The sequence below is a fragment of the Planococcus sp. TJ-301 genome (assembly GCF_058268475.1).
Genome location: NZ_JBZDOH010000001.1, coordinates 115,344 through 230,686 on the forward strand (window position 1 = coordinate 115,344; position 115,343 = coordinate 230,686).

A 115,343-nucleotide genomic window follows, 5' to 3' on the forward strand; every position below is an offset into this window, starting at 1 on the left:
GGCTACGAAGTTGCTGAGCAAGAGTTCGGCGATAAAGTGTTCACATGGAACCAATACGACAAGATCAAAGACGAGCAAGGCACTGAAGCTGCTGATAAAGCACAAAAAGAAGCTCTTGACTCTGGCAAAATCCTTGTCAAAGATTCAATTGCTGATATCTTCCTTCAGCAGATCCTTACACGCCCAAGCGAGTTCGACGTTGTTGCTACAATGAACTTGAACGGCGATTACATCTCTGACGCATTGGCTGCACAAGTAGGCGGAATCGGTATTGCTCCTGGAGCAAACATCAACTACTTGACTGGACATGCGATTTTCGAAGCTACTCATGGTACAGCTCCTAAATATGCTGGTCTTGATAAAGTAAACCCTTCATCAGTCATCTTGTCAGGCGTTTTGATGCTTGAGCACTTGGGCTGGACCGAAGCGGCTAAATTAATCATGGCTTCAATGGAGAAAACTATCGCTTCTAAAGTAGTAACTTATGACTTTGCACGTCTTATGGACGGCGCTACCGAAGTGAAATGTTCTGCATTCGCTGACGAATTAATTAAAAATCTTTAAGAATGGAGGGGGAAACCCCTCTTTTTTTATTTACCCAAATTCGACTTCAAAGGAGAGTTTCTATGACATTCAAACGTAAAAAGATTTCTGTGATCGGTTCAGGCTTTACTGGCGCAACCGCCGCATTTCTGTTAGCGCAAAAAGAATTGGGTGATGTCGTATTGGTCGATATTCCACAAATGGAAAACCCGGCAAAAGGCAAAGCCCTTGATATGGCAGAAGCTGGGCCTGTCCAAGGATTTGATGCGCGTGTAACCGGAACTTCGAATTACGAGGATACAAAAAACTCCGATTTGGTAATTATCACTGCAGGCATCGCCCGTAAACCTGGCATGAGCCGGGACGATCTTGTGCAGACGAACCAGAACGTCATGAAGTCCGTCACGGCAGAAATCGTCAAATATTCTCCCGACACTACCATCCTCGTATTGACGAATCCAGTCGATGCGATGACATATACCGTTTATAAAGCATCCGGGTTGCCGAAAGAACGTGTTATCGGCCAGTCAGGTGTATTGGATTCTGCACGGTTCCGCACATTTGTTGCAGAAGAGCTCAACGTCTCGGTCAAAGACGTCACCGGATTCGTCCTGGGCGGCCACGGCGACGACATGGTGCCGCTGGTTCGCTATTCGTACGCTGGCGGCATACCATTGGAAACGCTCATCGCAAAAGAGCGTCTTGACGAAATCGTTGACCGCACTCGTAAAGGCGGAGCAGAAATCGTCAACCTTCTTGGAAACGGCTCTGCCTACTATGCGCCAGCCGCCTCATTAGTGGAAATGGCCGAAGCGATTATCAAAGACCAACGCCGCATTTTGCCGTCCATCGCTTATTTGGAAGGCGAGTACGGTTTGGATGGAATCTACCTCGGCGTGCCGACCATTCTTGGTGCAGGCGGCATCGAAAAAATCATCGAAATCGATTTGAACGAGGAAGAGCGGGCTTTGCTGAACAAATCAGCCGAGTCTGTGAAAGTAGTAATGGATCTCTTGGCGTAAATGCTATGAACCGGGCAGGAATTTTTCTGTCCGGTTTTTATTTTTAAAAATGTAAAAAAATATTCAACTTATAATTCGATATTCCGCAAAACAGCTGCGCTTGCCGCGGGCGAGCGCCAAGCCTCCTCAGTCGCTTCGCTCCTTGCGGGGTCTCGGCTGCCTCGCTTTCCCGCAGGCGTCTCCGCTATTTTGCTTCATATCTGGAGAACATGGAAGAAACTACAGAGAGTGTATCTTTCGTGTTCTTGAGTAAAAGAAATAACGCTCTATTAAGAAATACCTTTGAATGAAGCGGAAGGCGGCGACTCCTGTGGGCAAAGCCTGAGCTGAAGGCCCCGCAGTAGCGCTAGCGACGAGGAGACTGAAGCCAGGTCCGCGGAACGCGTCCGCCTGAAGCTAAATGAAAAGATTAAATCAATATTTTCACTTGAAACTCGAGTCATCTAAGGATAACAATCATTATTTGTACTTTTATAGTACTCCGCCAGGGCTATTATACCTGCTTGCGCTATCAAGCCATTACTTGATACTATAAGGGTAGCAAGATTTAGGAGGGGAATTTATTGTTGCTTGGTAAGAAACGTAAATTAGGCCGAAAAATCGAGGATATGAATGTCGGGGAAAAGTTGAAACTCACAGAGAAGATTGAAGACAAAGATCTCCTTCTTTATCTGGGGTTGACGAATGACGGGAATCCGCTGTATATCCAGCACGATTTTGCTTCGCAGACCGCATTTGAAAAACCGGTTGTGCCGAACATCATGCTGACGGGCATTATCATTTCAGCAATCTCCAAATACTTGCCGGGCCCAGGCTCGTATATCACTGAACAGCGTTTAAAATTTGTCAAACCGGTATACCATTATTCAACGATCGACTTTTTGCTGGAAATCGTTGAGATTGACGAAAAAAATAACCTGGTAAGCGTACGGGTAGAAGCAACTGATGAAAACGGCAACACCGTTGTTGAAGGAACGGTGCAAGTTAATCCGCCGCAGTTGCTGAATCAGCTGGCCACACATGCAATGGATAATTTCTAAACGGTTTGAGATGGGGGTTTCAAACTGAATGTGGAGGATGTCAAATGCTGAATAAAATACTGATTATCGAAGATGAACATTCAATTGCTACGCTCCTATCTTATAATCTGGTGCAAGCCGGGTTTGAAACGATTGTTGCGAACGATGGGAAGCAAGGCTACGATTTAGCGTTAAGCGAAAAACCATCGCTCATCGTCCTTGATTTAATGTTGCCATCAATGGACGGTGTGGAAGTGTGCAAAGCTCTTCGCCAAGAGAAAGTGAATATTCCCATCATTATGCTGACCGCAAAAGATGATGAATTCGATAAAGTGCTCGGGCTAGAACTTGGAGCCGATGATTATATGACAAAACCATTCAGCCCAAGGGAAGTTGTGGCTCGCATCAAAGCGGTGCTGCGGCGTTCGGTCACTACTCCGACTCCAAAAGGGGAAACTTCCGCGCCTTTGGTGCTTGGCAGCTTAAAAGTGTTTCCAGATCGGTTCGAGGTTTTTCTAGATGAAAAACAGCTTGAGTTCACTCCGAAAGAGTTCGAACTTCTTGTCTACTTGATGGAAAACAAAAACCGAGTGTTGACACGCGACCAGTTATTGAGTGCTGTCTGGAAATATGATTTTGCAGGTGATACACGGATTGTAGATGTGCACATCAGCCACCTGCGTGAAAAAATCGAGGAAAACAGCCGCAAACCGGTCTTCATTAAGACTATTCGGGGGCTGGGCTATAAATTTGAGGAGCCGAAAGCGGGATGAGGTCATTTCAGCATCGCTTGTTGAGGACTATCCTTTTGTGGCTCGGTATATTGCTGGCTGGCCTGTTGATCATCATTGGCCAGCTTTTTCCCATTTACGCAGAATCCGGAAATCAAATGCAATTATGGATCTGGCTTGCGCTCATTTTTGCGCTGGCCATGATTTTTTCGGCTATTATCGGCTACCAGATCATCAAGGTCCAGGCTATGCCGATTGAAAACGTGACAGAAACCGCGTTGGAGCTGGCCAAAGGAAATTATCAGGCGCGTGCATACGAATACAGCAACATCGGTACAGTCGAACTCAGCTCCACCATCAATGTACTGGCAAGAAACTTGCAGGAAATTACTGCAGTCCGGGAAATGGAACAAGAACGGCTGAAAACGCTGATTGAAAACATGGGCAGTGCATTGATCATGATCGACCGCCAAGGAGCAGTGTCGCTTGTCAATAAATCGTTCATGTATGAATTCGAATTAACGGAAATGGATGTCGACAAAAAATTCTACAAAGAAGTTCAAATTCCACAAGGTTTGCAGGATTTTATCGAGCGGGTCTTTATGATGGAAAAACCTGCACGAGAGCAGCTTGCTTTCACCCAAGGGCTGAGCAGCCGCCATATTGACGTCTATGGTGCACCGGTGATCGGGGAACAGGAGCAATGGCATGGCATTGTCATTGTGTTGCACGATATCACAGAATTAAAGCGTTTAGAGCAGATCCGGAAAGATTTCGTGGCGAATGTATCGCATGAATTGCGGACGCCAGTCACTTCGATAAAAGGGTTTTCTGAGACGCTTTTGGACGGGGCCTATAAAGATCCCGCCACGTGTGAATCGTTTTTGGAAATCATTCATAAAGAAAGCAATCGGTTGGAAATGCTGATTGAAGACCTGTTGGAACTTTCCCGGGTAGAACAGTCCGGCTTTAAAGTGGACGCCCTTCCAACAGATATGGAAGCGATCATTTACCAAGTGAGGGAAATGGTGCAGAAAAAACTGGAAGACAAAAGGATCGAGTTGAATCTCCAGCTCGAACCCGTTATTGTACAAGGAGACCCGAATCGGCTTGTCCAGGTCATGATGAATTTATTGGTCAATGCCATGACTTATTCGCCGGAGCAAACGGTGATTACCATACGGTTATTTTCACGCGGCAAAGAAGCAATTATTGAAGTAGAAGACCAAGGAATCGGCATCGCAAAAGCTGAATTCAGCCGTTTATTTGAACGTTTTTACCGGGTTGACCGGGCGCGAAGCCGAAATTCTGGCGGAACCGGACTGGGATTATCCATTGTCAAACATTTGATTGAAGCACATCATGGCAAAGTGGAAGTCAATAGTGAAGTCGGCAAAGGCTCAACGTTTATCATCCACTTGCCTTTAGCAAGTTAATCTAGGAGGAACATATGGAAACAAACCCATTTTTGCCTATTATTATTGGCACAGACATGAACGCTTACAACATGGCCATCTCTTTTCACGAAGCTTATGGCATTAAACCAATATTGGTCGGCAAAGAACCGTTGTCGTTCACTGCAATGAGCACAATTACTGAAACGATCGAATTACGGTCGGGCTTATCGGATTCCGCACAATTTGCCGGAATCATGACCGATATCGCTCAAAAATACAGAACGCCTGGCAAGACCTTGCTGCTTGTCGGCACCAATGATTTGTACGTGCGCTTGATCATTGAGAACGCAGCAATGCTAAAAGAATTTTTTGTCTTTAATTATATCTCCGAAGACTTGATGAACCAGTTGCAGGTCAAATCGAATTTTTATAAATTATGTGCGGAGCACGGCATCGATACGCCCACGACTTATTTCTACGATTGCCGTTCAAACACGCCTTTCGAAGAACAGATGATGTATCCTGTTATCGTTAAGCCGAGCAACGGCATCGCGTATAACTTAAACAAATTCGAAGGCCAGCAAAAAGTCTATAAAGTGGAAAACCCGCGTGAACTGCAGAACGTCATCAATAAAATCGTCAGCAGCGGCTATGATGATGAGCTGATTATCCAGGATTTCATCCCGGGCGACGACACGTACATGTGGGATTCCGTCATTTACGCAAGTTCAAAAGGCAAGACTCAGCTAGTGACGTTTGCGCAAGTAGTGCTGCAAGAACATACGGTGACCGCAATCGGCAATTACACAGCCTTGATCACCCGTTACAACAAGGAAATGATGGTCAAGCTGCAGAACTTCCTTGAAGCGGTCGGCTATAACGGCTTCGCGAATTTCGATTTGAAATTCGATGAACGCGACGGCAAGTTCAAAGTTTTTGAAGTGAACATCCGCCAAGGGCGTTCGAGCTATTACGTGACGGCACTTGGGCATAACATGGCGTCGTACCTGGTTGATGACTTGATTTACCACGTTGAAAAGCCGGTGACGTACTTGAACGAAGACTTCCTCTTCACGGTAGTGCCGAAAATCGTACTCCGCAAATTCGTCAATAACAAAGCGGTTCAACGGGACATTAATGAACTGCTGAAAAAAGGGAAATACGGCAATCCGTTATTTTATAAGAAAGACACGCATTTAAAGCGCAAGTTATACTTATTCGCGCGTCAAGTCAATTATTATAAGAAATATAAGAATAATCAGTGGTAAGTTTAACATTAGATTAACACTGGCTTCACAAACGGATGTTATTGTTTAATAGAACCCCCTTCAACCGCATGAAGGGAAAAAGAGCCCTTCCCCGGGGCTCTTTTTCTATTTTCTGAAACTATTTCAAGATTTTGCCGTATATGAAATAGAAGAGAAAAAGGGGGAATAAAAATGTCCGTTAAAAAAATCTTAGCCATCATTGGATTGTCCATTTTCGGAATCCTGTTGCTGATTGCAGTGTTCACATCATGGTATACAGTAGATGAATCCGAGCAGGCGGTAATCGTCACATTCGGTGTCGCCAATGAGACGATTGTCGAACCGGGTCTGCATTTCAAGATACCTTGGCCGATACAAAAAGCAGAAATCCTATCGAAAGAAACGTACAGTCTCCAATTCGGCTATAACCAAAACGAAGATGGAGAAATCGTCGCTTTTGACAAAGAAACGAAAATGATCACAGGGGATGAAAATATCGTATTGACCGATTTGGTCGTACAGTGGAAAATCACCGATCCGAAAAAATACCTGTTCAATGCCGAAAACCCGCAAGATGTGCTGCACGATGCCACTTCGGCTTCCATCCGCTCAATCATCGGCAGTTCGCTCATCGATGACGCGCTGACTTCCGGGAAAGCGGAAATTGAAGCGGAGACAAGAGACTTGCTCGCTTCATTGATGGATAAATACGATTTCGGCATCACCGTTCTAGCCGTTAAGCTGCAGGACGTCGAGCTGCCGAATGAAGAAGTCCGCGCGGCATTCACCAACGTGACGGATGCACGCGAGACGATGAATACGAAAATAAACGAAGCACGAAAATATGAAAACCAGAAGCGCAATGAAGCATTGGGTGAAAAAGCAGCCATCAATTCACGTGCCGAAGGGCAGAAAGTTGCCCGTGTCGAGCAAGCCCTTGGAGACGTTGCATTGTTTGATAAATTATATGCGGAATATGAAACTAATCCAGAAGTGACGCGGCAGCGTATTGTTATGGAAACACTCGAGACTGTGTTGCCTAATGCCAAACTTTACATCATGAACGACGAAGGCGGAACAATGACGTACTTGCCATTAAATGAGGCACAGACAATCGTGCCGCCGGCAGCAGAAGAAGGGGGAGGAGACTGATGGAGCCGATTAAGCCGCAGAACAATCCAGTAAAACCGAACCCGTGGGAAAAGCCACTAAAACCGAAAAAACCAAAAACGCCGAGAGAACCGATTAATTTCAAGAAATATTGGAAATTGATTACGGTCTTGTCGCTGGCGCTTTTCGCTTTGATCATCCTGTTGACCAATGTCTATGTCGTGAAAGAAAACGAATACCGGGTGGTGCGCCAATTCGGTGAAGTTGTCGGCATCTATGAAGAGCCGGGCATCCGCATGAAAATCCCTTTTGTGCAGAGTGTCAGCACGCTGCCGAAATATCAAATGACCTATGATGTTTCCGAAGCGGAAATCAACACGAAAGACAAAAAGCGCATCATTATCGATAATTACGCGGTGTGGCATGTCGTCAACCCGCGTGAGCTGATCACCAACGCTGTAACGATCGTCAACGCAGAATCGCGCATGGAGGAATTTATCTACTCTGTTGTGCGGACCGAACTTGGCCAATTGAATTACGATGAAATCATCAACGATGAAAATTCTTCGCGCGGCAGCTTGAATGACAATGTCACAGCCCGCGTCAATGAATTGCTGGAGAAAGACCAATACGGTATCCGCGTTGTGGATGTTCGCATGAAACGCACGGACTTGCCGGAAGAAAACGAACAGTCCGTGTATACCCGAATGATTTCAGAACGTGATTCGACCGCGCAGGATTATTTGTCCCAAGGCGATGCGAAAAAACGTGAAATCGAGGCGCAAGCTGACCGCGAAGCGCAGGAAGTGATTGCTTCCGCCAAAAAAGAAGCGGCGTTGATCCAGTCGGAAGGTGAATCCGAAGCTGCTAAAATCTACAATAAGTCTTTTTCAAAAGATCCGGAATTCTATGAGCTGTATCGTTCACTTCAGTCCTACACCAAAACAATCGGCGAGGACACGGTGATCATCCTGCCGTCCGATTCACCATACGCCCAAATTCTTTCCGGGAATTTGGAATAGCCGCAAGCCGTTATTTCTCTTCTTTTTGCCCGCGTGGTAAAATGATAGGAATGACGGCTTTTGTTTATGAGAGGGGTAATATTGTGGCAAAGAAGATTTTATTATTAGACGGAAATAGTTTGGCGTACCGCGCGTTTTTCGCGTTGCCGCTTTTGACGAATGAGCAAGGGATCCATACGAATGCTGTATACGGCTTTACGATGATGCTCCAAAAAATACTGGAAGAAGAACAGCCTACGCATATGATTGTTGCCTTCGATGCTGGGAAAACGACGTTCCGCAATGAGATGTTCGGGGAGTACAAAGGCGGGCGCCAAAAAACGCCGCCGGAACTGTCTGAACAATTTCCATATTTGCGGAAACTGATTGATGCTTACCGCATCAAAACGTATGAATTACCGAATTACGAAGCGGATGACATTATCGGAACTTTGAGCTTGGAAGCGGAAAAAGAAGGCGACGAAGTCATCGTCATTTCTGGTGATAAGGATTTGACGCAATTGGCGTCGCCTTCGACTACGGTATACATCACCCGCAAAGGGATAACGGACATCGAGAAATACACGGTCGATCACATCCGTGAAAAATACAACCTGACGCCTTTGCAGATCATTGATATGAAAGGCCTTATGGGCGATGCATCGGATAACATTCCGGGCGTTCCGGGAATCGGCGAAAAAACCGCGTTAAAGCTGCTGGCAGCACATGGCAGCGTTGAAGGGGTCTACGAAGCGATCGACGAACAAAAAGGCAAGATGAAAGAAAAATTGGTTGCCAATGAAGATCTCGCATATATCAGCAAGAAATTGGCGACGATCGAACGCGGTGCGCCTGTGGAAGTTTCCATCGAGGAATTGTCGTATCCAGGTCCGGACCATGATGAATTGATCAAAGTATGGAATGAGCTAGCGTTCAAGTCGCTCTTGGAAAAACTCGATTACACGGCAGAAGAAACAACCAAAAAAGAATTGGAATTCGAAGTGCTGACGGAACTTGATGCATCGGTTCTGGAAGACGAAATGGCAATCCACCTGGAAATGTACGACGAACAATACCACACGTGCGACTTGCTCGGGGTTTCATTGGCGACTGCTGACAAGACCTACGTCGTGCCGATGGAAACGATCAAGCAATCCCAAGCGTTCAAAGAGTGGTTCGCAGACGATTCGAAGAAGAAATACATGTCGGACTCGAAAGCCGCAACGGCCGCCTTTTACCGTTATGGCCTAGGCGTGGAAGGTGTCGATTTCGATTTGATGCTCGGCGCTTATATTGTCAACCCGTCGTTGACGTATACGGACTTGGCAAATATCGTCCAGGAATACGGTTATACGGATGTTGCCCAAAACGAGCAGATTTACGGCAAAGGTGCGAAAAAAGCGGTGCCTGAAGCGGATATCCTCAACGAGCATATGGCCAGAAAAGCACGGACAATTTGGGAAGTCCGCCCGATGGTCTTGAAGAAGCTCCAAGAAAACGAGCAATTCGATTTGTACAACAAGCTTGAGCTGCCGCTTGCCACCATTTTAGGTGAAATGGAGTCTTTCGGCGTTAAAGTGGACAAAGAGCAATTGGAGGAAATGGGCAAAGACTTGTCCCATAAACTTGAGAAGATCGAGTTCGATATTTATGGTCTTGCTGGAGAACGTTTCAACATCAACTCGCCAAAGCAACTGGGCACGCTTCTTTTTGAGAAGCTTGGATTGCCGGTGCAGAAAAAGACGAAAACGGGCTATTCTACGGCTGCGGATGTATTGGAGAAACTCGAAGGCAAGCATGAAGTCATTTCCTATATTCTGATGTACCGCCAATTGGGCAAAATCCGTTCCACTTATATAGAAGGTTTATTGAAAGAAATCCATGAAGACGGCAAAGTCCATACGCGGTTCCAGCAGGCGCTGACGACGACGGGACGCTTGAGTTCGATCAACCCGAACTTGCAGAACATCCCGGTGCGCTTGGAAGAAGGGCGGAAAATTCGTAAAGCATTCGTGCCGTCTCAGCCAGGCTGGGTCATGGTCGCTGCCGATTACTCGCAGATTGAATTGCGCGTGCTGGCAGATATGTCGAAAGATGAAAGCCTGATTGAAGCCTTTAAGAACGACATGGACATCCATACGAAAACGGCGATGGACGTCTATGGCGTCGGAGCGGAAGAAGTGACGCCGAATATGCGCCGCGCCGCAAAAGCCGTCAACTTCGGCATTGTCTACGGCATCAGCGATTACGGACTTTCTCAGAATTTGAACATTACCCGCAAAGAAGCGGCAGAATTCATCGACACGTATTTGAAGAGCTTTCCTGGAGTTAAGCAATACATGGACGAGAGCATACAGATGGCGAAGAAAAATGGCTTTGTAACAACAATCATGAACCGCCGCCGCTATTTGCCTGACATCAATAGCTCGAATTTCAACTTGCGCAGTTTTGCGGAGCGCACAGCAATGAATACACCAATTCAAGGAAGCGCCGCGGACATCATTAAAAAAGCGATGATCGATATGGCAGATGCTTTGAAGCGTGAAAACATGCAGACACGCATGTTGCTTCAAGTACACGATGAATTGATTTTTGAAGCGCCGCCAAATGAACTTGAAAAATTGAAGACTTTAGTGCCACAGGCGATGGAATCGGCCGTCACCTTGAATGTGCCGCTGAAAGTCGACTTCGCATACGGCGATACTTGGTACGATACAAAATGACGGGAGGGCTGACAGATGCCGGAACTTCCTGAAGTGGAAGGCGTCGTTCGCCAAATCCGCCCGGCCGCAGCCGGGAAAACAATCCGTGATGTTTTCGTTTCCGATACCATCCGCCTGTCAAAGGCAAATGGCAAGGAAGCAATCATCAAAAAGATGGATGCAGATGCATTTATCAGCCGATTGGTCGGAGCGGAAATTTCCAGTGTGGAACGGCGCAGCAAATATATTTATTTCACAATGCAAAAAGACCGGGAATTTTTATTGGTCAACCATTTGGGCATGTCGGGAGCGTGGTTTTACGTCGACAGCTTGTTGTCCATTACGGAAGAAAAGTTCCGGCGCCATGTCCACGTCGTGCTGACGCTCGACGACGGCAATCTATTGGCCTACTCGGATATCCGGCGTTTCGGCGAGATGCGCTTGCTGAACGGCGAAGCGGATTTTCCGCCGCTGCTCTTAATGGCGCCTGAACCGTTCGCTGAAGAAGCGCTCGACCATTTTCTCCATATGGCGGAACGCCCAAAATACAGCGCAAAGCCGATCAAGGAAGTCATTATGGACGGGCAAGTGATTTCAGGTTGCGGTAATATCTATGCAACCGAAGCACTGTTCCGGATGAAAATCCATCCGAACCGAGCAGCGGGGCGCATCAGCCGCGCCAGGAAAATCCAGCTGTTCAAAGCGGTTGCGGCGATTCTGCTTGAAAGCATCGAGGCTGGTGGCAGCACCATTTCTGATTACCGCAACATTAACGGCGAATCAGGACGGATGCAAGACCGCTTCGGCATGTACGGCAAAAAACAATGCATGGAATGCGGCACAGCGACGAAGTCCCTTCAAATTGCGGGGCGCACTTCAGTCTACTGTCCGACTTGCCAAAAATGAGGGATTAGAATGATCATTGGGTTAACAGGAAGCATAGCGAGCGGAAAAAGCACCGTCTCGCAGATGTTGAAGGAGTTGGGCTATCCGATTGTCGACGCTGATTTAGTGGCTCGCCAAGTAGTAGAACCCGGCAGTGAAACGCTGGAAAAAATTAAGGGGGCGTTCGGTGAAGATGTCATTTTGCCGGACGGTTCGCTTGACCGCAAAAAAGTGGGGGACATCATATTCAGCGATCCGGCCAGCCGTAAACGCTTGAATGATATCATCCATCCGGCAATCCGCCAAGAAATGCTGCGCCAGCGGGCGGCGTATGTGGCAGAAGGCCAAAAAGTGGTCATCATGGATATCCCGCTGCTGTTTGAAAGCAAGCTCCAGCATTTCGTGGACAAGATCCTGGTCGTCAGTGTCACCGAGGAAAATCAGCTGAAGCGCCTCATGGAACGCAACGAGTTGTCCGAAGAGGAGTCACTTGCGCGGATTTCCTCGCAATTGCCGATGTCAGTGAAAGAAGAAGGTGCAGATGCCGTAATTTATAATAATGGCACAATAGAAGAAACGAAATGGCAGCTCAACCGCATCCTTGAAAAGTGGGATGCGGGCATATCGGAACAATAATAGCTGAAGTGAAGTTTAAGGTTCCAGTATTCGTAAAATGTGTTATACTATATAACGAATTAAAAATAAAAGTATAACTTATTTAATGGGGGACTCATAAATGACAGTTTCTATTGCGATTAACGGGTTTGGCCGCATCGGCCGTATGGTTTTCAGACAAGCTATTTTAATGGATGACATCAATATTGTAGCTGTTAATGCCGGCTATCCTGCTGCAACACTAGCGCATCTGATTAAGTATGACACAAATCACGGCACCTTCCAGGGCGAAGTCTCTCATGAAGAAGATGCATTAATTGTCAATGGAAAACGGGTTCAGCTCGTCAATGAACGTGATCCTTTACTGCTTCCTTGGAGTGAAATGGGCATCGACATCGTCATTGAAGCGACAGGCAAGTTCAATGCACGCGAAAAAGCGGCATTGCATTTGGATGCTGGAGCCAAGAAAGTCATTTTATCAGCTCCTGGCAAAAATGCCGACATCACAATTGTGATGGGCGTCAACGACGGCGCACTTGAAATCGATAAGCACGACGTTATTTCAAATGCCAGCTGCACGACTAACTGCCTTGCACCGGTAGCGAAAGTCTTGAACGATGCGTTCGGGATTGAAAACGGCTTGATGACCACCGTCCATTCTTACACGAATGACCAGAAGAACTTGGATAACCCGCATAAAGATCTCCGCCGTGCGCGTGCATGTGGCCAGTCGATCATCCCTACTTCTACGGGCGCCGCGAAAGCGCTATCATTGGTACTTCCTGAACTTGAAGGCAAACTTCATGGCATGTCGCTTCGCGTACCGACTCCAAACGTATCCTTAGTGGATCTTGTCGTGGACTTGAAGCAGGACGTGACAATAGAAGAAGTGAATGCTGCTTTCCTAGCTGCTTCCTTGAATGGCCTTGAAGGCATCTTGAGCTTAACAATGGAGCCTTTGGTGTCAATCGACTTCAACACGACCGAACAATCGGCGATCGTAGATGGATTGTCGACGATGGTGATCGGCGGCCGCAAAGTGAAAGTTCTAGCTTGGTATGATAACGAATGGGGCTACTCTGCGCGAGTGGTGGATTTAACCAAAAAAGTGGCAAAATCATTGGTTTATGCCCGATAATTAATACAAGCCGCAGCCATTGTAAAATGGCATGCGGCTTTTTCATGAAAAAAATCCCATAAAAAAATAAGGTATTTTAAGTTATTATGATTGCATTTCATATCAATACATCATATACTAACACTCGTAGTCAAAAAACGGCTACGTACTTCTTCGTTTCTGAGTGCTTGATAAGGGAGCGGACGGAGCAATATTTATTCACATGACTGCTTAAAGGGTTAGGACCTCTTTGGACTAACTTTCCCCCGTGGTAGTCAACTTTGAATATTTTGCGCACTAAAACAAAATGATATCAAAGGGGGAAACGAACCATGGAAACAATGGGACGTCACGTAATTGCAGAACTTTGGCAGTGTGATTTTGACAAATTAAACGATATGGATTTTATCGAACAAACTTTTGTTGATGCAGCACTAAAAGCCGGAGCTGAAGTCAGAGAAGTAGCTTTTCACAAATTTGCACCTCAAGGCGTAAGCGGGGTAGTCATCATTTCTGAATCGCATTTAACGATCCACAGCTTCCCGGAACATGGCTATGCTAGTATCGATGTATATACTTGCGGCGATCTTGATCCAACTATTGCAGCTAATTACATTGCAGAAGCGCTGAATTCTGGTGCTCGCGAATTTGTAGAAATTCCGCGCGGTATGGGCCCGGTCAGTGTTGAAAAGTCCAAAGTTTCAGTAAATGCATAATCCATTAACATGAACGATACGAAGCAGGGGATCTGATCCCCTGCTTTTTCTGTTTTCTTGGGATAGATGAAAATTGTTGTATGTCGCTTCGGTCGCTCAGGGCATGGCTTACACAGAAAACCAAGCAAAGAACGCTTGTCTTTCTGCTCCGCCTAGCCCTTGTTCGCGCCTTCACTGGGAAATTTTTATGAAAATAGAAAGGTTTACGTGGCTCTGCTATTTTGGAGATACTTGTGGATACGGAGCAAACTGCCGAGACGCCTGCGGGAAAGCGAGATAGCTGAGACCCTGCAGAAGCGCTAGCGACGAAGCGGCTCAGTGCTCGCCCGCGGCAAGCGAGGCAGTTTTGCGCAGTATCCACTACTCGAAATCTTTCGTTCTATCTATATCGCAACTAATGGAGCCTTAAATTTGTTATACTGGAGTTACGAGAAACAATGTTTAGGGAGAGGTCCAATATGAGATGTCCGGCTTGCCAGCATAATGGTACACGCGTAGTGGATTCGCGGCCAGTAGATGATAATAAATCCATTCGGAGGCGCAGAGAATGTGAAGCGTGCGGCTACCGTTATACGACTTTTGAAAAAGTGGAAGAAATGCCGCTGATTGTCGTGAAGAAAGATGGCTCACGTGAAGAGTTCAGCCGCGAGAAAGTTTTGCGCGGCTTGATTCGTGCTTGCGAAAAACGTCCAGTTCCTTTGGAGACACTGGAGAATCTTGTTTTTGATATTGAGAAGGAACTTCGCCGCACAGGCAATGCCGAGGTGAAATCCGAAGAAGTCGGAGAACTTGTCATGAACCGCCTTGCGGCAATTGACGAAGTGGCGTATGTCCGCTTCGCTTCGGTTTATCGTCAGTTTAAAGACATTACGGTCTTTATCGATGAATTGAAGGATTTATTGGATAAAAGCCCGAATGGCAAGAAACCCGAATAAGGTGGTGTAATATGTCTGCACTTTATAAAGAACTGCAGCCTCCGGATTCGTTTAAGATCCGGCTGCCGTACCCGTTTTCAAATTACGACCGCCAGCTTTTGACGCTTTTGTATCAGCCGATGATCGGGGCGGAAGCAACCGCTTTCTATTTGACGCTGTGGGCAGAAGGGGAAGCTCCGAGCGAAGAAACGACCCATTACGCATTAATGAACACATTGGGCATTTCAATCGCCAAGCTTTTTGAATCCCGCATCCAGCTTGAAGCGATTGGGTTGATGAAAACCTTCAAGAAAGACAACGGTCACCGGTCGTTCATCTATGAACTATGTCCGCCGCTTGACCCGAAAAATTTTTTTCAGGATCCTTTGCTGTCGATGTTCTTGTTCAGCAAGATTGGGGAATCGGCTTACCGCAAAGTGCGGGAGCGGTTCTTGAATCCGACCGATATCGGTGAAGGATTTGAAGAAGTGTCCCGCACATTCACGGACATTTTTCGTCCTGTTCATGCGAAAGCCGGCTATCCGGCGGAAACAAAAGATTTGCATGAACGCAAAAAAGGGGAGTACCAGACCGAGTCCGATTTCGATTTCAGCTTATTGCAGCAAGGTTTGTCCGAACAGCTGGTGCCGAAACGCGTCCTAACTGCTTCTATTAGGGATACCATCGGGAAGTTAGCGTATTTATACAGCTGGGGGCCGCTGGAAATGCAAAAAGTGGTTTTGCTGGCGATTGACGAAGATTATAAAATTACGGCCGAAAGCTTGAAAAAAGCGGCTTCGGAATATTATAAATTGACGGTTGCAACGACCGCGCCGCAGCTTGTCCATGTGCAGAAGGAAGAAAAGCTTCCGGAACAGCAAAACGAGCCGAGAACCCGGCAAGATGAGCTGATTCTTTATTTGGAATCGGCTGCGCCTGTAGAAGTTTTGCGGGACATCGCTAACGGCAATGAACCACTGCCTGCAGATGTCCAGTTAGCGAATCAGCTGGTTATGCAGCATGGCATGGAGCCAGCAGTTGTCAATGTGCTGCTGCAATACGTCTTGCTGCGCACCGATATGAAGTTGACGAAAGCGTACGTCGAGAAAATAGCGTCGCATTGGCTGCGCAAAAATGTCACGACTGCAAAAGAAGCGATGGAGCTTGCGCGCATTGAACATGAGCAATATGTAAAATGGAAAGCAGAAGGATCTCCGTCAGCATCATCGAAAGCACCTGCGCGCCAGAACAGAGGCAAGCCGCTGCGCGAAGAGAAACTGCCTGAATGGTTTTACACGAAAGAAGAAACGCCTGCGGCTTCCGGCCCGAAAAACGAAAGTCTGGAAATCGAGAAACAAAAGCTTCTCGCTAAATTGGCGATGAAGAAAGGGAAAGGTGATTAAATGGAGCCAATTCGCGAAACATTAAAACGCGTTGTGAACGCACCCGCTTTTTCAGAGCGCTATAACGACATGCGCAAGGAAGTGCTGGAGCATCCCGGCGTCCAAAAATTCCTGGAACAGCATTCCTCGGAAATCGACAAAAGCACGGTTGATCGCGGGCTTCACAAATTATACGAGTATATTGACCAATCCCATGACTGCCATAAATGCCCGAGCTTTGAAGGCTGCGTCAACCACTTGAAAGGGTTCGAACCGAATCTCGTGCTTGAACGCGGCACAATTGGCATTTCCTATACGGCCTGCCGATTGAAAAATGCCCATGACAATAAACGCAAGGCTTCTTCGATGATCCACAGCATGTACATGCCGAAAGAGGTCATGCAAGCGACGCTCGACGAATTCGAGCCGGACGACAGCCGGATGGAATCATTCCGCGCGGTCGGCAAGTTCCTGGATGAAACGACTGGACCGGGCCACATGCCGGAAAAAGGCTTGTACCTCTATGGCAAGTTCGGCGTCGGCAAATCCTATTTGCTGAGTGCTGTCGCCAATGAACTTGCGGATATGGACATCCGCTCGGTCTTGGTTTTCGTGCCAGAATTCATGCGCGAAATGAAACAGGCAATCGGGGACCAGACGCTGCAAGAGAAAGTCGATTACGTCAAAAAAGCCGATGTTCTCATGCTTGATGATATTGGAGCAGAAGCGATGTCGAGCTGGACGCGCGACGAAGTCCTCGGCACCATCCTGCATTACCGCATGGCAGAGAAACTGCCGACGTTCATGACATCGAACTTCAGCTATTCTGAATTGCAGCACCATCTCACTTATTCCCAGCGCGGCGAAAAAGAAGATTTGAAAGCTGCGCGCGTCATGGAACGAATCCGTGCCTTGACGACCCCAGTGAAGCTGGACGGCAAAAACCGTAGAAATTGACAGTTCGGCTATTGCATTTTCATAATTTACACAGTATAGTAAAAACAATCGAAATATGAATTAACATGCGTTGACAAGGACAATAGCGGACTGTACGACTTTCAGAGAGAGAAGCCCTGGCTGCAAGCTTCTTAAGTACCGGCAAGACGCTTACCCCCTTAGAGCAGCAGCTGTGAACTTTTTTAGTAGCAGCTGACGGTACCGGCCCGTTAGCCGATGCAGAGCTTCGTTCCGCACAGAATTTTTTCTGGCCGGAATAGAAGAAGGGTGGAACCACGAACAGAGCTTCGTCCCTTTGGGATGAGGCTTTTTTGTGTTGAAAAGTAGAAAAGCGATAGTGCCCGGTTAGTCCCGACAAACGCTGGACAGGCTGAAGCGACTCGAGGGGTTGGGCACTGCAGCTAGACAAGAAAAGCGGAAACAGCCGTTATGCTCCGACCGGCGTAAGATGAACTTCCGAAGCGGCGCATTTTGCCGCAAAGGAAGGGCAGCTTAAGACCCGAGGAGCAGGCCGTTGCAGCTAGACAAGAAAAGCGGAAACGCNGTAAGATGAACTTCCGAAGCGGCGCATTTTGCCGCAAAGGAAGGGCAGCTTAAGACCCGAGGAGCAGGCCGTTGCAGCTAGACAAGAAAAGCGGAAACGGCCGTTATGCTCCGACCGGCGTAAGATGAACTTCCGAAGCGGCGCATTTTGCCGCAAAGGAAGGGCAGCTTAAGACCCGAGGAGCAGGCCGTTGCAGCTAGACAAGAAAAGCGGAAACGCAAGCACCTGTTCAGACCCTGTGAATCCAGGTGCTTCAGCGACAACAGAGAAAAAGGAGAGATTGGCATGGCAGACATGATTCAACTAAAATTCCCTGACGGTGCGGTAAAAGAGTTCGAACGAGGCACAACTACTGAAGAAATCGCACAATCGATCAGCCCGGGATTGCGCAAAAAAGCATTGGCTGGAAAAGTAGGCGGCCAATTGGTCGACTTGCGCGCGCCTTTAAAAGAAGATGGAGACATCGCTATCATCGTTCCTGAATCGGATGAAGCGTTGGAAGTTTTACGCCACAGCACGGCGCATTTATTGGCACAGGCGATCAAGCGGCTGTATCCGGACGCTAAGCTTGGCGTGGGTCCGGTTATTGAAAACGGCTTTTATTACGACATCGATACAGCGTCAGCAATCACTTCAGAAGATTTGCCAGTGATCGAAAAAGAAATGAAGAAAATCATCAATGAAAACGTTGAAATTATACGCCACGATGTGACTCGTGCAGAAGCACAAGAACGATTTGCGGCGATTGAAGATCCGTATAAATTGGAGCTTCTTGAAGCGATTCCTGAAGATGACCAAGTTTCCATCTATGAGCAGGGCGATTTCTTTGACTTGTGCCGCGGCATTCACGTGCCATCAACTGGCAAATTGAAAGAATTCAAATTGCTGAGCGTGGCCGGAGCGTATTGGAGAGGCGACAGCGACAATAAGATGCTGCAGCGCATTTACGGCACTGCTTTCTTTACAAAAGACGACTTGAAAGCGTATTTAGCCATGCTTGAAGAAGCGAAAGAACGTGACCACCGCAAGATCGGAAAAGAATTGAATTTATTCATGAACTCCCAGAAAGTCGGCCAAGGCTTGCCGATGTGGTTGCCGAAAGGTGCGACAATCCGCCGCATCATCGAGCGCTATATCGTCGACAAAGAGGAAAGCCTTGGCTACGATCACGTCTACACACCTGTAATGGGAAGTGTGGAGCTTTACAAGACAAGCGGCCACTGGGACCACTACCAGGATGATATGTTCCCTGTTATGAAGATGGACAACGAAGACCTGGTGCTTCGCCCAATGAACTGCCCTCACCACATGATGATTTACAAACAAGGCATTCATTCATACCGCAACTTGCCGATCCGCATTGCGGAGCTCGGGCTTATGCACCGCTATGAAATGTCCGGCGCCCTTTCCGGCCTGCAGCGCGTTCGCGGCATGACGCTGAACGATGCCCATATCTTTGTCCGTCCCGACCAGATCAAGGAAGAGTTCAAGCGCGTTGTCAATTTGGTGATTGAAGTTTATAAGGATTTTGATATCAAGGATTATTCGTTCCGTTTGTCTTACCGCGATCCGGCAGACAAAGAGAAATATTTTGACGACGATGCAATGTGGAACCGCGCGCAAGCGATGCTGAAAGAAGCTATGGACGAATTGGCGCTTCCTTACACTGAAGTGGAAGGGGAAGCAGCGTTCTACGGACCGAAAGTGGATGTGCAAGTGAAAACGGCACTCGGCAAAGAAGAAACATTATCAACTGTCCAGTTGGATTTCCTATTGCCTGAACGCTTTGACCTTTCCTATATCGGCGAAGATGGCAAACAACACCGTCCAGTTGTCATCCACCGCGGCGTGGTGTCGACGATGGAACGCTTTGTAGCTTTCTTGATCGAAGAATACAAAGGCGCGTTCCCGACATGGCTCGCACCGGTGCAGGTCGAATTGATTCCAGTTTCTTTGGACGCGCACAGCGAGTATGCAAAACAAGTACAAGAAAAGCTTCAGTTAAACCGCTTGCGCGTCGATATCGATACGCGCGATGAAAAACTTGGCTATAAAATCCGGGAAGCGCAGATGCAGAAAGTCCCTTATATGCTAGTGATTGGCGACCAGGAACTAGAGAATGGCTCAGTGAACGTCCGCAAATATGGCGAGCAAAAGTCTGAAAGCATGCCGTTTGACGACTTCCTTAGCTTGATCAAAAGCGAACTTCGTTAACATGGTTGACATGCCAACACACGCGTGATATTATAGTTGAGGTTATAGAATACTTATATGTGCAAAGCAGGAGCACCCGCTTCTCACCTGATCGACCGATTGTTGGCAGGTATACACGATTGACTACTACACGCGTGCGTGTTGTCATATTAGGCGGGTGGACCTCTGTGGTCCATCCGCTTTTGTTTTGCATCGGAACCTGTAAGCCGGCAATCGTCGGTTCGAGCATTTAAGATATTCGCGACACTATCCGGAGGTGGATTAATATTAGCAAAGACATTAATGTAAACGAAGGTATTCGTGCACGTGAGTTACGGGTTATTGATCAAAACGGTGAACAACTCGGAATTAAAACACGTATCGAAGCACTTGAAATTGCTGCACGTGTCAACTTGGATCTTGTTCTAGTGGCTCCTCAAGCTAAACCGCCGGTCGCACGTATTATGGACCACGGGAAATTCAAGTTCGAACAGCAGAAAAAAGATCGTGAAATTCGTAAAAACCAAAAAGTGATCATCGTGAAAGAAGTTCGTTTGAGCCCTTCTATTGACGATCATGATTTTGATACGAAACTTCGCAACGCGATCAAGTTCCTTGAAAAAGGCGACAAAGTAAAAGCTTCAATTCGTTTTAAAGGCCGTGCGATCACGCACAAAGAAATCGGACAGCGCGTCCTTGAACGCTTCGCAGAAGCATGCAAAGAAGTCGCTACGGTTGAGCAACGCCCTAAAATGGACGGTCGCAGCATGTTCTTAATGCTTGCTCCAGTCAACGAAAAAGAATAAGAGATTATTGTTTAGGAGGAATTCGAAATGCCGAAAATGAAAAGCCATAGCGGTGCGTCTAAACGTTTCAAAAAAACGGGTACTGGTAAAGTAAGACGCAACAGCTCACACACTAGCCACTTATTTGCAAACAAATCAACTAAGCAAAAACGTAAACTTCGCAAAGGGAAACTTGTTTCTTCAGGCGACTTGAAACGCATCAAATCTTTGATCTACAACATGAAGTAATAACGAGAAGCGTAAACGGCCGTTCAGCTCCGAAAGGCTTAAAGTGAACTTCCGAAGAGGCGGTTTTTGCCGCACAGGAAGGACAGCTTAAGTCCTAGGAGTTGGCCGTTGACGTCTGGACATAACCGAACAAAAAATCGAATTTTTTATATTCAAGCAGGAGGTAATGAATTATGCCACGCGTAAAAGGCGGAACAGTGACGCGCCAGCGTCGTAAGAAGGTCATAAAATTAGCAAAAGGGTATTATGGTGCGAAGCACATCCTTTTCAAAGTAGCAAACCAACAGGTGATGAAGTCAGGTAACTATGCTTACCGTGACCGTCGCAACAAGAAACGTGATTTCCGCAGACTGTGGATCACACGCATTAACGCGGCTGCTCGTATGAACGAGATTTCTTACAGCCGTTTGATGAACGGCCTTAAAGTTGCCGGCATCGACATCAACCGCAAAATGCTTGCTGAAATCGCTGTAACTGATGCAGCTGCTTTCACAGTATTGGCTGACCAAGCTAAAAAAGCATTGAACAAATAAGAAAAGATAGACCATAAGAAAAGACTGGCGAGTTTTCGCCAGTCTTTTTTATATGACAGAGGGGGAAACAACATGTTCTTGATCATCGCAGGCTATTTCCTGGCCTTATCGCTATTGGCATTCTTCATGATGTTGATCGATAAAAAACAGGCGCAGCGCAGAGGGCAGCGGATTCCTGAAAAAAACCTATGGTCTGCAGCTATATTCGGTGGGGGCATTGGCGCTTACGCCGGCATGATGGCTTTCCGGCATAAAACGAAGCACACGAATTTCCGCGTCGGGTTTCTCATGCTTGCCGTAATCGATGCTGCAATACTTGTCTGGAGCTACCAGACATTCATGTAAAGGCGGCATTCACTCTATTTGATTCATCAACTGGCCGATGGGGCTTTTCCAATCGATTCTCGCATTCGGATAATTCATGTGAATTTCTTTTTCGAGAAAATTGAAATCTTCTTTCGAAAAGCCCTGCAGTTTGGCCGGATTTTCGGTCCAGACGAAAATCGATACCACTTCAAACGCATCCACAGTCGTCCCCAAATATTTTTCCCCTTCGAATAATACACCGCGCATCGCAATGAAGAAATTTTTCTGTACGTTAGTGACATCATCGTAAAAATAATAATTGCCGGATTCGATTGCCGAATCGATTTTGCGCTTAGGGTCCAGAATATAGCGGATCAAGCGGTAAAAAAAGTATATGATCAAGCCGATTACAATTAAACGAATTAAAAATGCCATGCAAAATCGCCCTCTCTCCCCGAGTTCTACTGTATAATACGAACGGAAAAGGGTATGGTTTCAAGATTTTATCGAAAAAGGAGTGATAGCATGAATTTGCAGAAATTATTTAAAATGCAGGAAGAACTGGACCGCTTTATCCAGTCGAATCAAGGCATCAACGAAGATGTGTTCCGGAAAAAAGGGCTCGCGCTGCTGATCGAGTTGGCAGAACTGGCAAATGAAACTCGCTGTTTCAAATTCTGGAGCCAAAAAGGTCCATCAGAACGTAATGTCATTCTGGAAGAGTATGTTGACTCGATTCATTTCCTGCTGTCGCTTGGGATTGAAAAGAACCTGAATATGCTCGAAGAATGGCCTGAACGCGTTAGTGAAAGGGACTTGACGGAATTATTCATCGGCACCCAGCGCGAAATCCTGGATTTTCTTGAAGATTATTCGATGGCCAATTATCAGGACTTGTGGAGCTGGTACGGAGGGATTGCGGAAGAACTCGGCTTTTCCTACGAAGATATATTCGATGCCTACCTGGCAAAGAATCAGACCAACTACGAACGCCAACATGAAGGCTATTAAATGAATTTTTTGATAATGGAACGGCTTTCATTTATAATGAAAATGAACGAATACTTAGGAGGTCGAAATAATGAGCAAAATGGATGAAACAATTGAAATGCTGAAAGAATTGACTGACGCAAACGGCATACCGGGCAACGAGCGCCAAGTGCGCGAAGTCATGAAAAAATACATAGCACCTTATGCTGATTCCATCGAAATGGATGGATTGGGCGGCCTGATCGCGAAAAAAGAAGGCGCAGCAGACGGACCGAAAATCATGATAGCTGGCCATTTGGACGAAGTCGGGTTCATGATTTCCAAAATCGATGACAAAGGCTTCTTGAAGTTCCAAACTGTTGGCGGCTGGTGGTCGCAAGTTATGCTGGCACAGCGCGTCACAATCACAACACGCAGCGGCAAAGAAATCACAGGAGTCATCGGCTCAAAGCCGCCGCATATCCTGACTCCGGAAGCGCGCAAAAAGCCAGTTGAAATTACTGACATGTTCATCGACATCGGTGCATCGTCACGCGATGAAGCGAAAGAGTGGGGCGTAACACCAGGAGACATGGTCACGCCGTATTTCGAATTCTCAGTGATGACCAACGAGAAATTGTTATTGGCAAAAGCTTGGGACAACCGCATTGGCTGCGCAATCGCAATTGATGTATTGAAAGGCTTGAAAGGCGTTGACCACCCGAACATCGTTTACGGAGTGGGCACAGTTCAAGAAGAAGTTGGCTTGCGCGGGGCGCGTACTGCTGCTTCTAAAATCCAGCCGGACATCGGTTTTGCGGTGGACGTCGGCATTGCAGGCGATACGCCTGGAATCACTGAAAAAGAATCGACAAGCAAAATGGGTGCAGGCCCTCAGATTTTGCTGTTTGACGCTTCCATGGTATCGCACCGCGGTTTACGCGAACTGGTTGTTGATACGGCTGAAGAAGCAGGCATCCCGTACCAGTTCGAAACAATTGCAGGCGGTGGAACTGACGCCGGATCAATCCATTTGACGGCTAACGGCGTACCATCGTTATCTATCGGCGTAGCAACACGCTATATCCACTCGCACGCAGGTATCCTGCACCGTGACGATTACGAAAACGCTGTAAAACTAATCATTGAAGTCATCAAGAAATTGGATAAAGACACAGTTGCGCGCATTACGTTTGAGTGATTGTCCGATAGTATGGCCCCTTGCCGGTTGGCGAGGGGTTTTTGTTTGTAAACTGCGGGTACAGTAATTGACATGAACCATTCTTAATTTTTTAGAAGACGATCGAGAAATCTTAATGCTATACTTCAATAAATCAACAAGGAGGTTTTATATGCCAAAAAAAGAGATAAGCTTGCTTACGGAAACTGAATCGTTGGAGAGGTTGTTATTTCGATTGCCAGAATCTCATCCGCAGCGAAAATTTCTGGAGGTGGAGCTTTACAGAAGATCTGCAGGAATAAGAGGAGAAAATCGTTTAACGAGGAAATTTGTTGAATTTGACTTGGATGAAAAATATCAATTTTTAAGAAACATCCACTTGTCGATTGGTGAATGGAAAGTGCAGATTGATGGCTTGTTGCTGACCGAGAGAGGAGCGATAGTCATTGAATCAAAAAACATCAGCGGCAAACTTCAATTCATTGAAGAAACAGGCGAGTTTTCCAGGATTAATTTAGAAGGCGTTAAGACGGTTATGGAAGATCCGACAATTCAGTTGAACAAGCATATGCGATTTATGGGAAAATATTTAAAGTACCATGGTATAGATTTGCCGTTAAATGGTCTTGTTGTTTTTACTTCTAAACAATGTGAGTTTCTTTCGAAGCCGAAAAATAACTATGTCTGCAAAACCTACCAAATGAATGACTACCTATTCAACATACTTCAGAATTTCCCCGAAAAATTCACTCGACAGGATTTATCAAATATTGATAAGTTACTTCAACACCACCAAACTCCTTATAAACGTAATCCGCTGTGCCAGCAATACTTTATTGACGTAACCGACTTGATTAATGGAATCCTATGTATGAACTGTAAGAAGAATAGTATAATGCGAAAGCACAAAGCTGGATGGATATGCAATAAATGCAACAAGCGGGATGACGTGGCAATACACAGTGCCGTTCAAGAATACTTTTCACTAATTGATAATGAATTGGACAACAAAAGACTAAGGAGGTTTTGTAATTTAGAATCTCCATACACAGCTTCACGATTATTAGCGAATTTCGACTTAGAAATTTCAGGTGCATTAAAAAACCGTACTTATAAATTAAAGCAGAAAGAGTGAAAAATTTGTTTAATTCGAAAGGATTTTCGGATTCTGCAAACAAATTCACTATTCCGCAAACAAATCCATTATTCTGCAAAGAAATGGTGATATTCCGCAAACAAATCTATTATTCAGCAAACAAAATAGGAATTTCGTTTATAAAAGCATATTTACACATTTATTAATTACAAAACCCTAAGCCTTCCGCATACAGCGGAAGGCTTTTTAAATGCCGGCGCCGCATCTTGCAGCGGTCCGAAAAGAAATATGTAAATAATACTTTACTTAATGTTAAGTATAATGTACATTATGTAATATAAACCAAACATAAAATGAAAGAAAGGGCGATGCGGATGTTGAACAATCGGGTCAGGGAACTGCGTGCGCGCTACGGCTTTACGCAAAGTGATCTGGGCAAGCAAGTGGATGTCACGCGGCAGACGATTGCCTTTATTGAAAAAGGGGAGTTTTCGCCGTCTATTACGCTGGCATTAAAACTCGCGAAAGCGCTGAAGACGAATGTGGATGAATTATTTTGGCTGGAGGGGGATGAAAAGGATGAAAAATGATTTTCGCTTGCAATATCCATTGTGGATGATGGGTTTTATCGTAGTATTGGGGTTATTGGCTTACGGCCTTAGTTCGCCATTTACCAAGATAATCAATACTGAAACTGAACAAAGCATTGTTATTAGCTTAGGTCCTGTCGGAACGATTTTCGCAGTTGGTTCAATCGTGATTTACGCTATCATGCTGACAATTTTCTTGCTCCAACTCAAAAAGCATAATAAAAGAAATCCTGCACAGCGGATTTCTCCGTTCTCCATCCGTCCGCCAGAGTATTTGGAACAAGATGAAGGCATGACTTACATCACCCGGAAAGCAGCACAAAAGGTCTACACGTTCATCACATGGAGCTTGCCGGCTCTCGCAGGTTTTGCGATTGCCCTGTCATTGCCGAGAATTCACATCATTTTTGGAATCCTGCTGATCGCGCTCGGCCAATACTGGATTTATTTCAGCGAAGTTCGAAAGCATTTGAAGGAGGAAATTGAATGATGTACGAATATTTCTTGGTGTTTCTGGGAGCGGCGATTCCGTGGATGGAAATCGCATTGGTCATTCCGCTAGGCGTTGTTTGGGGACTTTCGCCGTTTTGGGTGATGGTGCTGGCGTTCGTGGGGAATTTGCTGACGGTGCTGGCACTCATCATCGGTTTTGATAAATTTAAAGAATGGCATCAAAAGCGCCAAGAGGCAAAAGGCAAGACGCCTTCGAAAAAAAGCGAGCGTGCGAAAAACATTATGAACAAATACGGTCTTCCCGGCCTCGCACTGCTGGGGCCGATTTTGATCGGCACGCACATCGCTGCATTCGTTGGCATGACGCTCGGTGCAACCAAACGCAATACGACCATTTGGCTGACAGTGAGCATCGGATTATGGACGCTGATTTTCGGGCTCGGTACAGCATTGGGGTTCGACTTGTTCACGTCGTAAGCCGAAAATCTACACGGGCGCATGCGCTTTTCGATAATGTCCAGCTTCGGTGCCTAGGCCCTCGAGGTCGCTTCGGTCTTAGCCTGAATGGGGAAAGCACTATTCATCCCAAGCCCTCCAGCGCCCAGATTCTCGGGGTCATAAGCCGTGCTGGCTGTGCGGCTGAGAACATGCCACTTCGCCAGTTCGTCTTATGCCCGTTGAATCTACACGGGCGCATGCGCTTTTCGATATGCTATACTTGAGCTATTCTAGATAAAAAGGCGTGAACGATATGAAGAGAATTGAATCGGTGCAGAACTCTCTTGTGAAGCATTGGAAAAAGCTTGGGACGACGCGGAAAGAACGCGATAAGTTTGAGGAATTCCTAGTTGAAGGATTTCATTTGACAGAAGAGGCGTTGAAAAAGAAAAGTTTGATCAAGTCGGTGATTGTCCGTGAAGGCGTCGACATACCAGAAGCCTGGGACATTTCGGATGTCCCGCAATATTCCGTGACCGCTGCGGTTGCGAAAGAGATTTCGGAGACGGAGCATTCGCAAGGCATTTTCGCCCATTGCGCGCAGCCAGAATTCAGCGAAGACCAACAGCGCTCATGGACGAAGGTATTGCTGATTGACGCAGTACAAGATCCGGGCAACGTCGGCACGATGATCCGTACGGCTGCAGCGAGCGGCATTGACGCAGTCGTTCTTGGGAAAGGTTCGGCTGATCCGTACAACCCGAAAACGGTACGTTCGGCGCAAGGATCGAATTTCCAGATTCCGGTTGTTAAAGGTGAGTTGTCCGAATGGATTCCGGCTTTGAAAGAGCTGGGCGTCCGGGTTTTCGGCACGGCACTGCTCCATGCAACGCCCGTCCACGAAGCACAGTCGCAGGACAAGTTCGCGTTGATGGTCGGCAATGAAGGCAGCGGAGTGGATCCGGTTTTATTGCAGCAGACAGATGAGAATTTGGTGGTGCCGATTTACGGCGCGGCTGAATCCCTGAACGTTGCAGTGGCGGCCGGCATTTTGCTGTATAGCTTGGTTCCGAAAAACTAATTTGATAAAGAAGCATAAGTTTCGTATAATAAATGAATAAATAAACAAAAGCATCGACCGGGAAAAGTATGTTGCCATATTGCATCGAAGGGATTCCACACCTTGACTGAAAGTGTGGATATGCATGGGCCGCAGAAGTTCACCCCGCGAGCTGCCAGACGGGACCAGCAGGAATGCTGTAAAGTCGGGCCGGTGAAGAGCCGTTATGTAAATGAGTGATTGCGCTTGCGCATTAACTAGGGTGGTACCGCGAATAATGCCTCGTCCCTTTTTGGGACGGGGCTTTTCTATGTTTAGAGGAGGAGAAAAAATGGAAGCACAATTGCATGCATTGAAAACAGAAGCGTTGGAAAAAATCGCAGCTTCAGAAAACGTTAAAGAGTTGAACGGCGTCCGCGTGGCGTATCTCGGTAAAAAAGGGCCGATTACGGACTTATTGAAAGGCATGGGGAAACTGCCTGCCGAAGAACGTCCGAAAATGGGCGCATTTGTGAATGTCGTCCGCGAAGAAGTGACGGCGTCTCTTGAAGAGCGCATGGCTCTTCTTGAAGAACAGGCGATCAACGAAAAACTGCAAAGCGAAACGATCGATGTGACCTTGCCAGGCCGTCCGGTGCAAACTGGAAATGCGCATCCGCTGACGCGTGTCGTCGAGGAAATTGAAGACTTGTTCATCTCGATGGGCTATGAAATTGCGGAAGGCCCGGAAGTGGAAAAGGATTATTACAACTTCGAAGCGCTGAACTTGCCAAAAGGCCACCCTGCGCGTGATATGCAGGATTCCTTCTATATAACTGAGGACATCCTGTTGCGTACGCATACCTCTCCGGTCCAGGCGCGTACAATGGAAGCAAAAGGCGGAGAGCCGATCAAAATCATTTGTCCAGGTAAAGTGTACCGCCGCGACAATGACGATGCGACGCATTCCCACCAATTCACGCAAATTGAAGGCCTTGTCATCGGCGAAGATATCCGTATGAGTGATTTAAAAGGAACTTTATCTGTATTCGCGAAGAAAATGTTCGGCGATGAGCGGGAAATCCGCCTGCGCCCAAGTTTCTTCCCGTTCACGGAACCGTCTGTTGAAATGGATATCTCATGCTTCAAATGCGGCGGAAGCGGCTGCAACGTCTGCAAAAAAACCGGTTGGCTTGAAATTCTGGGTGCCGGTATGGTGCATCCGAACGTCCTTGAAATGGCCGGCTATGATTCCAAGCGTTTGACTGGATTCGCATTCGGCATGGGGCCGGAACGCATCGCAATGCTGAAATATGGCGTGGAAGACATCCGCCATTTCTATACGAATGACGTCCGCTTTTTATCCCAATTCCAACGCACTGAAGTATAAGGAGGAAAATCAACTATGTTAGTATCCATTAAATGGCTCCAAGAGTACGTAGATACACAAGGTTTGGCACCAGCCGACCTTGGCGAAAAAATCACGCGATCCGGCATCGAAGTTGATGCGGTGATCGACCGTTCACACGGCATGACCAATGTTGTTGTCGGCTACGTGAAGGAATGCGTAAAACATCCGGAAGCGGACAAGCTGTCGATCTGCCAAGTTGATGTCGGCGGAGAAACGGACCAGATCATCTGCGGCGCACCGAACATCGCTGCCGGCCAGAAAGTCATTGTGGCACGCCCCGGCGCAACATTGCCAGGCGACATCAAAATCAAAAAAGCGAAATTGCGCGGAGAAGAATCGAACGGCATGATCTGCTCGCTCCAGGAACTTGGCATCGAAAGCAAATTGGTGCCTAAAGCTTACGCGGAAGGCATTTACGTATTGCCGGAAGAGGCTGAAACGGGAAGCGACGTCATCACGAATTTCGATTTAAACGACACTGTTTTGGAATTGGGGCTGACGCCTAACCGGGCGGATGCGATGAGCATGATTGGCGTCGCATATGAAGTCGGTGCCATTTTATCGGAAGAAGTGAAATTGCCTGAAATCAGCTATACCGAAGCTGCCGAGCCGGCAAGCTCGCTGTTGACGCTGAACATCGATGCACCGGAAGCGAATCCATTGTATGTAGCAAAAGTCATCCGCAACATCGAAGTGAAAGAGTCACCGATGTGGCTCCAGCAGCGCTTGATGGCAGCTGGGGTGCGCCCGCATAACAATATCGTCGATGTCACCAATTACGTCTTGATGGAATACGGGCAGCCGCTTCACGCGTTCGATTACGATTCGTTGAAAACCGGCACGATCACAGTTCGCCAAGCCAAAGAAGGCGAAATGATCACGACACTGGACAACGCGGAGCGCAAGCTGTCCGCACATAACTTGGTCATTACGAACGGTGAAGAACCGGTGGCGCTTGCGGGCGTTATGGGTGGTGCAAACTCGGAAGTCAGCGCATCGACGACAACGATTGTCATCGAATCCGCTTATTTTGAATCCGGCTCGATCCGCCAGACATCGAAAGACCATAACTTGCGCAGCGACGCAAGTTCACGCTACGAAAAAGGCGTCGATCCGAACCGCGTCATCCCGGCTGCGGAACGTGCAGCAAGTTTGATCGCTGAGCTTGCGGGCGGAGAAGTATTGGCCGGTTCGGTCATTTTCGACGCATTGGATAAAGAAGAGAAAATCGTCACAGTATCGCCGGACTTCATCAATGCACGTTTAGGGATGAAGATTTCATTTGAAGAAATGATGCGCATTTTGAAACGCTTGAAATTCAATACGGAAGCGATCAACGGCCAATTGGTCATTTCAGTGCCCACGCGCCGCCAAGACATCCAAATCGAAGAAGATGTCGTGGAAGAAATTGCGCGTTTGCACGGCTACGATGAAATCCCGACTACATTGCCGGAGATGGAAACGACGCCAGGCGGCTTGACGCCGTATCAGCATAAGCGCCGCATCGTCCGCAATTATTTGGAAGGGGCAGGCCTTTTGCAGGCGATTACGTATTCGTTGACTTCCAGTAAATCGGCGCAGCAATTCGCTTTAGTGAAAACTGAAACGACCCGCCTGTTGATGCCAATGAGCGAAGAACGCAGCACGCTGCGCCAAAGCCTGTTGCCGCACCTTTTGGAATCGGTATCGTTCAATACGGCACGCCGCAGCGATTCGGTCGCTTTATATGAAACGGGTGCCGTCTTCTTGAAGACAGATGGCGAATTATTGGATGAGGAAGAGCATTTGGCAGTCGCCATGACTGGCTTATGGTTGGACAATGGCTGGCAGGGTGAGAAAAAATCAGTAGATTTCTTCGTTCTGAAAGGCATCGTAGAAGGACTCGCTGCGAAACTTGGCATTGCACTCGACTTTGAGCGCGGCCAAATGGACGGCTTGCATCCGGGACGTACTGCGTACATCATCAAGGATGGCAACCGCATCGGCGTCATCGGCCAATTGCACCCGTCTGAACAGACAGCGCGCGACTTGAAAGAGACAATCGTGTTGGAAATGAACTTGGCGGTGTTATTGAATGCAGAACCCGAAGCGTTAATCTACACGCCGGTTCCGCGTTATCCGTCGATTTCCCGCGACGTCGCATTGGTGCTTTCGAAAATTGTCGAAGCGGGGTCGATTGAAAATACGATCCGTAACGCAGGCGGCAAGTTGTTGAAACAAGTCCGCGTCTTCGACTTATACGAAGGCGATAAAATGGATGAGGGCAAAAAATCAGTGGCATTCTCATTGACCTACTTCGATCCAGAGAAAACATTGACCGACGAAGAAGTGACGCGTGTGCACGAAAAAGTTCTGGCGGCATTAAAAGATGCAGGAGCGGAACTGCGCAGTTAATAAATCAGCTAGTTAGATCTATCAAAAAGCGAAGCCATTATGGCTTCGCTTTTTTTACTTTAGTTAAAAAAAGGAAAATAATTCATATAATTAGTTAAAAGTATCTATTTTTATTTTTTTGGTGTGATAATATATATTCATGAGCAATATTTTAGCGGTAGAAAGTACTAAGATAAAGGAAGAATAATGTTTTATGGGAGATGAGAAGAAGTGAAGAGCATGCTTCTAAACAATAAAGGCTTAACTTTGGTGGAAATATTGGCGACACTGGCACTCATTGGAATCGTCTTTGTAGGCGTCATGTCCATTTTTCCTCAGATGTCATTATTTAATGAAAAGACCTATACCAAATTAGACACGATGAATTTGGCGAGGCAGGAAATTAGTGAAATGAAAGCGATGACCTTCACCGGTGCTCCAAATGAAATACGACAAAAGTTCGTAGCGGATCCATTAATGGCTTATACCTCAAACACCGCTTTAAATGAAACAGCTCCAGGTGGAGGAACAATCCATTATTTTGAGAAAACCAATGGAACCTACAGGTATGAATTGCGTTTTTATGATGCGCCTAAGTTCACCGGCGAGGCTGCGTTAGGGAAGCTTTATCAGGTTCATTTGACAGTGAAGACCGGACAGGCATTTAATAGTGAAACATTTGCTTATATTGAAGTGAATTGAAGGGGTGAGGAAAATCGGCTTTAAGTTGATAAATAATGAAAGAGGCGTAACACTGCTCGAACTTATCGCTGCACTTTTGCTTGCCTCGTTAGTAATGGGAATTTTAATGACATCTTTTTCAATCGGCGCCAAACATAATGTTTCAGCTTCCGACACACTCAGGATGCAGCAAGAAGCGAATTTGGTAATAGCTAAAATTAGCGCTAAACACCGGAGTGGGGAATGTTATAACCTGAAAGTAACAGGAAGGAAACTGTTCTTTGTAGCGTATAAAACCGGAACAGCAGTCCCTTGTTCCGAAGAACTGGCAGTTGAAGCAGTAACCGATAATTTATACGAGTACAAAATAAATACGAATGGGTTTCTTGGAAATCCCAAGAAATGCGATTTGAAATTGGAACTTATTGTGGAGAGTGGAACGAGAGAAGTTGTTTTGAATTCGACCATTTCACGAATAAAGACCGAAGGGGCCTGTGGACCATGAACAAGCTTAAAGAAGAAAGCGGATATACATTAATCATTGCACTTTTATTGATTGTTTTATTTATGGGGATGTCAGCAGTCTTTGTTCAAGCTTCTTTAAGCCATGCAACGCAGGAGCAGACAGTGGATCAAGGAAACTTAGCAGTTTCCGCAGCGGAAATGGGAGTAGAGAATTACTCGAAAGAAGCTGAGAATGCTTTTGCAAAGACTTATGCCAAAGTAAATGCATCGGCATTGCTTAAGAAGAAAGCACTTGAAGCTGAAGTGAATAAGTACCCGAATCATACGAATTTGAATACTACCTGCTTGAAAGCAAGCAAACCTTTGATGCAAGACTGGATCAAATGTAACATCGACAAGTTTGATGAAGAGCTAAAAACTGAATTTTTCAATGAAATGCAAAATCAACTGAACTTGGTTAACAAAAATGAAGTGGAAATCAGCGGTACTTTGTCACATGAGCTAACAAGCATCTCACTCCTGCCTATGACTGCTACTGACAAGTCGATAAAACTTAAAATGGAAGTAACCGGAGAAAAAAGCGAAGCCGCTCAAGTGCCTGTTGCAACGAAAACGGTGTTAAAATCAAAATTATTATCAACAGAATTGAATTTTCCGGAAGTTCCTTTCTTTAACGAGGAAGCGGTATCGCAAGTAGAGGTGCCATGGAAGGAAAAAATCACTGTAGTGACAAATTTTTTCCCACAATTACTGGATAAACCATTAGCGGCCTGTCCGGCAATCGGTAATATTACAAAGGAGATGGCTCCTTGTGAATATGCAGGTGTGATAGGCGAAGAGTACTTGAAGGCCTTAAGAGCTGCCAATGTTGACGGCTCTTTCTACATCAAAGCAACTAACTTTGATAGCCAGTTAAACAAAACGAATGGCTATAATATTCCGATACTTGGTGCCAGCGGCTCTGTTGCGACTATTCCAAATATAAACTCGTTAATTGATACGACGCTATATTATAAAGGGGTATTATCGATTCAGAATCTCAACCAAAAAACTGTTAATAACTTCTTTGTTGCTGAGCTAATTACTTTCAATACTGGTCAAGATATTAAAAGCAATACAATCATCAATATAGGCAATATTGAGAAAAGTGTGTTTGAGGCTAAAAAAGTGACAATCAATGACGGTTCAAAACTATGTGTGAACTTGGATGGAATAACGCCATCGCCATCAAATTTATTTACGACTATAAACATGAACGAAGCGACAGGGAATGTGGGTGATGGTTTATCTGTAAGAGGTACAGGCAAGATTTATCTTTACTCAAAAACTGGTCCTGCAACCGTACTGCCTACTACAGCTAAAGTGGTTTATTTCAATGATCCGGCAAAATATTTGGAAAATTGTGGGATAGGCGTCAATTATAATGTAGAAGGGGTTGAAATATTCGGTCTTCCACTACAAATCTCGGATTTGGAATGGGACTTGGATATGGATGTAAAATATTAAATATGTTGAAAACGGAATCCCAGATTCCGTTTTTTTATTTGTAAATTTATTAGTACTAAATACTTAAAATAGACTTTCTTTTCATCAAAGATATGTTAATATAAGAATGTTCGCAAAATTAGAAACAAAATAAAAAAGCTCAAGGAATCTCTCCCTAAGCTTTGATATAAGTAAAAGTTGGTGACTACCGTCTTTTCGCTGCAAGATCCTTGGCTTTTTTCGTATTCGCAAAATGGGCTTTCGTCAGAGACTGCAAAAAAGGATCTCCGTGCTTCAGCAAAATTTTCGCTGCGGCTTCATCGACGATTTTACCTGCACCTTTTGGCAAGGTCACTCCGGCTTTTTGGCTGAGCGCGTCCATTTCTTCCAAAAAGGCAACACGGGCGATGATGGAAGCGCAGGCGACTGACACGTGCAGGCCTTCCGCTTTAGTCGAGAACAGGACATTTTCCCGGACAATCTCGGGCTCATCTTTGATGTGCCTGTAATAAATGCCACGTTCAGCGAATTGGTCAATGAGGATGGCGTCGGGTTTTACAGGTGTGATTTTTCCGAGCACATGTTTCAGCGCTTGGTTATGGAGAAGCGCCTTAATTTTTCCTTGCGACCAGCCTTTGCTTTGCACAGCATTGTATTTATCATTTTTCAGTGTCAATACGCTATGGACAAAAGCTTCTTTCAAATCCGGTGCGATTTTGCGCATGTAATCGTCCGTCAGCAATTTAGAATCTTTGACCCCGAGCTCATGCGCAAGAGCTACTCCTTCACTTGGGACAAAACAAGCGGCGACGGTGATCGGCCCGAAAAAATCTCCGGTGCCGGTTTCGTCGGAACCCAGTACGGATTTGGAGGCAAAACCAGAGGGCAATTCGTCGCCTTTAGCGGAAGAAGTTTTGGCTGCTGAGGCAGAAGCGGATCCCCATTTTGATGCTTCGCGCTCTGCGCCTGCACCTTGGAACATCACTTTGCCGGAGGTGTAAACTGTGATGACGGTATCGGAAAGTTTCGCCGTAAAGCGCACATACTGCACCTTAGCAGCGGTTTTGCGGTTTTCATAATGCTTGATGATTTGGAGGAGGCTTTCCTCAGGAAGTTTCAACACGGTGTTGGACATTGGAGAGTCCCCTTTCTAATAATTCACATTCTAGTTCGGTTCATGTTATGATTATGTATAGGATTTCTAAGGAGGGGTGGAGCATTGTCAGAGCAACATAAGATTCGTACATCGGTCGAAATCTACGGCTATACCTATAAACTTACAGGCACAGAAACATCCGGCCATATGCGGCTAGTAGCGTCAATCGTTGATGAAAAGATGAGGGAATTCCATGCGATGAATCCATCTCTCGACAGTTCGAAGCTCGCTGTATTGGCTGCAATCAATACGGTACATGATTATCTTAAACTTAAAGAGCAGGTAGAACAATTAGAAAATGAATTGAAAAAGTTGAAGGGCTGACGTAAATGCTTGATATTATTTTATTGATTTTATTGATTGGCGGCATCATTGTAGGAGCTAAGCGGGGCTTCGTGCTTCAGCTGGTACATATGGTTGGATTTGTCATCGCGTTGATCGTGGCTTACATCTATTATAAGCCGCTAGCAGAGTATTTTGTATTATGGATTCCTTACCCGGCAGTCGACAGCGACTCGCGTTTCACGATTGCCATCGAACAGCTTGATCTGGACCAGACGTTCTATCAGCTATTCGCTTTCGCGTTAATCTTCTTTGCGGTTAAATTTGCATTGAATTTGATTGCATCGATGTTCGATTTCCTAAAGTATTTGCCAGTGCTTGGTTTCCTCAGCAAAATCTTGGGAGCGGTATTGGGCTTTATCGAAGCGTACTTGATATTGTTCATACTCCTATACGTTCTGGCGTTATTGCCTATGGACATGATCCAAGCTTATCTAGAAGATTCGGGAATTGCGAAATCGATTCTTGAAAACACACCTTATTTCTCCGAGAAAGTGAAGGAATGGTGGTATATTTATATGTAAGGCGAGAGGAGTTGCCCCGACACCAATGGGGTAGCTCCTTGTTACTGTCCGAGAATTACCACAACCGTTTTGGGGAATATCGGTATAATAAAATTAAAAATCTATAAAATTGAGTTACAGAAAACACCTTATTAAACATCGCTCAGGACGCTTTGGGCATGGCTCTCACAATAAGCCGAGAAGAACACTCGTCTCATTGCTACGCCTAACCCTTAGCCGCGCCTTCGCTGGATAAGCTTTATAAAAACAAGAGAGTTAAAAGAATATACTTTTCGTGCAGATACGGAGCAAAACTGCTCCAACTTCCGCGGACTAGCGAAGTGTCGAAATCCACTCAGGCGTCAGCACGAGTTAGTTCTGCGCAAGCCCTCAGGAAAGCGGGGCTGTTTTGCGGAATATCGATATATTAAAATTTAAAATCTAATGAATAAGTTTGCTAAAGACAAGTCATATTACTGGAGGCTTATCATGAACAAAAAAATCATTATCAGAACGCTTGAGAAAATAGCGGTTTATATGGAAATCAAAGGGGAAAACCCGTTTAAAGTCAGTGCTTTCCGCAAAGCCGCACAAGCGCTGGAACTGGATCAGCGCAGCTTGGATGAAATCGAAGATGTGACGAAGCTGAAAGGCATCGGCAAAGGCACTGGGGAAGTCATTGCGGATTTGATCGCAACGGGCAAGTCATCTGTGCTTGAGGAATTGCAGGAAGAAGTCCCAAAAGGACTGATACCGTTATTGAAATTGCCAGGCATGGGCGGCAAAAAGATTGCGAAATTGTATAAAGAGCTAGGGATTGATTCTGCGGAAGCCTTAAAACAGGCTTGCCTGAATCACGAAATCCAAAAGCTGCCGGGCTTCGGCCCGAAATCCGAAGACAAGATTTTAAAAGAATTGACCGATTTCGAGTCAAAACCGGGACGCCATCCGATTTGGAAAACAGAAGAAGCGGTTAAATTCGTTGAAGAGATTCTTGAGGCAATCGATGGCATCAGCGAGTATTCTGTTGCCGGCAGCTACCGCCGTACGAAAGAAACCAGCAAAGACCTCGATTTCATCATTGCAACGTCGGACCCTAAAACGGTCAAAGACAAGCTGCTCGCAGCATTGCCTGTCCAAGAGACAATTGCGTCGGGCGATACGAAGGTATCGGTGACTGTTGAATTCCAGGATCTTATCGATATTGATTTCCGTTTGGTGGCACCGGAGGAGTTCATTACCGCGCTTCATCATTTTACGGGCTCGAAAGACCATAATGTGCGGATGCGCCAATTGGCAAAATCACAAAACAAGAAAATCAGCGAATACGGTGTGGAACAGCCGGACGGTTCAGTCGCGACGTTCAGTTCTGAAGCTGACTTTTACGCTCATTTCGGTTTGCCGTTCATTCCGCCTTCTGTTAGGGAAGACGGCCGGGAAATCGATCGGCTTGAAGAATTGCCGAATTTGGTGGTCCTCGAAGACATCACAACCGATTTGCACATGCATACGACATGGTCGGACGGCGCGCATTCGCTGCCGGAAATGGTGGAAGCCGTGCGCAGCAAGGGCTATAGCTATATGGCCATTACTGACCATTCACAATACCTGAAAGTGGCAAATGGATTGACGCCGGAGCGCTTGTTGCAGCAGAACGCGGAAATCCGTGAGCTGAATAAAAAATACAGTGATTTCGACATTTTGTCCGGAACGGAAATGGATATATTGCCGGACGGCTCGCTCGATTTTGCCGATGAAGTGCTGGGACAACTTGACTTTGTTATTGCCAGCATCCATTCGAGTTTCCAGCAGCCTCGTGAACAGATTATGGAACGCATCCTGACAGCGATGAAAAATCCGCTTGTCGATATGATTGCCCATCCAACAGGCCGCATTGTCGGCCAGCGCGGCGGCTATGATCCGGATGTCGAACAATTGCTCGACTGGGCAAAAGAATACGGTAAAATCGTTGAATTGAATGCCAGCCCATACCGATTGGACTTAGCCGTTGAATACTTGGAAATGGCTCAGGAAAAAGGTGTGCCTGTGGCGATCAACACGGACGCCCACGCGGCCGAGCAGCTTGAGGTCATGGCCATCGGGGTAAGGCATGCCCAAAAAGCCTGGCTGAAGAAAGACAATGTCGTTAACACGTGGCCGTTGGATCGGCTGCGTGCGTTTATCAAAAAGTAGGAGGTGTCCCGCGTGATTGCAGAACGCGCTTTAAGAACACTGGAATTTTACAAAATCCGCAGCGAAGTGGCGCGGTATTGCACGTCTTCACTCGGCAAAGCACATGTCGACGCATTATTGCCGTCGATTGAAATAAATGAAGTAAACCGCCTGCTGGAAGAAATGGATGAAGGGGCGGCAATCATCCGCACCAAAGGCAATGTGCCGATGGGTGGGATTTTTGATATCCGCATGCACGCGAAACGCGCACAAATCGGCGGTTCATTGAGCCCAATGGAATTGATGGAAGTATCGTCGACCATCCGTGCCAGCCGGATCTTGCGCCAATTCTTCGAAAGCATTCGGGAAGAAGGTGCTATCTCGATTCCGCATTTCCTTGCGAAAAAAGAGGCGATGCCGATTTTGACGCAATTGGAACACGATATTAATATGTGCATCGATGACAATGGCGGGGTGCTCGACAGCGCTAGCCCCGGCCTTCGGATTATACGCCAGCAATTGCGCGCTCAGGAAAGCCGGGTCCGTGAACGACTGGAAAGCCTGGTGCGCGGCAAAAACGCAGCGAAAATGCTGTCGGATACAATTGTCACAATTCGCAACGACCGCTTCGTCATCCCGGTCAAACAAGAATACCGCAGCCATTACGGCGGCATTGTCCATGACCAGTCGTCATCGGGCCAGACTTTGTTCATCGAACCGGATGCGGTCGTGCAAGCGAATAATGAAGTGCGGCGTTTGAAAATGAAGGAAAAAGAAGAGATTGACCGTATTCTCCAGATGCTTTCTGCACAAGTACAGGAAGTCGCTCATGAGTTGTTTGGGCTGGTCGAAGTGCTCGGTGAATTGGACCTCGTTTTCGCAAAAGCGAAATACGGAGCGGCCCATAAATGCACGAAGCCTGAGATGAACACGGAAGGCTATATCAAATTGAAAAAAGCGCGGCATCCATTGATTCCAGCTGATGAAGTGGTGGCAAACGATATCGAATTCGGACGCGACATCACGGCAATCGTCATTACCGGACCGAACACGGGCGGTAAAACGGTAACGCTGAAAACCGTTGGGCTGTTTACGCTGATGGCGCAAGCGGGCATTCCTGTCCCGGCGTTGGACGGTTCAGAGCTTGCAGTATTCGATCAGGTATTTGCCGACATCGGCGATGAACAATCGATCGAGCAAAGCTTGAGTACATTTTCATCTCATATGGTTAACATCGTCGACATCCTGTCGAAGTTCGACAGTAATTCATTGGTCATCTTTGATGAACTCGGTGCCGGCACGGATCCGCAGGAAGGGGCTGCGCTTGCAATATCGTTGCTCGATGAAGTCCATGGCCGAGGAGCGCGTGTCATTGCGACAACCCATTACCCGGAATTGAAGGCTTATGGCTATAACCGGCCAGGCGTTGCGAACGCCAGCGTTGAATTCGATGTGGAAACATTAAGCCCGACTTACCGCTTGTTGATTGGCGTCCCTGGGCGCAGCAACGCGTTTGAAATTTCGAAGCGCCTCGGTTTGCCAGAGCACATTATCAGCCACGCCAAGAGCTTTACTGGCACTGACCGCAGCGAAGTCGATTCGATGATTGCTTCACTTGAAAAGAGCCGCAGAGATTCTGAACAGGACGCTGAACGATCGGCTGAATTACTTGCCGAAGCGGAACATTTGAAAAAAGACCTCGAGCAGCAATTGAAGGATTACGAGAACCAGAAAGAGAAACTTGAAGATAAAGCAAAAGAAAAAGCGCGCAAAATCGTGGAAGAAGCTACGCGCGAAGCTGAAACGGTCATGTCCGAACTGCGCAAGATGCAGATGAACCAATCGTCTGGCGTCAAAGAACATCAATTGATCGAAGCGAAAAAACGCCTCGAGGCGGCCATGCCAGAGAATCGTGTGCTGAAAAAAGCCGCGAAAGCGAACCAGCAACATGTTCTGAAAGTGAATGATGAAGTGAAAGTCATTTCATTTGGCCAGAAAGGCACGTTGGTGGAAAAAGTGTCGGACAAAGAATGGATTGTCCAGATCGGCATCCTAAAAATGAAGCTCGCGGAATCCGATCTGTCTTATACGAAACCTGAAAAACAGAAAGAGACGCGGACGATGGCGACGCTGCAAAACCGCGACAGCCACGTCAAGCTCGAACTCGACTTGCGCGGCGAACGCTACGAAGATGCCTTGATGCAGGTTGAAAAGTACATTGATGATGCGTTATTATCGAATTATCATCAAGTGTCAATCATCCATGGAAAAGGGACAGGTGCATTGCGGCAAGGAGTCCAGCAATACTTGAAAAAACATCCGAGGATCAAAGGCTATCGTTTCGGTGAAGCGGGCGAAGGCGGATCGGGTGTCACGATTGCTGAGTTGAAGTAAGTTATATAGGGGAGAAATGAGAATGTCGGAAACTGGTTTTTGGACCCATCCGCTCGTTGAAACAGCTGGATATTTCAGTGTAGTCGTGCTGTGCTTGATCGTTTCAATGGTACTTTTTGAAATCGTCACGAAATACAAGAACTGGGAAGAAATTAAAAAAGGGAATGTTGCGGTTGCTATGGCGACAGGCGGCAAAATCTTCGGAGTGACGAATATCTTCCGCTTTTCAATCGAACAGCATAATTCCTTAGCAGAAATGATCGGCTGGGGCTTATACGGTTTTGTGCTGTTGATATTCGCTTATCTATTGTTTGAATTCCTGACCCCCCGATTTAAAGTGGACGAAGAAATAGAAAATGATAACCGTTCCGTCGGCTTTATCTCCTTGACGATTTCTGTCGGGCTGTCATTTGTCATCGGAGCAAGTATTTCATAGGAGTTGTAAACGATGGAAAACCTCATCAAAATACTGTTCGTGTTTTGCGTGCTGTTTGTAATAGTGGGAGTCATCTTCCTTTTTGTTTTTTAAATAAGCTGGCTGCCCGGAAAGTCGTTCTGACTTTTCTGGGCAGTTTTTGTTTTTTATGGAGCTTGTCAGAGATAAAAGGGCACTTTCGCATTTCTTGATGTCCAGCTGCAGTGCCCAGCCCCTCGAGTCGCTTCAGAGGGTCCTGCAATGGCAAAGGGCGCCATTACCGGCCGTGCTTCCAGCGCTAGTCGGACCTATACGGGCACTTTCGCTTTTCTTGTTGAAAGCCATTTCAATGTCGATTATAATAAAAGTAGGAATATTTTCACTATTCTTTATTTTAAAAGGAGGAAAAAAGAATGACAGAGAAACCGTGGCTCGCTCATTATCCGCCAGAAATTCCTCACACGCTTCAATATCCGAGTATGCCGGTTCAGGAGTATTTAACTCAGGCCCACGAGCAGTTTCCGGAGAAAGTCGCCATCCATTTCCTAGGGAAAGATGTGACGTACAACGAACTGTTTGATTCGGCGATGAAATTTGCGAGTTATTTGCAGAAGCTCGGGATCCAAAAAGGGGACCGCGTTGCGATCATGCTGCCAAACAGCCCGCAGGCAGTCATCAGTTTCTACGGCATCTTGTATGCAGGCGGTGTTGTAGTCATGACGAACCCGCTTTATACGGAACGTGAAATTGCGTACCAGATGAACGATGCTGGAGCACGTTTGATCGTAACGCTGGATCTTTTGTACCCGCGCGTTGCTAAAGTGCTGAAAGAGACGAAACTGGAAAATGTTGTGGTCACGGCGATTAAAGACTATCTGCCATTCCCGAAAAACATCATTTATCCGTTCATTCAAAAACGCCAGACCGGCCTCAGCGTGAAAGTCGAACATCGCGGCATCAACCATAAATTCCTGGAGATCATGAAAATCGCCTTGGGCGATGTTAAAAAGCCGGAATTTGATTTCGAACACGATTTGGCATTGCTGCAATACACTGGCGGCACGACCGGATCACCGAAAGGCGTCATGCTGACGCATAAGAACCTGATATCCAATGCGACAATGTGCGATGCCTGGCTTTATAAATCCAAAAAAGGCGAAGAGACAATCTTAGGCATTATCCCGTTATTCCACGTCTACGGCTTGACGACGGTTCTTATTCTTTCAGTTATGCAGGGCAATCGGATGGTGCTGCTTCCGAAATTCGATCCTGAAACGACTTTGAAGACCATCAATAAACAAAAACCGACATTATTCCCGGGTGCACCGACCTTGTACATTGGCTTGATGAACCATCCGGACATTGCGAAATACGATTTGTCTTCCATCGAAGCATGTTTAAGCGGATCCGCTCCGTTGCCAGCAGAAGTGCAGGAGAAGTTTGAGAAAATCACAGGCGGTAAATTGGTAGAAGGCTACGGCTTGACCGAAACATCGCCAGTTAGCCACTCGAACCTCGTCTGGGGCGAACGCACAAAAGGATCGATCGGTTATCCTTATCCGGATACCGACAGCAAGATCTTCTTGCCGGGCACGACGGAAGAAGTACCGCATGGTGAAATCGGCGAAATCGCAATCAAAGGCCCGCAAGTGATGCAAGGCTATTGGAACCGCCCAGATGACACCGCCGCTACAATTGTCGACGGATGGCTGCTGACTGGAGATCTCGGCTACATGGATGAAGAAGGTCATTTCTTCATTGTCGACCGCAAGAAAGACATGATCATCGCCGGTGGATTCAATATCTATCCACGCGAGATAGAAGAAGTGCTATATGAGCATGAAGCAGTACAAGAATGTGTCGTAGCTGGAATTCCGGATCCGTACCGCGGAGAAACAGTAAAAGCTTACATTGTTTTGAAAGAAGGGTATACTGTAACAGAAGAAGAATTCGATAAGTATTGCCGCGAACACTTGGCGTCATTCAAAGTGCCGCGCATTTACGAGTTCCGCAAAGAATTGCCGAAGACGGCAGTAGGGAAAATCCTGCGGCGGTCGCTGGTCGACGAAGAGCGCGCAAAACAGAGCGAAGCGATTCCTTCTTAAGCGATAGAGCGCATTAAAGCTTGACACAATATTCCTTAAACTATAATATGAAAATATGAATGAACCGCCATTCATATTTTCATATTTTTTTGGGTGGTGATGAATTGGTAAAGAAGGATAAACCGAAATACAAGCAAATCATCGATGCGGCCGTAATCGTAATTGCTGAAAATGGCTACCATCAAGCGCAGGTGTCGAAAATCGCAAAACAGGCAGGCGTCGCAGATGGCACCATTTACTTATATTTCAAGAACAAAGAGGACATCCTGATATCGGTCTTTCAGGAAAAGATGGGGCTGTTCGTCAGCAAGCTGGGAGATATCCTCGAACAGGAAGTGTCCGCTTCGGACAAGCTGCAGTTGATGATCCAAAGCCATTTCGATTTGCTTGCGAATGATCTGCACCTTGCCATCGTCACCCAACTGGAGCTCCGGCAATCGAACCATGAGCTCCGTATAAAAATAAATGGCGTGTTGAGGGAGTATTTATTATTAATGGACAAAATCCTGATCAATGGGATGGAGACCGGGGAATTTGATAAAGATATGGATATCCGTTTAGCAAGGCAAATGGTTTTTGGTACAATGGATGAGACCATCACCACCTGGGTGATGAATGAACACAAATACGATTTGGTCAGTTTGGCGCCAAAAGTTCATCGGCTATTGATGAAGGGTATGCGTGCATAAGAGAGGGGCTTATCGAATGGAATTTATCAGTTGGAAAAAAGAGGACGGCGTTGCAATTGCGACCATCAACCGTCCGCCAGCGAACGCGTTATCGCGTTCACTTATCCTCGAAGTCGGCAACTTGCTTGATGAGGTAGCGGAGGACGAAGAAGTCCGCGCAATCGTCCTTCACGGAGAAGGCAGATTCTTTTCAGCCGGGGCAGACATCAAGGAATTCATTGAAGTAAGTTCAGGCGAAGAATTCTCGAAGCTTTCAGCGAGCGGACAAGCAGTTTTTGAAAGGCTGGAAACGTTCCATAAGCCAGTACTGGCAGCTATTCATGGAGCGGCTCTGGGCGGAGGCCTGGAACTGGCGATGAGTTGCCATATGCGATTTGTCACTGAAAATGCTAAACTGGGATTACCGGAGTTACAGCTAGGGCTGATTCCCGGTTTTGCAGGCACACAGCGGCTTCCGAGATATGTCGGCGTAGCGAAAGCGGCCGAAATGCTATTGACGAGTGATCCAATTACAGGAACGGAAGCAGCTCAGCTTGGGCTGGCTAACCGCGCCTACCCTGAAGCAGACTTGCTTTCGGAAACGCTTACAATCGCGAAGAAAATTGCGAAAAAGAGCCCGGTTTCCGTGAAAGCGGCAATCGACATGCTCCAATACGCAAAACCTGCTTCTTATTATGAAGGGGTTAAAGCGGAAGCCGGATCATTCGGGACGGTATTTGTTTCGGAAGACGCTAAAGAAGGCATCCAGGCATTTCTGGAAAAAAGACAGGCACAATTCAAAGGGAAATAATACTTGGGAGGTTTACGTTCATGAACATTTATGTATTAGTAAAACGCACTTTCGACACAGAAGAAAAATTGGTGATTTCCAACGGCCAGATTCAGGAAGACGGCGCGGAATTCATTATCAATCCTTACGACGAGTACGCGATTGAAGAAGCGATCACAGTACGCGACGCGCACGGCGGCGAAGTGACTGTCATCACAATGGGTGGAGAAGAAGCCGAGAAGCAGCTTCGCACAGCGTTGGCGATGGGAGCGGACAAAGCCGTTCTGATCAACACGGAAGATGACGTAGAAGAAATGGACCAGTTTACTTCAGCATACATATTAGCTGAGTACCTGAAAGATAAAAGCCCGGACTTGATCCTTGCAGGTAACGTTGCAATCGATGGCGGTTCAGGCCAAGTCGGACCGCGCGTTGCTGACTTGCTAGGCATTAACTACGTGACGACAATCACAGACCTTAAAATCGACGGCACAACTGTAACAATCACAAGAGACATCGAAGGCGACGCGGAAGAGCTTGAAACGTCATTGCCATTGCTAGTAACTGCACAGCAAGGCTTGAACGAGCCCCGCTACCCGTCACTGCCAGGAATCATGAAAGCGAAGAAAAAGCCGCTTGAAGAACTGGAATTGGATGACCTCGACATCGAAGAAGACGATGTTGAAGCAAAAACAGAAACAATCGAAATCTACTTGCCGCCTAAAAAAGCTGCAGGCCGCGTACTACAAGGCGACCTTTCAGCTCAAGTCACTGAACTAGTCGGCTTGTTGCGCAACGAAGCAAAAGTCATTTAATCCAATAAAATCGTTTAGATAAATCATTCCAAGCATTTTCACATCTACTTAGGGGGTATACGGACAATGGCAAAAAAAGTATTAGTATTGGCGGAAACGCGCGAAGGCGCTTTGCGCAACGTATCATTTGAAGCGATTGCCGCTGCGAAGCAAATGTCGGGCGGAGGAGAAGTGGTTGCGGTCTTATTGGGAGACGCAGTCAGCGAATTCGGACAAGAATTAGTGAACTTTGGTGCAGACCGTGTTGTAACGGTTGAACACCCGCATTTAAAGCATTATACATCTGACGGCTATGGCCAGGCATTCATGGCTGTTGTGGAGCAGGAAAACCCAGAAGCATTGGTTTTCGGACATACAGCAGTCGGTAAAGACTTGTCTCCAAAAATCGCTTCTAAGCTTCAAACAGGTTTGATCTCAGACGTCACGTCAATCGAAGGCGAAGGCGACGACGCAGTATTCGTCCGTCCGATCTATTCAGGCAAAGCGTTTGAAAAAGTGAAAAACAAAGAAGGCGTATCATTTATTACTGTCCGCCCGAACAACATCACACCACTTGCAAAAGAAGAGCGCACAGGCGACATCTCTTCATTATCAGTAGATATCACAAACTTGCGCACAATCATCAAAAACGTTGTCCGCAAATCGACTGAAGGCGTTGACTTGTCAGAAGCCAAAGTAATCATAGCAGGCGGACGCGGCGTCAAGAGTGCAGACGGTTTCGCACCGTTGCAAGAACTTGCCAACCTTTTAGGTGGCGCAGTCGGCGCATCCCGCGGAGCATGTGATGCGGACTATGTCGATTACTCCCTGCAAATTGGGCAAACAGGCAAAGTCGTAACACCTGACCTATACATTGCTGCTGGCATCTCAGGCGCAATCCAGCATTTGGCAGGCATGTCCAACTCGAAAGTCATCGTTGCCATCAACAAAGATCCAGAAGCGAACATTTTCAAAGTAGCGGATTACGGCATCGTCGGAGATTTGTTCGAAGTAATCCCAATGTTGACTGAAGAATTCAAAAAAGTAATGTAATAAAACAAGCCTGGCAGAAATGCCGGTTTAGAATTATAAGAAAGGGCTGTCGAGAAAATTTCGGCAGCCTTTTATTTTTGCTTCAATACACTTTCTTGTATTAAGACTAGCGCAGCAATGTAAAGACAGAAGAACGCTTTCCGATTCATTCAAGGGTAAAACTTAATAAAGAATTATTTTTTAGTTGAAAACCTTGAAAGATATACTGTCAGTATTTCAATGTTATTTCCCGATATGAAGCGACTGAGGAGGCTTGGCGCTCGCCCGCGGCAAGCGTAGCTGTTTTGCGGAATATCGTATTAAAGAAGGATGCCGCTGCACATTTTGGTACTCAGAAAATTTCCTCGTTTATTCCGATAAAATTAGGGTAATTAATCAATAGGCATATAAATAGCTAGACCATTTAGCGCATGATATAATCGTTTTAGATTTTGTTTATAACCCAAGGAGGAATTATTAATGGCTATCGTAAAAGGAACAGACCAAAACTTTTCACAAGAAATTTCTGAAGGCCTAGTACTAGTAGACTTCTGGGCTGCATGGTGCGGACCTTGTAAAATGATCGCTCCAGTACTTGAAGAACTGGATGCAGATATGAACGGCAAAGTGAAAATCGTGAAAGTGGACGTGGATGAAAACCAAGGCACTGCCAGCGAATATGGCATTATGTCAATTCCAACACTTCTTTTGATGAAAGACGGACAGCCAGTAGATAAAGTTGTCGGCTTCCGCCCTAAAGAAGCATTGGCTGAATTGGTTAACCAACACGCATAATTCTTAACCGGGTCCAGAAATGGCACCCGGTTTTTTAATAGGGTGAGAAAATGGCAAACACATTGATCCAGCATAAATTAGCAATCCTGCCTGATCAACCAGGCTGTTATTTGATGAAAGACCGGCAAAACACGGTCATTTACGTCGGCAAGGCAAAAGTGCTGAAAAACCGTGTGCGTTCGTATTTCACGGGCAGCCATGATGCGAAAACGCAGCGGCTCGTCGGTGAAATCGAGGATTTCGAATACATTGTCACGTCCTCAGACATCGAAGCATTGATCCTTGAATTGAATTTGATCAAAAAACACGATCCCAAATACAACATCATGCTCAAAGACGATAAATCCTATCCGTACTTGAAAATCACAGGCGAGCGCCATCCAAAGCTCATTACGACACGGCAAGTGAAAAAAGACAAAGGCAAGTATTTCGGACCTTATCCGAATGCATACGCAGCCAGCGAAACGAAAAAGTTGCTGGATCGGATTTATCCGCTGCGAAAATGTTATACAATGCCGGACCGAGCGTGCCTTTATTACCATATGGGGCAATGTTTGGCGCCTTGCATTAAACCGGTTGAGAAAGAGACGTACCAGGAAATGATCGACAACATTACAAAATTCCTGAACGGCGGCTTCCGCGAGGTCAAACAAGACCTGATCGAGAAGATGTCCGAAGCGGCTGAAAATCTGGAATTCGAACGGGCGAAAGAATACCGCGATCAGATTGCGCATATCGAAACCGTCATGGAAAAACAAAAAATGGCGATGAATGATTTTACCGACCGCGATATCTTCGGCTATGCCGTCGATAAGGGATGGATGTGCGTTCAGGTCTTTTTTGTGCGTCAAGGCAAGCTGATTGAACGTGACGTGTCGCTGTTTCCGTTATACCGCGATCCGCAGGAAGAATTCCTGACGTTCATTGGCCAGTTCTACGAGCAGCCGCATCATGTCAAACCGAATGAAGTGCTGTTGCCGGAAGGCGTCGACGCGGAATTGATCCGCGAATGGCTGAAGATCCGGGTGTTGGTACCACAGCGCGGCAAGAAAAAGGATTTATTGCAGCTCGCGAAAACAAACGCGGAAATCGCCATCAAAGAAAAATTCGGGCTGCTCGAACGACAGGAAGAGCGGACAATCGGAGCTTGCGAAGAATTAGGCACCGCAATGAACATTGCCACGCCGCTGCGCATCGAAGCTTTTGATAACTCGCATATCCAAGGGGCAGACGCAGTGTCGGCGATGATCACGTTCATCGATGGCAAACCGTCGAAAAAAGATTATCGCAAATACAAAACGCGCAATGCCTCGAAGCCCGATGATTACGCAGCGATGCGTGAAGTTATCCGCCGGCGCTATACGCGCGTCTTAAAAGACGGTCTGCCGCTGCCTGACTTGATCGTTATCGATGGAGGCAAGGGTCAGATCGAATCTGCCCGTGAAATCGTGGAGGATGAACTCGGGCTGTCTATTCCAATTGCCGGTCTCGCAAAAGATGCAAAGCACCAGACTTCGCATCTACTGTACGGGGATCCTGTTGAAGCAGTGCCGCTGAAACGCACGAGCGAAGCGTTCTACCTGCTGCAGCGCATCCAGGATGAAGTCCATAGATTCGTCATTACGTTTCACCGCCAGCTGCGCGGCAAAAACTCGATCCAGTCCGCATTGGACGATTTGGAAGGGGTCGGGCCGAAACGCAAACAGCAGTTATTGAAGCATTTCGGTTCTGTAAAGCGCATCAAAGAAGCAAGCAAGGAAGACTTGAAAGAAGCGGGCATGCCGGACAAGCTGGCGGATCAGATCCTAAAGCATTTTTCGCAGCAATCGTTGCCAGCTGAACAATAACGTGTTATCGTAAAAACATATATAGATCACTTGGAAAAGTGATGATAGAGGAGCGGGCGTCAAAAGTAGCCATTCGGAGATTTGCAGAATCTGTGAGGAATGGGGAAAGGGGCGGTCGCCGAAGTGTACGGATTCTTGCAAATCCGTGTGCTGGTCCGGCATTTAAGAAATGCCGGGCTGTCAGAGTCAATCTCTGGAGGGCTATCTCACATGGACGTTTTTTATTCGTGCATGACGAAAGAGGTAGTTTGCCGGCAATCCGGCGAGCTGCCTTTTTTATTGTCTAGCCGTGCTGCCGTTTCGGCCAGCTCGGCATTCATGTTGAGGGCCACTTACATTATGGGAGTGGATTGAATGGAAACTGTAGTCATGAAGTTTGGCGGAACATCCGTCGCAACACCAGAAAAAATCATCGGGGTCGCAAAACGTGCGATTCGTGAAAAAGAAAAAGGGCTGCGCGTCGTCATTGTCGTATCGGCGATGGGCAAGACCACGGACACGCTGCTGCAATTGGCGGGGGACATTTCGGCGGAGCCTCCGAAGCGGGAAATGGACATGCTGCTCGCGACCGGCGAGCAAGTGACGATTGCGCTGCTTGCGATGGCATTCAAGATGCTTGGCCACGAAGCATTGTCGTTCACAGGCTGGCAGGCCGGGATTGAAACGGAATCCGTGCCGCGCAACGCCCGCATCGAACAGATTCATACAGAGCGCATCGAACAGGCGCTGACCGATGGATACTTTTGTGTTGTTGCCGGATTCCAGGGCGTCGACAAAATCGGCAACATCACGACACTGGGCCGCGGAGGCTCAGATACGACGGCTGTCGCGCTTGCTGCTGCCTTGCATGCTGACAAATGCGAAATCTACACCGATGTCGACGGCGTTTACACATCCGATCCGCGCTTCGTGACGGGCGCGCGCAAGCTGGAGCAGATTTCCTACGATGAAATGCTTGAGCTGGCGAATCTGGGTGCCGGCGTCCTTCATCCTCGCGCAGTTGAATTTGCGAAAAACAACCATGTCCCTTTATCGGTCCGCGCAAGTTATTCGGATGAACCGGGAACAATCATACAAGAGGTGATCACTGTGGAAAAAAATCTGATTGTCAGAGGCGTGGCGTTCGAATCCGGAATCGCCCGCGTGACGGTTAATTATAAAAAAGCGTTCAATGGCTCGCTCGCGAACATTTTTACGACATTGGCGAAACACCATATTGATGTTGACATCATCGTCCAAAGCATTACTGACGAATTGCCGCCATCGGTGTCGTTTTCGATCAAAGAGGACAGCCTGGAGGAAACACGCCGAGTTTTGCTTGAGCGCCAGGAGGAAATTGGATTTCTGTCGGTGACATATGAAGTCGGCTTATCCAAAGTTTCCATCGTCGGCTCCGGCATGGTGTCCAATCCCGGTGTTGCTGCCCAAATGTTTGATATTCTTCGTATAGAAGGCATCCCTGTGAAAATGGTATCCACTTCGGAAATCAAGATCTCCGTTGTTGTACCGGAAACGGACATGAAACTCTCCGCCAATGCACTTCATGATGCTTACGGATTATCCCGTTAATAAAAAGGCAAGTCCCGCAGTTAAGCGGGACTTGCTTTTTAAATGCTTCTCAGCCGGCATCCGGGATGTCGTCAGAGAAAAATGCCAGCACTTGCTGGAGGTCATTCGTCTTGGCGCAGCTTACAAACTGCTGCAAAGGGACAGGAAGGTGGCTGATGATTTTTTTATTGGTCCAGCTGGAGAGGCAGCGGTTCAATTCGCTGAGCCAGGCCTTCTTTTCACCTTTGCTAATAATGGAGGAAGCCAACGAAACGCTGCGTCCAGTCGTGAATTCTTTTTTCAAGTATTTTGCAATCAGCAAATCTTGATGTGCTTGGTTTTTGATGTAGCGTTTGATGATCTGCACCGATTGATCCAGTGTACCGTAATAATCGGAAGGGGAGGCAGGCATGATCGAAGCATGTTCTTTATCGGAATGGTTGACGACGTAATAGCAAGGGTAGTCGGCAACGATGGAAATGATGTCAGCGAGAATATAGGCATGGACCATGAAAGGCTGATCCTCGGCAGTGCAGATGCCAACCGGAAAGCGGATTCCTTTTTTGAGGAGGAATTCCTTGCGGAACATTTTAGTCGGCCCTATGGCATCAAATACATCGGATTGGAGTGCGGTCGTTTTGGTTTGGTTGTGATGGAACATGGATTGGGCGACGCCGCGGCCATTGACGCCGATGAACTTTCCAAGAACGATATCGGAACCGTTGTCTACAGCCATCCGGTGCATGCGCTCGAGTGCTTCTTCCCCAAGGAAGTCGTCAGCATCGACAAAGAAAATGTATTCTCCTCGAGCTTCCGAAATGATTGTATTGCGCGGTGCGCCGGGTCCACCGGTATTGGTTTGGTGAATGGTTCGGATATTGGAATGCTGGATGGAATAGGAATCCAATACAGCGGCTGTAAGGTCTGTGGAACCGTCATTGACAACGATGATTTCAATCCCATCCTGTGGCATCGTCTGTTTCAGGATAGAATCAATGCAGCTGTGGATATGGCGTTCGCCATTGTAAACCGGAATGCCAATAGTAATTAAAATATTTGTCATTAAATATCCCCTTCGAAAAATGCTTATCCAGGATATGGATTAAAGTGTGAATTACCTGAACTATTCTGATTTCACACTACAATTAAATAACGGATTCCGGAAGAGCCGTTGTTCTTAGGCTAAAAGGAACAGCAGGAGAAAAAACCTGTACCTAAGATCTCAGGCAGTTTCAGACCTTATCGCGAAGGTCTGTTTTTAATGTGATGCGGATGCCTTTTTTCTTGCCCAGAGACTCGTCAAAAGCTTCTGTCATAAAACCGTCAATATTCTGTTTTTGCTGTGCCAAAAATCCGGCTTCAAGCTTGAAGCAGCGCTGCTCCAACCCAGGCGCAGCAAGGTGGAAGGCGGTTTCGCCCTTGGATGACCGTTCAATTTTCAGCTCCCCAAAATGGGCTTGGCGGAAAAAGTCCGGTGCGTCGTCCATCGTCGCGAGCGGGAATTTGCGGGCCAGCGATTTGCCGGCCCAGTAAAGGATGTCCGCTTCGTGGCGCCCGAGAATATCAGGAATCACGTGATTCCGAAGAACTTCCTGGCCGAATTGGCCGTTAAAATCTGTGTCTGTGACAGTCATATTGAACCCACTTTCAGTATAATAAATTACAGGATGGAACTGCTGGAATAAGGCTAGTTGCCTTGACGCTCCTAATGGTGCGGAGTACAATAAATATGTCATATTATTGTATCATGATGATAATTGCAGTCAATGGATGCTTTCGTAACATATCGATTGCTCTTTTTGCTGCCCATTAACGCCTAAGGGAGGTAAAATTTTGGATAATCGAGAATTTTTAATGCGCAGGCTGCACTCACTATTGGGAATCATTCCAATCGGATTGTTCTTGACGCAGCACTTAATCGTCAACCATTTTGCGACACAAGGCGAGGAAGCGTTTAACACAGCTTCCCATTTCATGGCGAGCTTGCCGTTCGTAATCTTCTTGGAGATCTTCGTTATTTATTTGCCGTTGATGTATCATGCGTTCTACGGGTTATACATAGCGTTCACTTCGAGAAATAATGTGGGGCATTACAGCTACATGCGCAACACATTGTTCGTGGCACAGCGCTATACAGGGATTTTCCTGGTAATCTTCATCGCTTGGCACGTGTTTGAAACACGCTTCCAAGTCGCTATCGGCAATGCAGCTGAGGCAGATTTCAACATGATGGCAAACATCCTCGACAACCCAGCTATGGTGGTATTCTACATTTTGGGTGTTATGGCAGCGACGTTCCACTTGGCGAACGGCCTATGGTCATTCCTGGTTACTTGGGGAATCACGCAGTCTGAAAAGGCACAGAAATACTCAACGTACTTCACGTTGCTTGTATTTGTCGTCTTGTCTATTATCGGCATCAGAGCGCTACTCGCGTTCGTTTAATAAAATTTCGATTATTGGTGAACTAAAAGAGGAGTGAATACCATAATGGCGAAAGGCAAACTTACTATCGTAGGAGGCGGCCTTGCCGGCTTGATGGCTGCTATTAAAGCGGCAGAAGCAGGCTCACCCGTCGACCTATTCTCAATCGTTCCTGTAAAAAGATCTCACTCGGTTTGTGCGCAGGGCGGGATCAATGGAGCGGTAAATACAAAAGGTGAAGGGGATTCCCCTGACATTCACTTTGATGACACCGTTTACGGCGGCGATTTCCTGGCTAACCAAAAACCGGTTAAAGCGATGACAGATGCTGCACCGGAAATCATCCGTTTGCTTGACCGCATGGGCGTCATGTTTAACCGTACGCCTGAAGGCCTTTTGGACTTCCGCCGTTTCGGCGGCACGATGTACCACAGAACAGCTTTCGCAGGTGCAACAACTGGCCAGCAATTGCTTTACGCTTTGGACGAGCAAGTTCGGCGCTTTGAAGTAGCTGGGCTTGTAACGAAATACGAAGGATGGGAATTCCTTGGCCTAGTCCTTGATGATGCAGGCGTCAGCAAAGGGATTACAGCCCAAAACATGTCGACAATGGAAATTCGTGCGTTCCGCGCGGATGCCGTTATCATGGCAACTGGCGGACCTGGAATCATCTTCGGTAAATCAACGAACTCTGTTATCAACACAGGATCAGCTGCTTCAATCGTTTATCAGCAAGGAGCTTATTATGCGAACGGCGAATTTATCCAAATTCACCCGACGGCAATCCCAGGCGACGATAAACTGCGCTTGATGTCAGAATCAGCGCGTGGAGAAGGCGGCCGTATCTGGACTTATAAAGATGGCAAGCCTTGGTACTTCCTGGAAGAAAAATATCCGGCATACGGAAACCTGGTACCGCGTGATATCGCGACGCGGGAAATCTTCGATGTCTGCGTTAACCAGAAACTTGGGATCAATGGCGAAAACATGGTCTACTTGGATCTTTCCCATAAAGACCCGCATGAATTGGATGTTAAGCTTGGCGGAATCATTGAAATTTACGAGAAATTCACTGGTGACGATCCACGCAAAGTACCGATGAAGATCTTCCCGGCAGTTCATTATTCAATGGGCGGCCTGTGGGTTGACGACCATCAAATGACAAGCATCCCTGGCGTTCTTGCGGCAGGCGAATGCGATTACTCCCAGCACGGTGCAAACCGTTTGGGCGCAAACTCTCTATTGTCCGCTATCTATGGCGGAATGGTAGCAGGGCCATATGCAATCCAGTACATGAAAGGCTTGGACGTTTTGGCTGAAGACCTTCCATCGGATATCTTCGACAGAGCCCAAGTGGAAGAGCAGCGCAAATGGGAAGAAATTCTTGCGTTGAACGGTACGGAAAATGCATATGTCCTGCATAAAGAGCTTGGCGAGTGGATGACGGACAACGTAACAGTTGTACGCTACAATGACCGCCTGCAAAAAACGGATGAAAAAATCCAGGAATTGCTGGAGCGTTTCAATCACATCAACATCACTGATACTCAACTTTGGAGCAACCAGGGCGCAATGTTCACGCGTCAGTTGAAAAATATGCTGCATTTAGCACGAGCTATCACTATCGGAGCGCTTATGCGCAACGAAAGCCGCGGCGCCCATTACAAACCGGACTTCCCGGAGCGTAATGATGAGGAATTCTTGAAAACGACAATGGCGAAATTCAATGGCTACGATGCGCCGATCTTCCATTACGAAGAAGTTGACTTTTCATTGATTCCGCCGCGTAAACGTGACTATTCAGCGAAAGCATAGCACTTAGAAAGGAGCTAATTTACCATGGGTGAAGCAGCAAAAACGGTTATATTTGAAGTCGAACGCAGAAACTCTACGGATGAAAATTCGTATTGGGAGAAGTTCGAATTAGCATATCGTCCAAACATGAATGTCATCTCGGCATTGATGGAAATCCGACGCAACCCTGTCAACATGGAAGGGAAAACAACAACCCCGGTAACATGGGACATGAACTGTCTTGAGGAAGTTTGTGGAGCTTGTTCTATGGTCATCAATGGCAAAGCTCGCCAATCTTGTACGGCGCTTGTCGACCAATTGGAACAGCCGATTCGCCTTCAGCCTATGAAAACATTCCCTGTAGTCCGCGACTTGATCGTCGACCGCAGCCGTATGTTCGACTCGCTGAAAAAAGTTAAAGCATGGGTGCCAATCGATGGCACGCATGATTTGGGCGAAGGCCCGCGGATGCCTGAGCGGAAACGCCAATGGGCATACGAATTATCAAAATGCATGACTTGCGGCGTATGCTTAGAAGCATGCCCGAACGTCAACGATAAATCCGACTTCATCGGACCGGCGCCACTTTCACAAGTGCGTCTTATGAATGCCCATCCGACAGGTGCCATGAACCGTGATGAGCGTTTAAACTCAATCATGGGTGAAGGCGGTCTTGGCGGATGCGGCAACTCTCAAAACTGTGTTGAATCTTGCCCTAAAGGAATTCCTTTGACAGCTTCAATCGCAGCATTGAACCGCGACACAACGGTTCAAATGTTCCGCAACTTCTTCGGAAGCGATAATAATGTTTGATTGAAATGAAAAGCGGAAACGGCCGTTTAGGTTCGAAAGGCATAAGGCAGACCAGCGAAGTGGCGTTCTTTGCCGCACAGTTGGGTTGGCTTATGACCCAAGAACCTGGCCGTTGGAGCTAGACAATGAAAAGCGGAAACGGCCGTTTAGGTTCGAAAGGCATAAGACAGGCCAGCGAAGTGGCGTTCTTTGCCGCACAGCTGGATTGGCTTATGACCCAAGAACCTGGCTGTTGGAGCTAGACATTGAAAAAGATAGACCCTGCTTATGCGGGGTTTTTTTCTATCTATTTTTAGCTGCATGTCCCCAATAGACCATTATTTGCTATACTAAGAAAACAAAGTGCAATGGAGGACTTGAAATGAAAGCGAATTACATAGTAGATCGAGAAAACTGGCAAAATGGATTCGACTTTTCTGTGCCGGTGCAAGTCCGATTTTCGGAAACCGATATGTTCGGGCACGTCAATAATACGGTACCCATCACGTATTTCGAATTCGCTCGCATCGAATATTTGAAAAGCCTCGGTCTTATGCAAAACTGGCTGGCTAAAGGCGATGGATTGATGCCGGTAGTGGCGGATATGCAAGTAGATTACGTGCAGCAGGTCTTTTTCGATGAAACATTGGCGGTCCATGTAAAAGCAGAGAAAGTTGGCAATTCTTCGGTCGATATCCATTATTGGGTGACCAATGAAGCGGGACAGTCTTGTTTCACGGGACGCGGCATCATGGTCCAGATCTCAAAAGATACGGGCAAAGGCCATCCATGGACCCAAGAGGAAAAGCAATTATTTACAGCAAAAAGGTTAATATCAACAAAAAAATAAGCGGATTCTTGCCATATCCATAAAAAACCTTCACTATAGAGAGAAGGATACTTAGCCAAGGAGTGTTGAATTCTATGAATGAAAATGCCAAACAAAATCTCCATGACCCGGAACGGGTAGCGTTTATGGAAAAAGAACTTCGTTACATTTCGGGCATCATTAAGCAAAAAGGCCGCGAAATCTTGAATTCCTATACCATTACACCGCCGCAGTTTATTGCTTTGCAATGGCTTTTTGAGCACGGGGATATGACAATCGGAGATCTTTCCAACAAGATGTACCTGGCGTTCAGCACAACAACTGACTTAGTGGACCGCATGGAAAAGAATGAACTTGTGGTGCGCATCCGCGAAGAGCAGGACCGTCGTGTTGTCCGCATCAAGCTTTTAAAAGAGGGCGAACGGATCATTGAAGAAGTGATTAAAAAGCGCCAGGATTACTTGGAAAATGTGCTGGCCAATTTCAGCGAAGAAGAAGCAGGGCAATTTTCAATGCTTCTTGAGAAGCTCCATACAAACATGAAATAGGATAGTGGTGATTTGAACATGAATGCGCCCATAGGTGTTATCGATTCCGGGGTAGGCGGACTGACCGTAGCCAAGGAAATAATGAAATTATTGCCGAATGAACAGATTTTCTATATAGGCGACAATGCGCGCTGCCCATACGGACCCCGCTCACTGCAAGAAGTGAAGAAGTTTACGTGGCAGATGGCACAGGCGCTGATGAAGAAAAAAATCAAGATGCTGGTGATTGCGTGCAATACAGCAACTGCTGCAGCGTTGGACTCCCTTCAGAAAAAACTGCCGATTCCCGTAATCGGTGTCATTTTTCCAGGAGCCCGCGCAGCCATCAAATCTTCTCCGGGGAAGAATATTGCGGTCCTTGGCACGCTTGGGACTGTCCAGAGCGGCGCTTACGAAAAAGCTGTGAAGTCGCTCGTTTCTTCGTCGAATGTTGTTCAATTGGCGTGCCCGAGATTTGTTCCGCTCGTGGAAAGTGATGAGTACGAAGGGGAATTTGCCCGCAAAATGGTGAAGGAAACATTGTCCCAGCTTGAAGGGGAAGTTTTTGACACAGCTATTTTGGGCTGCACCCATTACCCGTTGCTGCAAGACTTTATCGAAGGTGTGTTTGGCAGTGGGGTGAAAGTGTTGTCATCCGCCGAGGAGACAGCGAAAGACGTTGAGCGCCACTTGCGCTTCAAAGGCGAGCTTTCAAATCGCACCAAGCCGCCAGTCCACCATTTCTATACGTCTGGATCGATTCCCATCTTCCGGTCAATTATCCGGAAATGGCTTGGCATTGAAGAACCATTCGTCCATTCCATACGTTTTCCCAAAACCTGACGGCTTACGCCGCCAGGTTTTTTTGGTCGAGCTTCCGCAAATATGGTAATCTAATGATGTAGAGTTGAGGAGGAAATTTAAATGAATAGAATTGATGGCAGACATACGGGCGAACTGCGACCGGTGCAGATGGATACAGAGTATTTGATACATCCAGAAGGGTCGGTCCTGATTACAGTTGGACAGACGAAAGTGATTTGTACGGCAACGATTGAGGAGAAGGTCCCACCGTTTTTAAGAGGCCAAGGCAAGGGCTGGGTCACTGCCGAATATTCGATGCTGCCACGTGCGACCAATTCACGCAATCGCCGTGAATCGTCGCAAGGCAAAGTGGGTGGACGCACGATGGAGATTCAGCGCTTGATCGGCCGTGCACTCCGCGCTGTAGTTGATTTGGAAAAGCTGGGAGAACGCACGCTTTGGATTGATTGTGATGTCATCCAGGCTGACGGCGGAACGCGTACGGCTTCCATTACTGGCGCTTTCGTTGCTATGACGATGGCGATCGGGGAATTGGACTTGCCGGCTTTCCCGGTAACAGACTTCCTGGCGGCGACAAGCGTAGGCATCGATGATGAAATTGGTGCCATCCTGGATTTGAACTATGTCGAGGATTCTACGGCAGAAGTGGATATGAACCTGGTTATGACAGGGGCGGGCCATTTCGTCGAATTGCAGGGCACCGGGGAAGAGTCGACATTCACCCGCGCACAACTCAACGAATTGCTGGACCTTGGCGAAGCAGGCATTAGACAGTTGATTGAAATGCAAAAACAGGCACTCGGGAGTATTGCTCTCCGGGTCGGGGAAGAGGTGAATTCTAACCTATGAAACAAGTGATCATTGCAACACAAAACTTGGGCAAGGCAAAGGATTTTGAAGCACTGTTCCGTCCATATGGCTATGAAGTTTTGACATTGCGCGACATCGCAGAAGAAATTGACGTCGAAGAAACAGGCACCACTTTTGAAGAAAATGCCATCCTAAAAGCGGAAACCGTTGCGAAACTCCTCAACACAGCCGTAATCGCAGACGACAGCGGACTGGAAATTGATGCATTGAACGGCGAACCTGGCGTTTATTCAGCGCGCTATGCTGGCGGCGAAAGAAGCGACAGCGCCAATATCGACAAAGTGCTCGAGAAAATGAAAGGCATTCCGGAAGAAAAACGCCATGCGCGTTTCAGGTGCGTTCTTGCAATTGCGGTTCCCGGCAAAGAAACGAAGACATTCTCGGGTTCTTGCGAAGGCTATATTATTGAAGAACGCTTTGGCGAAAATGGTTTCGGCTATGACCCGATCTTCTGGGTACCATCTGAGGGACGGACATTGGCTGAGCTGCAGCCACAGGAAAAAGCGGCCATTTCGCATCGCGGCAATGCCATGAGAGAAATGCAACTGTCGTTGTCAAAGTTGCTCAACGGCTTTAAAGAATAGCAGAAAATCAATTTAATGTTTTTGCAAAATAGCATTGACTTTTTATGAAATCATTTCTATAATTAAAATTGTCTTTCGTTGGAGAATCTATTCCAAAAGAAAGCCATGTCCCAGTAGCTCAGCTGGATAGAGCAACGCCCTTCTAAGGCGTCGGTCGGGAGTTCGAATCTCTCCTGGGACGTTATAGAAATGACTACATAATAATATGGCAAACCCCTTTGATCCATTTTGGATCGGAGGGGTTTTCCTATTGCTGAAAAAATAATTTTAAGGGTGCGGAATATTCAGAATAATAATGTTAAAATAAAAGTAAATTTAACTTCTGGAAAAGGAGGTCGAACCGCAAACATCTAATCTTTGCAGGAGCGGTAAAGAGCTTTCGCATAAAATGGCGAAAATGTGAAAAAGATTGAAAATAAACGCTCCTGAAACATGAACCTGAGTTCATGTTTTGCGCGCGAGCGTGTTATTCTAAGTACTAGAGGTGACGAAATGCCGAACGATAATTTAGTCGGAGATTTTCCGACATTTCCGAAACAACAACGATCAAAGCTAAAAAGGGAGGCATTGATCGAAAGTGCCAAATCCCTCTTTATCGAAAAGGGCTACGAACACACGACGGCAAAAGAGATTGCTGCGAGAGCCCATGTTGCCACCGGCACATTTTACCGATATTTCTCAGACAAGCGGCAATTATTGATGTCGCTCATAGAAAATCAGCTGGAAGACATCATGCCGCTTGATCTCGAATGGAAAAGCGGCGATCCCGAAAAGCTATTGGCTGGGCGCCTTGAAATGCATTACCACAAAATGAACGAATCGAATTTAAGAAAACTGATGCCGGAGCTGATGATTCGCGATGCCGAACTGGCAGCCGTAGTCAAAGACGCAAAAGCACATATGCATAAAAAAGTGCTGCAGCATCTTCAAAAGCTTCAGCGAAAAGGGCTCATGTGGCCGGATATCGATATCGGAACATTGACATGGTGCCTGCAGTCGCTGCTCGAAAAATTACAGGTCCGCAACAGCGAAGGCTTGGATGTGGATTATCAGCAGTTTGCGAAAGTGTTCTGCCGCACGCTGTTCCCCCCGGATATCATCAAACAGATGAAGGAAGGCACATTAAACGAAAGGAATGTGACATGATGAAAGCGAAATTATTTACCGCGACGAGCAACACCTCCTGCCGGAAAGCGATTGCATGGCTCAACGAATACAACATCCCTTACACTGAAAAAAACATCTCGGTCACACCGATTACCGTTGAAGAAATTCAGGAGATTTTGTCGCTGACGGATGAAGGCACAGAGGAAATCATTTCGAAAAAAGCCTACGCCATCAAAAAACTGAAAGTCGACCTTGATACCTTGTCTATGCCGGAGCTGTATGAAGTCATTCAAGGAAACCCGGGCATTTTGCGTCTGCCGATCCTCCATGACGGCAAAAAATTGCAAGTCGGATACAACGACGACGAAATTCGACAGTTCTTGCCGCGTTGGTTCCGTATCAGCCAATTCCAGAAGCTAAAAGCGATTCCCCATTGAGGTGGAACTTGCGAATAAATGTGATCAGAAGACCAACGTTTGGTTTTCTCGCAAAAACCCGTTATGGTATTATAAATAGTACAAATGGGGTGTTAGTATGCGGAAAAAGTACAGGGAGCTGAAACGGAAAGGCAATGTCATTGTTTTTCCGAACACGGTGCAAGTGCTGTTGACAGAAGGCATGAACCTGTTGAAAGACGAAAAATATGTCAGTGCACGCGATAAGCTGTACCAAGTGCTTTCTTACGAGCCTGAACATCCGGGAGCGCTCGGTGCATATGCTTATTGCTTATTTGAACTTGGCGAATACGAAGAAGCGCTTGAAGTATGCAGGGAGCTCTTGAAAGTAGGGCCTGTGCATTATCTGGAAACAATGGAATTATACATAAGCATTCTGATGCAAGTCCGGGAGTTCGCCGAAGCGGAGCGAATGATTGAAGCGCTGATTGAAGAAAAGGTACTTCCGGAAGAACGGCTGGAGCAATTCCAGCAATTGCGCGAGCTGAACGAACGCATCGCATCGAACTCCGCACCAGTTAAAATCGATCCGATTCTTTACACAACAGCGAATTTTGTTGCGCTGCCGCCTGCTGAGCAGGAGCAGCGCGTACTCGAACTGCCCACTGGCTCGTTAGAAGTGATGAAAGGCAGCATGGTTGAACTGGTCCAGCATCCGGAAACGGACTCGCTGGCGAAAACATACATATTATTCAAACTGCATCAGGAAAAAATAGACGCTGAGGTCCGGCTTAACAAATTCGGCTTTGAAGGAACATATTTAATTCGACAATTGCCCGATCCCGCAAATGACAGCAAGCTTGTTGCGGTCAAAACGATTCTGCAAGACGCCATGCAAAAAGATCCGACACGTCTAGACATGGCGCTCGAGCTGTTTGATCGGCATGTTTTTTTGTTTTATCCGTTCATGTGGGAAGCGTTCAGCGCGGAACAAGTGGCGTTCGCATACAAGGGATATTTGGATAAGTTGTTTTCGGAAGAATCCAAGGAATCCGTGGAGCCTGAGCTCTTAACGCTCATTTTTCACGCGGAACAATGGTTTGAGCTGCGCAACGGGTAGAAATAGTTGAACATGGCGCTAGGTGTGATATAATATGGAAGTTGTCAAAAATCGTATAAAACGTAATATGACTTTGTAGAAAATGTTTGGAGGGCTTATAAAATGTCAGCAAAATGGGAAAAACAAGAAGGTAACACAGGAACTCTTACAATTGAAGTGCCTGCGGAGCAAGTAAACGCAGGATTAGACAAAGCATTCAAGAAAGTCGTTAAGGAAATTAACGTACCAGGTTTCCGTAAAGGGAAAATGCCACGCCAAATGTTCGAACAGCGTTTCGGCACAGAATCACTTTACCAGGACGCATTGGATTTCATCTTGCCGGACGCTTACGCAAACGCAGTGGAAGAAGCAGGCATTAACCCTGTAGACCGTCCAGAAATCGACATCGAAACAATGGAGAAAAACAAACCTCTAGTATTTACAGCTAAAGTGACGGTTAAACCGGAAGTTCAGCTTGGCGAATACAAAGGCCTTGAAGTTTCCCAACAGGATGCTGAAGTGACTGACGAAGAAATCGAAAACCAATTGAAAGAAAACCAAGAGCGTTTCGCTGAACTTGCTGTCAAAGAAGACGAAGCAATCGTTGAAGGCGATACTGCTGTTATCAACTTTGAAGGATTTGTTGATGGAGAAGCATTCGAAGGCGGCCAAGGAGATGACTATTCTCTTGAAATCGGTTCGAATTCATTTATCCCAGGCTTCGAATCACAATTGATCGGCGCTAAAACAGGGGAAGAAAAAGAAGTTGAGGTTACTTTCCCTGACGAATACCACGCTGCTGAACTTGCAGGAAAAGCTGCAACTTTCAAAGTGAAGATCAACGAAGTGAAATCTAAAGAACTTCCAGAGCTTAATGACGAGTTCGCAAAAGAAATCGATCCTGAAGTTGAAGGATTGGATGCTCTTCGCACAAAAATGAAAGAAACATTAGCGACTGAGAAAAAAGCTAACGCTGACGCTCAACTTCGCGACGAACTAGTTCAAAAAGCGGCTGAAAACGCAACAATCGACATCCCGCAAGCGATGGTCGATTCAGAAACTGACCGCATGATGAGCGATTTCGAACAACGCTTGACACAGCAAGGCATGAACCTTGAACTTTACTTCCAGTTCTCTGGACAGGACGAGGCTGCACTTCGCGAACAAATGAAAACCGACGCAGAAACACGCGTACGCGTATCATTGGTTCTTGAAGCGATTGCTGCTGCAGAAAACATGGAAGTGTCTTCTGACGACATCAATGCTGAACTTGAGAAGATGTCTTCCCAGTTCAACATGGACACTGAAAAAATCAAAACTGCACTTGGCGGCACTGAGATGCTTGAAAACGACATCCGCATGCAGAATACTGTTGAATTCCTAGTGGAAAACGCTAAAATCACAACAGATGTTGCAGACGCTCCAAGCGCTGAATAATTAACACATAAGCAAGGCTTAAAACAAGGCGCGGCAATCGCGCCTTGTTTTACTCTACATAGAACAACGCAAATGCCGTACTACATATGAGCTTACTTTTTGTAGTAATTCTAATTAGTTGCTACAATGAGCATAATCTTGTAAGATAATGGCTTGAATAGGGGTGGATACATTGTTCAAATTCAATGACGAAAAAGATCATTTAAAATGTTCTTTCTGCGGAAAACCGCAAGAACAGGTCCGTAAACTGGTCGCAGGACCAGGTGTATATATTTGCGACGAATGTATCGAGCTTTGTACGGAAATCGTAGAAGAAGAGCTAGGTACGGAAGAAGCAGTCGAGTTCAAGGAAGTCCCGAAACCAAGAGAAATCATGGACATTCTCGGCGGCTATGTAATCGGCCAGGAAAAAGCGAAAAAATCGCTTGCTGTTGCTGTTTACAACCATTACAAACGCGTTAATTCCCAGAGCAAAATCGACGATGTGGAATTGTCTAAATCGAATATCGTTTTGATCGGACCAACAGGCAGCGGGAAAACTTTGCTGGCACAGACTTTGGCCCGCATCTTGAACGTGCCTTTCGCAATTGCGGATGCGACTTCATTGACTGAAGCTGGCTATGTAGGCGAAGATGTTGAAAACATTTTGCTGAAATTGATCCAAGCAGCGGACTACGATGTAGAACGCGCTGAAAAAGGCATTATCTACATCGATGAAATCGATAAAGTGGCTCGTAAATCCGAGAACCCATCGATTACACGCGATGTTTCAGGTGAAGGTGTTCAGCAAGCTTTACTGAAAATTCTTGAAGGAACAACTGCTAGCGTGCCACCACAGGGAGGGCGCAAGCATCCTCATCAGGAATTCATCCAGATCGATACGACGAACGTCTTGTTCATCGTTGGTGGAGCATTCGACGGCGTCGAACAAATCATCAAACGCCGCCTCGGCAGTAAAATCATCGGTTTCGGTGCAGATCCGAACAAAGAAGAATTGGACGACAAATCATTGCTTAGCCAATTGATTCCTGAAGATTTGCTGAAATTCGGCCTTATTCCTGAGTTTATCGGGCGTCTGCCGGTATTGGCGAGCCTTGAGCAATTGGACGAAGGCGCATTGGTGCAGATTTTGACTGAACCAAAAAATGCATTGATCAAGCAATACCAGAAAATGATGGAATTGGACGGCGTTGAATTGACATTCGAACCGGACGCTTTGGTTGAAATTGCGAAATTGGCAATTGAACGCAAAACCGGCGCACGCGGACTCCGTTCAATCATCGAGAATACGATGCTTGATGTTATGTTTGATTTGCCTTCTCGCGAAGACATCGTTGAATGTGTCATTACAAAAGAAACGATCACTGAAAAAGCACAGCCGAAACTCATTTTGGAAGATGGCTCTGAATTTAAAGAAGGCAATAACGAAAAAACATCCGCATAATCCGGCATGACAGCTGGATATAAGTGAAACTTCAATCAGTGGGGAGTTTAACCCCCTGTTAGTTGGTGGACCAATCGGACTTTAGCGGCCAATTGATCTTCCGCGCAAGCTGGATCACTTGCCCGTAAAAGTTGGGTGGCAAAGGATGATACGGGCTGACTCTGATCGTGCGTTTTCGCGCGTTCAGAGGAAGGCCCGTTTTTTAATTGCCGGTTTGCCAAGGACGAAATTTCCAGTGCTCAGGTGCTTTCTCTTTAATTATCAGGTATTATTTTCCTCAATTATTTATTTAAAACGAAATTTTAAATCAAATTATCGATGTCAACCAGATTAAAATTTAACCCGGAGGTGGGTATTTCAATGGCTAAGAGAAAAACAAGCAAGAGCGTGCCTTTATTGCCGCTGCGGGGACTATTGGTCTTTCCGACAATGGTGCTGCATATTGATGTCGGCCGTGAACGGTCGGTGGCGGCGCTCGAACAGGCAATGCTGGAAGATAGCATCGTTTTCCTTGTAACGCAAACGGAAGTGGGCAATGAACAGCCCGGAAAAGATGATTTGTATAAGATAGGGACGTTGGCGAAGGTCAAGCAGATGCTGAAACTGCCAAACGGCACAATCCGTGTGCTGGTCGAAGGGCTCGAGCGCGGCAAGTGGAAAAATTACAACGAAGGCGACGCGTATACAGCGGTTGATGTGTCTTCTTATCCGGATGAAGAAGAAAAAACGGCAGAACAAGACGCGTTGATGCGTTTGTTGCTTGAGCATTTCGAGAAATACGTCAAAGCTTCGAAAAAAGTGACGACAGAAACGTATAACACCGTTGCCGATATCGAAGAACCAGGTCGCTTGGCGGATATGGTAGCTTCTCATCTGCCGTTCAAACTGTCTGAAAAGCAGGAAGTGCTGGAGCTATTCGATGTGGAAAAACGCCTCGAAACGCTGATTCGCCGCCTCCACAATGAACAGGAAGTCATCGACTTGGAAAAACGCATCAGCCAGCGCGTCAAAAAATCGATGGAGCAGACGCAGAAAGAATTCTATTTGCGCGAGCAAATGAAAGCGATCCAGTCTGAGCTTGGCGACAAAGATGGCAAGTCAGCTGAAATCGTCGACTTGAAAAAGCGCATCGAAGAAGCCGGTATGCCGGAAGGAACAGAGAAAGCTGCTCTTAAAGAGCTGGACCGTTACGAAAAATTGCCTTCAGCTGCGGCGGAAAGCGGGATTATCCGCAATTACATCGAATGGCTTGTAACGATTCCATGGTCGGAATCTACTGAAGACCGCCTCGACATCAAGCATGCGGAAGACGTCCTAGACCGTGACCATGATGGGTTGGAGACAGTGAAAGAACGCGTCCTTGAATATTTGGCAGTGCGCCAGATGACGCAATCTTTGCGTGGGCCGATTCTTTGCCTCGTCGGGCCTCCCGGCGTCGGGAAAACGTCGCTCGCCAAATCGATTGCAGAATCGCTGGACCGCAAATTCGTCCGCATCTCGCTTGGCGGCGTGCGCGACGAATCGGAAATCCGCGGCCATCGCCGAACTTATGTCGGCGCGATGCCTGGCCGCATCATTCAAGGGATGAAAAAGGCAGGAACCGTCAATCCGGTATTCCTGCTGGATGAAATCGATAAGATGTCATCTGATTTCCGTGGAGATCCGTCTTCGGCAATGCTTGAAGTATTGGACCCGGAACAGAACAATTCGTTCAGCGACCATTATATAGAAGAAACCTATGATTTATCGAATGTCCTCTTTATTGCGACGGCAAATGACCTGAGTTCGATTCCAGGACCATTGCGCGATCGGATGGAAGTCATTTCGATAGCGGGGTATACAGAAGCTGAAAAGCAAATGATCGCTAAAAACCATTTGGCACCGAAGCAATTGAAAGAACACGGGCTGACAGATGAGCAGCTGCATTTTACAGACGACGGCTTGATGAACATCGTGCGCTTTTATACACGTGAAGCGGGTGTCCGCGGCTTGGAACGCCAAATCGCTTCCGTCTGCCGAAAAGTGACGAAAGAAATCGTATCAGGCGAAAAAGCGAAAGTCGAAGTGGATGCAGCAAAAGTTGAGAAATACCTCGGCAAGCGCAAATTCCGCTACGGCATGGCTGAAACGGAAAACCAAGTCGGCGTTGCAACCGGGCTTGCTTACACGGCAGTCGGCGGCGATACGCTGCAGATCGAAGTGTCATTGTCACCCGGCAAAGGAAAGTTGCAACTGACCGGGAAACTGGGCGACGTGATGAAGGAATCCGCTCAGACTGCGCTGTCGTTTGTGCGCTCGAAAGCGGAAGAACTTGGCATCGATCCGATGTTCTATGAAACGCAGGATATCCACATCCACGTTCCGGAAGGCGCCGTGCCAAAAGACGGCCCATCCGCAGGCATCACCATTGCAACTGCGTTAGTTTCCGCTTTGACAAAACGGCCGATCCGTCGTGAAGTCGGCATGACTGGTGAAATCACGTTGCGTGGACGGGTTCTGCCGATTGGCGGAGTCAAAGAGAAAACATTGAGTGCGCACCGCGCCGGATTGAAAACGATCATCTTGCCGTTGGACAACGAGCGGGACATCGAGGACATTCCGGAAAGCGTCCGCCAGGAATTGACGTTCAAACTCGTTTCCCAGGCTGATGAAGCACTTGAAATCGCATTAGAAGGAGTAAGTGAATGATTGTCCATAACGTAGAACTTGTAATCAGCGCCGTCCGCCCGGATCAGTATCCGGAAGACGGCTTACCGGAATTCGCTTTAGCCGGCCGCTCGAATGTCGGCAAATCGTCTTTCATCAATAAAATGATTGGGCGTAAAAGTATGGCCCGCATTTCTTCAAAACCTGGGAAAACACAGACGCTCAACTTTTATAAAATTGAAGAACAGCTTTTCTATGTCGATGTACCGGGCTATGGCTACGCGAAAGTCTCCAAATCGGAGCGCGAAGCATGGGGCAAGATGATCGAACGCTATATCACAGACCGCGAACAGCTGAAAGCGGTCATCCAGATCGTCGACCTGCGCCACGCGCCGAGCCGCGAAGACGTTGCGATGTATGACTTTATGAAGCATTACGGCATTCCATGCATCATCATTGCCACAAAAGCGGATAAGATTCCGAAAGGCAAATGGGATAAGCACAAGAAAATCGTCCGCGAAACGCTCGAGATGGACAAGCGCGATCCGTTGATTGTCTTTTCCTCTGAAACAGGGCTTGGCAAAGACGCTGCTTGGCAAGAAATCGAGAAAAGAATGTAACAGTAGAAAAGCGCAGCCTCGGCTGCGCTTTTTTTGATATAATGGAAAAAAATCCAAGGAGTTTGATTATGGCCCTAGAAAAAAATTGCCCATTCTGCAACCCACATGAAGATAATCATCAGCAAATCGTGCTGGAAAACGCCAGTTGTTTCTTTCTGCAGCATAGCTTCGAACAAGAAGTCCTGGAAGGCAGCGGCGTCATTGTACCAAAAGCCCATCGCGTCGATACCTTCGAACTGACGCCGGAAGAATGGCGGGATACATTCGAATTGCTGCACGAAGCGAAAACGTTGCTCGATGCGAAATACGCACCGGACGGCTACACGCTCGGCTGGAACGTTGGCGCGGCTTCCAACCAGTCGATTCTTCACAGCCATTTCCACATCTTGCCGCGCTATAACGACGAGCCGCATGCCGGCAAAGGCTTGCGCCACTGGCTCAAACAGCCGGACAACAAACGAGTAAAAACGCGCAGCTGAGCTTGCGCGTTTTTTATTGGGAGAAGGGCTGCTGCAAGTAAATCGGAGTTTGCCGCAAGTGAAAATCCCTTTGCTGCAAGTAAAACGAGTTTGCCGCAAATAAACCCGGATATGGCGCAAGTAAAAATTGGAATGCTGCAAGTAAATTAGGATTCTGCAAAGAAATCGTTTATTCTGCAAACAAACCAGCGGATTCTGCAAACAAATCAATTATTCCGCAAACAAACTCCTAATCCGATCACAATTTACTACACGCCACACTCCAAGTTCTCGCACTATTTCGACTAAGAGCGTTATGCTTGTTGATGCACCGGGCCTTTGCTAAACTTACTTTATAATGAATATAAATAAACTTGAGTTTTCATGTCTTGTTCACATTTGTGAAAGATTATAAAACTTTAGTAGTGGTATAATAAAGTCATATGAAATATTGAACGTGAAAGGTGTTTTGAACCCATGCATACTTTAGTCGTCGGGGTGAACTATCGCACAGCTCCTTTGGAAATTCGTGAAAAACTCTCGTTTATCGAGACGGATCTTCCACAAGCGATGCAGGCGTTAAAAAACCAGAAAAGCATATTGGAAAACGTCATCGTTTCTACGTGCAACCGGACGGAGATTTACGCGGTGGTGGACCAGCTTCACACAGGGCGTTATTATGTGAAGCAATTTCTTGCGGACTATTTCGGTTTGTCGCAAGAAGAGTTCTCGCAGTATTTATTCGTTCATGAAAAAGACGAAGCGGTTGAACATTTGTTCCGCGTCACAGCCGGCATCGATTCGATGGTCCTCGGGGAGACGCAGATTCTCGGACAAGTGAGATCCAGCTTCCTATCAGGGCAAGAATTCGGTACGACCGGAACGGTTTTCAATCAATTATTTAAACAAGCAGTGACTCTTGCGAAAAGAGCGCATTCGGAAACGGCGATCGGCGAGAATGCCGTATCGGTTTCTTATGCGGCTGTTGAACTCGGCAAGAAGATTTTCGGCACGCTTAAAAACAAGCATGTCGTCATCTTAGGCGCGGGTAAAATGGGTGAGCTGGCCATCAAGAATCTGCAAGGCAGCGGTGCTGATAAAGTGACGGTCATTAACCGGACGTTTGAAAAAGCGGAAATACTTGCGGATAAATTCAACGGCAACGCGAAGCCGATGACGCAATTGCAATGTGCATTGCTGGAAGCGGACATCTTGATTTCTTCAACGGGTGCTACAGATTTCGTCATTGATCTCCAATTGATGGAGTTCGTTGATAAATTGCGCAAAGGCAAACCGTTGTTCATGGTGGACATTGCGGTTCCACGCGATATCGATCCACGTATCGCTGATTTGCCAAACGTGTTCTTGTACGATATCGATGATATGCAAGGCATCGTGGAAGCGAATCTTGCAGAACGCGAACGCGCAGCGCGCCAAATCGTCACGATGATCGATGGCGAAACGTCTCAGTTCAACGATTGGCTTACGACGCTCGGCGTGGTTCCAGTCATTTCGGCTTTGCGCCAAAAAGCTTTGACGATTCAAGCGGAGACAATGTCCAGCATTGAAAACAAAATGCCTGACTTGACCGACCGTGAAAAGAAAATATTGAACAAACATACGAAATCAATCATCAATCAATTGCTGAAAGAGCCGATCCTTCAAGCGAAGGAAATGGCCGGCGCGCCTAAATCGCGTGAGCAGCTGGAATTGTTCCAGCAGATTTTCGGTATTGAAGATGAAGTGGAAATTGAAATAGAGAAGCAGACAAACGCTGTAAGAGCCAAAGCTGATAAAGCACAGGAACAGCGGAAACAAGAAACTCCCGGATATTCATTTTAAGCTTTCTTAAAGAGGCGTTCACGGATCTATATGTTACTATGTAGATGCGGAACGCCTTTAACTATGGAAACGAAGGGGAATAGGATGGCTGATATAACAATGGCAAGGCTGCACGAAGCTATGGTTATTCTATATGCTGTCAGCCTTGTCTTTTATTTTTTCGATTATTTATATAAGGAAAAGCGGGCGAGCCGCATCGCGATGACGCTGCTTGGCGTCGTCTGGCTGCTGCAGACCGTCTTTTTAACGCTGTACATTATAGAGACGCAGCGATTTCCAATATTAACGCTGTTTGAAGGCATTTATTTCTATGCCTGGCTGTTGGTGACGCTGTCGCTTGTATTGCGGATATTCTATCGCTTCGACTTTGCGGTATTTTTCATTAACATCATTGGCTTCATTTTTATGACGATCCATACATTCGCTCCGGTGCAGATTGAACGTTCGCCGATAGGAGAAGCGCTGGTGTCGGAATTATTATTGATCCATATTACGTTTGCGATTTTATCGTATGTCGCATTTTCGCTGTCGTTCGTCTTTTCAGCCCTGCACATGGTTTTGTACCGGCTGCTGAAAAAGAAGAAGTGGACGAAACAATGGAGCAATTTACCATCGCTCGGCCAGACCGAACAGGGCATGACGATTTCAATCCTCACCGGCATCTCGCTGTTGTTCGTGTCGCTCGTGCTCGGGCTGCAATGGGCGTATATTTCGCTTGAGCAATTTTCGCTATTGGACGTGAAAATCATCGGCTCGTTCATCTTGCTGATCGTCTACAGCATTTTGCTGTACCGCCACCGCAAAGGGGCATTGAACGGCAGTTCGTATGCGATGGCCCATATCTATGCGTTTTTATTGCTGCTGGTGAATTTCTTCCTCGGCAGCCGTTTGTCTGAATTTCATTTCTGGTACTAGAAAGGTAGGATTTATTTGAGAAAAATTATTGTAGGTTCAAGAAGAAGCAAGCTGGCGTTGACACAAACCAACCAGTTTATCGATAAATTAAAAGCGGCCGGCGCGCCGTTCGAATTCGAAGTCAAAGAAATCGTCACGAAAGGCGATCGGATCGTTGATGTCATGTTATCGAAAGTCGGCGGCAAAGGGTTATTCGTCAAAGAAATTGAACAAGCACTTTTCGATAAGGAAATCGATTTTGCTGTCCACAGCATGAAAGATATGCCGTCAGTACTGCCGGAAGGGCTTGTGATCGGCTGCATCCCTGAACGTGAAGACCCGCGCGACGCTTTTATCGCCAATAACCATGTGAAATTCATGGACTTGCCAGTCGGAGCGGTTGTCGGCACGAGCAGCCTGCGCCGCAGTTCGCAATTATTATTGCTGCGCCCGGACATCGATATCCAGTGGATCCGCGGAAACATCGACACGCGCTTGGAAAAACTGAAATCGGGTGATTTCGATGCCATCATTCTAGCGGCTGCGGGATTGAAGCGTATGGGCTGGAAAGATGAAATCGTTACGGAATTTCTTGAAATCGACCAATGCCTTCCGGCAATCGGCCAAGGCGCGCTCGCTATCGAATGCCGCGAAGAAGACGTGGAATTGCTTGCAGAACTGGCAAAAGTCAACGATGAAGAAACAGCATTAGCGGTTAACGCTGAGCGCCAATTCCTAAGAGACATGGACGGCAGCTGCCAAGTGCCGATTGCCGGCTACGCGACAGTCGAAAACGGCGAAGTGTCATTCACAGGCTTGATTTCTTCCCCGGATGCTGAACAGGTATTCAAAGAATCAGCAGTCCACAGCGACCCGATCGAAGCAGGCAAAGATGTTGCTGCGCGCATCAGTGCACAAGGCGGCTACGACTTGATTCAAAAAGTAAAAGCTGAGAGCAATGTCTGATAAACTGCCATTGACAGGCGAAACCATCATTTTCACCGGGTCAAAAGAGCCGGAAGGGGCCATGGCCCTGACAGCGTCTTTGGGCGGTGAGGCAATTTATTTGCCGCTCATAGAAACATCGGTCCGGCAGTCCCAACTGCCGGATTTCGACTGTTACGGCTGGTTGATCTTCACGAGCGCAACTAGCGCGGATGCGTTCGGCCAACTGCACATCCAGACCCATGCAAAAATTGCCGCTGTCGGCGAAAAAACTGCCGAGAAATTAGCGCAATACGGTTTTACAGCCGATTTCATACCGAGCGTCTACAGTGCGGACGTTTTCGTACAGGAATTCCCGGCAGTGGCAGGCGAAGCAAAATGCCTGTTCATCAAAGGATCGCTCGCGAAAAACACCATCGCAGGGATGCCGCTGCAGGTGGATGAATGGATTATTTACGAAACGGCGCTTAAAATAGAGAATGCACGGGAATTATGCCGCATGAGCGGAGTCATCGTTGTGTTTGCGAGCCCATCCGCAGTCAGAGCCTACGCGGAAGTGGGCGGCGATTTCAACGCCATCCGCACTGCCGCGATCGGCCATGTCACGGAAGAGGCCCTCATCACGCATGGCGGCCGCGCCGACTTTATTCCCGAAAAATATACTTACACCGATCTTGTTAATGAAATCGCGAAAGGAAGTTGTACACATGACTGAATTGAAATTCAACCGCCATCGCCGCTTGCGCGGATCTGCAAACATACGCGCAATGGTACGTGAAACGAGCGTCAAAAAAGAGGACTTTATCTACCCGATCTTCGTCGTAGAAGGCGAAAACGTTAAATCGGAGATTTCTTCGATGCCAGGCGTTTACCATTTCTCCTTGGACACGCTAGGCGCAGAGCTTGATGAAGTGGTGTCACTAGGTATTCCATCGGTCATCTTGTTCGGCGTGCCGAACGAAAAAGATGCTGTCGGTTCACAGGCGTACCATGATCACGCCATCACGCAAGAGGCAATCCGTTTTGCGAAAGAGCGCCATCCTGAATTGGTGGTTATCGCGGACACATGTTTATGCCAATACACAGACCACGGACATTGCGGCGTCATCGAAGACGGCATTATCCTAAACGACGAAACATTGGATTTATTGGCGCGCACAGCAGTGTCGCAGGCGAAAGCCGGAGCGGACATTATCGCGCCATCGAATATGATGGATGGATTCGTAGCAGCGATCCGCTACGGGCTGGACGAAGCCGGATTTGAAAACACGCCGATCATGTCTTACGGTGTGAAATATTCTTCTGCTTATTACGGGCCGTTCCGCGAAGCTGCTCACTCAACCCCGCAATTCGGCGACCGCAAAACCTATCAGATGGATCCGGCGAACCGCTTGGAAGCATTGCGCGAAGCCGCATCCGATGTAGAAGAAGGCGCGGATTTCATGATCGTCAAACCGGCATTGTCGTATTTGGACATCATCCGTGAAGTACGCGACAATTTCGATTTGCCGATCGTCGCTTATAACGTCAGCGGCGAATACGCAATGGTCAAAGCGGCCGCATTGAACGGCTGGGTCGACGAAGAGAAAATCGTTTTGGAAACCTTATTGAGCATGAAACGCGCGGGGGCGGATATCATCATGACCTACCACGCAAAAGACGCAGCACGCTGGCTGGAGGGCAAATAAATGACTTACGAAAAATCGATTGCAGCATTCACTGAAGCGAAAAAAGTTATGCCGGGCGGCGTCAACAGTCCGGTTCGCGCATTCAAATCGGTCAACATGGATCCGATTTTCATGGCATCCGGCAAAGGCGCAACAATCACAGACATCGACGGCAACACGTATATTGATTACGTCCTGTCATGGGGGCCGCTGATTTTAGGGCATGCCCATCCGGAAGTTGTCGCAGCCATTCAGAAATCGGCTGAGTCAGGCACAAGCTTCGGCGCGCCGACTTTGCTGGAAACTGAATTGGCGGAACTTGTCATCAAACGCGTGCCGTCCATTGAAATGGTGCGCATGGTGTCTTCTGGTACGGAAGCAACGATGAGCGCATTGCGCGTTGCGCGCGGCTATACCGGCCGCAGCAAAATTTTGAAATTCGAAGGCTGCTACCACGGACATGCCGACAGCTTGCTGATCAAAGCGGGTTCAGGCGTCGCGACACTGGGCTTGCCTGATTCACCGGGTGTTCCCGAATCTGTAGCGAAAAACACCATCACGGTACCTTACAATGACCTTGAAAGCATCCGCTTGGCGTTTCAGGAATTCGGCGATGACATCGCAGCAGTCATTGTTGAACCGGTTGCCGGTAATATGGGCGTTGTGCCTCCAAACCCTGGTTTCCTGCAGGAACTTCGCAACTTGACGTCGGAAAACGGCACTGTCCTCATCTTTGATGAAGTTATGACCGGGTTCCGTGTCGGATACCACTGTGCACAGGGCTATTACGGCGTTACGCCAGACATGACTTGCCTTGGCAAAGTCATCGGCGGCGGCTTGCCAGTCGGCGCATTCGGCGGCAAGCGTGAAATCATGCAGCAAGTTGCACCAAGCGGTTCGATTTACCAGGCAGGCACCTTGTCCGGAAACCCGCTTGCGATGACGGCTGGATTGGAAACTTTGTCCCGCCTTGATGAAAGCTCGTACGACACATTCATCGAACGCGGCGACCAGCTTGAAGCCGGATTCCGCGCTGCAGCTGAGAAATACAACATCCCGCACACAGTTAACCGTGCAGGTTCGATGATTGGCTTTTTCTTCACAAACGAAAGTGTGGTCGACTTCGCGACAGCGAAAACGTCCGACACCGATTTGTTCGCCGATTATTACCGCTTGATGGCAGAAGAAGGCATTTACTTGCCGCCTTCCCAATTCGAAGGCATGTTCCTGTCGACAGCTCACACTGAAGAACAAATCGCTAAAACAGTCGAAGCGTTCCACACTGTCTTCGCGAAACTCGCACGCTAAATAAAATCTTTAGCCCAGCCGCAGAATTTGCGTTTGGGCTTTTTTATGTCGATTTCGCTTTGCTGCAAGTAAACCGGCGTTTGGCGCAAGTAAAAGGCTGGTTTCTGCAAGTAAACGCCATATCCCGCAAGTATATCCGTTATGCTGCAAGTTAGTACGCACTTAACGCTTTTCGCTGGCGAAAAGCCGGCAATAAGGGTTTAGGAGTGGGCGAATAAAACCTCCCATGAAGATTTTCCGCCAATCGCGAGATTTCCCTTTCTTTTTCCTGTACGATAGAACAAAGAACTCCTTCGGGATACGAAAGGTGGTGGGAACATGGCGATTTTCTTGAGGACAGCGCTCATCGCTGTCGCAGCAGGCTTGTTATTCGAAACGATCGGCATGTTTCTGCCGTGGCTGCTCGGACCGATGATTGCGCTGCTGCTCGTCAGCCAGTTCACAAAAATGGAGCTGCATTGGCCGAAAAGCCTTCGGACGGCGGGGCTTGTCATGCTCGGCGTTCAGATCGGCTCATCGTTCACGCGCGATGCGGTGTTTCTGATGTGGCTCGACCTCCCGTATATGGCGTTCATGACGGTGTCGGTCGTCGGCTTGTCGATCCTGCTTGGGCTCCTGTTCAAAAAGATGGTTGATGAATCATTAGCAACGAGCCTTCTCGGATCGATTCCGGGTGGGCTCGCTCAGATGGTCGTCATAGCGGAAGAAGTGAAATCCGCTAACATCACGGTCGTCACGATGATGCAAACGATCCGCATCTTCATGGTCGTCACGATTGTTCCGTTTCTTACTGTCTTCCTTACAGGACGTAAAGAAGGGGAAGTGGGCGAGCAAGTTTTCACATTCGCGCCTCTTGCATTCCTCACAGCACTTGCTGTCGGAGGGACCCTTTATCTCGGCATGAAGCGCATCGGCTTCCCCGCAGCGGAACTGCTTGCGCCGATTCTCACGATGGCGATTGTCCAGACATTGACCGGCGAGTTCCTTGTCGACCTGCCGTACTGGCTGATCGCTTTGGCGCAGGTATGCATCGGTGCCGGGCTCGGCTTACAGATGGAAGGAATCGGCGACAAGCTGACCTTCCGCTTAGGCGCGGCAATCGTCTTAAACAATGTACTGCTCATCAGTTTCACGGCATTTATTGCCTACGTTCTCGCAAAAATGCTGCCGGAATATATCTTCCTGGATTTCTTCCTGAGTGCGGCTCCCGGCGGCATCGCGGAAATGGCAATCACTGCGCTCGCGACTGGCGGCGATGTGGCGCTGATTACGAGCTTTCAGTTGTTCCGCCTGTTTTTTATTCTGCTGATCGCTTCGCCGATTGTGACAATCATCGTAAAAAAACTTGACGCTAAAAGCGGAAATTGAGTACAATAGAATCAATTAGATAGTCAATGCGTTGATGAGGATAGTAGAATGTGCGTGCATATCAGAGAGGAAGCCGTTTGGTGCGAGGCTTCCATGGACCAGCATTCGAATGTCGCCTCGGAGCAGTTCCCGTGAAATTCGAGTAGCGGAAACCGGATGTGAAATCCGTTATCAGGCTTGAGCGCCAAGGCTTTTTCAGCTTGGTATAAAGGTGGTACCGCGAACAACTCCTTCGTCCTTTTCAGACGAAGGGGTTTTTTTGTTTTCCGGCAACACCGCTTAGGCGAATAAAATAAGAGGAGGAATACCAATGACTGAAATGCCAACCAAGTACGATCCGCAAGCCATTGAAAAAGGGCGCTACGAATGGTGGATCAACCAGAAATTCTTCGAAGCGAAACCTGAAAGCGGCAAAACGCCTTATACCATTGTGATTCCGCCGCCGAATGTTACCGGCAAATTGCACCTGGGCCATGCCTGGGATACGACATTGCAGGACATCATGACGCGCATGAAGCGCATGCAAGGCTTTGACGCCCTGTGGCTGCCGGGTATGGACCACGCCGGCATCGCGACGCAGGCGAAAGTGGAAGGCAAGCTGCGCGAAGAAGGCAAGTCGCGCTACGACCTCGGCCGTGAGAAATTCCTAGAGGAATCATGGAAATGGAAAGATGAATACGCAGCGCATATCCGCGAACAATGGTCAAAGCTTGGTTTAGGCCTTGATTATTCACGTGAACGTTTTACATTGGATGCAGGCTTGTCGAAAGCGGTTCAGGAAGTTTTCGTTAAATTATACGAGAAGAAACTCATCTACCGCGGCAAGTACATCATCAACTGGGATCCGGCAACGAAAACAGCGATTTCCGATATCGAAGTTATCTACAAAGACGTGCAAGGCGGATTCTACCATATGCGTTACCCGCTCGCGGACGGTTCCGGTTCGATTGAAGTGGCGACAACCCGCCCGGAGACGATGCTTGGTGATACAGCAGTTGCGGTCCACCCGAAAGACGAGCGCTACAAGCACCTCGTTGGCAAAAAAGTCATCCTGCCGATTGTCGGCCGTGAAATCGACATCGTTGCAGACGATTATGTCGACATGGAATTCGGAAGCGGCGCAGTGAAAATCACGCCAGCGCACGACCCGAACGATTTCGAAGTCGGCAACCGCCACAACCTCGAGCGCGTGCTCGTTATGCACGAAGACGGTTCCATGAACGAAAACGCAGGCAAATACGAAGGCATGGACCGCTTCGAATGCCGCAAAGCGATTGTCAAAGACCTTCAGGACATGGGTGTTTTATTCAAAATTGAAGAGCATATGCATTCTGTGGGCCATTCGGAACGCAGCGGCGCGGTAGTCGAGCCTTATCTATCGACGCAATGGTTTGTTGACATGAAGCCGTTGGCACAAAAATCCGTGGACCTTCAAAAAGGCGAAGACGGCGTTAATTTCGTACCGGAACGTTTTGAGAAAACATATCTGCACTGGATGGAGAATATCCGTGACTGGTGTATTTCGCGCCAGCTTTGGTGGGGACATCAAATTCCAGCTTGGTACCATAACGAAACCGGCGAAATCTTTGTCGGCAGTGAGGCGCCGGCCGATGCCGAAAACTGGACGCAGGACGAAGACGTACTGGATACGTGGTTCTCATCTGCGCTTTGGCCATTTTCAACGCTTGGCTGGCCAGAAGACAGCGACGAATTGAAAAAATACTACCCGACCGATGTGCTGGTAACCGGCTATGACATCATCAATTTCTGGGTATCGCGCATGATTTTCCAAGCGCTTGAATTTACTGAAGAAAAACCGTTTGACGACGTATTGATCCATGGCCTCGTTCGCGACGCGGAAGGCCGCAAAATGTCGAAATCACTCGGCAACGGCGTCGATCCGATGGACGTTATCGCAGAATACGGCGCGGATTCGCTGCGCTACTTCCTGGCGACAGCATCCAGCCCAGGACAGGATCTGCGCTTTTCGATGGAAAAAGTCGAAAGCATCTGGAACTTTGCCAATAAAATCTGGAACGCTTCACGCTTTGCATTGATGAATATGGAAGGCATGACCTATGATCAAATTGATCTTTCAGGCAAACGTTCGGTCGCCGATTCATGGATCTTGACGCGTTTGAATGAAACCATCGAACAAGTGACGAACTTAGCGGAACGCTACGAGTTCGGCGAAGTGGGCCGCGCACTTTATAACTTTATCTGGGACGATTTCTGTGACTGGTATATCGAGATGGCGAAGCTGCCGCTTTACGGCGAAGACGAAGACGCGAAGAAAATGACGCGTTCGGTTCTTGCTTACGTACTCGACAACACGATGCGTTTATTGCATCCGTTCATGCCGTTCATCACTGAAGAAATCTGGCAGAACCTGCCGCACCAAGGCGAGTCGATTACGATCGCAGCATGGCCGACAGTCGATGATTCGCTGACAAACCAAAGCGAGTCCGCCAACATGAAATTATTGATGGACATCATTACAGCGGTGCGCACGATCCGTGCGGAAGTACAGTCGCCGATGAGCAAGAAAGTCGCATTGACGATTTCTGCAAAAGACGCGAACACGCACGCGGTGCTTGAAGCGAACGCCGCCTACATCGAACGTTTCTGCAACCCGGAAACGTTGACGATCGGCGAAAACATCCAAGCACCGGAAAAATCGATGTCCGCAGTCGTATCCGGCGCCGAATTGTTCATGCCGCTTGAAGGCCTCATCGACATCGATGCAGAACTAGCGCGCCTGAACAAAGAACTCGAGAAATGGGCGAAAGAAGTCAAGCTCGTCCAAGGCAAACTATCAAACGAGCGCTTCGTATCAAAAGCGCCAGAAGCCGTTGTAGCTGAAGAGCGCGCGAAACAAGCCGACTATCTCGACAAACACGCAACTGTTGAAAAACGCATTGAAGAATTGAAGAACCTTTAATATGCAGACCGCCTTCCCTGGATGGGGAAGGTGGTTTTTTTGTGTTTTGGAGTATGGAGGAACTCACATAGAGAGAGGTGAAACTCAGAGAGGAAAAGGTGAAACTCACATATGAAGCTTGTGAAAATCAAAGCTGGAAGCCCTTATTGCATAGCTTTTCGCCTGCAGCGAAAAGCGCTAAAGGAAGCATTCGCCGGGGCGAATGCTTTTGGGCAATCAGATAGTTTTTAAAAGGAGTATGTGGGAACTCGAGGGGGAATGGTGAAACTCAGGATGAGAATGTGGGAACTCACGCATTGAAAAGTGGAACTCAAGTACAGAAAGATGAAACTCACACTCAAGTTAAATCATGGGAAAAAAAACAGCCTGCCAAGAGGCAAACTGCAACAATTCATTCACTTGGGCGAAACGGATGCTGCCGTTCAAGCTCGCGCATATGCTGCACGAGCAATTCGGCGATGTTTTCGTCATGCGTCGCATAAAATGAGCGTGCGCCCACAGGATCTTCGATCTCGTTAAAAACATGCCGACCATCCGGAAGCAACAGAAAATCGATGCCGATGTAATCACTGTTCAGCGCACGGGCAATTTGCAAGATGTCTTGTTCCTGCTCAGCGGACAATTCATATTTAGCTGCATCTCCGCCGAGCGTGTAATTGGCTTTGAACGATTCGAGTGAACTGCGTTTCACCGCACCAACCACTTTGTTTCCGATGACATAGGCACGCACGTCGGCAATATGTTCGACGATTGGCTGGAAGACGAGCGGAGGCGCGATTGTTGGTATCTCTGCAGATGATTGGATAATGTCTACGCCGTGCCCGCCATGTCCGCCAGCAGGCTTCATGACGCAAGGAAACGCCTGCGGCTCGCGGTAGGTCGGAGTCACCGGTACGCCGAGCAGCGTCAACAGCCCAAAACTTTGCCATTTGTCATTGGCGATGCGATTGACTTCGGCACGGTTCACTAAGCGCACACCGTGGTCCTCGAGGAAACGCATCGCCTCGGGCTGCCGCGTTCGGTTCAGGACCCAAAGGCCGGACAATTTAGCGGCAAGCGCGGACATGCCGCCAATTGACCAATCATCCCATAGCAGCAAGTCGAAATCGCCGAAGCGCCGCAATTCCTGAATAAACTCTTTATTGCGTTCAGCGTCCGCCGGTTCATAAAGCAAAATCATTTCAAGTCCTCCAGTATGTAGGCAATCATAGCGTCTGCGACATTGATACCAGTGACTTCCAAAATGTTGCGGATGTGCGCCGCTGCATTGACTTCACAGACGAGCGGCTGGCCGCCTTCGCCGAACAACAAATCGACGCCGGCGAATTCCGCCCCGACTGCTTCAGCGGCCTGCAACGCGACGGTTTTTTGAGCTTCAGTCAAGTCGATAGGGGATGCCTGCCCGCCGTTCGTGATGTTCGCACGGAAATCCGTTTCGGAATGCCGCTGCATCGCGGCAACGATCTTGCCACCGACGATATTGACGCGGATATCGCGCCCGCGGCTTGACTCGATAAATTCCTGGAACACAAAATCGACGCCGCGCAGCGATTCGACTTTAGCGTAGAACTCGGTTTCATTTTCAATCAAATAAACTTTCATACCGAACGAGCCATGGCCTTCTTTGATGACCATCGGCAAGCCGAGCTCGGCGATGACGCGTTCGAAATAGCCGGACTCCAAGATCGAAAAGTTCGGATAAACTTTCGGGGCGACAATCGTTTTCGGCATCGGCAACCCAACTTCGGCCAAGCGGATATATTGCGTCGCCTTGTTGTCGCAAAGGCCGATGACTGCCGGGTCGTTATAGACCGGCACGCCGCGGCTCTGCAGAAAATGGCCGAGGAGAATGTCCTTATCGAGCAGCACAGCGAAATCGGGCAACGAGGACTCAGCCGACAAATCCATCAGCACTTCATAATTTTTCACGGCCCTCGCCTCAATGCCGGCACGCTCAGCCGCGTCCGCAACAAGGTGTGCCTGATCTGCGAATTTATCCGAAACCAAACTGCCATTATAAATAACCCAACAAGTAGTCATTTCCACTCCACCTTCGTGATATAATAAGTCTCAAAAAAGTGTATCATGTTTCACGCAGAAAGAAGGCTAAAAATGATAAATGGACTCGATAGCTATAAAAAGAAATGGATGCTCCCATCCGATCCGGCAATCAAACCGGGCTTGGAGGCGATTACTGCGGCACTCTCCGAATTAGGCGATCCGCATAAAAAGGGGAAGTTCGTCCACATCGCCGGCACGAACGGCAAAGGGTCCACCGCCGCATTTTTAACTTCCATATTGCGTGAGCATGGGAAATCGGTCGGCAATTTCTTCTCGCCAGCGATTGAAGACTTGCACGATCAAATCCAGCTTGATGGCGTCCCTGTGTCGCCAAAAGATCTGGATAAAGTGATGGAGCGGCTTGCCAGCATCAAAACGCCATTAACGGATTTTGAATTGTTGACGGCAGCGGCTTTTCTGGTGTTCCAAGACCATGCGCTTGATTACGTTATTATCGAAGCCGGCATGGGGGGACGGTTCGATAGCACGAACGTCATCGACCCAGAAATCGCCATTATTACATCCATTGCGATGGAACATATAATTTTCTTGGGCGATTCCTTGGAAAAAATTGCTTCACATAAATCTGGTATTATAAAAAAATGGAAACCTGTTGTTGTTGGACTGCTGCCACAAGAAGCTTACCAAGTAGTTGAAGCAACTGCTGAAGCGCTGCAAGCAGAAGTGATCCTCCCGGCGGGACCTATAGAAATTGAGCTTAAGCTGAAAGGCAGACATCAAAAACTTAATGCTGCGCTCGCCGACGAAGCTGCGAAAGAATTGCTGGGTTTGGCATATGATGCGCCAAAAGCCCGAAAAGCGATGGCAGGGGCCAGCATCCCGTTCCGGTTCGAAGAGATTTTGCCGGATGTCATCCTAGACGGCGCCCATAACGAAGCCAGCATCCAAGCACTCGCCGACACGGTGAAAACATGTTTTCCCGGCCGGCCGATTCATATCGTGATGGGGCTTTTGAAAGACAAGGATTATATCCCAATCCTGCGCCAGCTCGAATCTTTTGGAAGCTGTTTCACGTTCGTAGACTTTGAAAATGATCGAGCTTTGCCTGCTGAAACTTTATTTGCTGAAAATAGGTGTAAAATAAAGACAATTGCAAAAAGATGTGATATATTACCTGTACGTAAACAAAAAGAAGTGACAATAGTCACTGGTTCTCTCTATTTATTGTCAAAATTTAAAAGAGACCATTACCGGATTTTCCAAAATTTCCGCGAATGAACGCGTAAAAGCGTTTCGGTAATTGGTTTCCAAGAGTTTCTTTATTCACCCCTGTTTGCCCGGCGGCGAAAAAACCGTCCTGCCCAGGGGAAGGAACCTTCTACATCTGCAGCAGCCCATACGAACTTCAGCAAGAAAGTCACCCGAGAGCGGAATGTCCAAGAAAAAATTTCGAACTACAAAACAATTAAATAAAAAGGGAGAAGATGGCATGCCTAATACGAAAAAGAGAAGCATAGTGCTCTGGCTGCTTTGGATTGCGATTGTTCCACTCGGATTGTATTTGGTTTACCAATATTACCCGCCGCCGGAAATGGACTTTTGGAACTTTGCGGCATTTGGGGTTTTGGCAATTCTGACGTCGTTGATGCCGTTGAACATTAATGGCACGCCGATGTATTTGGTGCAATGTGTGACCATCGCCGTGTTTTTGAAGTACGGCTTGTTCGCGGAAGTCGTCCTGTCGCAAGTGACCGTATTGATCTTGTTGTTCAGAAGCAGAAGCGATGAGCCGCGCCATGTACGGCTGCCGTTCAATTCGCTGATGTTTTTCGTCGTATCAGCGGTCGCCGGCATCGCCTATTTGAAACTCGGCGGTGAAATCGGCTCGATGTCGATCGTCCACATTCTGATGTTCGGTTTGATCTACGAAATGATTTCCATTATAGCCAATCATTTATTCCTCTATACGGATGATGTTTTTATGAGGGCCAATAAATCGTTCCTGTCGTTGGATACCATTTGGGACTTTGCGATTACATTATTGGTGTTTCCTTATGCGATTACCTTATATATTACGGAAGCCTATATTGGAGCAACCGCGCTGTTCCTGCTTGGCATTCCGTTTCTTATGATTGCTGGCTTGCTGCGTATGTACAGCAGCTCTGAAAAAGTCAACACCGATTTGAAGAAGGCGGGTGAAATCGGGCATCAGCTCGCGGCCCGGCTGTCGACCGATGAAGTGCTTGATCAATTCGTCATCCAGGTGACGAATATGTTCCGCCTTGATTACACATACGCCATCGATTACCGGGACGGCGAGTTGCTGATGCTGCGCATGTTCGAAAACGGCGAGTTTATCAAAAGCCAAGTGCCGCCAGTCCGCTACAATAAAGGGATAGCGGGCAATGTCATCGTCACCGGCACACCAGTAATTTACGATAAGAAAAGTGAGTGGGACGATATCGTCACCGGCTATATCCCAGTCGACGCGGAAAGCATCATGTGCACGCCGATTGCCCGCAACAATAAAATAGAAGGTGTGCTGCTCGTCGCTAGCCGCAAAAAATTCGCGTTCGCAGCGCATCAATTGAAAATCCTGGATATTCTCAGCACCTACTTCGCTGTTTCCTTGGAAAAAGCGGGCTATGTCCAGCGCGCAATCGCGACAAGCGAGCGCTGCGGCTTAACGCAGCTCTACAATTATCGTTATTTGGATGAAAAACTTGAAAAGAGCATGCAGAAAGTCAAGTCGGGTGAAATCGACAGCTTGTCGCTGGTCATGATGGACATTGATCATTTCAAATCAATCAACGATACTTACGGCCATCAAAGCGGCAATGATATCTTGGTTGAACTTGCAAATATGATCAAGGAACAAGTTGGCACGGAAGGAACTGTGGCGCGCTATGGCGGCGAAGAATTCGTCGTCCTGTTTCCGAACTACGGCAAAGAATTGACGATGTTGTTTGCTGAAGCGCTGCGCAAAAAGATAGAGAAGCACGACTTCATGATTCAAACCGATCTTGGAGAGGAACGCCAGTCGGTGGCAGTCCACATTACGCTCAGCATCGGCGTATCGACGGCGCCGGACGACAGCGATGAACCAAACGCCTTGATCCGCAATGCGGACCGGGCATTGTATATCGGCGCCAAGCAAGCAGGGCGCAATAAAGTGGCGGCATACGCTAAATAAAAGGCTGTGAAATGGAAAAATACTCATTTCACAGCCTTTTTTCCTATATTTATGGTAGGTGATGTGAAATAAAATAGTAAATAACATAGATTTTACTGTAATAATATAGTGCAGGATCTTAAATTAAATGTAATAATAAGCATAGATAGATTTTGAGATATTACATCAATTTATAGAAAAAACTGGATACTAGTCATTACTTAGTGAGCTGGGGGGAGCGATTTGAAGGCTTTTAAGGACGAAAAGGGTTTGACATTGGTTGAAGTTCTTGCTGCGCTTGTTATTTTAAGCATTGTTTTCATTGGAATCATGACTATTTTTCCGCAAATGACTCTTTTTAATGACAAAACCGAAACCAAACTGGACACAATGAATCTGGCGAGGCAGGAAATGGCGGATCTTGTCGCTGCTGATAAATGGAAGAAGGTATTGGTTTCTAGTGCCGTGACACCGGATACAGGGTTGCCGGATTACCTGTCCGAAGCCAAAATGGCTGCTGGATTGGCAGCGGAAGGCTACGCCCTAACGTCAAAGGAAGCCAACTTCGACAGGTACCAAAAAAAATCCGATTATTTATATGAAGCTGATGTCTACGTGAAATGCGAAACCTATTTAAATCCAGCGGTTATCGGAGAAGCACCGGCAGCAGGGAATTGTGCAAAGTTGGAACCGACTAAATTACACAAGGTGCATTTGAAAATTTACGATATAAATGACTCAACCCCTGAAACCTATCGATTGAGCAGTGAAACGTTTTCTTTTATTTCCTATAAGGCTGTCGAAGGAACGCCTTAAGAAAGTGTGGGTGATTAATGTGAAGCTCAACCAGAAAGGGGTGTCTCTTGTAGAGTTGCTGGCGGCTCTTGCACTTGTTTCCATCATTGCCGGGATTGCCTGGACCGCTTTGTCGATAGGGTTTAAACATACGGCAGTGGAAACTGGGAAGACACTCATGCAGCAGGACGCCAATATCATCATTGCGACCTTGACGAATGAGCACCGGAGAAACAGCAATTATTCATTGATTTTCGAAGGGAATAAACTGAAGATTGAAACGTGTCCCGCCTCGGGCAGCTGCTCAAGCCAAGTGCTGGATCAGAAATATGATTTTAGCGGCACGACCATCAACGGTACGGTCATCGACTCGCATGACTCTACGCCGGTTGATCAAGTGCTAAACATTGAGCCGAAGAAAAAAAATACCGATGTCATCTTGAAACTCACAGATCTGAACAATTCTAACAATTCGGTAACGATAAAAACGGCGTTGACTAGGATTCTTACCAATTAGAATTGAAGGGAGCAAAACGATGAAGCACTTAAAAAACCAGCAAGGCTACGCGTTATTAATTGTTTTGTTAATCATTGTACTTTTCCTCAGCATCTCTGCGACTTTCATGGCCGGTTCGTTAAATAATGCCAAACAGGAACAGACGGTGGATACGACTAACCAATCGGTTGCTTCAGCTGAGATGGGTGTGAATTATTTCACTTCCGATTTCCAAAGGGAACTTGAGCTTATCAAACTGGAAGTATCCCAACAAACACAGATAGCTGTCAATGATTTAATTGCCTGCATCCAGCCGCCGAGAGGAGCACTTTGTTCGGACGATGCAAAAATTGCGGCGATAGAAGCCAAAATCGACTCGGATATGAGAACCGTATATATCGATAAAATTTTTGCGAAAATTGCAGCGTTGAACAGTTTGGCAGGGAATGAAATTGTTCCTTTTTCTTCCGGACAGATAAATTACACAATCTTGTCAGCTTCAGGGAAAAAACTGGATGATGCAGGAGCAGTTGCAATCGACAACGATGATGTGAAAAGTATCAAAGTCGATTTAGGTATGTCGGGCACTTCCAAAACCGTCACGAAAGAATTGAAAGCTTTCTTTACAATCGAAATTCCCGAGACATTTTTGGATGAAGACGAATCGCTCACCGTCCATACGGAAACTCCGGTGGCAAAAGATGATATCACGTACACCGACATTTTCGATGCAGCTGCCCCCACCATCTCGTGTGAAGCATTGCTTGACCAAGTAAAAAGCGGAACACCTGTGTTGTATCCTCTTTACGAGTGCAAATTTGCAGGCGGGCAAACACTGGCGGAATTCTTGGAAGATATCAAGGATGCAGGCTTAAACCCGCAAGATTTTAAAGTTTATATCAGCAATTTTTTAACGGAAGTGTGTTCAGCCAATTGCAACTCCCTTGACATGGAAGGGATCAACATCGTTGTTAGAGAGGGCGATATGGACGCTTTTAATAATATGAACAATCTGATCAATGCCAATTTGCTGGTCAACGGCGTACTGGCTACGGGCAATAATTTAACTAACTTAGGTAAAAACGGCAGCAAACAGACCGTTATTGTCAAAGAGCTCGACGTAGAAAGTAATATCCAGAATATGTATTATACGAATTTTCTTGTCCTCGGAAGAGACGTCTCGGCTGACCAAGCAGACAAAGCCGTTTCGAAATTGCAATGGGGGCAGAATTTTGAAATCGATAATCATTCACGGCTGTGTATCGATTTAGACCGTATACTTCCCGCAGATCTCACTCGGTTGAAGGAAGAAGTGAAATTTACCAATAGTGGTTCGCTCATCTATTACACCCGAAATGCCAGTAATAAATTTATCCTGAAAAAGAAAAGTGGGAATTCGTATGTTGATGATCCTGAAAGGACAGCACTTTACGTTCGCCAGATGGCTGAGCCAACTTCAACATACACTACTTTCCTTGCCGCGTGCGGCGTGACAATTAGCGAAACGATTGACGAAGAAACAGAAGTTTCCGTCCCTAGTGTTCTTGAACCAGGATTCGAGTTCGACGTGGAATATTAATGGAACGGCAAGCCAATAAGCAAGTTATTTTACAGGGGGTTACATTTTGATTCAATTTTTGTTTTTTATTATCATTGCAGCAATTGCAGCAGCGGTCCTCATCCTAAAGTTCAAATCAGTGCCAGCTAATAAAAAAAGAGCGATTGGCGGCGGTGGTCTTGCGGCTGCCGCCATTGCGCTTATCGTCCAATTTTTGCTTTCGTGGTATATGGCATTATTGGTTTTGGTTGCGGTGTCTCTTGGAGCAGCCATGCTGTACCAGAAAATGCTTGAAAGGGAGAAAGTTGAAAATCAGCGCCTCGCTGAAGAGCGCAAAGAGCGCCGGCAGTCACTTATCGCGCCGGATGCAGAAGCTCAGCCGGTGTTAAGCAAGATTCAAAGCGCACCTAAAGCTGAAAAAATCAATGTGCAGCAAGAACCCGTCCAGGAAACTGTTAAAGAAACAATAGAAGAAACCCAACCGGAAAGAGAAACCGTACCGCCGAGTTTCGGCATGCAGTCGATCCAGCCGATGGGAAAGGAGCATTCACGTGAACAATAAAGCATTCGGGTTAACGTTCGCCGCGGTCCTGTCATCAGGCCTGCTGGTTTTCGGTGCATCAAACGCCGGAGCATACGCGGTGGACACGTGGCTGTTCCCAGCCGAAGAGTTCGGCGACAACACCTATATCGGCACGACCGACGTTTCCAATATGGAAGTCGCACAAGCGAAGGGGCTTTTTGCAAGCCAATCAGACATTTGGCGTGCGGCGTCCAGCCTGCAAGTAGCCTACCAGGATGCTGCCGCTGAATATTCGCTTGAGACCGTTGAAATTTTAGTTGATGAAACATTGATGAACGCGGAGGACGGCGTGCAAAACGGATTCCGTTTCCAGCTGTCCCCTGAAACAACCGCCGCGTTCTTGGCGGAGCATTTCCCAGTTGCAACATTTTCTGCAGCGGACATCGATACGGTCAACGCCAAATTGGCAGCTGCGTTATCAGAAGGGCAATCACAGACGCGCGTCGCAATCAGTAACGATACGCTAGCGGTCGAACGTGAAGTGATTGCGTCTTCGGCATTTACGCATTCGATCGAAAGCGCTGAAGGAACGGTAGTGGCATCGGCGCTGAATGGCCTCGCAATCGAGCCGGGCATGAAGTTTTCATTCCTTGATTTCATTACGGAATTGCCGCTCGTTGAAATAACGGACGGCGAACTGTCGCAAATCGCCTCGGCTGTTTACTCGGCCGTATTACAAAGCAATCTCACTGTCGACGAGCGCAGCATTGGTTCATCTGCGCCGATATCTGTGCCGCTCGGACAGGAAGCGGCGATTAACCGTCAAATGGGCATCGATTTGGTGTTCACCAATCCGAATGAAAGCTCAATAACGTTGAATGTATCTCTAGACAATTCAACTGTCAAAGCGGAGCTAAGCGGATTGCCGCTCGTCTATGATTACGAAATCCAGACTGGGGCGGAAGAAAAAGTAGAGCCGCGCTTGATCAAGCAATTCAGTTCATTCGTAGCATCCGGCAAAGTGGTGAAAGAAGAGGGACGCAACGGCATGCGAGTCAATGTGAACCGCACCATCTTTTTGGACGGCAAAGAGCTGGAAGTCGAACCGGTCTCGACCGACTTTTACCCGCCAGTCCATAAAATCGAAGTTTTTGCGCTGAAAGCGGCGGAAGTTCCCGTTGCTGCAGTGCCGAAGCCGGGAGAACCCGGCTTCGTTGACGCAAACGGCGACGGCATTCACGACACACCAGCAGCGGTTGTTGTACCTAGGTTTGGAGAACCCGGCTTTGTTGATGCCAATGGCGACGGCGTACACGATACACCAGCAGCGGTTGTGGTACCGATGCCAGGAGATTTTGGTTTTATCGACACGGACGGTGACGGCATACATGATGCACCTGTTGTAGTTACGCCAGCCCCGATACCCGGCGATCCGGACTTTGTGGATGGTGACGGCGATGGGCTGCATGATTGGCAGCCGCCGGTTGCACCAACGCCATCAACCGAAGGTGAACGCGACAAAGGTGGAAATTTAGTAGATCCTTAACGGGTTTTGAGGAGGAAGTATTTTGGCAAGAACTCGTAAACGATTAGGAGATATATTGATTGAACTGGGTCTGCTGACAGAAGCAGACCTGGAAGGCGCATTACAAGGCAAACAGAACGACCAGAAATTGGGCGACGCGCTTGTGCAGCGCGGGCACATCACCGAACAGCAATTGATCGAAACGCTTGAAGTGCAGTTGGGCATTCCGCACGTATCGCTGTTCCGCTATCCGTTCGAACCGAAGTTATTCAATGTGGTGCCGAAGGATTTCGCGAAGCGCAAAATGCTTGTGCCTCTGAAAACCGAAGGCGATAAATTATACGTTGCCATGACCGACCCGACCGACTTTTTCGCCATCGACGATCTGCGGCTGACGACCGGCTTCCAGATTGAACCGGCAATTGCGTCGAAAGAAGATGTCATGCGCACCATCGCGAAATACTATGAAGAAGAATCGTATGACGATATTCTCGAGGACATGCCGCAGTCAGCCGAGCAGCAGGAAGACATGAATGACATCGACGCACCGATTGTCCGGCTCGTCAATCAAATCTTGTCAAACGCTGTTTCGATGAAAGCGAGTGATGTCCACTTGGATCCGCAGGAAAACAAGATTCTCGTGCGCTACCGCATCGATGGCACGCTGCGCACCGAGCGCATCTTGCCAAAGACGATGCAGCAAATGGTCACCGCGCGCTTGAAAATCCTGGCGAACCTCGACATCACGGAAAACCGCGTGCCGCAGGATGGCCGCATCAAAACCCATGTAGACTTCCGCGCGATCGATTTGCGCGTGTCTTCGCTGCCAACCGTCTATGGCGAAAAGATCGTTATGCGGATTCTTGACTTGAGCAATAACTTGACCGACATTTCAAAACTCGGTTTCACCGATTTGAATATGGAACGCTTTATGCAGGAAATCGACAAGCCGAACGGCATTGTGCTGATCTCCGGCCCGACCGGTTCCGGCAAGTCGTCAACGCTGTACGCCGCGCTCAATAAACTCAATAGCGAAGAAGTCAACATCATCACCGTTGAAGATCCGGTCGAATACCAGCTTGAAGGCATCAACCAGATTCAAGTGAATACCAATGTCGGGCTGACGTTTGCCGCCGGGCTGCGTTCAATTCTCCGGCAAGATCCGGACATCGTCATGGTGGGTGAAGTCCGCGACAAGGAAACCGCGGAAATTTCCATCCGGGCGTCGCTGACCGGGCATTTGGTGCTCAGCACGATCCACACGAACGATTCGATCGCATCGATTACGCGTCTTATGGATATGGGCATCGAGCCGTTCCTCGTGACGGCGTCGCTCAACGCGGTCGTCGCTCAGCGGCTTGTCCGCAGGGTGTGCCGCGACTGCAAGGAAACCCAACCGGCTACGATCCGCGAACAGGAAATTGCGGCAAAACGCAACATCGTGCTCGACACCATTACCCGCGGCAAAGGCTGTTCGCAATGCAATATGACCGGCTACCGCGGGCGCATGGCGATCCATGAAGTGCTTGTCGTTGACGAACCAATCAAGCAAGTTATCAATAGAGGCGGCACGGCGGCGGAAATCCGCGAAATCGCCATCCGCAACAACACCATTTTCCTGATAGATGACGGCTTATTAAAAGTGAAGGAGGGCATGACGACGACCGAAGAAGTACTACGCGTCGCCATGATTGATTAATCCTATGAATACAACAATTTCTTTTATAGATGCCGTATTGACTGCAGCCACTGAAATGAAAGTATCCGATATCCATATGACAACCGGCATTCCGCCGGTATTCCGCATGCATGGCACGATGAAACAATATGGCGATGAAAAACTGCTGCCGGAAGTGACGAAAGAAATTGCCCGGGTCCTTATGCCGGAAGCACTTTGGGATACGTTTCTTGAAAAAGGGGAAATGGATTATTCGTACTCCATCCCCGGCGTCGCCCGTTTCCGTGTCAACTCGTTCCACCAGCGAGGCTCCATTTCGCACGCGTTCCGGACAATTCCAACGAAAATTCCGACGATAGATGATTTGAACATGCCAGATACGTTGAAAAAATTATCCGATACCCACCAGGGGCTCATCCTTGTTACAGGGCCAACGGGTTCCGGGAAATCGACTACGCTCGCGGCGATGATCCGATACATGAACGAGACGATGACGAAACACATCATCACGCTCGAAGACCCGATTGAGTATATGCATAAGCATGGCACGTCAGTCATTGACCAGCGTGAAGTCGGTTTTGATACAAAGTCATTTGCGAACGGTCTGCGCGCCGCATTACGCCAAGATCCGGACGTCATCCTTGTCGGTGAGATGCGGGATTTGGAAACAATCACAACCGCTATCACTGCGGCAGAAACGGGCCACTTGGTCATGGGAACGCTGCATACCTCGAGCGCCGCTTCAACAGTCGAACGGATCATCGATGTTTTTCCTCCGGAACAGCATGCGCAGATCCGCACACAGCTCGGTGGCATCCTGAAAGCGGTCATTTCGCAGCGCTTACTGCCGACCGCCGACGGAAAAGGGCGCGTGGCGGCGACAGAAATCCTGATCAATAACACCGCCATCGCTAACTTGATCCGTACCGAAAAAGTGCATCAAATCCCAAACGTCATCTTGACAAATCGCGCCGCCGGCATGCACATGATGTCGACATCGGTGCAGGAATTGTTAAAAAAAGGAAAAATCTCACAAAAAATCGCCCAGCCTTACCTGGAAGGGGAGGAGTAGCATGGCGCGTTTTAAATACGAAGGGCGCGACAAGAAAAAAATCCGCTCCGGCATCGTTACTGCCGACAACCGGCAGGCAGCGGTCCGAAAACTGCGCGACGAAGGCGTCCGCGTAATTGACATCCGGGAAATGCCGGCTACTGCGCTGCAAAAAGACATTTCGTTCGGAGCGGCGGTTAAAAAAGACCAATTCATCATGTTCCTACGCCAGTTCTCAACGTTGATGCGTTCCGGCGTGACCATCGTCGATTCGGTAAAAATCCTGTCGCAGCAAGTCGAATCCAAACCGCTGCAGAAAACCTTGGGGGAAATCGACGAAGAATTGCGCAAAGGCAACTCTCTTTCCAGTTCGTTCGCAAAATACCCAAAAATTTTCGAACCGCTGACAATCAACTTGATCCGCGCAGGCGAACTGTCAGGAAACATTGATGAATCACTCGACCGTTTGGCGACACATTACGACAAAGCCTACCACACAAAGCAGAAAGTCAAATCGGCAATGTCCTATCCGGTCATTGTAGGCTTCATTGCTATGGGCGTCGTCATATTCCTGTTGTCATCAATTGTGCCGATGTTTGCGGAAATGTTCGCAGGCTTCGGAGGAGAGTTGCCGTTAGTTACCAAGTTGGTCCTTGGAGCAAGTGAGTTCGTTAAAGTCTATTGGTATATCGTACTCGGGGTCATCGTACTGTTCGTTGGGACGATCTGGGGCATGAAACGAACTGAAAAGGGTAAATTGCTGCTCGATACTTTCTTGCTTCGCATGCCTATTTTTGGCAATATTTTCAAGAAATCTGCTTTGGCGCGACTTACGCGTACGTTGAGCTCGCTGTTTTCAAGTTCTGTGCCGATTTTGCAGGCAATGACGATGACCGAAAAAGTCGTCGGCAACGCAGTCATGTCAAAAGTCATCATCGCTGCGCGCGATTCGCTCGAACGCGGCGGCTCGCTGACTGAACCGATGCGCAACCATTGGGCGTTTCCGCCGCTCATTCCGCACATGATCTCGATCGGTGAACAAACCGGTTCGCTTGACCACATGCTCGCGAAAGTAGCGGAATTCTATGAACAAGAAGTAGATGCCGAGACCGATAAATTGAAAGCATTGATCGAACCGCTGATGATTGTCGTGCTAGCTGCGATTGTCGGGACTATAATACTAGCGATTATGATGCCAATGTTTGAAATGTTCCAGAATGTAGATAAATTATAGGACTAAATAGTAGTAATATTGAAAAATTTTCTAAATAATTGCTAAATTTGCTATTGTATATTTTGGTACTATTGTTATAATTAACTTGTACTCAACGAGGTACAAGTTAAAACGAAATCAGAGGGGGAAAAGAAATGAAGAAATTTATCCAACAGAAGTTGAAAGATCAGAAAGGGATGACGTTAATCGAGCTTTTGGCCGTAATCGTCATCATCGCAATCATCGCGGCAATCGCAATTCCAGCGATTGGTAATATTATTGAGAATAGCCGTGTTGGAGCGGCAAAATCAGACGCTTTAAGTGCTTTTTCGGCAGCTGAATTGTACTTAGCAGAAAATGCTGGTGATACAGCTATCACTACAGCTGAATTAACAGGAGGCGGATATTTGGATGATCTTGGATCGTTCCCTACGGCTACTGGTCCTGCATTCGCTGTGAATGCTGCTGGTGATTTATTATTAACTGGAACTGCAGTTAATGGAGGAGTTACGGTTGCATTTTCAAGTGCAACAAAAGGAAATGTACAAGATCTAAATAATAGTGCTGATAGTGCTGCTGGTGCAAGTGTTGCTCCAACCGCTAATATTACGGTTACTAGATAATAAATATTTATTAGGAGCTGAGAAAATGGCCTTACCGTTTTTATCGAGAAAAGCGCGAGTCGCGACGATTACTATAGAAGAAGATGCGATTCGCCATGTCGACTTGAAGTCGATTACCCCTCTTCAATTGAGCTGTGCAGAAGAGATGGTTTTGCCGCCGGGCATCATTGAAGACGGCAAAGTGGCTGACATGGAAGCGCTTGAATCGGAGCTCGGTAAGGCTGTCAATCAGTGGGGTCTCTCTAAGAAGTCAGTCCGCTTCCTCGCCCCTGACGAATTCGTTACAATCCGCAAAGTACCTTACCCCGAAGGCGTCGAAGCCGATGAACTTAAAGGCCATTTTTTCATCGAAATCGGTTCTACGCTTTACTTGCCATTCGAAGATCCCGTCTTCGATGTGGTGCCATATCGTGCCGACAGCGATAATCCGGAAGTGATCATCATTGCGTCGAAAGAGTCGGTTATCGACGATTACGAGTCAGCGCTTGATGTTGCGAAATTAAAAGCGGTTGTCGCCGACATTACGCCGCTTGCGCTGTACAGGCTTGCTTACCTGCAGCACGAATTCGCGGAAGACGAGCACATCATGCTCATCGACCTGCAGTCGAAAAAAATGACTGTATCGATTTTCCATGAGCATTTTCCGCTGTTCATGCGGCCGGTGGAATTCGACGTTTCGGGTACGATTCTGGAAGATCCGGCGTCGGTCATGGAAATCGTTGAAGAAGAGGCGGAAAAGCTCGCCAATTTCTACCGTTATAATATGAATGATGGCGAACAAGGCATCACGAAAGTGGTGTGCAACGGCGAATACGATAATTGGCCGGCATTCAAGGCGCGCCTGGAAGAGCGGTTCTCGCTGCCGGTGGCACCAGTCGTGTTGGAAGACATCCCTTCCGATAACGCGAAAAATGTACCGGGCCGTTTCAACCGCGCCATTGGCCTTGCGCTGAAAGAGGTGTGACGATGTTAGTTGATATTAATTTATTGCCGCAGAAAGAACGGGACCGTCCCGCTTCGATCGTTGCGGCGATTGCCATTTTATTACTGGCTGCGATCATTTGGGCGGTTTTCGCCTTTCTCGCTGGCGACCACAAAGAACAAGGGGCAATAGCGGCAGCGCAGACAACGCAAGTGCAAGCTGAACAGGTGATGCTGCGCGAACAGCTTGAAGCGGTGCAGGGCATGAACGAAGAACAACAATTGAAGGCGACTGTCGATTGGGCGGAAAGCTATCAATTTGATACATTGCCGCTGATGGCCGAATTGGTTTCGAAGTTGCCCGCTCGAGGGTTTTTCGATAGCTTCTCTTACATCGGCATGGACATTGCGACATTGGGTGTCCAATTCGATACTGCCCGCGAAGCTGCTTATTATCTAGCACAGCTGAAAACGTCGAGCCTGATTGAATCGGCAACATTGGATTCTGTAGTGCAAGAAGCGCTTGAAGAAGAAACGGTGGAAGACGGTACGATCATTCTTGATGAAGACGCACCTGTTTTAAACCCACGCTACCTAGCATCTTATACATTGGTGTTCGTCGATGGACGTGTTCCTGCGTTGACGCCGGAAGGCGAAATCATCAGTGAAGAACCTGCAGCGGAAACCCCGCCGGCTGAAGAAGTTCCGGCAGCCGATGTAGACGTCAATGTTGAAGTCGACCAAGCAGTGCCAGCGACACCGACAGCGCCAGCAGTGCCAGCGACGCCAACGACTCCAGTGACACCGGCTGAAGCTCCGGCGCCGGCAGATGGAACGGAAGGTGACGGCCAATGAGCAGCATGACAAAAAGCCAGAAAGAAAAAGCGTTGATCGCCTTAGCGATCGTCTTCCTCTTGGCGCTTGCCGCATATTCGTATTTTATGGTTTATAGCCCAGCTCGAGAGGCTAAATTGCAGGCAGAACAATTATTAAGCTCCGAGCGCGATGTGTTGATGGGATTGCAGACGCAGCTGAAAGAATTGCCGGAAGGTGAGAAGATCAGCACTAGCGAATTGCAGCAGAAAGTGTCTATCGAACCGCTGTCGGAATTGATTGTCCTGCAGATTGAACAAGCAGAATTGCTGTCGAACTCACTTGTGACGAATATTGCGATTACGGAAGAGCCAGTAGTGTTGCCAGTGCCGGTCGAAGGTCTGGAGAACTTGCAGGAAGTGCAGACGACCGTATCAATCGAAGTTGCAGATTACAAGAACATCACTACGTTCATCAAAGAAATTGAAGCGATGGACCGTATCTTGATCGTCGATTCGATTGATTTCGGCGCATTGGAAGAAGTTACGACGGCGGACCAGGAGCGCGAAGTGCTCGATGTCACGCTTAGCTTCTCCGCGTATTTCCGCCCGGATCTGATCGCTTTGCTTGATACATTGCCGAAAGTCGACGCTCCAGCGCCGGCAGGGAAAGTCAACCCGCTCGCCCAGAATGACGGCACCGACCTCGCTGCACAAGACGAGGCAGTACCGGCAGAAGAAGCAGCCGCGGATGTTGAAGTCGACGTTGATGTCGACATCGAAGAAGATTCCGCTGCAGTAACAGCCGAACCGAATCCGAATGTCGCCGGCGCTCAGACCGCAGGCTTTCATAAAGTGAAAAAAGGCGAAACCTTATTCACGATTTCCTTGAAATACTATAATAGCCGTGACGGTGAAGCGCTGATCCAAGAAGCGAACAGCATGTCCGACAAAACGGTCATCGCCGGCACGACATTGATCATTCCGGAACGCCGTTAAAGGGAAATCACATTGATTTCCCTTTTTCTTTTAAAAAATATCCGTAAAAGAGGGTCATTATGGCAATTACATACACAGTTTTCTTTACCATCTTCGGATTAGTTTTCGGCTCGTTTTACAATGTCGTCGGCTTGCGCGTACCGAAAAAAGAATCGATTGCGTTTCCTCCGTCCCACTGCACGAAATGCGACCGGCAATTAACGGCGCTTGATTTGGTGCCAGTTTTTTCTTATTTATTCCTGCGTGGCCGCTGCCGCTCATGCGGCGAAAAGATTCACTGGGTGTATCCGCTGATGGAGTTCGTAACCGGCGTGCTGTTTGCCATATCTTTTTGGAAGATCGGCTTCGAGCCGGAACTGATCATCGCGATTTTGTTCATGTCGCTACTCGTCATCATCACCGTGTCGGACATCGCTTATATGCTTATTCCGGATAAAGTGCTGCTGCCGATTGGCGCATTGCTGCTGGTCTTAAGATTGTTCATCCCGCTCGATCCATGGTGGGATTCGCTGCTGGGAGCGGCCGTCGGCTTTGGCATCCTTCTGTTGATCTCGATGGTATCAAAAGGCGGTATGGGAGGGGGCGACATCAAGCTGTTCTTCGTCATCGGCCTCGTGCTTGGCGTGTCTGGCACGCTGATGACCTTGTTCTTCGCGTCACTGCTCGGTTCAATTGCCGGCATTATCATGTTGCGCATCAAGAACCAAGGCCGCAAGACGCCAGTGCCATTTGGCCCGTCAATTGCGCTCGGCGCAGTCATCGTCTATTTCTGGGGAGACGCGTTATTGAGTTGGTATATGAATTTTTGGAGATGAAGCATTTTGCTTCATCTTTTTTTGTTCAAATTTTTGCGCCTCCGTGTCAGCCGAACCATTCTCGCGCCAAGGTGTCAGCTACAAATGTTTTTTAATTTGAGTCTGACGCGGGGCGCAACGAAAAAACAAAATATTTATTCAAACCCCGCAGCGGCTCGATTCTCACATAAATCCTGTGCCAAATCTCATTTTTGGAAGCAGCAATTCCAAGCAAAAATCATATTTCCTTTTTTGCTACAATTTTCAACGGCGCTAAAATTCGGTATGATGCTAAAAAAGGGAGGAATCCATCCATGAAATTCAAAGCCAAACAACCGATCATCCTGGCATCCGCGTCACCACGCCGCCGTGAACTGCTAGAAGGGCTGGGCATCACTTTCACTGTAGAGCCGAGCTTGAAAGAAGAACTTAAGCCGGAAAGCTTCCACACTGCGATGGGCTATGTCATTGAATGCGCGTTGGCGAAAGCGAAAGATGTTGCGAAAGGGCATCCGGAAGCGGTCGTCATCGGCTCGGATACGGTCGTCGTGTTAGACAGCGACATTTTGTTGAAGCCGGAAAGCGAAGCGCAGGCGAGAGAATTTCTTGGCCGCCTTTCAGGCAAAACGCATGACGTCATCACCGCCGTGTCGATCATCAAAGGGGGCAGCGTGCAATCGTTCCACGAAATCGTGCGTGTGACGTTCCACGATCTGCCGCAGGAATGGATCGAAGCTTACATTGCCACGCCGGACCCGTATGACAAAGCAGGGGCATATGGTATCCAGACGGCATCCGGGTTGTTTGTCAAAGCGATCGAAGGCGATTACAATGCGGTCGTCGGTTTACCGATTGCATCACTTGCGCAGAAGCTTGTCTTGTCCGGTTATATCGAAGTGCAGGGGAGCCGCGTCGAATGCTGACGGAAGGGGCGCTGATGATGCGCGAAGTCCATTCAGCCGACCGTCCGCGCGAGCGGCTCATCTCCCAAGGTGCGATGAGCTTATCGAATCAGGAACTGATTGCGATTTTGCTGCGCACCGGCACAAAGCAGGAATCCGTTTTGCATCTCGCAAATCGGGTTTTGCTTTCCTTTGAACAAATCCATCATTTAAAAGACGCGACGATTGAAGAAATCACAGCCATCAAAGGCATCGGTCAGGCGAAAGCGGTGCAGATCCTGGCATCGGTCGAACTGGGCCGGCGCCTTTCCTCTAAGCAGACAGACACGAAATACACCATCCGTTCCCCAAAAGATGCCGCCAATTATTTGATGGCGGACATGACTTCGCTCAAACAGGAGCATTTCGTGGTCCTGTTCCTCAACATCAAAAACCAGGTTATGCATAAACAGACGATCTTTGTCGGCAGCCTTAATGCCAGCATCGTCCACCCGCGCGAAATTTTCCGTGAAGCGGTGCGGCGTTCTTCGGCATCGATCGTCTGCGCCCACAACCACCCGTCTGGCAACCCGGCTCCGTCACCGGAGGATATCGCTGTCACGAAACGGCTGTTGGAAGCAGGAAGCATCATTGGCATAGAACTTTTAGACCATATCATAATAGGGGACCATCAATTCATTTCTTTAAACGAAAAGGGGTTCATGTAGGACTGTTACTTTTTTTCTTTATCGTCTATAATGAGTAGTATTGTGTTTACTCTATGGCAATTTTGCATATAAAGAAGGGAAGATTTGACTTGTTTGGAATTGGAACGAAAGACGTTGGAATTGATTTAGGAACTGCGAATACTTTGGTATTCATTAAAAATAAAGGGATTGTGCTGCGGGAACCGTCCGTAGTGGCAAAAAATACCAGTACAGATGAAATAGTAGCTGTTGGAAATGATGCACGTAATATGATAGGGCGTACTCCTGGGTCTATCGTCGCGATTCGTCCGATGAAAGACGGAGTAATTGCGGATTTCGATACGACGACGGCAATGATACAGTATTACTTGAAGGGTGCGATGAAAGCGTCGGGCACTTCTTGGTCGAAACCGAACGTCATGATTTGTGTGCCTTCTGGCATTACGTCTGTTGAAAGGCGCGCCATCATTGATGCTGCTCGCCAAGCAGGTGCACGTGAAGCGTTCACAATCGAAGAACCATTCGCAGCTGCCATCGGCGCAAACCTTCCAGTATGGGAACCTACAGGAAGCCTTGTCGTCGATATTGGTGGCGGAACAACTGAAGTGGCTGTTATTTCACTTGGCGGCATCGTCACAAGCGAATCTGTCCGCGTCGCAGGCGATGCGATGGACATTGCAATCACGCAATTCATCCGCAAAACCTATAACCTGACAATCGGTGAACGGACGGCTGAAGCGATCAAGATGGAAGTCGGTTCTGCGCGCACAGTAACAGAAGCGGAGAAAAATGCTAAAATGGATATTCGTGGCCGCGACCTTTTAACTGGCTTGCCGAAAACTATTGAAATTACCGCGGAAGAAATTGCTGAAGCGTTGAAAGAATCGGTTGCATCGATTATCGAAGGCGTGCGCCGCACACTGGAAAAAACGCCGCCTGAATTATCAGCGGATGTTATGGAACGCGGAATCGTCTTGACTGGCGGCGGAGCATTGTTGAAGAACCTCGACAAAGTAATCGCTGACCAAACGGATATGCCCGTCTTCATCGCAGATAACCCGCTTGACTGTGTCGCTATCGGCACCGGCAAAGCACTGGACAACATCAACCAGATTCGACGCCAGCAATCGCATAAATAAGGAGGATTGCCCCAAATGTTCCACTTTTTTTCAAACAAGCGGCTGATTTTGCTGCTGCTCGGCGTTATTCTGCTTGTTGGGCTTATTTCGTTTTCTTTGCGCGACCGTGACAACGTGTCGCTGCCGGAACAGCTCATCAAGGATGGCGTCGGGGCCGGGCAAATGGTCTTTTCCGGACCCGCCCATTTTGTTACAGGAATTTTTGATAATGTGGACTCTCTTTTGAATACATATCAGGAAAATAAGTATTTGAAATCACGTCTCGAAGAATTTGCCGGAGTGCAATCGGAAGTGACGAACTTGCGCTCGGAAAATACCGAACTGAAAGCGTTGGTCGGCAAAAAAGCGGATATGCGGGGTTACAACCCGATCCAAGCGACCGTCATTGCGCGGAACCCGGACCAATGGGAAGAAAAAGTCATTATCAATAAAGGCTCGTCAAGCGGCGTGCTCGAAAACATGGCGGTCATGACGGCCCAGGGGCTGATCGGCAAAGTGACGCTGACGACACCGTTCACTTCGACAGTCGAATTGATCTCGACACAAGACCCGAATTACCGGGTCTCAGCGATGGTCATCGGCGGCAAGAAAGATGTGTTCGGCTTAATCGAAGGCTATGACAGCGAACGCCGTGAACTTTTACTGAAACGCATTGATGCAGATATCGACATCAAAGAAGGCCAGCAAGTCATCTCAAGCGGCCTCGGCGGCATTTTCCCGAAAGGCATCATCATCGGCGAAATCACCGAAGTGGCGATAGACGAGTTCGGCTTGACGAAATTGGCATACGTTAAACCGGCGGCTGAGTTTTCGCTCCTGAATCACGTCGTCATCGCCGACCGGGTTATGCCGGAAGTGGACGGCGCGGATAACGGCGAGACGGTGGAGGAAGATGCCCCATGATGAGATACCTGATTCTGGGGATCGGCTTGGTGCTGTTTTTCATGGAGCCGGTCTTCGGCCTTTTTTCGCCGCTCAAGCTGAGCGGCGAATATTATTATATTGTTCCGCGTTTTTTGATCATGTTCCTGATCTTCGTATCGGTTTATTTTGATACAAAACACGCGATGTATTATGGATTATTTTTCGGCCTCTTGTACGATGTCTTTTTCATTGATATTATTGGATTATATTCTTTTTTGTATCCGGCCATTTGTGTGGTTGCAGGATACACGGTAAAGACGGTGCAACGGAATTTATTCGTAGCGACGCTTTTGACGTTGGTGCTCACAGCTCTTTTCGAGTTCGTGCTGTACCAGTTTTTCACGTTGATTTCGCTGACCGACGTTCCGTTCGGTACATTTTTGGCGACCCGCCTATGGCCGACCATGATAGCGAACTCGCTGTTCTTGTTCGTTCTTGGCTGGGCGTTCAAGTCGGTTATCGTCGGCCGCCTCATCGAACGGGAAAAGAATCCAAGTGCATACTAAAGGAAGCGCAGGTGACACATTTTTGAAGAATCTTGTCAATATCAAGGGGACGAAACAAGGGCTTGTGCTGCAGCTCGATGACCAGTGTTCTTACGCCGATCTGCTGGCGGAACTGCAGGCGAAGGTGTCGGATCCTGCGCTTGACGGCAGTGCTGAAGTTCAACTCCAGCTGGGCAACCGTTATTGCACGGAAGCTCAGATCAAGGAAATCATCGCGCTTATCCAAAAGAACGAGCATTTGCGCGTTTCGCGGGTAAGAAGCGACGTCATTACAGTAGAAGAAAGCAATCGCCGCATCCAAGAACGCCAATCCGAGACCTATGTCGGCATTGTGCGTTCGGGGCAAGTGGTGAAAGCTGACGGAGACTTAGTGGTTGTCGGCGATGTCAATCCGAACGGCCGCGTTGCCGCTGGAGGCAATATATATGTGTTAGGGCGCCTGAAAGGGATTGCCCATGCTGGAACGAACGGCAACCGGGAAGCTGTAATCGCAGCCTCATGGCTGGAAGCGACGCATCTTCAGATTGATGATGAGTTGGAAATCATGACTGACGAATTGACGGTCTTATCGGAACAGCCGGAAATGGAATGCGCTTATTTGCATAAAAACGGCAGCATCATTATCGACCGCTTGCAGGAACTCAGATTCTTACGGCCGGAAATTTCAACGTTTAAAGGAGGAAGCTAGTGTGGGAGAAGCTATCGTTATTACATCAGGTAAGGGAGGCGTCGGTAAAACGACGACAACCGCCAATCTCGGCACTGCATTGGCCCTTCAGGGTAAGAAAGTATGCTTGATCGATACGGATATCGGCCTTCGCAATCTCGACGTCATCCTGGGCCTCGAAAATCGCATCATTTACGATTTGATCGATGTTTTGGAAGGACGCTGCAAAGTGCATCAGGCGCTTGTTAAAGACAAGCGTTTTGAAGATATGCTGTATTTATTGCCGGCTGCCCAAACAGCTGACAAAAACGATGTCAACCCGGAACAGATGCGCGAATTGGTGACGGAACTCAAGAAAGATTATGATTTTGTCATCATCGACTGCCCGGCAGGCATCGAGCAAGGCTATAAAAACGCCGTTGCCGGTGCGGACAAGGCGATTGTCGTGACGACCCCTGAAATTTCAGCGGTGCGCGACGCCGACCGCATCATCGGTTTGCTTGAAATGGAAGAAAACATCGAACCGCCGAAATTGATCATCAACCGCATCCGCCAGCATTTGATGAATGCCGGTGAAGCGCTTGACGTCAATGAAATCACAACGCATTTGTCGATCGATCTTCTCGGCATCGTTGCAGACGACGAGAGCGTCATCACGAGCTCGAACCGTGGAGAGCCTGTGGTCATGAACCCGGCGAACCCAGCAGCGCTCGGCTACCGCAACATCGCCCGCCGCATCCTCGGCGAATCGGTGCCGTTGATGACGATGGACAAGAAGAGCCAAGGCGTCTTCTCGAAAATCAAAGCGATCTTTACGAAATAAGAATGGACCAAAAACCTCCGCAGCGATGCGGGGGCTTTATTTTTGAGTTCGAGGGACGCAGCGTCTGAGACGTGCTGCAAATAAACCACTGGATTGCGCAAACGAATTTTTTATTCTGCAAGCAACGCACCGTATGCCGCAAGTAAATCAGTAACCCGGAAAATGAACATAAGAGAAACTGCAAAAATTACAAAGCCACACTAAGTTTTATTCCGCAGCCACTCACTTGCGAATAACTATTGACGCGGGTTGTCTGGCGTGGTATTATTCTAATGTTATGTTTGTAGCGCACCTGTGCTACAACCGCTCGAATCAGGTAGCTTAAGCATCGGCAGCAATGCGGATCACCTGAATAGGCGAGTCCTAATTCTAAGAGGAGGTGCAAGAATATGTACGCAATTATTGAAACTGGTGGAAAACAGATCAAAGTTGAAGCGGGCCAAGAAATCTATGTTGAGAAATTGACTGGAGAAGCTGGTGACGTTATCACATTTGACAAAGTTCTATTTGTAGGTGGAGATGAATCTAAATTCGGTGTTCCTTTTGTTGAAGGAGCTACTGTTACTGCTAAAGTCGTGAAAAGCGGAAAAGGCAAAAAGATCACAGTCTTCAAATACAAAGCTAAAAAGAACTACCGTAAAAAACAAGGTCACCGTCAGCCATACACGAAATTGACTGTCGACGCGATCAACCTGTAAGACATGATACGAGTAAACGTAACTGAAACATCAAACCGGATTTCGTCATTTGAAATGTCCGGGCATGCCGACTATGCCGAACACGGGCAAGACCTCGTCTGCGCTGGCGCATCTGCTGTCTCATTTGGAGCGGTGAATGCCATAATGGAGCTTACGGGAATCGAACCTGACATCGAGCAGGGAAGCAGCGGCTTATTGAAAGTCGTGTTTCCGGCAGGACTGGATGAAAAAACGGACGAGCAGGTACAACTGCTGGTGCGCGGAATGATTGTTTCTTTAAAAACGATTGAACACGATTATGGGCAATATATTAAAATAACCTTCACAGCTTAGGAGGTGGGACAGAATGTTAAGATTAGATCTTCAGTTTTTCGCATCCAAAAAAGGTGTAGGTTCAACGAGAAACGGACGTGACTCAGAATCAAAACGCCTTGGCGCTAAACGTGCAGACGGACAACTAGTTACTGGTGGTTCAATTTTATACCGTCAACGCGGTACTAAAATTTATCCAGGTGAAAACGTTGGACGCGGCGGAGACGACACACTATTTTCAAAAATTGACGGAATCGTACGTTTCGAACGTTACGGACGCGACAAGAAAAAAGTGAGCGTATACCCAGTTGCACAAGAAGCTTAATAAAAACGAAAAGGGCTGCTTTGGCAGTCCTTTTTATTTTGAATAGATGCAGCAGCCAGCTAAAATCCGGGAAATTGCGCTGCGAAATTGGTATACTGATAAAAGAAGCTGAAATAGGAAGTGACTTATGGACGTGTCAAAATCAGTGGTACAATCGCTTCGGCATGCGCGGCATGATTTTCTGAATGAGTTGCAATTGATCGGCATGTATCTGGACCTCGGGCAACCGGAAAAGGCCAAAGCGATGATTCGCTCTCATGCCGAAGCGGCTGTGCACATGAGCCGGCTCGCGGGATTGGCTATGCCGATAACGGAAGAATGGCTGCTATTGTCAAAATGGCGCTATCCGGAATTGGCGATCCAAACCGAATGCACGGCGGAAGCCGGCATTGCGAAGCTGGACGGGGCGTTTGCCGGAATGCTGGAAAAATTCGCCGAAACGGTCCGGCCTCAAATGGATCCGTTCGTTGAATATGTTTGTACAATAAGTATATGGAATGAAAACGAGTCGCTTGCGATGAAGATTTCATTGAACGGGGACTGGCAGGGGCTGCAGTTACCGGAAAGTTCGCTAGACACAGCAGTAATAAAGTGTGGCAGCGACGGCTTAGAAGTGGCCGTCCGCTCACAGATGGAGGGATAATATGTTTGTCGATCACGTAAAAGTTTATGTTAGAGGTGGCGACGGCGGGGACGGTATGGTAGCGTTCCGCCGCGAAAAATATGTACCAAATGGCGGTCCAGCGGGCGGCGATGGCGGTAAAGGCGGAAACATCGTATTCATGGTAGATGAAGGCTTGCGCACGCTCATGGATTTCCGCTACAAACGGATTTTCAAAGCGGACCGCGGTACGCACGGAATGAGCAAAAACCAGCATGGCGCGAAAGCACAGGATACGATTATCCAAGTTCCGCCGGGCACAGTCGTAAAAGACGCCGATACGGGTGAAACGATTGCCGATTTGGTTGAACAAGGCCAAACAGCAATCATCACACGCGGTGGGCGCGGCGGGCGCGGCAACTCGCGTTTCGCCACGCCGCAGAACCCAGCTCCGGAATTATCGGAAAAAGGCGAACCGGGCTTTGAACGCAACGTCGTTCTGGAATTGAAAGTGTTGGCGGATGCCGGACTTGTCGGATTCCCGAGTGTCGGGAAATCGACGTTATTGTCAGTCGTTTCTGCTGCGAAGCCGAAAATCGCTGAATATCATTTCACAACAATCGTGCCAAACCTCGGAATGGTTGAAACAGAAGACCACCGCAGTTTCGTTATGGCCGATTTGCCAGGATTGATCGAAGGCGCGCACCAAGGAGTCGGCCTCGGCCATCAATTCCTGCGCCACATCGAGCGCACGCGCGTTATCATCCATGTCATCGATATGTCCGCTCTTGAAGGCCGCGACCCGTATGATGATTATCTGACGATTACAGAAGAACTGAAACAATACAATATGCGTTTGACGGAACGCCCAGAATTGATCGTGGCGAACAAAATGGATATGCCGGATTCTGAAGAGAACTTGAAGAAATTCCGCGAAAAAATGCCGGAAGATGCACAAATTTTCCCGGTTTCCGCATTAAGCCGACAAGGCTTGTCGAATCTTCTGTTCGCGATTGCGGATCTTATCGAAGTGACTCCTGAATTCCCGTTGATCGACGAAGAAGTGGACGAATCTGAAAGCACGGTTCTCTACAAGCACGAGAAGGAATCAGACGGCTTCAATATCACACGCGAATCTGACGGTGCATTCGTCTTGTCCGGCTACGCTATCGAGCGTATGTTCAAGATGACCGATTTCTCGCGTGAAGATTCAATTCGCCGTTTCTCCCGCCAAATGCGAGGAATGGGCATTGATGATGCTTTGCGTGAACGCGGCGCTGAAAACGGCGACACGGTCCGCCTGCTTGAATTCGAATTTGAATTCATGGACTGATTGAGAGATTTCTGGGAGGTTTATTGAATGAAGGATGTATCCGAACAACGGTATTATTTGGTGCGTGAAGACGTGTTGACCGAAGCGATGCAAAAGACGCTTGAAGTAAAGCGTCTGCTGCAGCGCGACCGCATGTCGATTTTGGACGCTGTCAATCACGCCGGGCTTTCACGCAGTGCGTTTTACAAATATCGGGATGCGGTATTTCCATTCCATTCGATTGTGAAAGAACGGATCCTGACGGTGTTTTTACAGCTCGAAGACCGCTCTGGAACGCTTGCCACCTTGCTGCAGTCGGTTGCTGAAGCCGGCTGCAATATTTTGACCATCCACCAGACCATCCCGATCCAAGGGCGTGCGAACGTTACGCTGTCGCTCGATGTGACGGCGATGGACCTGGAATTGGATGCGTTTTTGCAGCAGCTGAAAAAACTCGATTTTGTCGAGTCGGCTGATGTCGTATCAAGCGGATCATCTTAACTTAGGAGTGGTTGAATGGCTGGAGAAAACTTGAAGGACCGCATTTCGTATTTGGGGCCAGAAGCCTCATTCACCCATCTGGCGGCTGTCCGGGTGTTCCCGGAAAGCACGCTGGTGCCGTTTGCCACTATTCCTGAATGCATTGAAGCAGTAGCGGAAGGCCGCGTCGACTACGCGGTCGTGCCGCTCGAAAATGCGCTTGAAGGTTCTGTGTCGTTGACGGTCGATTATTTATTCCATGAAGCGAAATTGTATGTGGCAGCAGAAGTCCTTTCGCCGATCGGCCAGCATTTTCTGGTGCATCCGGAAAACGCTGAAGCCGAATCGTTCGAAGCGATTTACTCGCACCCGCAGGCGCTCGCCCAAAGCCATAAATTCCTGTTTTATACCTACCGGAACACGCCGCTCGAGCAATACAGCTCGACTTCAGCGGCGGCCAAAATGGTGTCGGAGCTTCCAGAGCGCCCGATTGCAGCGATTGGCAATGAATTCGCGGCTCATAAATACGGCTTGACAATCCTGCACCGCGATATCCATGATTTTCATTTCAACCACACGCGCTTTTTCGTGCTGTCGAAAACGAATCATAAATTGGAAATCGCGGGGCATGAAAACGAGATTAAAACGACGTTGATGATCTCGCCGCCGAAAGACGACCGTTCCGGCGTGCTCCATCAAATCCTTTCCGTCTTCGCGTGGCGCCAGCTCAATTTAAGCAAAATTGAGTCGCGTCCCTTGAAAACCGGCCTTGGCGATTATTTCTTTATCGTCGACGTGCTGGAAGACGAAAATGCGACAATGATGCGCGGCGCGCTCGAAGAACTTGCGGCGATCGGCTGCGAAGTCAAAACGCTCGGCTCGTATTATATGTATAAGAATTCCTGAGTTAAACCCCACAGCCGTATTGGCTGCGGGGTTTTTTATTGATGCTGCAAACAAGTTCGTTATTCCGCAAAGAAAGTGCAGGATTCTGCAAATAAATCCGATATTCTGCAAACAAACTAGTTATTCTGCAAGTAAATTCGGTTTGCTGCGAGTATTCTGCCGTATTCTGCAAGTAACACAACACTTCCAATAAAAAACACAGAACCCTCAAGAGGATTCTGCGTTCTATTCATTATCTTCCAGCAAGAAGCCGTGCTCGCGCATGGCAGCTACTGCTGCGTCTAAAATGCTTTCATTTGCCCCGGTGATGGTGTGGAGATGTGTGCCGTCGGTCAATTCCAGCAGATAGCTCGCGCCGGTATCGCGCACGCGCTTCATGAACGCTTCAACGGCTGCTTCATCGGAGACGTGGATGCCGGCTGTCAGTTCGCCGTAGACGGGATGCTCGACAGAGACGTCTTTCACAGTGGCGCCGGCGCGCACGAGAATCTTCAGTTCATCTTCCGTGTCGCCAGGCTGGTGGCGGCATGCAATCTGCCTGCTCGCTTCTTTGGAGCCGCTGGCGGCGAGGAAGAGATAGCCGGAGCTCGTTGCAATGATCGGCTCGCTGCGCGCTTTTAGGAGCGTCATGTCGCTGACGATGACCTGCCGTGATACGTTGGCGAAAGCGGCAAGCTCACCGCCGGTCAACGGTGCTTCGGCGGTTTTCAGTTTTTCCAATAAAATCTGGCGGCGCTGTTCTCCGTAAAGTTTTTTCATAATGCAACCTCAGCTTTCCGGATAGGATAAATTCATTTTACCACGGACAATTTCCTAACGGGTTTATTTCGTAAAAGGCGAACAAATATGCTATAATCAATAGGTTAAAATGGAGGAGCGGACATCTATGTACGATTACATAAAAGGGATAGTCACACGTGTGACTCCCGAATATCTGGTAGTGGAACAACAAGGCATCGGCTGGCAGATTTTTGCGCCGAACCCGTACTCATTCAGCACAGAGGAATTGCAGGTTTTCCTGTATCATCACGTGAGGGAAGATGCGCATTTGCTATTCGGCTTTACGACGCTGGAGCAGCGCGAATTGTTCCGCAAGCTCATTTCGGTGTCCGGCATCGGGCCGAAGGGGGCGCTTGCGATATTGGCAAGCGGCGAACCGCAGCACGTCATCGAAGCGATCGAACGGGAAGATGAGTCGTATCTGGTGAAATTCCCAGGTGTCGGCAAAAAGACTGCGCGCCAGATGATTCTCGATTTGAAAGGTAAGCTGGCAGAGTTTTTCGATGCGCCATTCTTGACGAACGAAGCGCCAGGCTTGTTGGCTGAAGGCGATATCGAACTGGAAGAAGCGATGCTGGCACTTGGCGCACTCGGCTATTCAGAGCGTGAAATCACGAAAGTGAAGCCGCAGCTGAAAGACCTGGATTTGAACACCGAAGGTTATATGAAGAAAGCTCTGCAATTATTGCTGAAACAATCTTGATGAAAAGGAGGCGAACGGCATGGAAGAACGTGTAATCGGCAGCGAAATATCGGAATTTGACGAACGCTTTGAACAGTCGCTGCGCCCGAAATTCCTGTCGCAGTATATCGGCCAGCATAAGGTCAAGCACAACCTCGAGATTTTCATCGAAGCGGCGAAAATGCGCCAGGAAAGCTTGGACCACGTCTTGTTGTACGGGCCTCCTGGACTCGGGAAGACAACGCTCGCTGCAGTCATCGCCAATGAAATGGAAGTCGGCGTGAAAATGACCAGCGGTCCGGCAATCGAACGTCCCGGCGACTTGGCGGCAATTGTGTCGTCATTGGAACCGGGCGACGTGCTATTCATCGATGAAATCCATCGCTTGAACCGCTCGATCGAAGAAGTGCTGTATCCGGCCATGGAAGATTTCTGCCTCGACATCGTCGTCGGCAAAGGGCCGACTGCGCGATCTGTGCGGCTCGACTTGCCGCCGTTCACGCTGATTGGCGCGACGACGCGCGCCGGCGCATTGTCAGCACCACTGCGCGACCGATTCGGCGTGCATGCGCGCTTGGATTATTACGACACGGAATCGCTGACGGATATCGTAGAGCGCAGCTCAAAGCTCTTTGAAGCGGATATTGCGCCGAACGCTGCGGTGGAAATCGCCAGGCGTTCCCGTGGGACGCCGCGCATCGCCAACCGGCTGCTGAAGCGCGTGCGTGATTTTGCGCAAGTGCGCGGCAACGGTACGATCACAGAAGACATGGCGAGCCAGGCTCTTGAAATGCTGCAAGTCGATCCACTCGGCCTCGACCACATCGATCATAAATTGCTGGTCGGCATGATTACCCGTTTCCGTGGTGGCCCGGTTGGCCTTGATACGATTGCGGCAAGCATCGGCGAAGAGTCTACGACGATTGAAGACGTCTACGAACCGTATTTGCTGCAAATCGGCTTTATCCAGCGCACGCCGAGAGGGCGCGTTGTGACCGCAATGGCTTATGAGCATTTTCAGATGGAAATGCCAGAATCTAAATAAAGGAAGTTTTAAAAAATGAACGTAAATGATTTCGATTTTGAACTGCCAGAAGAATTGATTGCCCAGACGCCGTTGCTTGACCGTACGTCGAGCCGGCTTTTGGTAATGGATAAAAAAACAGGCAATGTCACGCACCGCCATTTCCGCGATATCGTTGAGCATCTCCATGCCGGCGATACGCTTGTGCTGAACGATACCCGCGTGTTGCCAGCGCGCATGATGGGCGTCAAAGAAGACACCGGCGCGAACATTGAATTGCTGTTGTTGAAAGAAATTGGCGAAGACGTCTGGGAAACACTTGTCAAGCCAGCGAAAAAAGTCAAAATCGGCACCGTTATTTCTTTTGGCGAAGGCCTTTTAAAAGCGGAATGCGTCGGGCTTTTGGATCACGGCGGCCGCCATTTCAAAATGGTTTACGACGGCATTTTCTACGAGATTTTGGAGCAATTGGGTGAAATGCCTTTGCCGCCCTATATCCGTGAAAAGCTTGAAGACCAGGACCGCTACCAGACCGTTTTTGCGAAAGAGCGGGGAAGTGCCGCGGCACCGACTGCCGGCCTTCATTTTACCGATGCGCTATTGGACGAGATCCGTGCGAAAGGCGTCAACATCGCGTTTATCACGCTGCACGTTGGTCTTGGCACTTTCCGTCCAGTGTCGGTTGATTCGATCGAAGACCACGAAATGCACGCGGAATTCTACCGCATCACACAAGACACGGCGGACCTCATCAACAACACGAGAAACAACGGCGGCCGGGTCATTTCAGTCGGCACAACGTCGACGCGGACGCTCGAATCCGTGGCCAATAAATTCGGCGGCGAATTGCAGGAAGACAGCGGCTGGACGGATATTTTCATTTTCCCGGGCTACGAATTCAAAGCGATTGACGGCTTGATCACCAATTTCCATTTGCCGAAATCGACCTTGGTCATGCTCGTCAGCGCATTGTCGAACCGCGATGCCATTTTAAACGCTTATCAAGAAGCGGTCCAGGAACGCTACCGTTTCTTCAGTTTCGGAGATGCGATGTTCATTGAACCAGCGAAAAAGGAGACACAACAATGACACAAGCAGTATGGTACGAACACATAAAAACATGTAAACAGACCGGTGCGCGCCTTGGAATCGTCCATACGCCGCACGGTTCGTTCGAAACACCGGCTTTCATGCCGGTCGGCACGCAGGCAACGGTCAAGACAATGTCACCGGAAGAATTGAAAGCGATGAATGCGGGCATCATCCTCAGCAACACTTATCACCTATGGCTGCGCCCAGGCAATGACGTCATCAAAGAAGCAGGAGGCCTGCATAAGTTCATGAACTGGGACCGTCCGATTCTGACGGATTCAGGCGGGTTCCAAGTGTTTTCTTTGAGCGAATTCCGCAACATCAAAGAAGAAGGCGTCCATTTCCGCAACCACATGAACGGCGACAAATTATTCTTGAGCCCGGAAAAGGCGATGGAGATCCAGAATGATTTGGGCTCTGACATCATGATGGCGTTTGACGAATGCCCACCATACCCGGCGACGCATGAATACATGAAATCAAGCGTAGACCGCACTTCCCGCTGGGCGGAACGCTGCCTCACGGCGCATGCCCGCAAAGAAGACCAAGGCCTTTTCGGCATCATCCAGGGAGGCGAATTCGAAGACTTGCGCCGTCAAAGTGCCCAAGACCTCGTATCACTTGATTTCCCAGGCTACGCAATCGGCGGCTTGTCTGTCGGCGAACCGAAAGATGTTATGAACCGCGTATTGGAATTCACGACGCCGTTTATGCCGGCTGACAAACCTCGCTACCTGATGGGAGTCGGATCACCGGATTCGTTGATCGACGGTTCGATCCGCGGTGTCGATATGTTCGACTGTGTCTTGCCGACCCGCATCGCGCGCAACGGCACATTGATGACGAGCACAGGGCGCTTGAACATCAAAAACGCGAAATTCAAGCATGATTTCGGTCCGCTTGATGATAAATGCAGCTGCTACACATGCACAAATTACTCACGCGCCTACGTTCATCACTTGCTGCGCGCAGATGAAACTTTCGGACTCAGACTTACTAGTTATCATAATCTTCATTTTCTGTTAAACTTAATGGAACAGGTGCGACAAGCAATACGCGAAGACCGCCTGGGAGATTTCCGCGAAGAATTTTTTGAAGCCTACGGTTTCAATAAGCCAAACGCTAAGAATTTCTAATAAGAAAAAGAGACAGCGAAGGGGGGAAATTGAAAAAATGGATACAATTATTGCGTTATCACCTTTACTATTAATGTTCTTGTTAATGTGGTTTTTCATCATCCGTCCGGCACAAAAGCGCCAGAAAGCGACAGCTAACATGCAGAAGGAACTTCACCGCGGAGATCGGATCGTAACAATCGGCGGCCTCCACGGAACAGTTGATGCAGTCGACGATGCAACAATCTACATAACTGTTGCAGACGGCACGCGCATGCAATTCGAACGTCAGGCAATCGCCCGCGTTGTGGATGCAGCAAAAACGACGGTCTAACAAAAAGATCGCCTTCGATACCGAAGGCGATCTTTTTTTGAGTCAAAAAATCATTGAGGTTAAATGATATTTCAATCGTCGATATTCCTTATCGAGAGATATCTTAGCGACGGCGCGTCAAGGGGCTAGGCAAGGAAATGGCCAAATGGAATTTGGCCCATTTCCTTTGCTTCGAAGCTAGCGCAGCGATGCAGAGACAAAAGCAGAAAGTTCTTAGCAATGAGACGAGGGTCCTTCTCGGCACATTGTAAGAGCTATGCCCAAAGCGTCCGAAGAGATGATAAGTAAGTTGCTTTATTAGCACAGCTTAATTAGACAACAACAATGACCGACTCATATGTGAAAAAAACATTCAAAAAAATAAAGCCATTGTTCTCAATCTTCCCGCAATCGGCTACAATGGAAAAGAACGGATGGAAGGAGCAACAAAATGTTAAAATTTACCGATCAATATGACGTCGTTCTGCCCGCACTCCAAAGCAAAATCGCTGAATTTCATTATTTCCAATACGATACATTTACTGCGGAGGAACTTTGGGATTATTGCATTAAGAAAAAATGGCGCAAAAAAGATATCGGGGATATGAGGCTGCATGAAATGGTCAACGGCATTATGGACATCCGTGCATCTGACTTCGTCGCCTACCATCAAGTAGAAGGGCTAAAAGGCGGCAATTGGTTTTCAGAAGGCAATTTGGCGAATCTTGAAGAACTGCTGCGCCCGACGAAAAAGCCGGATTCCGTTTGACACCTTTCCGGACCTGTTTCATAATGATAGTGCTGTGTTTTCACATCGAGGAGGAATAATTACATATGAAGTCAAGAGGTCGCATTATCGCCTTTTTCTTATTGGTCATTGTACTGTTAGGAACCGTAGGCGCTACGAGTTTACCTATCGCTAAAGACATCAAGCTTGGATTGGATCTGCAGGGCGGATTCGAAGTCCTCTACCAAGTTGAAGCGCTTGAGGAAGGCCAGGAAATCACTGAAAGCGTATTGTCTGATACGGTCAACGCTTTGCGGAGCCGGATAGACGTGCTCGGCGTCAGTGAGCCGGTCATCCAGATCGAAAGTGGCAACCGCATTCGTGTGCAATTGGCTGGCGTAGAAGACCAGGCCACTGCGCGTGAGCTGTTGTCGACGGAAGCCAATCTAACGTTCCGCAACGCCAGCGATGAAGTGATGCTTGCAGGGAACGATTTGAAGCAAGGAGGCGCAGCTGCGACATTCGATCAGAATGGCGCACCGATCGTCACACTTGAGCTGAACGATCCGGGCAAATTCGCTGAAGTCACGAATACGATTTCGCAATTGCCGCCGCCGGAAAACGTCCTTGTCATCTGGTTGGATTTTGAAGAAGGCGTCGATTCCTACGCAGCGGAACTTGGCAAGCCGGATCCGAAGTTCGTTTCGGATCCACGGGTTTCCCAGCGCATCAATTCGCCATCCGTTGAAATTTCCGGTGCATTTACTGTAGAAGAAACTCAGAACTTGGCCGGTATTTTGAACGCCGGAGCGCTTCCGGTGAGCTTAGAGGAAGTCTACTCGACATCTGTCGGCGCGCAATTCGGCGCACAGGCGCTTGATCAGACAGTCTTCGCCGCGGCAATCGGCGTTGCCCTCGTATTGCTGTTCATGGTCCTCCATTACCGTGTTCCGGGACTGATTGCGGTTGTTACGCTATCCGTCTACATTTACCTGATTCTCTTAGTGTTCGAATTGATTGGCGGGGTGCTGACGCTTCCGGGTATCGCAGCAATCGTGCTGGGTGTCGGTATGGCAGTTGACGCCAACATCATCACTTACGAACGCATCCGTGAGGAAATGCGCGCGGGGCGTTCGGTCCGTGAATCGTTCAAAGCTGGAGCGGCTTCTTCGTTCTCAGCCATCTTGGACGCTAACGTCACCACGATGATCGCTGCAATCGTGCTGTTCATTTTCGGTACCAGCTCTGTCAAAGGATTCGCGACATTGCTGATCATCTCGATTCTTGTCAGCTTCCTGACGGCTGTCTGGGGCTCACGCGTATTGCTCGGCTTATTGGTCGGCAGCGGTGTGATGGACCATAAACCAGGTTGGTTCGGATTGAACAAATCAAAAGTCCACGATTCGTCCGAAAATAAAGAGATCTATGATTTGGCTACGCCATTTGATCGCTTCGATTTCGCCGGCAGCCGCAATAAATTCTTTGCTGCGTCGATTATAACCATCGTTATTGGTATGATCGTTATCGGTGTTTTCCGTTTGAATCTGGGCATTGACTTTACCCAAGGGACACGCGTTGAAATTACCTCTGACGCCGCTCTTGAAAAAGAGCAAGTCGAGAGC

114 protein-coding genes, 1 tRNA gene, 1 riboswitch and 4 other annotated features (2 of these 120 cut by a window edge) are annotated in these 115,343 nt (G+C 47.9%); of the genes, 108 read left to right on the forward strand and 7 right to left on the reverse strand.

The features are described 5' to 3' along the window. The 21 genes from icd to AC4EHJ_RS00725 form a co-directional block, all read left to right on the forward strand. Positions 1-564, forward strand: the end of a protein-coding gene (gene icd, locus AC4EHJ_RS00625; protein WP_490973677.1) for an NADP-dependent isocitrate dehydrogenase. It extends 702 nt beyond the left edge of the window; only the last 564 of its 1,266 coding nucleotides appear in the window; the start codon falls outside the window, past its left edge; the stop codon is at positions 562-564. A gap of 62 nt (positions 565-626) precedes the next feature. Further along, entirely contained in the window at positions 627-1,565 is a 939-nt protein-coding gene (mdh, locus tag AC4EHJ_RS00630; protein WP_490973678.1) for a malate dehydrogenase, read from the forward strand. Positions 1,566-2,128: 563 nt separating this feature from the next. Beyond that, complete coding sequence (locus tag AC4EHJ_RS00635) at positions 2,129-2,605, forward strand: MaoC/PaaZ C-terminal domain-containing protein (protein WP_490973679.1); 477 nt, start codon at positions 2,129-2,131, stop codon at positions 2,603-2,605. 44 nt (positions 2,606-2,649) lie between these two features. After that, positions 2,650-3,357, forward strand: coding sequence for a response regulator transcription factor (locus AC4EHJ_RS00640; protein ID WP_490973680.1), 708 nt, complete (start codon positions 2,650-2,652; stop codon positions 3,355-3,357). Continuing rightward, the gene (gene pnpS, locus AC4EHJ_RS00645) at positions 3,354-4,751 is read left to right on the forward strand and encodes a two-component system histidine kinase PnpS (protein WP_490973681.1); all 1,398 of its coding nucleotides are present in this window, start codon (positions 3,354-3,356) and stop codon (positions 4,749-4,751) included. Before AC4EHJ_RS00640 ends, pnpS begins: the two co-directional genes overlap by 4 nt. Before the next feature lie 14 nt (positions 4,752-4,765). After that, positions 4,766-5,980, forward strand: coding sequence for a carboxylate--amine ligase (locus AC4EHJ_RS00650; protein WP_490973682.1), 1,215 nt, complete (start codon positions 4,766-4,768; stop codon positions 5,978-5,980). A 171-nt stretch (positions 5,981-6,151) separates the two neighbouring features. Further along, a complete protein-coding gene (gene hflK, locus AC4EHJ_RS00655; protein ID WP_490973683.1) occupies positions 6,152-7,111 on the forward strand; it encodes an FtsH protease activity modulator HflK in 960 nt (319 codons plus the stop codon). Beyond that, a complete protein-coding gene (hflC, locus tag AC4EHJ_RS00660) occupies positions 7,111-8,091 on the forward strand; it encodes a protease modulator HflC (protein ID WP_490973684.1) in 981 nt (326 codons plus the stop codon). The genes hflK and hflC overlap by 1 nt, the downstream gene beginning before the upstream one ends. Before the next feature lie 80 nt (positions 8,092-8,171). Continuing rightward, the gene (polA, locus tag AC4EHJ_RS00665; protein WP_490975590.1) at positions 8,172-10,793 is read left to right on the forward strand and encodes a DNA polymerase I; all 2,622 of its coding nucleotides are present in this window, start codon (positions 8,172-8,174) and stop codon (positions 10,791-10,793) included. 15 nt (positions 10,794-10,808) lie between these two features. Further along, positions 10,809-11,678: a bifunctional DNA-formamidopyrimidine glycosylase/DNA-(apurinic or apyrimidinic site) lyase gene (mutM, locus tag AC4EHJ_RS00670; protein WP_490973685.1), complete on the forward strand. Its 870-nt coding sequence runs from the start codon at positions 10,809-10,811 to the stop codon at positions 11,676-11,678. 9 nt (positions 11,679-11,687) lie between these two features. Then, a complete protein-coding gene (gene coaE, locus AC4EHJ_RS00675; RefSeq protein WP_490973686.1) occupies positions 11,688-12,293 on the forward strand; it encodes a dephospho-CoA kinase in 606 nt (201 codons plus the stop codon). 100 nt (positions 12,294-12,393) lie between these two features. Further along, positions 12,394-13,410 carry a glyceraldehyde-3-phosphate dehydrogenase gene (locus tag AC4EHJ_RS00680; protein ID WP_490973687.1) on the forward strand — a complete coding sequence of 339 codons (1,017 nt, stop codon included), beginning with the start codon at positions 12,394-12,396 and terminating at the stop codon, positions 13,408-13,410. A gap of 311 nt (positions 13,411-13,721) precedes the next feature. Next, positions 13,722-14,105 carry an adenosylmethionine decarboxylase gene (gene speD / locus AC4EHJ_RS00685; RefSeq protein WP_490973688.1) on the forward strand — a complete coding sequence of 128 codons (384 nt, stop codon included), beginning with the start codon at positions 13,722-13,724 and terminating at the stop codon, positions 14,103-14,105. Positions 14,106-14,563: 458 nt separating this feature from the next. Continuing rightward, complete coding sequence (nrdR, locus tag AC4EHJ_RS00690; RefSeq protein WP_490973689.1) at positions 14,564-15,040, forward strand: transcriptional regulator NrdR; 477 nt, start codon at positions 14,564-14,566, stop codon at positions 15,038-15,040. An 11-nt stretch (positions 15,041-15,051) separates the two neighbouring features. Then, the gene (locus AC4EHJ_RS00695; protein WP_490973690.1) at positions 15,052-16,422 is read left to right on the forward strand and encodes a replication initiation and membrane attachment family protein; all 1,371 of its coding nucleotides are present in this window, start codon (positions 15,052-15,054) and stop codon (positions 16,420-16,422) included. Beyond that, positions 16,423-17,358 carry a primosomal protein DnaI gene (dnaI, locus tag AC4EHJ_RS00700; RefSeq protein WP_490973691.1) on the forward strand — a complete coding sequence of 312 codons (936 nt, stop codon included), beginning with the start codon at positions 16,423-16,425 and terminating at the stop codon, positions 17,356-17,358. It abuts the gene before it with no gap. A gap of 829 nt (positions 17,359-18,187) precedes the next feature. Continuing rightward, positions 18,188-20,116, forward strand: coding sequence for a threonine--tRNA ligase (gene thrS / locus AC4EHJ_RS00705; protein ID WP_490973692.1), 1,929 nt, complete (start codon positions 18,188-18,190; stop codon positions 20,114-20,116). Between the two features lie 58 nt (positions 20,117-20,174). After that, positions 20,175-20,310 (forward strand) — a sequence feature (ribosomal protein L20 leader region). 84 nt (positions 20,311-20,394) lie between these two features. Next, positions 20,395-20,901: a translation initiation factor IF-3 gene (gene infC / locus AC4EHJ_RS00710; RefSeq protein WP_490975591.1), complete on the forward strand. Its 507-nt coding sequence runs from the start codon at positions 20,395-20,397 to the stop codon at positions 20,899-20,901. A gap of 27 nt (positions 20,902-20,928) precedes the next feature. After that, positions 20,929-21,129 (forward strand): 50S ribosomal protein L35, encoded by a 201-nt coding sequence (rpmI, locus tag AC4EHJ_RS00715; RefSeq protein WP_006831131.1) that lies wholly within the window; start codon positions 20,929-20,931, stop codon positions 21,127-21,129. 173 nt (positions 21,130-21,302) lie between these two features. Continuing rightward, positions 21,303-21,662, forward strand: coding sequence for a 50S ribosomal protein L20 (rplT, locus tag AC4EHJ_RS00720; RefSeq protein WP_135500315.1), 360 nt, complete (start codon positions 21,303-21,305; stop codon positions 21,660-21,662). Between the two features lie 72 nt (positions 21,663-21,734). Continuing rightward, positions 21,735-22,007, forward strand: coding sequence for a DUF1294 domain-containing protein (locus tag AC4EHJ_RS00725; RefSeq protein WP_490973693.1), 273 nt, complete (start codon positions 21,735-21,737; stop codon positions 22,005-22,007). 9 nt (positions 22,008-22,016) lie between these two features. Here AC4EHJ_RS00725 and AC4EHJ_RS00730 read toward each other — a convergent pair whose 3' ends face one another. Further along, on the reverse strand, positions 22,017-22,403 hold the full coding sequence (locus tag AC4EHJ_RS00730) for a sigma-w pathway protein ysdB (protein ID WP_490973694.1): 387 nt from the start codon (positions 22,401-22,403) through the stop codon (positions 22,017-22,019). A 90-nt stretch (positions 22,404-22,493) separates the two neighbouring features. Between AC4EHJ_RS00730 and AC4EHJ_RS00735 the strand changes: the two genes are divergently transcribed. The 12 genes from AC4EHJ_RS00735 (at position 22,494) to AC4EHJ_RS00790 (ending at position 34,169) form a co-directional block, all read left to right on the forward strand. Further along, positions 22,494-22,979, forward strand: a complete 486-nt coding sequence (locus AC4EHJ_RS00735; protein WP_490973695.1) for a dUTP diphosphatase — start codon at positions 22,494-22,496, stop codon at positions 22,977-22,979. Positions 22,980-23,049: 70 nt separating this feature from the next. After that, a complete protein-coding gene (locus tag AC4EHJ_RS00740) occupies positions 23,050-24,138 on the forward strand; it encodes a M42 family metallopeptidase (protein ID WP_490973696.1) in 1,089 nt (362 codons plus the stop codon). Positions 24,139-24,289: 151 nt separating this feature from the next. After that, entirely contained in the window at positions 24,290-25,252 is a 963-nt protein-coding gene (locus AC4EHJ_RS00745; RefSeq protein ID WP_490973697.1) for a nuclease-related domain-containing protein, read from the forward strand. A 335-nt stretch (positions 25,253-25,587) separates the two neighbouring features. Further along, positions 25,588-25,803: a helix-turn-helix transcriptional regulator gene (locus AC4EHJ_RS00750; RefSeq protein WP_490973698.1), complete on the forward strand. Its 216-nt coding sequence runs from the start codon at positions 25,588-25,590 to the stop codon at positions 25,801-25,803. Further along, positions 25,793-26,293: a hypothetical protein gene (locus AC4EHJ_RS00755; protein WP_490973699.1), complete on the forward strand. Its 501-nt coding sequence runs from the start codon at positions 25,793-25,795 to the stop codon at positions 26,291-26,293. Before AC4EHJ_RS00750 ends, AC4EHJ_RS00755 begins: the two co-directional genes overlap by 11 nt. Further along, positions 26,293-26,733, forward strand: a complete 441-nt coding sequence (locus AC4EHJ_RS00760) for a small multi-drug export protein (RefSeq protein WP_490975592.1) — start codon at positions 26,293-26,295, stop codon at positions 26,731-26,733. The genes AC4EHJ_RS00755 and AC4EHJ_RS00760 overlap by 1 nt, the downstream gene beginning before the upstream one ends. Before the next feature lie 274 nt (positions 26,734-27,007). Next, positions 27,008-27,775, forward strand: coding sequence for a TrmH family RNA methyltransferase (locus AC4EHJ_RS00765; RefSeq protein WP_490973700.1), 768 nt, complete (start codon positions 27,008-27,010; stop codon positions 27,773-27,775). A 44-nt stretch (positions 27,776-27,819) separates the two neighbouring features. After that, positions 27,820-28,047 (forward strand) — a binding site (T-box leader). 38 nt (positions 28,048-28,085) lie between these two features. Next, positions 28,086-29,123, forward strand: coding sequence for a phenylalanine--tRNA ligase subunit alpha (pheS, locus tag AC4EHJ_RS00770; RefSeq protein WP_490973701.1), 1,038 nt, complete (start codon positions 28,086-28,088; stop codon positions 29,121-29,123). Positions 29,124-29,138: 15 nt separating this feature from the next. After that, complete coding sequence (pheT, locus tag AC4EHJ_RS00775) at positions 29,139-31,538, forward strand: phenylalanine--tRNA ligase subunit beta (protein WP_490973702.1); 2,400 nt, start codon at positions 29,139-29,141, stop codon at positions 31,536-31,538. A 219-nt stretch (positions 31,539-31,757) separates the two neighbouring features. Next, the gene (locus AC4EHJ_RS00780; protein WP_490975593.1) at positions 31,758-32,219 is read left to right on the forward strand and encodes a type IV pilus modification PilV family protein; all 462 of its coding nucleotides are present in this window, start codon (positions 31,758-31,760) and stop codon (positions 32,217-32,219) included. A 4-nt stretch (positions 32,220-32,223) separates the two neighbouring features. Next, on the forward strand, positions 32,224-32,703 hold the full coding sequence (locus AC4EHJ_RS00785) for a prepilin-type N-terminal cleavage/methylation domain-containing protein (RefSeq protein ID WP_490973703.1): 480 nt from the start codon (positions 32,224-32,226) through the stop codon (positions 32,701-32,703). Next, positions 32,700-34,169, forward strand: a complete 1,470-nt coding sequence (locus tag AC4EHJ_RS00790) for a hypothetical protein (protein WP_490973704.1) — start codon at positions 32,700-32,702, stop codon at positions 34,167-34,169. Before AC4EHJ_RS00785 ends, AC4EHJ_RS00790 begins: the two co-directional genes overlap by 4 nt. Positions 34,170-34,353: 184 nt before the next feature. Here AC4EHJ_RS00790 and rnhC read toward each other — a convergent pair whose 3' ends face one another. Continuing rightward, positions 34,354-35,283, reverse strand: a complete 930-nt coding sequence (gene rnhC, locus AC4EHJ_RS00795; RefSeq protein ID WP_490973705.1) for a ribonuclease HIII — start codon at positions 35,281-35,283, stop codon at positions 34,354-34,356. A gap of 84 nt (positions 35,284-35,367) precedes the next feature. On the opposite strand from rnhC, the gene zapA reads away from it, so the two are divergent. The 14 genes from zapA to AC4EHJ_RS00865 all read left to right on the forward strand — a co-directional run bounded on the left by zapA (position 35,368) and on the right by AC4EHJ_RS00865 (position 50,730). Further along, positions 35,368-35,628 carry a cell division protein ZapA gene (gene zapA / locus AC4EHJ_RS00800; protein ID WP_490973706.1) on the forward strand — a complete coding sequence of 87 codons (261 nt, stop codon included), beginning with the start codon at positions 35,368-35,370 and terminating at the stop codon, positions 35,626-35,628. Positions 35,629-35,633: 5 nt separating this feature from the next. Next, a complete protein-coding gene (locus AC4EHJ_RS00805; RefSeq protein WP_490973707.1) occupies positions 35,634-36,170 on the forward strand; it encodes a CvpA family protein in 537 nt (178 codons plus the stop codon). A 468-nt stretch (positions 36,171-36,638) separates the two neighbouring features. Continuing rightward, positions 36,639-38,342, forward strand: coding sequence for a DNA polymerase/3'-5' exonuclease PolX (gene polX / locus AC4EHJ_RS00810; protein WP_490973708.1), 1,704 nt, complete (start codon positions 36,639-36,641; stop codon positions 38,340-38,342). A 12-nt stretch (positions 38,343-38,354) separates the two neighbouring features. Continuing rightward, complete coding sequence (locus tag AC4EHJ_RS00815) at positions 38,355-40,715, forward strand: endonuclease MutS2 (protein ID WP_490973709.1); 2,361 nt, start codon at positions 38,355-38,357, stop codon at positions 40,713-40,715. A 22-nt stretch (positions 40,716-40,737) separates the two neighbouring features. After that, positions 40,738-41,151: a DUF350 domain-containing protein gene (locus AC4EHJ_RS00820; RefSeq protein ID WP_490973710.1), complete on the forward strand. Its 414-nt coding sequence runs from the start codon at positions 40,738-40,740 to the stop codon at positions 41,149-41,151. Positions 41,152-41,543: 392 nt separating this feature from the next. Next, positions 41,544-43,235 (forward strand): AMP-binding protein, encoded by a 1,692-nt coding sequence (locus tag AC4EHJ_RS00825; protein ID WP_490973711.1) that lies wholly within the window; start codon positions 41,544-41,546, stop codon positions 43,233-43,235. 59 nt (positions 43,236-43,294) lie between these two features. Then, on the forward strand, positions 43,295-43,924 hold the full coding sequence (gene fadR / locus AC4EHJ_RS00830; RefSeq protein ID WP_490973712.1) for a fatty acid metabolism transcriptional regulator FadR: 630 nt from the start codon (positions 43,295-43,297) through the stop codon (positions 43,922-43,924). A 16-nt stretch (positions 43,925-43,940) separates the two neighbouring features. Beyond that, positions 43,941-44,714, forward strand: coding sequence for an enoyl-CoA hydratase (locus AC4EHJ_RS00835; protein WP_490973713.1), 774 nt, complete (start codon positions 43,941-43,943; stop codon positions 44,712-44,714). A 20-nt stretch (positions 44,715-44,734) separates the two neighbouring features. After that, positions 44,735-45,508 carry an electron transfer flavoprotein subunit beta/FixA family protein gene (locus AC4EHJ_RS00840; protein ID WP_490973714.1) on the forward strand — a complete coding sequence of 258 codons (774 nt, stop codon included), beginning with the start codon at positions 44,735-44,737 and terminating at the stop codon, positions 45,506-45,508. A gap of 66 nt (positions 45,509-45,574) precedes the next feature. Then, positions 45,575-46,540 carry an electron transfer flavoprotein subunit alpha/FixB family protein gene (locus tag AC4EHJ_RS00845; RefSeq protein WP_490973715.1) on the forward strand — a complete coding sequence of 322 codons (966 nt, stop codon included), beginning with the start codon at positions 45,575-45,577 and terminating at the stop codon, positions 46,538-46,540. A gap of 459 nt (positions 46,541-46,999) precedes the next feature. Beyond that, the gene (gene trxA, locus AC4EHJ_RS00850; RefSeq protein WP_135500553.1) at positions 47,000-47,314 is read left to right on the forward strand and encodes a thioredoxin; all 315 of its coding nucleotides are present in this window, start codon (positions 47,000-47,002) and stop codon (positions 47,312-47,314) included. Between the two features lie 50 nt (positions 47,315-47,364). Continuing rightward, positions 47,365-49,161, forward strand: a complete 1,797-nt coding sequence (uvrC, locus tag AC4EHJ_RS00855) for an excinuclease ABC subunit UvrC (protein ID WP_490973716.1) — start codon at positions 47,365-47,367, stop codon at positions 49,159-49,161. Positions 49,162-49,198: 37 nt separating this feature from the next. Then, a riboswitch (Lysine riboswitch) is annotated at positions 49,199-49,373 on the forward strand. Further along, positions 49,372-49,515, forward strand: coding sequence for a hypothetical protein (locus AC4EHJ_RS00860; RefSeq protein ID WP_490973717.1), 144 nt, complete (start codon positions 49,372-49,374; stop codon positions 49,513-49,515). (Overlaps the previous riboswitch by 2 nt.) Beyond that, complete coding sequence (locus AC4EHJ_RS00865) at positions 49,516-50,730, forward strand: aspartate kinase (protein ID WP_490973718.1); 1,215 nt, start codon at positions 49,516-49,518, stop codon at positions 50,728-50,730. Between the two features lie 49 nt (positions 50,731-50,779). Here the strand turns inward: AC4EHJ_RS00865 and AC4EHJ_RS00870 are convergent, their stop codons facing one another. Further along, positions 50,780-51,772 (reverse strand): glycosyltransferase family 2 protein, encoded by a 993-nt coding sequence (locus AC4EHJ_RS00870; RefSeq protein WP_490973719.1) that lies wholly within the window; start codon positions 51,770-51,772, stop codon positions 50,780-50,782. 169 nt (positions 51,773-51,941) lie between these two features. Continuing rightward, positions 51,942-52,343: a DUF2507 domain-containing protein gene (locus AC4EHJ_RS00875; protein ID WP_490973720.1), complete on the reverse strand. Its 402-nt coding sequence runs from the start codon at positions 52,341-52,343 to the stop codon at positions 51,942-51,944. 196 nt (positions 52,344-52,539) lie between these two features. Here AC4EHJ_RS00875 and AC4EHJ_RS00880 point away from each other — a divergent pair, with 196 nt between their 5' ends. The 25 genes from AC4EHJ_RS00880 to AC4EHJ_RS01000 all read left to right on the forward strand — a co-directional run bounded on the left by AC4EHJ_RS00880 (position 52,540) and on the right by AC4EHJ_RS01000 (position 79,525). After that, on the forward strand, positions 52,540-53,154 hold the full coding sequence (locus tag AC4EHJ_RS00880) for a succinate dehydrogenase cytochrome b558 subunit (RefSeq protein ID WP_490975594.1): 615 nt from the start codon (positions 52,540-52,542) through the stop codon (positions 53,152-53,154). Positions 53,155-53,199: 45 nt separating this feature from the next. Further along, a complete protein-coding gene (gene sdhA / locus AC4EHJ_RS00885) occupies positions 53,200-54,948 on the forward strand; it encodes a succinate dehydrogenase flavoprotein subunit (RefSeq protein ID WP_490973721.1) in 1,749 nt (582 codons plus the stop codon). A gap of 24 nt (positions 54,949-54,972) precedes the next feature. Continuing rightward, positions 54,973-55,740 carry a succinate dehydrogenase iron-sulfur subunit gene (sdhB, locus tag AC4EHJ_RS00890; RefSeq protein ID WP_490973722.1) on the forward strand — a complete coding sequence of 256 codons (768 nt, stop codon included), beginning with the start codon at positions 54,973-54,975 and terminating at the stop codon, positions 55,738-55,740. Positions 55,741-56,101: 361 nt separating this feature from the next. Further along, positions 56,102-56,569: an acyl-CoA thioesterase gene (locus AC4EHJ_RS00895; RefSeq protein ID WP_490973723.1), complete on the forward strand. Its 468-nt coding sequence runs from the start codon at positions 56,102-56,104 to the stop codon at positions 56,567-56,569. Between the two features lie 74 nt (positions 56,570-56,643). Further along, the gene (locus tag AC4EHJ_RS00900) at positions 56,644-57,096 is read left to right on the forward strand and encodes a MarR family winged helix-turn-helix transcriptional regulator (protein WP_135500562.1); all 453 of its coding nucleotides are present in this window, start codon (positions 56,644-56,646) and stop codon (positions 57,094-57,096) included. Between the two features lie 18 nt (positions 57,097-57,114). Next, positions 57,115-57,918: a glutamate racemase gene (gene racE, locus AC4EHJ_RS00905; RefSeq protein ID WP_490973724.1), complete on the forward strand. Its 804-nt coding sequence runs from the start codon at positions 57,115-57,117 to the stop codon at positions 57,916-57,918. Between the two features lie 81 nt (positions 57,919-57,999). Continuing rightward, entirely contained in the window at positions 58,000-58,749 is a 750-nt protein-coding gene (gene rph, locus AC4EHJ_RS00910) for a ribonuclease PH (protein WP_490973725.1), read from the forward strand. After that, on the forward strand, positions 58,746-59,354 hold the full coding sequence (locus AC4EHJ_RS00915) for an XTP/dITP diphosphatase (protein WP_490973726.1): 609 nt from the start codon (positions 58,746-58,748) through the stop codon (positions 59,352-59,354). Before rph ends, AC4EHJ_RS00915 begins: the two co-directional genes overlap by 4 nt. Before the next feature lie 107 nt (positions 59,355-59,461). Further along, positions 59,462-59,535 (forward strand) — tRNA-Arg (locus AC4EHJ_RS00920). A gap of 311 nt (positions 59,536-59,846) precedes the next feature. Next, complete coding sequence (locus tag AC4EHJ_RS00925) at positions 59,847-60,500, forward strand: TetR/AcrR family transcriptional regulator (protein ID WP_490973727.1); 654 nt, start codon at positions 59,847-59,849, stop codon at positions 60,498-60,500. Then, a complete protein-coding gene (gene spx, locus AC4EHJ_RS00930) occupies positions 60,500-60,898 on the forward strand; it encodes a transcriptional regulator Spx (RefSeq protein WP_135500567.1) in 399 nt (132 codons plus the stop codon). Before AC4EHJ_RS00925 ends, spx begins: the two co-directional genes overlap by 1 nt. A 97-nt stretch (positions 60,899-60,995) precedes the next feature. Further along, entirely contained in the window at positions 60,996-61,976 is a 981-nt protein-coding gene (locus AC4EHJ_RS00935) for a tetratricopeptide repeat protein (protein WP_490973728.1), read from the forward strand. Between the two features lie 102 nt (positions 61,977-62,078). Next, positions 62,079-63,392, forward strand: a complete 1,314-nt coding sequence (gene tig / locus AC4EHJ_RS00940; RefSeq protein ID WP_490973729.1) for a trigger factor — start codon at positions 62,079-62,081, stop codon at positions 63,390-63,392. A gap of 172 nt (positions 63,393-63,564) precedes the next feature. Continuing rightward, positions 63,565-64,836: an ATP-dependent protease ATP-binding subunit ClpX gene (gene clpX / locus AC4EHJ_RS00945; protein WP_490973730.1), complete on the forward strand. Its 1,272-nt coding sequence runs from the start codon at positions 63,565-63,567 to the stop codon at positions 64,834-64,836. A 360-nt stretch (positions 64,837-65,196) separates the two neighbouring features. Continuing rightward, positions 65,197-67,524: an endopeptidase La gene (gene lon / locus AC4EHJ_RS00950; protein ID WP_490973731.1), complete on the forward strand. Its 2,328-nt coding sequence runs from the start codon at positions 65,197-65,199 to the stop codon at positions 67,522-67,524. After that, positions 67,521-68,102, forward strand: a complete 582-nt coding sequence (yihA, locus tag AC4EHJ_RS00955) for a ribosome biogenesis GTP-binding protein YihA/YsxC (protein ID WP_490973732.1) — start codon at positions 67,521-67,523, stop codon at positions 68,100-68,102. Before lon ends, yihA begins: the two co-directional genes overlap by 4 nt. Positions 68,103-68,170: 68 nt before the next feature. Continuing rightward, positions 68,171-68,581 (forward strand): HIT family protein, encoded by a 411-nt coding sequence (locus AC4EHJ_RS00960; protein ID WP_490973733.1) that lies wholly within the window; start codon positions 68,171-68,173, stop codon positions 68,579-68,581. A gap of 456 nt (positions 68,582-69,037) precedes the next feature. Continuing rightward, entirely contained in the window at positions 69,038-70,402 is a 1,365-nt protein-coding gene (hemA, locus tag AC4EHJ_RS00965; protein ID WP_490973734.1) for a glutamyl-tRNA reductase, read from the forward strand. Between the two features lie 84 nt (positions 70,403-70,486). Beyond that, positions 70,487-71,317, forward strand: coding sequence for a cytochrome c biogenesis protein CcsA (ccsA, locus tag AC4EHJ_RS00970; protein WP_490973735.1), 831 nt, complete (start codon positions 70,487-70,489; stop codon positions 71,315-71,317). A 15-nt stretch (positions 71,318-71,332) separates the two neighbouring features. Beyond that, complete coding sequence (gene hemC / locus AC4EHJ_RS00975) at positions 71,333-72,262, forward strand: hydroxymethylbilane synthase (RefSeq protein WP_490973736.1); 930 nt, start codon at positions 71,333-71,335, stop codon at positions 72,260-72,262. Further along, positions 72,255-72,956, forward strand: a complete 702-nt coding sequence (locus tag AC4EHJ_RS00980) for a uroporphyrinogen-III synthase (RefSeq protein WP_490973737.1) — start codon at positions 72,255-72,257, stop codon at positions 72,954-72,956. Before hemC ends, AC4EHJ_RS00980 begins: the two co-directional genes overlap by 8 nt. Further along, positions 72,949-73,929, forward strand: coding sequence for a porphobilinogen synthase (gene hemB, locus AC4EHJ_RS00985; RefSeq protein WP_490973738.1), 981 nt, complete (start codon positions 72,949-72,951; stop codon positions 73,927-73,929). The genes AC4EHJ_RS00980 and hemB overlap by 8 nt, the downstream gene beginning before the upstream one ends. After that, entirely contained in the window at positions 73,930-75,216 is a 1,287-nt protein-coding gene (gene hemL / locus AC4EHJ_RS00990) for a glutamate-1-semialdehyde 2,1-aminomutase (RefSeq protein WP_490973739.1), read from the forward strand. Positions 75,217-75,534: 318 nt separating this feature from the next. Continuing rightward, positions 75,535-76,584 (forward strand): AbrB family transcriptional regulator, encoded by a 1,050-nt coding sequence (locus tag AC4EHJ_RS00995; RefSeq protein WP_490973740.1) that lies wholly within the window; start codon positions 75,535-75,537, stop codon positions 76,582-76,584. Positions 76,585-76,606: 22 nt separating this feature from the next. Continuing rightward, positions 76,607-76,827, forward strand: a binding site (T-box leader). A 67-nt stretch (positions 76,828-76,894) separates the two neighbouring features. Continuing rightward, the gene (locus tag AC4EHJ_RS01000) at positions 76,895-79,525 is read left to right on the forward strand and encodes a valine--tRNA ligase (protein WP_490973741.1); all 2,631 of its coding nucleotides are present in this window, start codon (positions 76,895-76,897) and stop codon (positions 79,523-79,525) included. A 391-nt stretch (positions 79,526-79,916) separates the two neighbouring features. Here AC4EHJ_RS01000 and AC4EHJ_RS01005 read toward each other — a convergent pair whose 3' ends face one another. Both AC4EHJ_RS01005 and AC4EHJ_RS01010 read right to left on the reverse strand, forming a co-directional pair. Further along, on the reverse strand, positions 79,917-80,705 hold the full coding sequence (locus tag AC4EHJ_RS01005; protein WP_490973742.1) for an ATP-grasp domain-containing protein: 789 nt from the start codon (positions 80,703-80,705) through the stop codon (positions 79,917-79,919). After that, positions 80,702-81,565, reverse strand: coding sequence for an ATP-grasp domain-containing protein (locus AC4EHJ_RS01010; RefSeq protein ID WP_490973743.1), 864 nt, complete (start codon positions 81,563-81,565; stop codon positions 80,702-80,704). Before AC4EHJ_RS01010 ends, AC4EHJ_RS01005 begins: the two co-directional genes overlap by 4 nt. A gap of 72 nt (positions 81,566-81,637) precedes the next feature. Between AC4EHJ_RS01010 and AC4EHJ_RS01015 the strand changes: the two genes are divergently transcribed. The 29 genes from AC4EHJ_RS01015 to pheA all read left to right on the forward strand — a co-directional run bounded on the left by AC4EHJ_RS01015 (position 81,638) and on the right by pheA (position 107,988). After that, the gene (locus AC4EHJ_RS01015) at positions 81,638-82,825 is read left to right on the forward strand and encodes a bifunctional folylpolyglutamate synthase/dihydrofolate synthase (protein WP_490973744.1); all 1,188 of its coding nucleotides are present in this window, start codon (positions 81,638-81,640) and stop codon (positions 82,823-82,825) included. A gap of 211 nt (positions 82,826-83,036) precedes the next feature. After that, positions 83,037-84,740 (forward strand): sensor domain-containing diguanylate cyclase, encoded by a 1,704-nt coding sequence (locus tag AC4EHJ_RS01020; protein ID WP_490973745.1) that lies wholly within the window; start codon positions 83,037-83,039, stop codon positions 84,738-84,740. Between the two features lie 222 nt (positions 84,741-84,962). Further along, on the forward strand, positions 84,963-85,535 hold the full coding sequence (locus tag AC4EHJ_RS01025; RefSeq protein ID WP_490973746.1) for a type IV pilus modification PilV family protein: 573 nt from the start codon (positions 84,963-84,965) through the stop codon (positions 85,533-85,535). Between the two features lie 19 nt (positions 85,536-85,554). Next, positions 85,555-86,031, forward strand: coding sequence for a prepilin-type N-terminal cleavage/methylation domain-containing protein (locus AC4EHJ_RS01030; protein WP_490973747.1), 477 nt, complete (start codon positions 85,555-85,557; stop codon positions 86,029-86,031). Positions 86,032-86,050: 19 nt separating this feature from the next. Next, positions 86,051-87,589, forward strand: coding sequence for a hypothetical protein (locus tag AC4EHJ_RS01035; RefSeq protein WP_490973748.1), 1,539 nt, complete (start codon positions 86,051-86,053; stop codon positions 87,587-87,589). Positions 87,590-87,635: 46 nt separating this feature from the next. Next, positions 87,636-88,130 carry a hypothetical protein gene (locus tag AC4EHJ_RS01040; protein WP_490973749.1) on the forward strand — a complete coding sequence of 165 codons (495 nt, stop codon included), beginning with the start codon at positions 87,636-87,638 and terminating at the stop codon, positions 88,128-88,130. Beyond that, on the forward strand, positions 88,120-89,637 hold the full coding sequence (locus AC4EHJ_RS01045) for a VanW family protein (protein WP_490973750.1): 1,518 nt from the start codon (positions 88,120-88,122) through the stop codon (positions 89,635-89,637). Before AC4EHJ_RS01040 ends, AC4EHJ_RS01045 begins: the two co-directional genes overlap by 11 nt. A 22-nt stretch (positions 89,638-89,659) precedes the next feature. After that, positions 89,660-91,315, forward strand: coding sequence for a GspE/PulE family protein (locus AC4EHJ_RS01050; protein WP_490973751.1), 1,656 nt, complete (start codon positions 89,660-89,662; stop codon positions 91,313-91,315). A 4-nt stretch (positions 91,316-91,319) separates the two neighbouring features. Continuing rightward, on the forward strand, positions 91,320-92,366 hold the full coding sequence (locus AC4EHJ_RS01055) for a type IV pilus twitching motility protein PilT (protein WP_490973752.1): 1,047 nt from the start codon (positions 91,320-91,322) through the stop codon (positions 92,364-92,366). 1 nt (position 92,367) lies between these two features. Further along, positions 92,368-93,579 (forward strand): type II secretion system F family protein, encoded by a 1,212-nt coding sequence (locus tag AC4EHJ_RS01060; protein WP_490973753.1) that lies wholly within the window; start codon positions 92,368-92,370, stop codon positions 93,577-93,579. 134 nt (positions 93,580-93,713) lie between these two features. After that, a complete protein-coding gene (locus AC4EHJ_RS01065) occupies positions 93,714-94,181 on the forward strand; it encodes a prepilin-type N-terminal cleavage/methylation domain-containing protein (protein WP_490973754.1) in 468 nt (155 codons plus the stop codon). A 25-nt stretch (positions 94,182-94,206) separates the two neighbouring features. Further along, positions 94,207-95,145 carry a type IV pilus biogenesis protein PilM gene (gene pilM, locus AC4EHJ_RS01070; RefSeq protein WP_490973755.1) on the forward strand — a complete coding sequence of 313 codons (939 nt, stop codon included), beginning with the start codon at positions 94,207-94,209 and terminating at the stop codon, positions 95,143-95,145. 2 nt (positions 95,146-95,147) lie between these two features. Next, positions 95,148-95,957, forward strand: coding sequence for a PilN domain-containing protein (locus AC4EHJ_RS01075; protein ID WP_490973756.1), 810 nt, complete (start codon positions 95,148-95,150; stop codon positions 95,955-95,957). After that, complete coding sequence (locus AC4EHJ_RS01080; RefSeq protein WP_490973757.1) at positions 95,954-96,913, forward strand: LysM peptidoglycan-binding domain-containing protein; 960 nt, start codon at positions 95,954-95,956, stop codon at positions 96,911-96,913. Before AC4EHJ_RS01075 ends, AC4EHJ_RS01080 begins: the two co-directional genes overlap by 4 nt. 59 nt (positions 96,914-96,972) lie before the next feature. Further along, positions 96,973-97,728, forward strand: coding sequence for a prepilin peptidase (locus AC4EHJ_RS01085; RefSeq protein ID WP_490973758.1), 756 nt, complete (start codon positions 96,973-96,975; stop codon positions 97,726-97,728). Between the two features lie 293 nt (positions 97,729-98,021). After that, on the forward strand, positions 98,022-98,630 hold the full coding sequence (locus AC4EHJ_RS01090; RefSeq protein ID WP_490973759.1) for a Maf family protein: 609 nt from the start codon (positions 98,022-98,024) through the stop codon (positions 98,628-98,630). After that, the gene (gene radC / locus AC4EHJ_RS01095; RefSeq protein WP_490973760.1) at positions 98,624-99,316 is read left to right on the forward strand and encodes a RadC family protein; all 693 of its coding nucleotides are present in this window, start codon (positions 98,624-98,626) and stop codon (positions 99,314-99,316) included. Before AC4EHJ_RS01090 ends, radC begins: the two co-directional genes overlap by 7 nt. An 89-nt stretch (positions 99,317-99,405) precedes the next feature. Next, the gene (locus AC4EHJ_RS01100) at positions 99,406-100,434 is read left to right on the forward strand and encodes a rod shape-determining protein (RefSeq protein ID WP_490973761.1); all 1,029 of its coding nucleotides are present in this window, start codon (positions 99,406-99,408) and stop codon (positions 100,432-100,434) included. Positions 100,435-100,449: 15 nt separating this feature from the next. After that, a complete protein-coding gene (gene mreC, locus AC4EHJ_RS01105) occupies positions 100,450-101,337 on the forward strand; it encodes a rod shape-determining protein MreC (protein ID WP_490973762.1) in 888 nt (295 codons plus the stop codon). After that, complete coding sequence (gene mreD / locus AC4EHJ_RS01110; RefSeq protein ID WP_490973763.1) at positions 101,334-101,864, forward strand: rod shape-determining protein MreD; 531 nt, start codon at positions 101,334-101,336, stop codon at positions 101,862-101,864. The genes mreC and mreD overlap by 4 nt, the downstream gene beginning before the upstream one ends. Before the next feature lie 22 nt (positions 101,865-101,886). Beyond that, positions 101,887-102,552, forward strand: coding sequence for a septum site-determining protein MinC (gene minC, locus AC4EHJ_RS01115; RefSeq protein ID WP_490973764.1), 666 nt, complete (start codon positions 101,887-101,889; stop codon positions 102,550-102,552). Between the two features lies 1 nt (position 102,553). Continuing rightward, positions 102,554-103,354, forward strand: a complete 801-nt coding sequence (gene minD / locus AC4EHJ_RS01120; protein WP_490973765.1) for a septum site-determining protein MinD — start codon at positions 102,554-102,556, stop codon at positions 103,352-103,354. 291 nt (positions 103,355-103,645) lie between these two features. Further along, positions 103,646-103,728: a sequence feature (ribosomal protein L21 leader region), on the forward strand. Between the two features lie 15 nt (positions 103,729-103,743). After that, positions 103,744-104,052: a 50S ribosomal protein L21 gene (gene rplU / locus AC4EHJ_RS01125; RefSeq protein ID WP_135500679.1), complete on the forward strand. Its 309-nt coding sequence runs from the start codon at positions 103,744-103,746 to the stop codon at positions 104,050-104,052. Positions 104,053-104,055: 3 nt separating this feature from the next. Then, entirely contained in the window at positions 104,056-104,385 is a 330-nt protein-coding gene (locus AC4EHJ_RS01130; protein WP_490973766.1) for a ribosomal-processing cysteine protease Prp, read from the forward strand. 13 nt (positions 104,386-104,398) lie between these two features. After that, positions 104,399-104,689: a 50S ribosomal protein L27 gene (gene rpmA, locus AC4EHJ_RS01135; RefSeq protein WP_135500681.1), complete on the forward strand. Its 291-nt coding sequence runs from the start codon at positions 104,399-104,401 to the stop codon at positions 104,687-104,689. Positions 104,690-104,816: 127 nt separating this feature from the next. Beyond that, complete coding sequence (locus AC4EHJ_RS01140) at positions 104,817-105,332, forward strand: Spo0B domain-containing protein (RefSeq protein WP_490973767.1); 516 nt, start codon at positions 104,817-104,819, stop codon at positions 105,330-105,332. A 1-nt stretch (position 105,333) separates the two neighbouring features. After that, positions 105,334-106,623 (forward strand): GTPase ObgE, encoded by a 1,290-nt coding sequence (gene obgE, locus AC4EHJ_RS01145; RefSeq protein ID WP_490973768.1) that lies wholly within the window; start codon positions 105,334-105,336, stop codon positions 106,621-106,623. 27 nt (positions 106,624-106,650) lie between these two features. After that, positions 106,651-107,103 carry an ACT domain-containing protein gene (locus tag AC4EHJ_RS01150; protein WP_490973769.1) on the forward strand — a complete coding sequence of 151 codons (453 nt, stop codon included), beginning with the start codon at positions 106,651-106,653 and terminating at the stop codon, positions 107,101-107,103. A 15-nt stretch (positions 107,104-107,118) separates the two neighbouring features. Further along, on the forward strand, positions 107,119-107,988 hold the full coding sequence (pheA, locus tag AC4EHJ_RS01155; protein ID WP_490973770.1) for a prephenate dehydratase: 870 nt from the start codon (positions 107,119-107,121) through the stop codon (positions 107,986-107,988). Between the two features lie 225 nt (positions 107,989-108,213). Here the strand turns inward: pheA and AC4EHJ_RS01160 are convergent, their stop codons facing one another. Beyond that, positions 108,214-108,747 carry a transcription repressor NadR gene (locus AC4EHJ_RS01160; protein ID WP_490973771.1) on the reverse strand — a complete coding sequence of 178 codons (534 nt, stop codon included), beginning with the start codon at positions 108,745-108,747 and terminating at the stop codon, positions 108,214-108,216. Positions 108,748-108,874: 127 nt separating this feature from the next. On the opposite strand from AC4EHJ_RS01160, the gene ruvA reads away from it, so the two are divergent. The 7 genes from ruvA to secDF all read left to right on the forward strand — a co-directional run. Further along, positions 108,875-109,471, forward strand: a complete 597-nt coding sequence (gene ruvA, locus AC4EHJ_RS01165; protein ID WP_490973772.1) for a Holliday junction branch migration protein RuvA — start codon at positions 108,875-108,877, stop codon at positions 109,469-109,471. Between the two features lie 19 nt (positions 109,472-109,490). Continuing rightward, positions 109,491-110,495 carry a Holliday junction branch migration DNA helicase RuvB gene (ruvB, locus tag AC4EHJ_RS01170; protein WP_490973773.1) on the forward strand — a complete coding sequence of 335 codons (1,005 nt, stop codon included), beginning with the start codon at positions 109,491-109,493 and terminating at the stop codon, positions 110,493-110,495. 15 nt (positions 110,496-110,510) lie between these two features. Beyond that, positions 110,511-111,563, forward strand: coding sequence for a tRNA preQ1(34) S-adenosylmethionine ribosyltransferase-isomerase QueA (queA, locus tag AC4EHJ_RS01175; protein WP_490973774.1), 1,053 nt, complete (start codon positions 110,511-110,513; stop codon positions 111,561-111,563). Next, positions 111,560-112,702, forward strand: coding sequence for a tRNA guanosine(34) transglycosylase Tgt (gene tgt, locus AC4EHJ_RS01180; RefSeq protein WP_490973775.1), 1,143 nt, complete (start codon positions 111,560-111,562; stop codon positions 112,700-112,702). Before queA ends, tgt begins: the two co-directional genes overlap by 4 nt. A 37-nt stretch (positions 112,703-112,739) precedes the next feature. After that, a complete protein-coding gene (gene yajC / locus AC4EHJ_RS01185; protein WP_490973776.1) occupies positions 112,740-113,015 on the forward strand; it encodes a preprotein translocase subunit YajC in 276 nt (91 codons plus the stop codon). Between the two features lie 430 nt (positions 113,016-113,445). After that, complete coding sequence (locus AC4EHJ_RS01190) at positions 113,446-113,763, forward strand: post-transcriptional regulator (protein WP_490973777.1); 318 nt, start codon at positions 113,446-113,448, stop codon at positions 113,761-113,763. A 65-nt stretch (positions 113,764-113,828) separates the two neighbouring features. Next, on the forward strand, positions 113,829-115,343 hold the 5' portion of the coding sequence (gene secDF, locus AC4EHJ_RS01195; RefSeq protein ID WP_490973778.1) for a protein translocase subunit SecDF. It continues 762 nt past the right edge of the window; 1,515 of the gene's 2,277 nt are visible here — the first part of the coding sequence; the start codon lies at positions 113,829-113,831; its stop codon lies beyond the right edge, outside the window.

What these genes read in the sequence shown, in the direction of transcription:
- mdh (WP_490973678.1), top strand. Translation starts at nt 627, where the DNA reads ATGACATTCAAACGTAAAAAGATTTCTGTGATCGGTTCAGGCTTTACT.
- AC4EHJ_RS00640 (WP_490973680.1), top strand. Translation starts at nt 2,650, where the DNA reads ATGCTGAATAAAATACTGATTATCGAAGATGAACATTCAATTGCTACG.
- pnpS (WP_490973681.1), top strand. Translation starts at nt 3,354, where the DNA reads ATGAGGTCATTTCAGCATCGCTTGTTGAGGACTATCCTTTTGTGGCTC.
- AC4EHJ_RS00650 (WP_490973682.1), top strand. Translation starts at nt 4,766, where the DNA reads ATGGAAACAAACCCATTTTTGCCTATTATTATTGGCACAGACATGAAC.
- hflK (WP_490973683.1), top strand. Translation starts at nt 6,152, where the DNA reads ATGTCCGTTAAAAAAATCTTAGCCATCATTGGATTGTCCATTTTCGGA.
- hflC (WP_490973684.1), top strand. Translation starts at nt 7,111, where the DNA reads ATGGAGCCGATTAAGCCGCAGAACAATCCAGTAAAACCGAACCCGTGG.
- mutM (WP_490973685.1), top strand. Translation starts at nt 10,809, where the DNA reads ATGCCGGAACTTCCTGAAGTGGAAGGCGTCGTTCGCCAAATCCGCCCG.
- coaE (WP_490973686.1), top strand. Translation starts at nt 11,688, where the DNA reads ATGATCATTGGGTTAACAGGAAGCATAGCGAGCGGAAAAAGCACCGTC.
- AC4EHJ_RS00680 (WP_490973687.1), top strand. Translation starts at nt 12,394, where the DNA reads ATGACAGTTTCTATTGCGATTAACGGGTTTGGCCGCATCGGCCGTATG.
- speD (WP_490973688.1), top strand. Translation starts at nt 13,722, where the DNA reads ATGGAAACAATGGGACGTCACGTAATTGCAGAACTTTGGCAGTGTGAT.
- nrdR (WP_490973689.1), top strand. Translation starts at nt 14,564, where the DNA reads ATGAGATGTCCGGCTTGCCAGCATAATGGTACACGCGTAGTGGATTCG.
- AC4EHJ_RS00695 (WP_490973690.1), top strand. Translation starts at nt 15,052, where the DNA reads ATGTCTGCACTTTATAAAGAACTGCAGCCTCCGGATTCGTTTAAGATC.
- dnaI (WP_490973691.1), top strand. Translation starts at nt 16,423, where the DNA reads ATGGAGCCAATTCGCGAAACATTAAAACGCGTTGTGAACGCACCCGCT.
- thrS (WP_490973692.1), top strand. Translation starts at nt 18,188, where the DNA reads ATGGCAGACATGATTCAACTAAAATTCCCTGACGGTGCGGTAAAAGAG.
- rpmI (WP_006831131.1), top strand. Translation starts at nt 20,929, where the DNA reads ATGCCGAAAATGAAAAGCCATAGCGGTGCGTCTAAACGTTTCAAAAAA.
- rplT (WP_135500315.1), top strand. Translation starts at nt 21,303, where the DNA reads ATGCCACGCGTAAAAGGCGGAACAGTGACGCGCCAGCGTCGTAAGAAG.
- AC4EHJ_RS00725 (WP_490973693.1), top strand. Translation starts at nt 21,735, where the DNA reads ATGTTCTTGATCATCGCAGGCTATTTCCTGGCCTTATCGCTATTGGCA.
- AC4EHJ_RS00730 (WP_490973694.1), bottom strand. Translation starts at nt 22,403, where the DNA reads ATGGCATTTTTAATTCGTTTAATTGTAATCGGCTTGATCATATACTTT.
- AC4EHJ_RS00735 (WP_490973695.1), top strand. Translation starts at nt 22,494, where the DNA reads ATGAATTTGCAGAAATTATTTAAAATGCAGGAAGAACTGGACCGCTTT.
- AC4EHJ_RS00740 (WP_490973696.1), top strand. Translation starts at nt 23,050, where the DNA reads ATGAGCAAAATGGATGAAACAATTGAAATGCTGAAAGAATTGACTGAC.
- AC4EHJ_RS00745 (WP_490973697.1), top strand. Translation starts at nt 24,290, where the DNA reads ATGCCAAAAAAAGAGATAAGCTTGCTTACGGAAACTGAATCGTTGGAG.
- AC4EHJ_RS00750 (WP_490973698.1), top strand. Translation starts at nt 25,588, where the DNA reads ATGTTGAACAATCGGGTCAGGGAACTGCGTGCGCGCTACGGCTTTACG.
- AC4EHJ_RS00755 (WP_490973699.1), top strand. Translation starts at nt 25,793, where the DNA reads ATGAAAAATGATTTTCGCTTGCAATATCCATTGTGGATGATGGGTTTT.
- AC4EHJ_RS00760 (WP_490975592.1), top strand. Translation starts at nt 26,293, where the DNA reads ATGTACGAATATTTCTTGGTGTTTCTGGGAGCGGCGATTCCGTGGATG.
- AC4EHJ_RS00765 (WP_490973700.1), top strand. Translation starts at nt 27,008, where the DNA reads ATGAAGAGAATTGAATCGGTGCAGAACTCTCTTGTGAAGCATTGGAAA.
- pheS (WP_490973701.1), top strand. Translation starts at nt 28,086, where the DNA reads ATGGAAGCACAATTGCATGCATTGAAAACAGAAGCGTTGGAAAAAATC.
- pheT (WP_490973702.1), top strand. Translation starts at nt 29,139, where the DNA reads ATGTTAGTATCCATTAAATGGCTCCAAGAGTACGTAGATACACAAGGT.
- AC4EHJ_RS00780 (WP_490975593.1), top strand. Translation starts at nt 31,758, where the DNA reads ATGCTTCTAAACAATAAAGGCTTAACTTTGGTGGAAATATTGGCGACA.
- AC4EHJ_RS00790 (WP_490973704.1), top strand. Translation starts at nt 32,700, where the DNA reads ATGAACAAGCTTAAAGAAGAAAGCGGATATACATTAATCATTGCACTT.
- rnhC (WP_490973705.1), bottom strand. Translation starts at nt 35,283, where the DNA reads ATGTCCAACACCGTGTTGAAACTTCCTGAGGAAAGCCTCCTCCAAATC.
- AC4EHJ_RS00805 (WP_490973707.1), top strand. Translation starts at nt 35,634, where the DNA reads ATGCTTGATATTATTTTATTGATTTTATTGATTGGCGGCATCATTGTA.
- polX (WP_490973708.1), top strand. Translation starts at nt 36,639, where the DNA reads ATGAACAAAAAAATCATTATCAGAACGCTTGAGAAAATAGCGGTTTAT.
- AC4EHJ_RS00820 (WP_490973710.1), top strand. Translation starts at nt 40,738, where the DNA reads ATGTCGGAAACTGGTTTTTGGACCCATCCGCTCGTTGAAACAGCTGGA.
- AC4EHJ_RS00825 (WP_490973711.1), top strand. Translation starts at nt 41,544, where the DNA reads ATGACAGAGAAACCGTGGCTCGCTCATTATCCGCCAGAAATTCCTCAC.
- fadR (WP_490973712.1), top strand. Translation starts at nt 43,295, where the DNA reads ATGAACCGCCATTCATATTTTCATATTTTTTTGGGTGGTGATGAATTG.
- AC4EHJ_RS00835 (WP_490973713.1), top strand. Translation starts at nt 43,941, where the DNA reads ATGGAATTTATCAGTTGGAAAAAAGAGGACGGCGTTGCAATTGCGACC.
- AC4EHJ_RS00840 (WP_490973714.1), top strand. Translation starts at nt 44,735, where the DNA reads ATGAACATTTATGTATTAGTAAAACGCACTTTCGACACAGAAGAAAAA.
- AC4EHJ_RS00845 (WP_490973715.1), top strand. Translation starts at nt 45,575, where the DNA reads ATGGCAAAAAAAGTATTAGTATTGGCGGAAACGCGCGAAGGCGCTTTG.
- trxA (WP_135500553.1), top strand. Translation starts at nt 47,000, where the DNA reads ATGGCTATCGTAAAAGGAACAGACCAAAACTTTTCACAAGAAATTTCT.
- uvrC (WP_490973716.1), top strand. Translation starts at nt 47,365, where the DNA reads ATGGCAAACACATTGATCCAGCATAAATTAGCAATCCTGCCTGATCAA.
- AC4EHJ_RS00860 (WP_490973717.1), top strand. Translation starts at nt 49,372, where the DNA reads ATGGACGTTTTTTATTCGTGCATGACGAAAGAGGTAGTTTGCCGGCAA.
- AC4EHJ_RS00865 (WP_490973718.1), top strand. Translation starts at nt 49,516, where the DNA reads ATGGAAACTGTAGTCATGAAGTTTGGCGGAACATCCGTCGCAACACCA.
- AC4EHJ_RS00870 (WP_490973719.1), bottom strand. Translation starts at nt 51,772, where the DNA reads ATGACAAATATTTTAATTACTATTGGCATTCCGGTTTACAATGGCGAA.
- AC4EHJ_RS00875 (WP_490973720.1), bottom strand. Translation starts at nt 52,343, where the DNA reads ATGACTGTCACAGACACAGATTTTAACGGCCAATTCGGCCAGGAAGTT.
- sdhA (WP_490973721.1), top strand. Translation starts at nt 53,200, where the DNA reads ATGGCGAAAGGCAAACTTACTATCGTAGGAGGCGGCCTTGCCGGCTTG.
- sdhB (WP_490973722.1), top strand. Translation starts at nt 54,973, where the DNA reads ATGGGTGAAGCAGCAAAAACGGTTATATTTGAAGTCGAACGCAGAAAC.
- AC4EHJ_RS00895 (WP_490973723.1), top strand. Translation starts at nt 56,102, where the DNA reads ATGAAAGCGAATTACATAGTAGATCGAGAAAACTGGCAAAATGGATTC.
- AC4EHJ_RS00900 (WP_135500562.1), top strand. Translation starts at nt 56,644, where the DNA reads ATGAATGAAAATGCCAAACAAAATCTCCATGACCCGGAACGGGTAGCG.
- racE (WP_490973724.1), top strand. Translation starts at nt 57,115, where the DNA reads ATGAATGCGCCCATAGGTGTTATCGATTCCGGGGTAGGCGGACTGACC.
- rph (WP_490973725.1), top strand. Translation starts at nt 58,000, where the DNA reads ATGAATAGAATTGATGGCAGACATACGGGCGAACTGCGACCGGTGCAG.
- AC4EHJ_RS00915 (WP_490973726.1), top strand. Translation starts at nt 58,746, where the DNA reads ATGAAACAAGTGATCATTGCAACACAAAACTTGGGCAAGGCAAAGGAT.
- AC4EHJ_RS00925 (WP_490973727.1), top strand. Translation starts at nt 59,847, where the DNA reads ATGCCGAACGATAATTTAGTCGGAGATTTTCCGACATTTCCGAAACAA.
- spx (WP_135500567.1), top strand. Translation starts at nt 60,500, where the DNA reads ATGAAAGCGAAATTATTTACCGCGACGAGCAACACCTCCTGCCGGAAA.
- AC4EHJ_RS00935 (WP_490973728.1), top strand. Translation starts at nt 60,996, where the DNA reads ATGCGGAAAAAGTACAGGGAGCTGAAACGGAAAGGCAATGTCATTGTT.
- tig (WP_490973729.1), top strand. Translation starts at nt 62,079, where the DNA reads ATGTCAGCAAAATGGGAAAAACAAGAAGGTAACACAGGAACTCTTACA.
- lon (WP_490973731.1), top strand. Translation starts at nt 65,197, where the DNA reads ATGGCTAAGAGAAAAACAAGCAAGAGCGTGCCTTTATTGCCGCTGCGG.
- yihA (WP_490973732.1), top strand. Translation starts at nt 67,521, where the DNA reads ATGATTGTCCATAACGTAGAACTTGTAATCAGCGCCGTCCGCCCGGAT.
- AC4EHJ_RS00960 (WP_490973733.1), top strand. Translation starts at nt 68,171, where the DNA reads ATGGCCCTAGAAAAAAATTGCCCATTCTGCAACCCACATGAAGATAAT.
- hemA (WP_490973734.1), top strand. Translation starts at nt 69,038, where the DNA reads ATGCATACTTTAGTCGTCGGGGTGAACTATCGCACAGCTCCTTTGGAA.
- ccsA (WP_490973735.1), top strand. Translation starts at nt 70,487, where the DNA reads ATGGCTGATATAACAATGGCAAGGCTGCACGAAGCTATGGTTATTCTA.
- AC4EHJ_RS00980 (WP_490973737.1), top strand. Translation starts at nt 72,255, where the DNA reads ATGTCTGATAAACTGCCATTGACAGGCGAAACCATCATTTTCACCGGG.
- hemB (WP_490973738.1), top strand. Translation starts at nt 72,949, where the DNA reads ATGACTGAATTGAAATTCAACCGCCATCGCCGCTTGCGCGGATCTGCA.
- hemL (WP_490973739.1), top strand. Translation starts at nt 73,930, where the DNA reads ATGACTTACGAAAAATCGATTGCAGCATTCACTGAAGCGAAAAAAGTT.
- AC4EHJ_RS00995 (WP_490973740.1), top strand. Translation starts at nt 75,535, where the DNA reads ATGGCGATTTTCTTGAGGACAGCGCTCATCGCTGTCGCAGCAGGCTTG.
- AC4EHJ_RS01000 (WP_490973741.1), top strand. Translation starts at nt 76,895, where the DNA reads ATGACTGAAATGCCAACCAAGTACGATCCGCAAGCCATTGAAAAAGGG.
- AC4EHJ_RS01005 (WP_490973742.1), bottom strand. Translation starts at nt 80,705, where the DNA reads ATGATTTTGCTTTATGAACCGGCGGACGCTGAACGCAATAAAGAGTTT.
- AC4EHJ_RS01010 (WP_490973743.1), bottom strand. Translation starts at nt 81,565, where the DNA reads ATGACTACTTGTTGGGTTATTTATAATGGCAGTTTGGTTTCGGATAAA.
- AC4EHJ_RS01015 (WP_490973744.1), top strand. Translation starts at nt 81,638, where the DNA reads ATGATAAATGGACTCGATAGCTATAAAAAGAAATGGATGCTCCCATCC.
- AC4EHJ_RS01020 (WP_490973745.1), top strand. Translation starts at nt 83,037, where the DNA reads ATGCCTAATACGAAAAAGAGAAGCATAGTGCTCTGGCTGCTTTGGATT.
- AC4EHJ_RS01035 (WP_490973748.1), top strand. Translation starts at nt 86,051, where the DNA reads ATGAAGCACTTAAAAAACCAGCAAGGCTACGCGTTATTAATTGTTTTG.
- AC4EHJ_RS01055 (WP_490973752.1), top strand. Translation starts at nt 91,320, where the DNA reads ATGAATACAACAATTTCTTTTATAGATGCCGTATTGACTGCAGCCACT.
- AC4EHJ_RS01060 (WP_490973753.1), top strand. Translation starts at nt 92,368, where the DNA reads ATGGCGCGTTTTAAATACGAAGGGCGCGACAAGAAAAAAATCCGCTCC.
- AC4EHJ_RS01065 (WP_490973754.1), top strand. Translation starts at nt 93,714, where the DNA reads ATGAAGAAATTTATCCAACAGAAGTTGAAAGATCAGAAAGGGATGACG.
- pilM (WP_490973755.1), top strand. Translation starts at nt 94,207, where the DNA reads ATGGCCTTACCGTTTTTATCGAGAAAAGCGCGAGTCGCGACGATTACT.
- AC4EHJ_RS01075 (WP_490973756.1), top strand. Translation starts at nt 95,148, where the DNA reads ATGTTAGTTGATATTAATTTATTGCCGCAGAAAGAACGGGACCGTCCC.
- AC4EHJ_RS01080 (WP_490973757.1), top strand. Translation starts at nt 95,954, where the DNA reads ATGAGCAGCATGACAAAAAGCCAGAAAGAAAAAGCGTTGATCGCCTTA.
- AC4EHJ_RS01085 (WP_490973758.1), top strand. Translation starts at nt 96,973, where the DNA reads ATGGCAATTACATACACAGTTTTCTTTACCATCTTCGGATTAGTTTTC.
- AC4EHJ_RS01090 (WP_490973759.1), top strand. Translation starts at nt 98,022, where the DNA reads ATGAAATTCAAAGCCAAACAACCGATCATCCTGGCATCCGCGTCACCA.
- radC (WP_490973760.1), top strand. Translation starts at nt 98,624, where the DNA reads ATGCTGACGGAAGGGGCGCTGATGATGCGCGAAGTCCATTCAGCCGAC.
- mreC (WP_490973762.1), top strand. Translation starts at nt 100,450, where the DNA reads ATGTTCCACTTTTTTTCAAACAAGCGGCTGATTTTGCTGCTGCTCGGC.
- mreD (WP_490973763.1), top strand. Translation starts at nt 101,334, where the DNA reads ATGATGAGATACCTGATTCTGGGGATCGGCTTGGTGCTGTTTTTCATG.
- rplU (WP_135500679.1), top strand. Translation starts at nt 103,744, where the DNA reads ATGTACGCAATTATTGAAACTGGTGGAAAACAGATCAAAGTTGAAGCG.
- AC4EHJ_RS01130 (WP_490973766.1), top strand. Translation starts at nt 104,056, where the DNA reads ATGATACGAGTAAACGTAACTGAAACATCAAACCGGATTTCGTCATTT.
- rpmA (WP_135500681.1), top strand. Translation starts at nt 104,399, where the DNA reads ATGTTAAGATTAGATCTTCAGTTTTTCGCATCCAAAAAAGGTGTAGGT.
- AC4EHJ_RS01140 (WP_490973767.1), top strand. Translation starts at nt 104,817, where the DNA reads ATGGACGTGTCAAAATCAGTGGTACAATCGCTTCGGCATGCGCGGCAT.
- obgE (WP_490973768.1), top strand. Translation starts at nt 105,334, where the DNA reads ATGTTTGTCGATCACGTAAAAGTTTATGTTAGAGGTGGCGACGGCGGG.
- AC4EHJ_RS01150 (WP_490973769.1), top strand. Translation starts at nt 106,651, where the DNA reads ATGAAGGATGTATCCGAACAACGGTATTATTTGGTGCGTGAAGACGTG.
- pheA (WP_490973770.1), top strand. Translation starts at nt 107,119, where the DNA reads ATGGCTGGAGAAAACTTGAAGGACCGCATTTCGTATTTGGGGCCAGAA.
- AC4EHJ_RS01160 (WP_490973771.1), bottom strand. Translation starts at nt 108,747, where the DNA reads ATGAAAAAACTTTACGGAGAACAGCGCCGCCAGATTTTATTGGAAAAA.
- ruvA (WP_490973772.1), top strand. Translation starts at nt 108,875, where the DNA reads ATGTACGATTACATAAAAGGGATAGTCACACGTGTGACTCCCGAATAT.
- ruvB (WP_490973773.1), top strand. Translation starts at nt 109,491, where the DNA reads ATGGAAGAACGTGTAATCGGCAGCGAAATATCGGAATTTGACGAACGC.
- queA (WP_490973774.1), top strand. Translation starts at nt 110,511, where the DNA reads ATGAACGTAAATGATTTCGATTTTGAACTGCCAGAAGAATTGATTGCC.
- tgt (WP_490973775.1), top strand. Translation starts at nt 111,560, where the DNA reads ATGACACAAGCAGTATGGTACGAACACATAAAAACATGTAAACAGACC.
- yajC (WP_490973776.1), top strand. Translation starts at nt 112,740, where the DNA reads ATGGATACAATTATTGCGTTATCACCTTTACTATTAATGTTCTTGTTA.
- AC4EHJ_RS01190 (WP_490973777.1), top strand. Translation starts at nt 113,446, where the DNA reads ATGTTAAAATTTACCGATCAATATGACGTCGTTCTGCCCGCACTCCAA.